The sequence below is a fragment of the Mesorhizobium sp. WSM4307 genome (assembly GCF_007003945.1).
Lineage (GTDB): Bacteria > Pseudomonadota > Alphaproteobacteria > Rhizobiales > Rhizobiaceae > Mesorhizobium.
The window spans coordinates 335039-448183 of sequence record NZ_VFTB01000006.1 but is presented as its reverse complement, the minus strand read 5'-3'; the positions used below and the strand labels follow the sequence as shown (position 1 = coordinate 448183).

Sequence of the window (113145 nt, the reverse complement as noted above, 5' to 3'; positions counted from 1 at the left end):
TGGTCGGGTGCACCGGCCAGATCTCGCCGGCAAAACCCATCTTGATCGATTGTGCGACGACGGCGGCGGCCTGCACGCCACCGAAGACGGCGATCGATTTCGGGCGCAGGAGACGTTCGAGTTTATGCATGGTCTTCTTTTCGTTTGAGCATCTCAGGACAAACGATCTCGTTTGCCCGACAAAACCGAATCTCGGCTTTGGGCGATCATGCTCTAAGCACCGAACGGACGCAGCAGCGCCCGCGAAATAATATGTCGCTGAATCTCCGACGTGCCCTCCCAGATGCGTTCGACGCGGGCGTCGCGCCAGATGCGTTCCAGCGGCAGGTCGTCCATCAGCCCCATGCCGCCATGGATCTGGATGGCCTCGTCGGCAACGTATGCCAGCATTTCGGTGGCCTTCAGCTTGGCCATGGCCATGTCCTGGTCGGTGACGGTGCCCTGATCGTACTTCCAGCCGGCTTCGAAGACCATGAGGTCGGCGGCCTTCAACTCGGTCGCCATGTCGGCGAGCTTGAACGACACGCCCTGGAACTTGCCGATCTGCTGGCCGAATTGCTGGCGCTGGGCGGCATATTCCACCGCATGGCCGAGCGCCCGCTCGGCGCGTCCGAGGCAGGTGGCGCCGACCTGCAGGCGGGTGGCGCCAAGCCAGGAATTGGCGACGTCGAAGCCCTTGTGCACTTCGCCGAGAACCTGGCTGGCCGGCAGCCGGCAATCGTCGAATTCGAGGATGGCGTTGGTGTAGCCGCGATGCGAGACGTTGCGGTAGCCATCGCGCACCGTGAAACCCTTGGTGCCCTTGTCGACGAAGAAGGCGGTGATCTTCTTGCGCTTGCCACGCGGTGAATCCTCTTCGCCGGACGCCATGAAGACGATGGCGAAATCAGCGAGATCGGCGTGGCTGATGAAATGCTTGGTGCCGTTGAGCACCCAGTCGTCGCCGTCCTGCACGGCTGACGCCTTCATGCCGCGCAGGTCGGAGCCGGCACCCGGCTCGGTCATCGCCAGGCAGTCCCATTTCTCGCCGCGGATGCAAGGAAACAGATATTTTTCGCGCTGCTCGGGCGTGCCGGCCAGGAGGATGTTGGAAGGCCGCGCCACGCAGGTCCAGTGCAGCGCGTAATTGGCGCGGCCGAGTTCCTTTTCGTAGAGCAGCCAGGTCACCGTATCGAGCCCCGCGCCGCCGACATCGGCCGGCATGTTGGCGGCATAGAGCCCGGCCGCGATCGCCTTGGCCTTGAGTTCCTCGATCAGCTCGCGGCGCAGCACACCGGTGCGCTCGACCTCTCGCTCATGCGGGTAAAGCTCATTCTCGACAAAGGCGCGCGTCGTCTCGACGATCAGCTTTTGCTCTTCCGAAAGACCGAAATCCATCGTCTCAGCCCTTCTTCTTTTTCTTCGGCTTTTCCGCCTTCTTCACCGGCTTGGAGGCCTTGGCCTTTTCGGCGGCCTTGGAAGCAGCCGGCTTCTTTGCCGCCAGCTTGGCCAACTGCTTGGTGTAATCCTTGTGCAAGGCGCCGGCGCCCCAGCCCTTGCCCTTGTTCTGCTTCGACAACGCATCCATGATCGCGACCAGATTGTCGTCGCGGATCTTTTCCAGTTCGCGGATCGACAGGCCATGCGCCTGGTCGTCCGACTGGGTGGCGATCAGGTCGACCAGTTCGTCGTTGAATTCCGGCACGTCCATCAGCTTGGTCCACGGCCATTTCAGGCATGGCCCGAACTGCGCCATGAAGTGGCGCATGCCGGCCTCGCCGCCGGCGACGCGATAGACCTGGAACATGCCCATCTGCGCCCAGCGCAGGCCGAAGCCGTAGCGCATGATGTCGTCGAGTTCCTCGACCGTGCAGATGCCGTCCTTGATCAGCCACAGCGCCTCGCGCCAGGCGGCTTCGAGCAAGCGGTCGCCGACGAAGGCCTCGATCTCCTTGCGGATGACGACGGGCTTCATGCCGATCGAGGCATAGATCTCCTTGGCGACCTCGATCGCCTCGGGGAAGGTCTGCTCGCCGCCGACGATTTCGACCAGCGGCAGGAGATAGACAGGGTTGAACGGATGGCCGACGACCAGCCGCTCCGGGTGCTTCTTCATCGCCACCTGCATGTCGGTCGGCTTGATGCCGGAGGTCGAGGAGCCGACAATGGCGTTGGCCGGCGCATGGGCGTCGATCTCGGCCAGCACCTTGTGTTTGAGGTCGAGCCGCTCCGGCACGCTTTCCTGGATGAAATCGGCGTCCGCGACCGCCTCGGCGATGGTCTTGGCGAAGGTGAGCTTGCCCTCTTTCGGCAAGCCGCCGGGCACCATCTGCTTGTAGGCGCGGCGCGCGCCCTTCATCACTTCCGAGACCTTGCGCGAGGCTTCCGGATCTGGATCGAAGATCGACACGTCGATGCCGTTGAGCAGCAGCCGCGCCACCCAGCCGGCGCCGATGACACCGCCGCCAACGGCGGCCGCCTTGTTGATGATGCTCATGCGCAAGCTCCGGTTCTTGTCCTGGCTGTTTCGGGATCAATGAGAGGCACGCGCTCGCCGGCGCGGATCACGGATGCGTCGTAGGCCTTGCGGGCGAAAACCTCGAGCACGAAGGGCCGGAAGAAGTCGATCGGCAGCGTCTCATAATCGGGATCGAAGCTCGACTGGTCCCAGCGCTCGCAGAACTGGTCGCAATCGTCGAAATAGGCGTGGCCGGCAAAGCGGTCGCGCGCATGGCGGTTGCCGCCGAGATGATGGGCGTAATAGAGCCGCTGGAAGTCGCCGTGTTTCTCGACGACCCAGGTGCATTGCTCGCGCACGAAGGGCTTCAGGATCGAAGCGGCGTATTCGTCGTGATTGTATGGCGCGTAGATGTCGCCAATGTCATGCAGCAGCGCACAGGCGATCCAGTCGATGTCGGCGCCGTCGCGCCAGGCGCGCGTCGCCGCCTGCAACGAATGGCCGAGCCGGGTGATCTTGTAGCCGGACAGACCCTCGTCGAGCTGGACCAGCGCGTCGAGCAGCCGCTCGCCGGTCCTGGCGGCATAGTCGGTCTCATGGGCGGTCAGGAACTCGTAGTCTTGCCTGTCGCCATCCTTCATCGCGGTGAATTTGACGGTAGTAGCCATCGCCAGCCCCCACCTATGCCGCGGCTGCGATCGGCGCCCGCTTGGTCAGGTTGAGCTTCTTGCGCACTTCCTCCGGCCCCAGGATCCGGGCGCCGAGATTGGTGACGATGCTGGCGGCACGCTCGACGAGCTGCGCATTGGTGGCGAGCACGCCCTTGTCGAGCCAGAGATTGTCCTCAAGACCGACGCGGACATTGCCGCCGGCGATCACGGCCGCCGCGGCATAGGCCATCTGGTTGCGGCCGATGGAAAACGCTGACCAGTTCCAGGTCGACGGCACGTTGTTGACCATTGCCATGAAGGTGTTGAGATCGTCCGGCGCGCCCCACGGCACGCCCATGCAGAGCTGCACCAGCGCGTCGGGGTTGAGCACCTTTTCCTCGACCAGCTGCTTGGCGAACCAGAGGTGGCCGGTGTCGAAAGCCTCGATCTCGGGCTTGACGCCGAGGGCCGTCATCATGCCGCCCATGGCGCGCAGCATGCCGGGCGTGTTGGTCATGACATAGTCGGCTTCGGCGAAGTTCATGGTGCCGCAGTCAAGCGTGCAGATTTCCGGCAGGCACTGGCGCACATGCTCCATCCGGTTGGTGGCGCCGCCCATGTCGGTGCCTTTTTCGTTGAGCGGCAGCGGCGCTTCCGGCGAGCCGAACACCATGTCGCCGCCCATGCCGGCGGTGAGGTTCAGAACGACGTCGACATTGGCGTCGCGGATACGCTCGGTCACCTCGCGGTAGAGATGCACATCGCGGCGCGGCTTGCCGGTCTCGGGGTCGCGGACATGGCAGTGGACGATGGCCGCGCCGGCCTTGGCTGCGTCGATGGCCGAATCGGCGATCTGCTTGGGCGAACGCGGCACATGCGGAGAGCGATCCTGCGAGCCGCCGGATCCGGTCACGGCACAGGTAATGAAGACCTCACGGTTCATCGCAAGCGGCATGGAATTCTCCTCCCAATTCGAACAGCCATGCATGTCGCCCAAGAGTGGGAACCGGTTTTGGGACAACGACATGCACAGGGACACGCATAACATTGCGCGACTTGCAGGCGGCTGCTTTGCGCTTTACGAAGGCTGCATGACAAAAAACGAAAAGGCGACAATCTTTCGCGCCGAGCAGTCGCCGCTCAAGGTGACGTTGCTGGTGTTTTCCGGGGCATCCATCATGTGCGTGGCGTGCGCCGTCGATCCGCTGCGGGCCGCCAACCGCATCGCCGGCGAAACCCTGTTCGACTTCAAGCTGGTTTCGGTAACCGGGGAGGCGCCGGTCACGACATGCGGCCTGCCCGTGGCGGTCAGCGGCCGATTCGATGCCACGGAACCGACCGATGTCCTGGTCGTGGTCGCGGGCTTCGGTACGCAGAACTATGCGACGTCGGCCTTGCTCGCCGGGTTGCGCCGCGCGGCGCGGTCGGCCCGCGCCTGCGGCGGCGTCGAGGCGGGCACATGGCTGGTGGCGCGCGCCGGCCTGCTGGAAGGGCGCAGCGCCACCACCCATTGGGAGGACATGGAGGATTTTTCGTCCGCATTTCCGGGCGTCGACGTGCGCCCCGACCGATACATCATCGATGGGCCGGTGTTCACCACGGGCGGCGCGTCGCCGACCCTGGACCTGATGCTGCACCTGATTCGCACCCGGCTCGGCATGGCCGTGGCGCTCGATGTGGCAAGCGCGTTCATCTACGACCAGGCGCGCGTGGCGACCGATGCGCAGCCGCTGGTCTCGCTCGGCCGGCTCGATGGCTACGATCCGCGCCTGGCGCAGGCCATCCGGCTGATGGAAGCGCATGTCGACCAGCCGCTGACCATAGAAGCCATCGCCAAGCGCGCCGGCGTGACGGCACGGACCCTGGAAAGCATCTTTCGCAAGTCGATCGGCGAGACGCCGGGCGCCTATTATCTGAGGCTGCGGCTGGGGGCCGCGCGCCGGCTGGTGGTCGACACGCGCGTGGCCATGGCGGATATTGCCGGGCGGACCGGATTCTCGTCCGCCGCGGCATTTTCCAGAGCGTTTTCAAGAGCGTTTGGCGAAGCCCCGGTGAGGTTGCGCCGGGGCTAAGTCAGTTCAGGGGAATCAGGCGGCGTTCTGGCGATCGCTGCCGGCGTCGATCTGCGAGCGCATCTGTCGCACCAGCCGGATTTCAAAGCGGTTGCTGACGGCGCGATCCCATTGGTTTTTCACGTCGTCGGTCGGCCGCGGCAGCGCCATCAGCCCGTCGATGATCGATCCGGTCTCACCGGATGAGAGCAGGGCGTCGATTTCGCGTTCGTGCTGCATATCGGTTCGCCTCCTTCCTTTTCACCCGCCACAGGTCCCTTTTATACGAGATACGTGACGGCAGTTTGAAGGCAAGAGCGAGGTCATTGAGGGGCGGCGCGGGCAAACCTTTTGGTATTGCGCTACATTGACTTCGGACATTCCGGCGCAGGCCCGCGGGCGGACAATGCCTCGAGAAGACGCGATGACACGCATTCCGGCACTGGCGGAATTCCCCGACGCGGCGCAGTGCTACAAGGCCGGCGCAACCCTCAGCGCCGTGTTCCGGCGACAGGCTCGTCCCCACGCGTCCACGCCCGGCGCCGATCGCCGGCGAGGTGGTCAACGCCTCGCCGAGCTCTATCATGCTCGTGTGGCTCCACCCCGCGCGGAATGCAATTTTCAGCTCTGCGGCGCCCGAATCGGGCACCGCAAGACACCTCACACGTAGCGGTTGACGATGTTTTCCAGCAATTCCTGACGGCCGGAGCGCGGCTGCGGTTCGATCTTCTTCTTGACCACGCGCTCGGCGATGTCCTCCAGCGTGCGCTTGCCCGACAGCATTGCCTTGCCCTCTGCCGTGTTCCAGCCGGCATAGCGCTCGGCCAGCGGCGCCGACAGCGCCTTGTCCTCGACCATGCGGGCCGCGGCCTTGAGGCCGCGCGCACAAGAATCCATGCCGCCGATATGGCCGATCAGCAGGTCCTGCGGGTCGAGCGACTGACGGCGCAGCTTGGCGTCGAAATTGGTGCCGCCGGTCTTGAAGCCACCAGCCTGCAGGACCTGGTAGTAGGCCAGCGCCATTTCCGGCACGTTGTTGGGGAACTGGTCGGTGTCCCAGCCCGACTGGTAGTCGTTGCGGTTCATGTCGATCGAACCGAAGACGCCGAGGGCATTGGCGAGCGCCAGTTCGTGCTCGAAGGAGTGGCCGGCGAGGATGGCGTGGCCCTGTTCGATGTTGAGCTTGACCTCCTTCTCCAGGCCGAAGCGCTTGAGGAAGCCGTAAACGGTTGCGACGTCATAGTCGTACTGATGCTTTGTCGGCTCCTGCGGCTTCGGCTCGATCAGGATGGTGCCCTTGAAGCCGATCTTGTGCTTGTAGTCGACGACGAGGCTGAGGAAGCGTCCGGCCTGTTCCTGCTCGCGGGCAAGGTCGGTGTTGAGCAGCGTCTCATAGCCCTCGCGCCCGCCCCACAGCACATAGTTCTCACCCTTCAGCCGCTTGGTGACGTCGATGCAGCTTTTCACCGTCGCCGCCGCATAGGCAAAGACATCCGGATCAGGATTGGTGGCGGCGCCCGACATGAAGCGGCGATGCGAAAAAAGGTTCGCCGTGCCCCAGAGCAGCTTGACCCCGGTCTGCTTCATCTTGCCGGCGAAATAGTCAGCGATCTCGTCGAGGCGGGCGGCACTTTCTGAAAAGTCCTTGCCCTCGGGCCGGACATCGGCGTCGTGGAAGCAGAAATAGGGCGCGCCGAGCAGCGAGAACATCTCGAAGGCGACATCGGCCTTGAGCTTCGCCAGTTCCATCGTGTCGATGCCGCCCGCCTTGGGGAACCAGGGGCGGTCGAAGGTCTGGCCGCCGAACGGGTCGCCACCCGGCCAGGCAAAGGAGTGCCAGTAGGCGACGGCGAAGCGCAGATGGTCTTCCAGCCGCTTGCCGGCCACCACCTCGTCAGGATTGTAGAAGCGGTAGGCCAGCGGATTGGTCGAATCCGGCCCCTCATATTTGATCTTCTGGATGTCGCCGAAAAATCCGCTGCTCATGATTTCCGTCCTCTCTCGAATAGTTCGCCCTGATTACCTCAGGCGTAATTGGTTTCGGTCCCAGGCTGGTCGAAAAGGCTGATGTCAAAGCCATCAAACAAAGGAGACAGACCATGACCGACCTCAACAAGATCGCCGAGGGCTACATCACCGCCTGGAACGAAAGCGATGCCGGCCGCCGCGCCGAATTGCTGAACGCCACCTTCACCGAAGACGTCAGCTATCGCGATCCGGTCATGCAGGGCGACGGCCATGACGGTGTCGCGGCGCTCATCGACGGCGTGCAGCAACGCTTTGCCGGCTTCCGCTTCTCGCTGAAGGGCACGCCGGACGGCTTCGCCGACAAGATCCGCTTCTCCTGGAACCTCGGGCCTGAAGGCGTTCCTTCGGTGATCGAAGGCACCGACATCGGAATCATCGAAAACGGCCGCCTGAAGAGCATCACCGGTTTTCTGGACAAAGTGCCGGCGCAGTGAGGCCGGAAGTCGCGGCGTGGGCGAGAAATCGTTCACGCCGTGGCACTCCTGATTGCCGGATAGAGCGCCCGGTAGCGATGATAGGCGTCCGCATAGGCGCCGCCGAGCTTGGCATCCGGTTCGATCGTGGCATCCGTCCTTGGGGCGGAGCAGACGGCCAGCGGAGCGGCACCCGTCGCCGCGATCAGACCGAGCCTGGCGGCACCGAAGGCGGCGCCGAAATCGCCGTCGGCGGGAATGTCCACCGGCACCTGCAGCGCGGTGGCGATCGATTTCAGCCAGTAGCGCGAGCGTGAGCCGCCGCCGATCGCCGTCACCCGCGTCAATGTGGTGCCGGCTGTCTTCAGGGCTTCGAGACTGTCACGGAAGGCGAAGGCGACGCCCTCGAGCACTGCCTGCGTCAGCACCGCGCGGCTCGATTCATGCGCCAGCCCGGTGAAGGAACCGCGGATGGCGGAATCATTATGCGGCGTGCGCTCGCCAGAGAGGTAGGGCAGGAAGGATACACCGGTCGGCGCCTTCAGCGCTTCGCCGAGTTCGGCGGTCAGTTCACCCGCGCTCTTTCCAGTGATCTCCGACAGCCAGTTGAGCGAATCGGTCGCCGACAGGATCACGCCCATCTGGTGCCAGGTGTCGGGCAGCGCATGGCAGAAGGTGTGGACGGCACTTGCCGGGTTGGGCAGATAGGACGCGTTGGCGGCAAACAGCACGCCCGACGTACCGAGAGAGACAAAGGCATGGCCAGCGCCGACCGTGCCCATGCCGCAGGCCGAGGCTGCATTGTCGCCGGCGCCGCCGGCAATCGGGATGCCGGCCACGACGCCCCATTTCGATGCCAATTCAGCGCGCAAACCACCGGCCTTCTCGGTGCCCTCGACCAGCGACGGCATCTGCTTGTCGTCGAGCGACGTTGCCGCCAGCAATTCGGGCGACCAGCGGCGCTTGCCGACATCAAGCCAGGACGTGCCGGCGGAGTCGGACATTTCGGAAATGTGCTCGCCGGTCAGCCAAAGCCGCAGGAAATCCTTCGGCAGCAGCACCTTCGCCACTTTGGCGAAGACGGCGGGTTCGTTGTTCTTCACCCAGGCGAGCTTGGGCGCGGTGAAGCCGGGGAAAACGATGTTGCCTGTGAGCTTGCGGAAGCGCGGATCGGCGTCGAGCGCCGCCGCCTCGACATGGCTGCGCGTGTCGTTCCACAGGATGCAGGGGCGCAACACTTTGTCAGCTGAATCGAGCAAGGTCGCGCCGTGCATCTGGCCGGACTGGCCAATGCCTTTCACCGCCGCGAATTGCCTGGGATGGGAAGCCTTGAGTTCGGCGATCGCATCTTCGCAGGCGCGTATCCAGTGGGACGGATCCTGTTCGGACCAGCCGGGACGCGGCCGCGAGACGTCAAGCGAGCCATGGCCGGAACCGACGACGGTCTGTCCGGCATCGATCAGCAGCGCCTTGACGCCCGACGTGCCCAGGTCGAGGCCGAGATACATGTCATCCTCCCATGCCAATTATTTTTTTCGGATCTCGAAAAAATCTGGCTGAGCCAGTTTTTAAGGCAAGATCGGCTTGCGGTCAATTCTCTGACAAATCGGCCGCGCGTCGCGCAAGCAGCACGGAGAGTGGGCTATCCGGCCGCGCCATCGAACGCTCGGCCGTGAGCGCCCCGGCGAGCGCGCGGTCACCGGCCCGCAAGGCCGCTTCGATCAGCGTCAGGTCGATGACGTCGCGCTGTGCGTGGCTGCCACCGAAGCGGTTGGCGATCGCCCGGATCGGCCGGATCAGGTGCACGGCCTCTGTGTAGTTGCCCTCGCCGAACGCCTTGATTGCCAGCGTCAGCGGATGACCGACATCGCGCGTGAAAGCGGCGTTGTCGCCATTGCCGCGCATGGCCTCGCGCTGGGCATCGAGCAAGGTCCGCGCCGGGGTGTCGAGCCCGGCGCCTACGAAGGCCATCATCGCATGCGCATCGTTGAAGGCATAATCGCCGGCGCCGGCCTTGGGCCAATTGGCGGCGAGCGCCGTCCAGCGGTCACCGACATCGATGCCGCCGAGATGCAGCCGCCACAGGATTGCCGACGCATCGACCATATTCAGCGCCATCGCCGATGGCGCGCCATAGATCGGTCCGTCATAGAGCGCCAGCACCTGGTCGATCTCGCCGAGATCGTAATGGAACAGCGCTAGGTGCCACCAATTGTGCACCTGCAGGAAGCTCTCCTTTGTCCAGGCTTCGGGATTGGCGCGCATCCAGGCGATCCCGTCCCTTTGCCGGCTTTGCATTTCCATGACATGCGCGACCGCATGCTGCGCCCAGCCGTCGCGCGGCTCGATCTCGACCGCCGCGCGACCGAGCTGTTCGGCCCTGGCATAGTCGCCCATTTCCTCCAGCCCGAAGGCCTGCATTCCGAGAATAGCGTGGTAGCCCGGCATGCCGCCCTGCCATGACGGCAAGGCACGGGCGATGCGGTCACGCAGCATGCGGGCATTGCCGGTGAAGAAGTCGATCTGGTGCCCGACCTGCAGCGCCAGCGCGTCGAGGGGGGTCTCGATGGCGATATCCTCGAGGATCCTGGCGGCGTCATGCCAGCGCCCGTTGGCGAGGTGGCCAAGGGCCAAGACATGCGCCTCTTCGCGCGTCGTCGCGGCAAGCGGCAGCGCCGCCTCGTGGCAAGCCCTGGCCACCGCCGTCGCGTCGCGCTCGGTGGCGAGGCCGAAGAGATAGCCCTTGAAAACATGCGCCATGACGAAACCGGGATCCTCCGATATGGCACGGTCGACGGAGGCGACGGGATCGCCGATGAAGCACAGCAATTCACGCACGGCCTGGCCGTAGGGCGTGAATCCCGCTTCGGTGGCGCCCGAAAATGTCAGGCCGAATGCGTCCCTGATTGCCATGCAACATCCTCTGATCGACCTGGGACAAGCCCCAGACCCTTCAGGCCAAGGCGATCTTAAATCATGGGCCACGGACGTGCCAATCCATGCACTGCACAAGGTTCATGCCAGCTGCCTTTGCAGTTCATCAACCATCGAATGCAGATTAGGCTTTGTAAAAGCGAACGAATTGTGGCTTCATTGCGGCGCGGCGAAGGGCTTGTAATCGCGATCTGAGAGGGGGACGCGATGCAGCATTTTGAAATACAGCGTCCGAACGGCCGTTCGGAAAACGTCGATCAGTCGAATTCTTTGTCGTGGCGAAAGCCGCAGCAAATCCATCCATGGTTTATTAGCTTATTTGCAACTACAGCACTTGTGTTGCTGCCGAATTCCGCGGCCCTGGCGGCCTGCATTCTGGTTCCGTCGGCCGGAAACACCACCTTCACCTGCGACAGCGGCGATTCCGGCGGCAGCCTTACCGATACCAGCGGCAACAACACGCTGACCTTTCCCGCAGGCGGCACCGGGCAGGTGAGCGGCAACGTCATCTTCGGCGCCGGTATGGATCGCATCGACATGCAGTCCGGCACCATCACCGGCACGGTCGACCAGGGCGACGGCACCGATTTCTTCACCATCGGCGGCGGCACCGTCGCCGGCAATGTCCAGCAGGGCGCCGGCATCGACGATTTCAACATGAGCGGCGGCCAGATCGGATCGCTCAACCAGGGCGACGGGCTGGACACATTCACCATGACAGGCGGGCGCATCGTCGATTTCTTCGACGATGGCGACAACGCCGTGATGACCGGCGGCCGCATCGGCCGGGTCAACATGAAGCTCGACAAGAACTATTTCAACATGTCCGGCGGCACCATCGACCGCAACCTCGTCACCGGCTTTGACCAGGACACCGTCATCCTGTCGGGCGGCACGATCGGCGGCAACATCAGCGTCAGCGGCGGCAATGACAGCGTGACGATATCAGGCGGTACGGTCGGCGGCGATGTACTGATGAGCTTTGGCTCCGACAGTTTCGTCTGGAATGGCGGCGGCATCATCTATGGCGCCGTCGATCTCGGCGCCGACAACGATACCGCCAAGCTCAGCAACCTCACCAACGCCAATCTCGGCGGCACGGATGCCTTGAATGGCGGCCTCGGTACCGATGCGCTGACCTTCGACAACGTCAAGCTGGAGGGGATCAGCCGGGTCCAGAACTGGGAAAGCATCAGCGCCACCAACGACACACAGCTGATGCTCGACGGCAATCTCAAGCTCGGCGACAGTGGCACCGGCACGGGCTCGCTCAGCGTCGATGCTTCGAGCACGCTCTATGGCGGCGGCTTCAACTCGACGATCCAGGCCTTCACGGCAGGCCAGTTGGCGGAAGTGACCAATGCCGGGCGCATCGACCTGACCAACGGCGCCACGGGCGCAACCGACCGGCTGACGATTTCGGGCAATTATGTCGGCGCCGGCGGCGTGCTGCTTGTCCAGACCGAACTCGGCGACGATTCTTCCGCGTCCGACAGGCTGGTGCTTTCGGGCGGCACGGCTTCCGGCTCGACCGGCATTTCCGTGGTCAACGCCGGCGGTGCGGGTGCCGCGACCACACAGGACGGCATCATGCTCGTCCAGGCGGTCAACGGCGCCACTTCGGGCGCCTCGACCTTCGCGCTTGACGGGCCGGTCGCCGCCGGCGCCTTCGAATACTATCTTTTCAAGGGCGGCGTCAGCGCCGGCAGCGAGGAGAACTGGTATCTGCGCTCGACGCTGATAACACCGACGACGCCGGCCGCGGCGCCACCGACGGTCGAGCCCCCTCCGCCGGTGGAACCGGTGCCGCCGGCGGCCGAGCCGCCACCGCCGCCGCCCTCCGAACTGCCGCCGACCCCGCCGCCGAGCGAGGGCGACATCAACAATCCGCCGGTCGACCCGACACCGCCCGTGCAGGCCAGCGACCCGCAACCCGAACCACCGCCGCCACCACCACCGGCGCCTCCGGCGGATCCGCCACCACCACCGCCGGTGGTGCCGACCGAAGCGCCGGCGCTTCCAGTGCCGACACTGCCTGGCCCGCCGCCTGTCCAGCCGGCGCCGCCGACACCCGGAGCGACGGCGGTGCAGGCAGCCGTGATCCCGCTCTACCGCATCGAGGTGCCGGTCTATTCGGCCTTGCCGCCGGTGACCGAACACCTGGCGATGACGACGCTCGGCACCTTCCACGAACGGCGGGGTGAGCAAAGCCTGCTGTCGAACCCCGAGCTATCGCCGGTCTGGGGCCGCATCTATGGCCAGGACGCCAAGATGGGCTGGTCGGGAACGGTGTCGCCCTCCTTCGACGGCACGCTGTACGGCCTCCAGGCGGGCTTCGACGTGTTCGGCCGCGACACCGCCTCGGGCGGAATCGATCGCGCCGGCCTGTTCGTCGCCTATGCCAGCATGAAGGGCGATTTGCGCGGCCAGGCGCTGGGATGGAACGATCTGTTCGTCGGCAGCCTCGACGTCACCGGCACCAGCATCGGCGGTTACTGGACCCGGATCGGCCAAAGCGGCTGGTACCTTGACGGCGTCCTCATGGCCACCTTCTTCGGCGGCGACGCGACATCGTCGCGCGACATCGGCATCGATGTCGGCGGAACAGGCGTCACCGCTTCCCTGGAAGGCGGCTACCCAATCGCGCTGGCGCAGGGCTGGACGCTTGAGCCGCAGGCGCAACTGGTCTGGCAGCATCTGTCGCTCGACGACACCAACGACCGCTTCTCGTCGGTTTCCTTCGATACCGACGACAGCGTCAGCGGCCGGCTGGGTGCGCGGCTGCAGGGCGAGACCACCATCAACGGCGTGGCGCTGCAGCCCTACCTCAAAGCCAACATCTGGCACGATTTCGGCGGCACCAGCCATGTCAATTTCGACACCACCGACATCTCGACCGAGGGCCGGTCGACCTCCTTCGAGTTCGGCGGCGGCGTGGTCGCTGAGGTGACCGACAAGGTCAGCCTCTTTGCCACCGGCGACTACACGACCAATCTGGGCGGCGACAAGCGCCGCATCCTCGAGGGCAATGTGGGTATCAGCGTCAAATGGTGAGGCCCTCGGGGCCTCACCTGCGTCCCCGTCGGGACATCAATTACCCGAACGCATCGCCACCGTGGCGATGCCGGAGCCGACCAGCAGCGTGCCGCCGGTGCGGTTGAAGATGCGGATCGCCTTGGGATTGCGCACGACGTTTCGGGCGCGGGCCGCAATCAGCGCATAGCCGAAGGCATTGGCGAAGGCGAGCGCCAGGAAAGTCGTCTCGAAGATCAGCATCTGCGCCCAGAAATCGGCGTGCCGGTCGAGGAACTGCGGCAGGAAGGCGACGAAGAAAGTGATGCTTTTCGGGTTGAGCGCGGTGACCAGCCAGGCATGCGCCATCATCTTGGCCGAAGACACCGCGTCGGTGCGCGGCTCGGCTTTCAGCGCGCCGCCGGCGCGGAACAGTTTCACGCCGAGATAGATCAGATAGCCGGCCCCGATCAGCTTCAGCATGGTGAAGACGGTTGCCGAAGCGGCGAGCAGCGCGCCGATGCCGAGCATCGACAAGGTCATGGCGGTGAAATCGCCGAGCGCCACGCCAACCGCCATCGGCAAAGCGGTGCGCCAGCCCTGGCCCAGCGCATAGGACACGACCAGCAGGATGGTCGGACCCGGAATGATGAGCAGGATGGTCGACGCGGCGGCGAAAGCGGCCCAGTTCTCGAAGGACATGTCTGTCTCCCTTGGGTTAAGGAGAAGGATAAATCCTCAGCCTAGGGGCAATGTAAAGAGGCCTGATTTTTGTTTTTACGAACATTCGGGCGGAAGACCGCCACGCACTTTCCCTGGAATTGCCGTGCTATCAATTGCGCCAAAGGCAGGTCGGCGTCAGTTCGCGCCGCCCAGCGTGCTCACGATATCGGCCAGGCTGACATCGGCACCGAGAACCAAGGCGGCCGCGACAATGGCAGCGGCAACAAGCGTGATGTCGGTTTTTAGCGTCTTGCACATGCAGGCCCCTCGCTGACCGCCTGATGCGTAGGAAAGGCCGGCGCCGGGATTATGACCCGACCTGGGTCTTTTTATGTAGCAACGTCCGGTTGCCAGTTCATTCGGGACGGCCCGATGCCGCCATGCCAGGCGCAAATGCAGGCAGAGCAAGGCATTCACGCTTTATCAACCATGAATGAGGAAAATGCCCGCTATCCGGCCGGACCGTGCTTCCCGCCGACAGCGTAGGGTTTGGGTATATGCGTGAGTTGCCGCAAGGTCCGACGCCGCCACGAAACGGCGACGCAATCGAAACCGATCGTCATCTTTCCCGCCGCGCCGTCCTGTCCGGGGCAGGCGCGCTGGCGCTGGTCGGTGCGGCCGGCTGCTCGACTTCCGGCGGTGGCATGCCGGCGCTCGAACTCGACAATACGGTCACCGGTTCCGTACCGCCGATGCGGCCGGCAATCAGCGTCGACAGGAACATCACCAGCCCCGACCTGATGTACGCCTCTTTGACGGACAATGGTTTCAACGTGCCTGAAGTGCCTTATCTCAAGGTCAAGCCGGAATTCCGCCGCCAGATTGTCGTCGACACGACCGGCGAGGCGCCCGGAACCATCGTCGTCCATCTCAAGGAGCGCATGCTCTATCTCGTCCAGCCGGGCGGCGACGCCATCCGCTACGGCGTCGGCATCGGCAAGGACGGCTTCCGCTGGTCCGGCCGCGCCAACATCCAGTATGGCCGGGAATGGCCGACGTGGACGCCGCCGCCGGAGATGATCCAGCGCAAGCCCGAACTGGTGAAGTGGCAGGGCGGCCAGCCCGGCGGCCTCACCAATCCGCTCGGCGCGCGCGCGCTCTACATCTACCAGGACGGCAGGGACACCGGCTACCGCATCCACGGCTCGCCCGAATGGTGGAGCATCGGCCAGGCAATGTCGTCGGGCTGCGTGCGCCTGATCAACCAGGACATCATCGACCTCTACAGCCGCGTTTCGAAGAAAAACCCGGTCGTCGTCATCTGATTGTTTGGGCGGCCTACGCTGCCGCTTCCATCTTCCTGTTCGAGCATGAACTTTTGCCGAAAACCCGTTTCCACTTTTCGGGATCATGCTCGCGACTCTCCCGTTGCGTGATGCGGCAAGACAGGCCAAGGTGCCTTGAAAACCATCGCTCGGGAGACGTCAGGAATGGCCGGAACTTTTGTCATCGCGCAAGGCGGCGGCCCGACCGCCGTCATCAACCAGACGGTGGTCGGCGCCACGCTGGAGATCCGCAAGCGGCATCCGGGCGCCAAGGTCCTGGGCTCCATCCATGGCGTGCGCGGCATTCGCAACGGCAATTATGTCGACCTTTCGGCCATCCCCGAGGATCGGCTGCGGCTGATCGCCGGAACGCCAAGCGCGGCACTCGGCTCGACGCGCGACAAACCGGATGCGGCCTATTGCGACGTCATCCTCAACGGCCTGAAGAAGGCCGGCGCCGACGCCTTCATCTATATCGGCGGCAACGACACGTCGGGCACACAGCAGATCCTGACCGACGCCGCCGGCGGCTCGATCGCTTTCGTCCATGCGCCGAAGACCATCGACAATGATCTGGAGGAGAACGACCATACGCCGGGATTCATCTCGGCGGCCGAGTTCGTTGCCGGCGCCTTCCTCTCGGTCGATCTCGATTTCCGCGCGTTGCCCGGCATCTATGTCGGCATCGTGATGGGCCGGCATGCCGGTTTTCTCACCGCAGCGGCGGCCGCCTGGCAGCTCGATCCCGACAGCGGCCCGCATCTGGTGTACGTGCCGGAGCGGCCATTCTCGGCCGCGGGCTTCATCGATGATGTGCGTGCCACGCTCGACCGCCACAAGCGCTGCATCGTCGCCGTGTCGGAAGGGGTGAGCACCGCCGACGGCAAGGCGCTGGTCGAAAGCCTGGTACCGCCGGACAAGCTGGAGCGCGACGCGCATGGCAACGTCAAATTGTCGGGCAGCGACCTGCCGGCAGCCCTCGAGCGCGCATTGGCCGAAGGCCTGCCGGGCAAGCGGGCCCGCGTCGACGCGCTCGGCTATATGCCGCGCGGCTACGTCGGCGCCATCAGCGCCGTCGACGCACAAGAGGCGTTCGATGCCGGCGCCTTCGCCGTGTCCGTCGCCGAACAGGGCGGCGGCTCCGTGGCGCTGCAATATGACGGCGCAAAGACCGTTCTGAAGAAGGTGCCGCTGAAGAACGTCGCCGGCAAGACCCGTCACATGCCTGACGATTTCATGAAGCCCGACGTCAACCAGTTGTCCGAGGCCGGCATGGCCTATCTCAAGCGGCTGGTGCCGGAAAAGTACAAGGTCGGGAAGCCTTTCGTTTAATGGAGTGGTTCAGCAAGAGCATTGTCGACGACAGGACGACGATGCTGACCGAGCCGTTCGTGCATGACTATGTGCGCGCCAACATCTGGCATCTGCGAGGCCGCGACGCCGACCTCCTGGTCGACACCGGCATGGGTATCTGCCCGCTGGCGCCGCAGATCGAGACGCCGCAGGGCAAGCCGCTGCTGGTCGTCGCCACCCACATCCATCTCGACCATGTCGGCTCGCTGCATGAATTTCCGTGGCGGGCCGGGCCGAGGATGAGCGCCGCGCAGTTCGAGAGCATGGATGAGGCGGCGACCTATGCCTACATGTTCCATGATCTCGAAGGCGCCGTGTCGAAATTGCCGGCGCCAGGCTGGAAGGCCGCCGACTACAAGATCCCCTCGGCACCGCTGACGCGGACGCTTGACGAGGGCGACGTGGTCGATCTCGGCGACCGGCAATTCCGCGTGCTGCACCTGCCCGGGCATTCGCCGGATTCGATCGCGCTTTTCGACGAGGCCGACGGACTGTTCTTCAGCGGCGATGCCATCTACGACGACACGCTGATCGACTCGCTGCCGGATTCCGATCGGGCCGCCTATGCCAGCACCATGCAGCGCCTGCTCGACCTGCCGATCCGCATCGGCCATGGCGGCCACGGACCGAGCTTCGACGGCAAGCGGATGCGCGAGATTGCGACCGACTATCTGCATCGGCATGACAATCCGTAAGCGCTCCCTGAATTAAATCTTCGTAAGGTCGGCCAAAAATCCTAATTCGGGCCGATCGGCACCCTAAATACCTCGGTGTCGCTCCGGCCGGCCGCCATGTACGGCGAGACAGGCAGTTCGGCCGTCGACACGCCGGTGGACGCTTCTCCCAAGGTGCCCGCGGCGCTGGATCAACTCTCGCCCGGACAGAACGACCATGTCACCTCTTGGTATTCTTCGCAGACATCGCGTCGCCGCCCTGCTGGGCGCTGCGCTGATTATCTCCCCTGTCGTCGTCTCGTTTGCCCAAAGCGGCGGCAACGCCGGCCTGAGCAACGCCGTTGCGACGACCCAGACCCCAATCGTGGGGATCAAGGCGCCGAACGGCTCGTTCGCGCCGGTCGTGGCCACCACCAAGCCGGCCGTAGTGACGGTCACAACGGTCATGAAGGCACAGGCTGAAACCATGGGCGAAACCTCGCCTTTCGACGGCGGTTCGCCTTTCGACGACTATTTCCGCCAGTTCTTCGGCAATCAGGGCGCCCCAATGCCCAAGACGCCGCCGCAGCAGGCACCGCGCCAGGAAGCCCTCGGTTCCGGCTTCATCGTCGGCACAGACGGCACCATCGTCACCAACAATCACGTCGTCGACGGCGCCTCTTCGATCAAGGTGACGCTCGACGACGGCACCGAACTTCCCGCCAAGCTTGTCGGCCGCGACGCCAAGAACGACCTTGCGGTGCTCAAGATCAAGGCCGACAAGCCGCTGCCGACCGTCAAATGGGGCGATTCCGACAAGCTGATGACCGGCGACCAGGTGCTGGCGATCGGCAACCCGTTCGGCATCGGCACCACGGTGACCGCCGGCATCGTTTCGGCACGCGGCCGTGACCTGCACAGCGGGCCGTTCGACGATTTCATCCAGATCGACGCGCCGATCAACCATGGCAATTCCGGTGGCCCGCTTGTGGATGTGAACGGCAACGTCGTCGGCATCAACACGGCGATCTATTCGCCCAATGGCGGCAGCGTCGGCGTCGGCTTCGCCATTCCGTCCGACCAGGCCCAGAAGGTGGTCGCCAAGCTGATGAAGGGCGGCAACATCGAATACGGCTATCTCGGCGTCGAGATCCAGCCGGTGACCCCGGACGTGGCTGCCGCCGTAGGGCTCGATCATGCAGGCGGCGCACTGGTCTCGCAGGTCAATGACGGCTCGCCGGCGGCCAAGGCCGGCATCGAAACCGGCGACGTCATCACCGGCTTCGCCGGCCAGGACGTGAAAGACCCCAAGGACCTGTCGCGGGCCGTCGCGGACGTCTCGCCGGGCGCCAAGGAAACGCTTGATGTCTGGCGCAAGGGCAAGGCCATGCAGATTTCCGTCAACGTCGGGCAAAACAGCGACGATGTGAAGACGGCATCGGCCGGTGACTCCGGCGCGCCGAACGCCGAGCAGGGCGCGCGCGCACCCGCGATCGGCCTCGGCCTGCTGGACATCACGCCCGACATTCGCCAGCAGCTGAACCTCGCCGACGACGAGCGCGGCGCGGTGGTCGCCAGCGTCAATCCCGACAAGGCGGCGGCCGCCGCCGGCGTCCAACCCGGCGATATCATCGTCGCCGTCAACCAGGCTCCGGTGAAGAGTGCCAGGCAGGTCACGCAGGCGATCGCGCAGGCGAGCAAATCGGGCCGCAAGTCGGTGCTGCTTTTGGTCGAACGCGACGGCAGCCAGATCTATGTCGCGGTGCCGTTCGCCAATGGCTGAGCCGCGATGCGGATGAAATGAATGCCGTGTGGCGGGGTTGTCGGTGACAGGCCCGCCACATTTCCTGGAACTGCTTTAAAGTTTGCGCAGCGCCACTTCCTCGACCAGATGGTCGGCGCCCTTGCGCAGGATGAGGTCGGCGCGGGCGCGGGTCGGCAGGATGTTCTCGCGCAAATTCTTCAGATTGATGTTGGACCACAGGCCTTCGGCGATGGCGCGTGCCGCTTCCTCCGAAAGCTGCGAGTAGCGGTGGAAGAAGGAGTCCGGATTGCGGAAGGCGGTCTCGCGCAGCCGCATGAAGCGCGAGATGTACCATTCGTGGATCAGCTTCTCGTCGGCATCGATATAGATGGCGAAGTCGAAAAAGTCGGACAGGAAGGGCACGATCTTGCCGTCCTGCGGCAACTTGCCCGGCTGCAGGACATTGATGCCTTCGAAGATCAGAATGTCGGGCCGGTCGATGGTGACGAACTCGCCGGGAATGACGTCATAGGTGAGGTGGGAATAGACCGGCGCGCGGACATCCGGCAGCGCCGACTTGATGCCCGAGAGGAAACGCAGCAGCGCGCCGACGTCGTAACTGTCGGGAAAGCCCTTGCGTTCCATCAGGTTCTCGCGGCGCAGCACCTCATTGGGCAGCAGGAAACCGTCGGTGGTGATAAGATCGACCTTGGGGCTCGACGGCCAGCGCGCCAGAAGCTCCTTCAGCACGCGTGCGGTGGTCGATTTGCCGACGGCGACGGAGCCCGCGATGCCGATGATGAACGGCGTCTTGACGATGTCGACGGCGTTGAAGAAGGCCTGGCGCTGCCGGAACAAGAGCTGGCTCGCCTCGACATGGGCGGACAGAAGCCGCGACAACGACAGATAGATGCGCTTGACCTCCTCAAGGTCGACCGGATCGTTGAGCGAACGCAGGCGGCGGAACTCGTCCTCGCTCAGCGTCAGTGGCGTGTCGGCGCGGAATTGCGACCATTGCTCGGCCGAGAAGAAGCGAAAGGGGGAATATTTCTCGGTTGGCGCGAGCTGATCCATCGAGATTCCTGCCCTCCCTCGCGGTCAGCCCTTGGGCCGTGACGCCTTCTCGGCGATGCCCGAACGCCCGGTGCGGCTTTCAAGCTCCTTGAGCACGTCGCTCAGCGGAACACCCGAGAGGCCGAGGACGACGAGCCAATGATATATAAGATCGGCACTTTCGGAAACGAGCCCCTGTCTGTCGCCCTTGACGGCGGCAATCACCGTCTCGACCGCCTCCTCGCCGAGTTTCTGGGCGGCCTTGTCGATACCGCGCGCGAACAGTTTCGCTGTCCAGGAATCCGGGTCGCCGGAATGGGCGCGGTCCCTGATGGTTGTCTCCAGATCGGAGAACGAAAATTCAGCCATGGCGCCTGGGGCCCTTTTCTTAGCCGGAACAGCCTCTAGGGCCGATCGCCCGAGGAGTCCAGCCGCATCGGCAGCCCCGCGGCGGCCATATGCGCCTTGGCCTGGGCGATCGTGTAGGTGCCGAAATGGAAGATCGAGGCCGCCAGCACCGCGCCGGCATGGCCGTCGCGAATGCCTTCGACCAGGTGATCCAGCGTGCCAACGCCGCCCGAAGCGATGACCGGCGCGCGCACCGCATCAGCGATCGCACGTGTCAGCGCGATGTCGTAGCCGGCCTGGGTGCCGTCGCGGTCCATCGAGGTCAACAGGATCTCGCCGGCGCCTCGATCGACCATTTGACGCGCGAATTCGACCGCGTCGATGCCGGTCTTCTCGCGCCCGCCATGGGTGAAGATCTCCCAGCGGTCGGCCTCGCCGATACCGGACACTTTCTTGGCGTCGATGGCGACAACGATGCACTGGTTGCCGAACTTGTCGGCGGCTTCGGCGACGAAATCCGGGTTCTTCACCGCCGCCGTATTGATCGACACCTTGTCGGCGCCGGCCAGAAGCAGCTTCCTGATGTCGGCGACCTGGCGCACGCCGCCGCCGACGGTCAGCGGCATGAAGCACTGCTCGGCGGTGCAGGCGATGACATCGAAGATGGTTTCACGGTTGTCGGACGAGGCGGTGATGTCGAGAAAGCAGAGCTCGTCGGCACCGGCGGCGTCATAGGCCTTGGCCGCCTCGACCGGATCGCCGGCATCGATGAGGTCGACGAAGTTGACGCCCTTGACGACGCGGCCGTCCTTGACGTCGAGACATGGGATGACACGGGCTTTCAGCATCAGCGGCCCTCTATAGTGGCGATGAGATCGTTGAGCAGCTCGCCGACCAGCGGCGGGACGTCGCCCTGCGCGTCGAAGGCCGGATCGTAGGCGGAAATAGTGATGCCGACGACCGGAATGGCAAGGGCCATGGCGCAGGCCGCGTCGCGCAATTGTTCCGGGCTTGGCCCGCCTGACGTTGCGTAGCGGTTGGCCTGCAACTCCTTGGGGTCGTGCACGTCGAGGTCGAGATGCATGTGCACGCTTTTGGCGCCTGCAGCCCTCAGTTTCGCGGTTGCCGGCCCCACGCCTGGACATTCGGTGCGGATCACCGGCAAGGTCTTGAGGAGCCCTTCCTCGGCCGGATCGAGATCGCGGGCATTGAGGAGCACGCAGCGCGAGGGATCGATCGGCTTGAAGCCTGGAATGGCCGCTGCCATCGGGCGCCAGCACAGGCCAAGCACGGTCGCCAGCGCCATGCCGTCGAGAAAGCCGTAGACGGAGGTCTCGGGCGTGTTGAGGTCGCCATGCTGGTCGGCCCAGATGATCGCATCGGCGCCCGCGCCGGCGACCGCACCGGCCGATGTCAGGCAGTTTCCAGCGAGCACGATGGGGAACCGTCCCCTGTCGATGGCAATGCGGACCTCGCCAGAGACGGCGTTGCAGACGGCGAAACCGGTGGCGATCTCGCGTTCCTGGTCGTCACCGACCCTGCCGATATCCGCGACCGCGACCTCGTGGCCGGCAATGGTCAGGGCGTCGACCAGGCCGCCTGCGATCAGCGCGTCCGGGCCCTGGCCCATGCCGCCGTGATAGTGGCCGCTGTCATAGGAGGCCAGGATGAGGGTGATTTTCACGATTTCGCCTCCGCCGCGGGCCGGCCCTGCAGGATCGCCAGCGCCTCGGCCGGATCGATGCGGCCGTCATAGAGCGCGCGGCCGGAAATTGCGCCTTCGAGCTTCCGTGCATCGGGCATCGTCATGCGCACGATGTCGGCGATCGAGGCGAGGCCGCCCGAAGCGATGACCGGGATCGACACGGCCTCGGCGAGGTCGATGGTAGCGTCCCAGTTGATGCCGGTCAGCACGCCGTCGCGATCGATGTCGGTGTAGATGATGGCGGCCACACCGGCGCCCTCGAATTTCCTCGCCAGTTCGACGACGCCGAGGCTCGACGCCTCGGCCCAGCCCTCGACGGCCACCTTGCCGCCCTTCGCGTCGATGCCGACGGCGACCTTGCCCGGGAAAGCCTTGCAGGCCTGCCTGACCAGATCGGGATCGCGCACCGCCACCGTGCCGAGGATGACGCGGGCTAGCCCCCGGTCGAGCCAGTCCTCGATCTGCGCCAGCGTGCGGATGCCGCCGCCGAGCTGCACCGGGTTCTTCGTCGCCTTGAGGATGGCGCCGACCGCCGCGCTGTTGACGCTCTGGCCCTGGAAGGCGCCGTTGAGGTCGACGACGTGCAGCCATTCGAAACCCTGGTCCTCGAAGGCTTTTGCCTGCGCGGCGGGATCATCGTTGTAGATGGTCGCGGTCGCCATATCGCCCTGCTTCAGGCGCACGCATTGGCCGTCCTTGAGGTCGATGGCAGGAAACAGGATCACGATTGAGGCGCCTTCTCGCTCATGCTCTAGGGCCTCCAGCGCAGGAAATTGGTGATCAGCGCCAGGCCGAGCGCCTGGCTCTTTTCGGGATGGAACTGCGTGCCAACGAGATTGTCGCGGGCGACGGTCGCCGTCACCGGACCACCATAGTCGGCGACGGCCACAACCTCGTCCGGCTTTTTCGCGTCGAGATGGTAGGAATGGACGAAATAGGCGTGCAGCCCGTCTGGTCCGGTCGGGATGCCGGTAAACAGCGGGTGCTGACGCCTGAGCTCGATCGTGTTCCAGCCGATCTGCGGGATTTTCAGCGCGGGATCAGTGGGTGTGATCTCCTTGACGTCGCCTGATATCCAGCCGAAGCCATGGGTGACGGTCTTTTCCAGGCCGCGCTCAGACATCAGCTGCATGCCGACGCAGATGCCGAGGAAGGGCCGGCCCTTGGCGATCGCGACGTCCTCGACCGCCTCCCACATGCCGTCGACGGCACGCAGGCCGGCCGCGCAGTCGGCATAGGCGCCGACGCCGGGCAGGACGATGCGGTCGGCGCTGCGCACCCGGTCGGCATCGGCCGTCAGGTCGATCTCGGCCGATATGCCGGCTTCGCGCGCGGCACGCTCGAAGGCCTTGGTGGCCGAGCGCAGATTGCCCGAGCCGTAGTCGATGATTGCTACCCGCATGTCACTGCCGTCCCGGTATGTGGGTCAGGCCCAGCGCCATGCCCGGCTGCGCCGGGCGCGCCAGGGCGGCATCGGGGACGATGCGCGGCGGCGGCGTGATTTCCTCAGCGTGCCCCTCGACCTCCAGCGCATAGCGGATGTCGGCATCGTCGAGCCGGCCGGCCTGAACCACGCCCCATTCATGCCAGCCGCGCCGGCGAAGGGCCGCGATGCGCAACCCCTGCCCTTCCAGGCCGACATAGAACGAAACCAGGAGCGACAGCAGCGAACTTGCCAATCCAAGGCCAAGGTTTTCCCCTGCCATCGAAAGCAGGCCCATGACGACGAAGGCAAGTCCGGCCTCGATCCACAGCCGGTGCCAGGCGAGCCATAGCGGCGGTACCAGCAGGCCGAGCCAGGTGAAGCCGTCGCGGATCAAGGCCGTTGCATCGACCTTCTCGCTGCGGCCGGGCGGTTGCATCACAACATAGGTGGCCATGGCCTATCCCTTCAACGATCCCTTGGTGGAGGGAACCGCGTCCGGCTGGCGCGGGTCGGGCTCGAGTGCGGCACGCAGCGCACGCGCCACCGCCTTGAAGCAGGTCTCGGCGATGTGGTGGTTGTTGGCGCCGTAATGGTTGGTGACATGCAGCGTGATGCCGGCATTCTGGGCCAGCGCCTGGAAGAATTCCCGCACCAGCTCGGTGTCGAAGGTGCCGATCTTGGGCGACGAGAAAGATACGTTCCAGACCAGGAACGGCCGGCCGGACACGTCGATCGCCGCGCGCGTCAGCGTCTCGTCCATGGCAAGGTCGATCGAGGCATAGCGCATGATGCCGCGCCGCTCGCCCAGTGCCTTGGTCAAGGCCTGGCCGAGCGCGATGCCGGTGTCCTCGACCGTGTGGTGGTCGTCTATGTGCAGGTCGCCCTTGGCCGTCACCCTCATGTCGATCAGCGAATGGCGCGAAAGCTGGTCGAGCATATGGTCGAAGAAGCCGACGCCCGTGGCGATATCGGATTTGCCCGAACCGTCGACATGGACCGACACCGAGATGTCGGTTTCCTTGGTCTTGCGGCTGGCTTCGGCGGAACGGGGCGCCATGACCTTGTCCTTGTCTCAGGGTTTCAAAGCTCCGCGGACGAGCTTCGAACATTCACCGGCTTGAAAACGAAAGCCTTCTATCAGCATGATCCGGCGATTGCCAGTTGCCTCGGACAGAGGTATCGGCCTTGCCGGAGGAGCGATTTGCAATCATTGGTCCCATGCATACATATGGCCGATAAAATCACTCGTACCGCGCCAATCGCCTTTTGGGATCGCGCGAATCGGAGCCAATAAATGTCTGATAATCTGACCATGCACGCCACGACCATCGTGACGGTGCGCAAGGGCAACAAGGTGGTGATCGCCGGCGACGGCCAGGTCAGCCTTGGCCAGACCATCATGAAGGGCAATGCCCGCAAGGTCCGCCGCATCGGCAAGGGGGGCAATGTGATCGCCGGTTTCGCCGGCGCTACCGCCGATGCCTTCACGCTGCTGGAACGGCTGGAAGCCAAGCTCGAACAATATCCCGACCAGCTGACGCGCGCCTGCGTCGAACTCGCCAAGGACTGGCGCACCGACCGCTATCTGCGCCGGCTGGAAGCGATGATGCTGGTGGCCGACAAGTCGGTCTCGCTGGCGCTGACCGGCACCGGCGACGTGCTCGAACCCGAACATGGCGTCATGGCCATCGGTTCGGGCGGCAATTACGCGCTGGCCGCGGCGCGGGCGCTGATGGACTCCGACAAGGATGCCGAGGAGATCGCCCGCAAGGCGATGCAGATCGCCTCCGACATCTGCGTCTACACCAACAACAACTTCGTCGTCGAAACGCTCGATGCCGCTTGAGCAGGCCGTGCTCTACGATTTTCGGCCGGTGACGGAAAAAGACCTGCCGATGATCGCCGGCTGGCTTGCCGAACCGCATGTCGCGGAATGGTGGAACGACCCCGAGACGGAAATCGCCGAGATTCGCGATCATATCGACTCGATTTCGGTCGAGCCGCTGATCGTCGAACTCGACGGCAAACCGATCGCCTATCTGCAGAGCTACGACCCGCATCTGGAAGACGACCACCCCTATGCCGACCAGCCGTTCGGCACGCTCGGCATCGACCTGTCGATCGGCCCGCCGGAACTGGTCGGCCTCGGTCACGGCTCGGCGATCGTGCGGCAATTCGTCGAGCAGCTGTTCGAGGAAGGCGTGCCGCGCGTCATCATCGACCCCGACCCGGGCAATGCTCGGGCCATCCGGGCCTATGAAAAGGCTGGCTTTGTTGCCTTTGACACCAGAACATCGGAGTTCGGCCCGGCGTTGATGATGGCGCGCGACGCGCCGCAGGAGCCCGATTGATCAGCGCCGAAACACTCGACAAAGCAGTCGCGAAAGGTTTGATCTCGCAAACCCTGCGCGATCAGTTGGAGGCCATGGAACGCGCGGGCGCTCTCGCCCCGGCCGGGCGCGCCGATGACGAGGGTGACGAGGAAAACCTGCGCTTGGTCGGCGGCGGGAACGATCTGTTCGTCACCGTGGGAACCGTTCTGCTTAGCGCCGGCTTCTTCTTTGTCCTCACCACCTTGCTTCCAGGCCAGACATTCGGGATCGCTGGCATCCTCGCGGTTTTCGCCTGGGGGCTCGCCGAAATTGTCACGCGTCAGCACCGGATGAAACTATCGTCGTCCGTGCTTGCCCTGATTTTCATGGCCGCCATGCTGGTCGCTCTGGCGCTACGAGTGGAGGCCAGCTTCGGCATACGCAAGCCGGAGACGATCTGGCAGCTATTGGCGTTGCGCCAGACGGCGTCCCGGGCCGGATATCTGTTCCTGGGCGGAGGAATAATTGCGGCGGCGATCTATTTCTGGCGCTTTCGCGTCCCCATCATTGCCGGGGCTATCGCCATCGCCTTCACACTGCTTGCCTTCCTGCAAACGGCGATAATCCTGTATGATAGCGTGACAACGGGCGCGATTGCGCCGCCACGCCTTGAGGATGTTCCCGAACTACTCCGCGCGGCCCTCTACATGCCGCTGGTCTGCGGCCTGATCGTGTTCGCGACGGGTGTGGCTTTTGACATTTACGACAGGGATCGACGCAAGATCTGGTCCGATTGCGCCTTCTGGCTGCATGTCGTCTCGGCGCCTATGCTGGTGCATCCGCTCTTTATCATGGCAACCGGGCAGAACGTCGTATTCGGACATATCGCGCCGGACGCCAATGCAACCATCATGCTGGCGGTCCTGATCCTCGGCTTCCTCTATGTCGCGCTCGCCATAGACCGCCGTTCGCTTCTGGTTCCCACATTGGCTTACTTCGGCTCGCTGGTTATCTATTATCTGGTGAATTCAGCCTCCGATTCGACGGGTATCCCGCCTTTTGCCTTGATCCTGGTCGTTGTCGGCGCGCTCATTATTCTGTTCGGAGCTGGCTGGCAGCGTATCCGGCGGATTGTCGTCAAACCCACTTTGCCGGCGGCCGTGATCCGTCGGCTACCGCCGCTGAAGGCGTGACGGGCTTGGTGGTGGTCGAGACAGCGACGCGGAAGAGGGACAATAGGGCATGATCGCATCCGTCGAGGACAAAGAGCTCTCGGCCTACGAAAACAGCTGGCGGATGGGGCTGCTGATCGTGCTTGGCCTGGTCATCGTCCAGGCCGTCACGCTCTACCTGATGGGCCGGACACCGATCTGCACCTGCGGCTATGTCAAACTGTGGCACGGCGTGGTGAACAGCTCCGAGAATTCCCAGCACATTTCCGACTGGTACACTTTCTCGCACATCATCCACGGCTTCCTGTTCTATGCCCTGGCGAGGTTCCTCTTTCCGCGTTCGCCGATCGGCTTGCGGCTGGCCTTCGCCGTCCTCATCGAGGGCGGCTGGGAATTGCTGGAGAACAGCCCGTTCATCATCGACCGCTACCGCGCCGGCACCATCTCGCTCGACTATTATGGCGACAGCATCATCAATTCGGTGTCCGACACACTGGCCATGGTGCTGGGATTTGTGATGGCGCGAAGGCTACCTATATGGGTGATCGTCAGCCTCGCCATCCTCTTCGAACTGGGTACCGGCTATCTTATCCGGGACAATCTGACACTCAACGTGATCATGCTGCTGCATCCGTTCGAGGCCATCAAGCAGTGGCAAAGTGGAATTTAGTGATATGAGCACATTCTCCCCCCGCGAAATCGTTTCGGAACTCGACCGCTTCATCATCGGCCAGAAGGACGCCAAACGCGCCGTGGCCATCGCCTTGCGCAACCGCTGGCGCCGCCAGCAGCTGGAAGGCCAGATGCGCGAAGAGGTGATGCCGAAGAACATCCTGATGATCGGCCCGACCGGCGTCGGCAAGACCGAGATCTCGCGCCGCCTGGCGCGGCTGGCCGGCGCGCCCTTCGTCAAGGTCGAGGCGACCAAGTTCACCGAGGTCGGCTATGTCGGCCGTGACGTCGAGCAGATCATCCGTGACCTCGTCGAGATCGCCATCGGGCTCGTCCGCGAAAAGATGCGCGAGGACGTCAAGGCGCGCGCCCACATCAATGCCGAGGAACGCGTTCTGGAAGCGCTGGTCGGCAAGACCGCCAGCCCAGCGACGCGCGACTCTTTCCGCAAGAAGCTGCGCGACGGCGAACTGGACGACAAGGAAATCGAGATCGAAGTGGCCGACACCGGCAATGGCGGCATGCCCGGCTTCGAGATTCCCGGCATGCCGGGCGCCAATATCGGCGTGCTGAACATCAACGACATGCTGTCGAAGGCGATGGGCGGCAAGAAGACCAAGCTGCGCAAGACGACGGTAAAGGAATCCTACGATCTCCTGGTCAGCGACGAGTCCGACAAGCTGCTCGACCAGGACGAGGTGGTGCGCCGGGCGCTCGATGCCGCGGAAAACGACGGGATCGTCTTCCTCGACGAAATCGACAAGATCGCCGCCAGGTCCGACATTTCCGGCGGCCCTTCGCGCGAAGGCGTGCAGCGCGACCTGCTGCCGCTGGTCGAGGGCACCACGGTGGCGACCAAATACGGGCCGTTGAAGACGGATCACATCCTGTTCATCGCCTCGGGCGCGTTCCACGTCTCGAAGCCATCCGACCTGTTGCCGGAATTGCAGGGCCGCCTGCCGATTCGCGTAGAACTGCGCGCCTTGGAGAAGCAAGATTTCGTCCGCATCCTGACCGAGACGGAAGCGAGCCTGATCAAGCAATATATCGCGCTGATGAAGACCGAGGGTGTCGACCTGACCTTCACCGACGACGCCATCGATTCGCTGGCCGGCATTGCCGTCGACCTCAATGACAGCGTCGAGAACATCGGCGCCCGGCGGCTGCAGACGGTGATGGAGCGGGTGCTGGACGAAATTTCGTATGACGCGCCAGACCGCAACGGCACGTCGGTCACGATCGACGCCGCCTATGTGGAAAAGCATGTCGGCGACCTGTCGCGAAACACAGATTTGTCGCGATTCATCCTTTAAAGCACGGCACCGGTTGATCCGGCGCCGGTTCAGGCAGCCGGCAGAACAATCATGTGTGGCCAGATGGTACCATCTGGCCACCTTTCGACTTGCCGGGTGAAGGGGCTCTCGACTCGACCCAGAGCACTACCCTAGTTTGCGCGGCAATACCTCTAGGCGGCGGCGCATGAAAAAATTCATCCCAATCATTCTCGGCTTGATGCTGGCGGCGACGCTGTTGGCGGCTGAAGCAGCGACACTCGTGCCGCCGGGAAACCGCAATGCCGAGCAGCCCGACATTCCCGGCGCCTCGAGCCGACGCACGCAGGCGACCAACACCACCTTCCAGGCCAAATACCGCAAGGTCTATGCCTTGCTGCAGAACGACCCCGATCTGCGCGGCAAGATCAAGAAGGCTGCCGCCGCCTATGGCATCGATCCGATGCATATCGTCGGCGCCATCGTCGGCGAACACACCTACAATGTCGACGCCTACGACCGGCTGCAGACCTATTACGTCAAGGCGATCTCCTATCTCTCCAGCAAGCTGTCCTTCGCCTATGACGGCGAGGACATCACCGATTTCGTGCAGCGGCCGGAATTCAAGAAATGCGCAGGGATGTCAGACAGCTACGACCTCTGGGAATGCCGCGAGCAGGTGTGGAACCATGCGTTTCGCGGCAAGAACGTCGGCGGCGAGGACTTTCCCGACGACCGATTCGGCGCCACCTTCTTCCAGCCCTATTATGCCGGCCAGACTTTTGGGCTCGGCCAGCTCAACCCGCTGACCGCACTGCAGATGAGCGATCTCGTGCACAAGGTGTCAGGCCTGCCGAAGCTCGATGTCGGCGATCCCAATTCGGTCTACAAGACCATCATGGATCCGGACCTGACGCTGCCTTATGTCGCCGCGACGATCAGGAAATCGATCGATGCCTATAAGAGCATTGCCGGCTTCGACATTTCGGGCAATCCGGGTCTGACCGCGACACTCTACAATGTCGGCAATCCAGAGCAGCGCGCCGAAGCGCTGAAAGCGGAAAACGGCAGGCGTCGCGCCGCAGGCGAGCCGGAAAAACTGCCTGAGGAGAATTATTACGGCTGGCTGGTCAACGACAAGCTGCCGGAACTGAAGGCGCTGTTCTAGATCGTTTCACGCCGCCAGCAGCGACTTCAGCTTGACGGCCTGTGATCCCAGTGCTTCCGGTGCCGGGCTGGCGCGCTTGCCGATCAGCATTTCGGCCAGCCGGATGTCGCGGGCGACCGCATTGCCTGGGCCGATGCCGCTGGCCGCCACGAGCCGGCCGTCCTCATCCAGATGGAACAGGATGAAGGCGCCTTCACCGAGATCGCGTCGCACCGTGCCGCTGCCTTCGTCCGAAAGCCCTGCGATCTGCAAGGTGAGCCCATACTGATCCGACCAGAACCACGGCACAGCCGCATGCGCCTCGCCGGCGCCGAGCATATTCCTTGCCGCCAGCGCACCTTGCTCCTGCGCATTGCGCCAGGCTTCGAGCCGCACACGGCGGCCGCCGTAGACTGCAAGCGGGAACGAACAGCAGTCGCCGGCAGCGAAGATGTCGGGATCACTGCTGCGCAGCTCGGCATCGACCGCAATGCCGTTGTCGATGGTCAGGCCGGCTTCGGCTGCGAGCCCGGTCACCGGCACCGCGCCGATGCCGATAATGACGAGGTCGGCTGATATTTCGCGCCCGCCGGCGAGCGTCACGCGCACCTCCTTGCCGTCGTCGGCGATGGAGGCGATGCCATCGCCGCACAGTATGTCGACGCCTTCGGCGATGTGCGCCTGATGGATGATTTCGGCGATCTCGGCCGGCACGCCGCGCATCAGGATGCGCGGCTGCGCCTCGATGACGGTGACCGCAGCGCCGAGCTTGCGGGCCGCCGCGGCGAGTTCGAGGCCAATGAAGCCGCCGCCGACAATGGTGATACGGTTGCCGGCGCTGAGATGGGCGCGAATGGCCAGCGCATCGGCGAAGGTTCTGAGATACACGCAGCGCGCGCCAAGGCCCGGCATCGGCAGTTTGCGCGGGGCCGAGCCGGTGGCCAGCAGGAGCTTGTCGTATGGCAGTACCGAACCGTTGGACAGGCGCACCCTATGCGCCGCACGATCGATCGCCACGGCCTGGACGGAATGGGTATGCCGGATCGACTTCTCGGCCAGCACCGCGTCGCTGGCGATCGCCTTGATTTCGGGCGCATCGCTGGCCATCGCCTCCTTGGACAGAGGCGGGCGCTCGTAGGGCAGATGCGGTTCGTCGCCGACCAGCGTCACCGGCCCCTCATAACCGAGATCGCGCAGCGTGAGCGCTGCCCGCCCGCCGCATTCGCCGGCGCCGATGATGACCATTCCCCGCGCCATCCCCATCATCCGACCTGAACGAGGACTTTGCCGGCGTCGACCTTGACCGGATAGGTTTTCAGGTTGACGCAGACCGGGGCGCCCCTGGCCGCGCCGGTCTTGTAGTTGAAGCGGCCATTGTGCTTGGGGCATTCGATGATGTCGTCCATCACCAGACCGTCGGCGAGGTGTACCTTCTCATGCGTGCAAAGCCCGTCCGTGGCGAAATATTCGTCGTCTGGGCTGCGATAGATGGCGAAGGTGCGCCCGCCATGATCGAAGCGCATCACATCCTCTTCATCGATGTCGTCGGCAGCACAGGCCTCGACCCAGTCGCTCATTCGGTCCTCCCCGTAAAAATGGATTCGCCGCGATCATTCCGCAGCGGCGGCGACGGCGTCGCCGTGGAATTCCTCGCGGTACGGCCGGGCGGTCGGCGGCAGTTCGCGCTTGAGGAAATAGTCCTCGTTGCGCAACTGGCGCAGGAAGGCCGGGATCATCTCGCGGTAGCCGGCCAGGATCGACGGTGTCGGCGCCGGCAGATCGTGCTTGATCAGTTCGTGCAGCTTCGGCAGCGCATGGTAGGGCACCATCGGGAACATGTGATGCTCGACATGATAGTTCATGTTCCAGTAGATGAAGCGGCTGATCGGGTTCATGTAGACGGTACGGCTGTTCAGCCGGTGATCGATGACATTGTCGGCCAGGCCGCCATGCTGCAGCAGACCGACCATGACGTGATGCCAGGCGCCATAGAGCCTGGGCAGGCCGACCAGCATCAAAGGCAGGAACGAGCCGGAATAGACCGCCAAGCCGATGGTTGCGGCATAGATCGCCGTCCAGATGCGGGCGATGCGGATCGCCTTGCCCTGTTCCTGCTCGGGAATGAAGGTCTTTTCGGCGGCGCTGATGTTGCCGGCGGCGTTGCGCAGCATGTCCGACATCGCATGCCAGGCGTCGAGGACACCGACAAAGCCGAGGAGCGCGCGCACCAGGTCCGGCGGCCGCATGACCGAGATTTCGGGGTCGCGGCCGACGATGATGGTGTCGGTGTGGTGGCGCGTGTGGCTCCAGCGCCAGGTCACCGGATTGCGCATGATCATGAAGCAGGCGATCTGATAGATCGCATCATTCATCCACTGCGTCCGGAACGCCGTGCCGTGCCCGCATTCGTGCCAGCGGGAATCCGTCGATGAACCGTAGAGGACGCCATAGACGAAGAAGAACGGCACGCACCACCAACTGCCCCAGAACCAGGCGCCGCCGGCGCCGCTGGCGATGAGCGCGGCGAGCCAGATCGCAGTGTCGCGGATCGCCGGCCCGTCGGAGCGCTGCATCAGTTCCTTCATCTGCTTGCGGGGCACGTCGGTGTGATACCACTCGGCCGCCGACAGTCCGTTTTCCACGGCGAGTTTGGCGTCGCGGCCGATCAGGCTGTAGTCCCGCCGGGACGGCGCAGTGGTCATGATTGCCTCCTCGGCAAGGCACTCGTCCAAGCGAATGCCGGTTGCCCATATACCTTCCAGCCTGAAAATACCGTTTGCTCGTGATAGACTCAATCTCACAAAGATAGTTTCTATCATTTCCTATCAGAATGATGTATCAATGCTCGGCAGTCAAACGAGGACGATCATGGCGAAACGGCCGACTATATCCGATCTGGCGCGCATCTCCGGCGTCAGCGTCGCCACGGTGGACCGCGTACTCAACAATCGCCTGCCGGTGCGCGAGGAGACCGCGCGGCGCGTCTATGAGACCGCGACCGAGATCGGCTACCATGCGGCCGGCCTGATCAAGCAGCGGATGCGCCATGAACTGCCGGAGTACCGGCTCGGCTTCCTGCTTTTGCGAGGCAACGATGTCTTCTACGGCGATTTCGCAGCGGAGCTCGAACTGGCGGTGTCGCAGTCGCAGAGGTTCCGCGGCGCCGCAACCATCGACTTCGCCAGTTCCCTGGTCCCCGACGAGATCGCCGCCCAGATGCGCAAGCTGGCGGCGAAATCGAGGGCCATCGCCGTTGTCGGCCCGGACCACCCGACCCTGACGGCGGCCGTCGAGGCGTTGAAGGCGCGGGGACAACCGGTCTTCTCGCTGCTGTCCGACTTTGCCGCCGGTATCCGCGAGGGCTATGTCGGCCTCGACAACCGCAAGGTCGGTCGTACCGCGGCCTGGATGATCGCCAAAGCAGCGCGGCAGCCCGGCAAAGTCGCCCTCTTCGTCGGCAGCCATCGCTTCCATGGCCACGAATTGCGCGAGATCGGCTTCCGCTCTTTCTTTCGCGAGCATGCACCCGACTTCAGCGTGCTGGAAACGCTGGTCAACCTGGAAGCGAACCAGGTAACCCATGATGCGATGATCGATCTTCTGGCGCGCTATCCGGATCTTGCCGGCTGCTACGTCGCGGGCGGCGGCATGGAAGGCGCGGTCTCGGCGCTGCGGGCAGCAAGGCCCGTAAATATGCCGGTGGTGGTCTGCAACGAGATCAACGCCGAGTCGCGCGCGGCACTCGCCGACAACATCCTCACCATGGTGATCTCGACGCCGCTGGCCGCTCTGTGCCGCGAGTTGGTCGATCGGATGGTGCATGCCATCGAAACCGGCGCGGCCAACGCGCCTGGCCAGACCTTCCTGCCCTTCGACATCTATCTGCCGGAAAATATCTGAGCTTTCCCGGGCGGGAGCAACCGCCAGAATGATAGAATCCATCAGAGCGATCCGAAAATCCGGCGGCAGGCCGCGGAATCGCCCTTGACGTTCCGCTGGAATGGAATAAATATTTCACCCACTGTACATTTTGGTTCTTTCGTTCCGGAACGTCTGTTTCAGACAGAGGGTTGGGTTCCAGCCCAAGCAGAGAATGCCCACGGAGCGAAGCGATATCAGGGAGAGATTCCCCGGGGAGATCGGGGATTCCGGATAAATCGGTGCAACCGGACACCAAAAGTGGAGGAGAGATACAATGAAGAAACTGCTTTTGGGCGTCGCTTTCGCGGCGCTGATGAGTTCATCGGCTTTTGCCGCCAAGATCGGCGTATCGATGGCCAAGTTCGACGACAACTTCCTCACCGTGCTGCGCAATGGGATGATCGCCCAGGCCAAGGGCATGAGCGGCGTCGAGTTGCAGGTCGAAGACGCACAGAACGACGTTGCCAAGCAGCTCGACCAGATCAAGAACTTCGCCGCTTCGGGCGTCGACGCGATCATCGTCAACCCGGTCGACACCTCGGCCACACAGGCGATGTCGGATGCTGCCGCCGCCGCCAAGATTCCGCTGGTCTATGTCAACCGCGAGCCGGTCAATGTGAACTCGCTGCCCGACAACCAGGCCTTCGTCGCCTCGAACGAAGCCGATTCCGGCACGCTCGAGACCAAGGAAGTCTGCCGTCTGTTCAAGGAAGCCGGCAAGAAGGAAGCCAATGTCTATGTGATCATGGGCGAGCTTTCCAACCAGGCTGCCGTGCAGCGCACCAAGGACATTGAAGAGGTGATCGCGACGCCGGACTGCAGTTTCATCAAGATCATCGACAAGCAGACCTCGAACTGGGATCGCGACCAAGCGCAGAACCTGATGACCAACTGGCTGTCGACCGGCAAGAAGTTCGACGGCGTCATCGCCAACAATGACGAAAGCGCCATCGGCGCCATCCAGGCGATGAAGGCCGCCAACATCGACATGAAGGCGGTTGTCGTCGGCGGCGTCGACGCCACGCAGGATGCGCTTGCCGCCATGCAGGCCGGCGACCTCGACGCAACCGTGTTCCAGGACGCGGCCGGCCAGGGCGCGGGCGCGCTGGACGCGGCGCTGAAACTGTCCAAGGGCGAGAAGGTCGAGCACAAGGTCTATGTGCCGTTCCAGCTTGTGACCCCGGCGAACATCGACAAGTTCCTGAAGAAGAACTGAGCCGCGGATATCGAGAGCGGCGCTGCACAGGCAGCGCCGCTCCCCCTTCCCTCGGCGCCTGAAGGCGCTCGAGGCGCGACCGTGGCTGACGGAGGATAGAAGATTGGCACAGACATCTCATGGCGTCGGAGGGCTCACCTACGATGCGAAGAAGCGCACATGGCCGCCCGAATTCAATGTCTTCCTGGCGCTCGTCATTCTCGTCGTCATCTTCGAACTGATCGGCCGCATCTTTCTCGGCGACAGTTTCCTGTTCAACACCCGCAGCGACGTCTCGGGGATCTTCAACGAGGCACGCCTGCAGATCATCATCCTGCAGGTGTCGATCGTCGGCATCATCGCCATCGGCGTGACGCAGGTGATCATTTGCGGCGGCATCGACCTGTCTTCCGGTTCGATCGTCGGCGCGACCGCGATGATCGCCATGAGTTTCGCCCAGGTGGCGACCGTCAACGGCAATCCCAACCCCAAGGCGATGTTTCTGGCGCAAGGCTGGACCGACCTGCCCGTCATCGTGCCGCTGCTGGTGGCGATCGGCTGCGGCCTGCTCGCCGGTCTGGTCAACGGTGCCTTGATCGCCTACACGCGCATCCCACCGTTCATCGCCACGCTCGGCATGATGGTGACCGCGCGCGGCATCGCCAAATGGTGGTCGAAGGGCCAGCCGATCTCGTTTCCCACCGACAGTTTCGCGGCGATCGGCAAGGGCCTGATGCCCGTCATCATCTTCCTGTCGCTGGCCGTGCTGTTCCAGCTCATCATGACCTACACGCGCTACGGCAAGCATTGTTACGCGATTGGGTCCAATGAGGATGCCGCACGCATGTCCGGCATCAAGATCGCCAACCACAAGATCCTGGTCTACGTCATCGCCGGCATTCTCGCCTCGCTCGCCGCCGTGGTGCTCTGCTCCAAGAACCTCACCGCCCAGGCCGGCATGGGCGTGATGTACGAACTCGACGCCATCGCCATGGCGGTCATAGGCGGCGTCTCGCTGTCGGGCGGCCGCGGCTCGATCATCGGCACGGTGATCGGCTCGCTGATCTTCGGCGTCATCATCTCCGGCTTCACCTTCCTGCGCCTCGACGCCTACTACCAAGAGATGGTCAAGGGCGTGATCATCGTCGGTGCGGTCGTTCTCGACCAGTGGCGCCAACGCCTGCGGGCATTGAGGGCTTGACCATGTCAGACATCGTTCTGAAGACCGAAAACCTGACCAAGCGCTATGGCGGCGTGCATGCGCTGGAAGGCGCCAACTTCGAGCTGCGCAAGGGCGAGCATGTCGCCATCATGGGTGACAACGGCGCCGGCAAATCGACCTTCGTGCGCCAGATCACCGCTGTCGAGCAACGTACCAGCGGCCAGATCTGGTTCGACGGCAAGGAGGTGAATTTCACCGGCCCGATCGCGGCGCGCGAGGCCGGCATCGAGACGGTGTTCCAGAACCTGGCGCTGGCCGACGATCTCGACGTGCCGTCGAACCTTTTCCTCGGTCGCGAAAAGGTGCTGTTCAATCTCGGACCTTTCTCGATCCTCGACCGCAAATACATGCGCAAGGCGACCGAAGCGGCGCTGGTGCGCACCGCGGTGAAGATCCCCAACCTTTCCAACACCATCCGCCACATGTCCGGCGGCCAGCGCCAGTGCGTGGCGATCGCCCGGACCGCGACCTTCGCCTCCAAGCTGATCATCATGGACGAGCCGACCGCCGCACTCGGCGTGCAGGAGACGGCGCAGGTCGAAAACATCATCCGCACGCTGAAGGACAATGGCGAGCCGCTGATCCTGATCAGCCACAATATGCGCCAGGTGTTCGACCTGTGCGACCGCATCGTGGTGTTCCGGCGCGGCCGCATCGTCGCCAATCTGCGCAAGGAAAACACGGACGGCCAGGACATCGTGTCCTACATCACCGGCGCCAAGACCGGGGAGGCGGAACTCGCGGCCTAGGCGAGAGGGGTCACCCGCTTCCGGGACGATCTGCCGCGCCAGGAAAATACCCCAGCCACCTTTCCCTGACGGGAAGGTGCGGACACAACTCTCTCGAACCCATCCCTCAGAGGAAATATCCATGACTGTTCGTTTCGCCCTCCTCGGTGCCGGCCGCATCGGCAAGGTCCACGCCCGCGCTGTCGGCTCCAACCCCGATGCAAAACTGGTGGCGGTGGCCGATGCCTTCGAGAAGGCGGCAAAAGAGCTGGCGAGTGCCTATGGCGCCGAGGTGCGCACCATCGACGCCATCGAGAAATCCAAGGATATCGACGCCGTCGTCATCTGCACGCCCACCGACACCCATGCCGATCTGATCGAGCGTTTCGCCAAGGCCGGCAAGGCGATCTTCTGCGAGAAGCCGATCGACCTGAACGTCAAGCGCGTCGAGAAATGCCTGGCCGTGGTCGAGAGGGCCAACGCGACGCTGATGGTCGGCTTCAACCGCCGCTTCGATCCCCACTTCGCCGCCGTGCGCAAGGCAATCGACGACGGCGCCATCGGCACGGTTGAGATGGTCACCATCACCTCGCGCGATCCGGGTGCGCCGCCGATCGACTACATCAAGCGCTCCGGCGGCATCTTCCGCGACATGACCATCCATGATTTCGACATGGCGCGCTTCCTGCTCGGCGAGGAGCCGGTGGCGGTCTCCGCGCACGCTTCGGTGCTTGTCGACAAGACGATTGGCGAGGCCGGGGATTTCGATAGCGTCAGCGTCATCCTGGAGACGGCTTCCGGCAAGCAGGCCGTCATCTCCAATTCGCGCCGCGCCACCTATGGCTACGACCAGCGCATCGAGGTGCATGGTTCAAAAGGCATGATCGCGGCGGAAAACCAGCGGCCGGTGTCGATCGAACTGGCCAATGAGAAGGGCTATACGCGCCCGCCGCTGCACGACTTCTTCATGACCCGCTATCTCGACGCCTATGCCATCGAGATCGCCTCGTTCATTGCCGCCGCGACGTCCGGCAAGAAGGCGGCGCCGAGCGGCGCCGACGGCCTCGTGGCGCTGAAGCTGGCGGATGCGGCGCTGAAGTCGGCAACGACAGGCAAGACCGTTCGTCTCGACAAGTAAGAACCGGAAATCGGACCCAAGCCAAAGGAGCAAAGCGATGAGCGCATCCGCCGATCGCAATTCACAGACACGCGCCATCGTTACCGGCGGGGCGCAAGGCATCGGCTTCGCCGTCGCCGAAGCGCTGGCCGACGAAGGCTGCCGGGCATTGGCGCTCGTCGGCCGGTCGCAGGAGAAGGGGGACAAGGCCGTCGCCCACTTCAAAAAGGCCGGCGTCGACGCGATCTTCATCAGCGCCGACGTTTCGAAGGTGGCGGACTGCAAGCGCGCGGTGGCGACCGCGCTCGCGCATTTCGGCACGCTGAACGCGCTGGTCAACGCCGCCGCCACCTCGGCGCGCGGCTCACTGGTCGAAACCACGGAAGAGCTTTTCGACCAGATCTTCGAAACCAATGTGCGCGGACCCTTCTTCCTGATGCAGGGGCTGGTCGCGCATCTCTTGGAGCGCAAGGCCCCGGGCTCGATCGTCAACGTGCTGTCGATGTCGGCGCATGCCGGCCAGTCCTTCCTGACGCCCTATTCGACCAGCAAGGGCGCGCTGATGACGCTGACCAAGAACGTCGCCAATGCCTATCGCTTCAACCGCATCCGCTGCAACGCCGTGCTGCCCGGCTGGATGGATACCGAGGGCGAAGACATCGTGCAGAAGAAATGGCACGACGCCCCGGACGACTGGCTGGCGAAAGCCGAGGCCGCGCAGCCGATGGGCCAGTTGGTCAAGCCGGACCAGCTTGCGCGGCTGATCAGCTACATGGTCAGCCCGCAATCGGGCGTCATGACCGGGTCGTTGGTCGACTACGACCAGAGTGTTGCGGGGTCGTCGCCGGAGTAGCAGCGAGCTGAGCAAACGGTCCTCACTTCGTCATCCACGGGCGGAGCAAGGAGCGAAGCGACGCGGCGCATACCCCTGGAGCTGCTCCGCAGCCCAAGGGATCCATGCCGGGACTCTTGAGCACCGCTGCGGTGCAGAATTCTGCCCAGCTGCGCTCCACGGCCAAGGTCACGGAATGGATCCCAGGGTCTTCGCGACGCCGCTTCGCGGCTGCTCCAGGGATGACGAAATCGGGGACTTCGACCTTCGGGAGTCGTCAAGGGGGACGTGACAAACGCCCCGGCTTCGACTATATGAGCCGCATGATCCACCTGTCCGCCACCTATTGGTACTTTAGCAGCTCGCTGGCGGCGGGAGGATTGCGCTCGATCTGAAGATTGCAGCAACAAGATCCGAACAGCCGCCAGACCTGGCGGCTTTTTTGTTTCAGCCGGCAGGTCTCCTAACAGGAGCAGAAAGCCGTGTTGACCACCACAGACGACCTCCGGGTCAAGGAAATCCGAGAACTGAGCACGCCGGACCAGGTGATGCGGGAGATCCCGCGCACGCTGACGGCGACGCGCACCGTGAGCGCCTCGCGCAACGCCATCCATGCTATTCTGAACGGCACCGACGACCGGTTGCTTGTCGTCGTCGGACCTTGTTCGATCCACGATCCGGTCGCGGCCGTTGACTATGCCAGCCGTCTGGCGGCGCTGCGCGAGACCCTGTCCGACCGGCTCGAGATCGTCATGCGGGTGTATTTCGAGAAGCCGCGCACAACGGTCGGCTGGAAGGGACTGATCAACGATCCCGACCTCGACGGCAGCTTCAACATCGACAAGGGGCTGCGGATGGCGCGCAATGTGCTGTCGGCCGTCAACAATCTCGGCCTGCCGGCGGCGACCGAATTCCTCGACATGACCACGCCGCAATACATTGCCGACCTCGTCGCCTGGGGCGCCATCGGCGCGCGCACGACCGAGAGCCAGATCCACCGCGAGCTGGCCTCGGGCCTGTCCTGCCCGGTCGGCTTCAAGAACGGCACCGACGGCAATCTCAGGATCGCCGGGGAGGCGGTGAAATCGGCCGCCCAGCCACATCATTTCATGGCGGTGACCAAGGGCGGACGCAGCGGCATCGCCACGACCACAGGCAATAAGGACTGCCACGTCATCCTGCGCGGCGGCGTCCAGCCCAACTATGACGCGGCGAGCGTCGAGGCGGCCTCGGTCGAACTCGCCCGCATCGGTGTCGCGCCGCGGCTGATGATCGACGTCAGCCACGCCAACTCGGCCAAGAAGCCGGAGAACCAGCCGAAGGTGGCGGCCGATGTGGCCGGCCAGGTGGCGGCGGGCGACGAGCGCATTATCGGCCTGATGATCGAGAGCAATCTCGTCGCCGGCCGGCAGGACGTGGTGCCCGGCAAGCCGCTGGTCTATGGCCAGAGCATCACCGATGGCTGCATCGACTGGGCGACCACCGAGACCGTGCTGCACGGCCTTGCCGGTGCCGTCGAGTGGCGCCGGTCGGCACGCCGCGCCATGCTGGAAAGCCGGCAGGGCGCCGCCTGATCCGATGACGATGTGGGAGGGGCGGCGCTGGAGCATGATCCCGAAAAGTGGAAACCGGTTTTCTCGGACAAACGGTTTCCGTTTGTCCAGAGATCATGCTCCAACAAAGGGCAGATTACGCCGCCCTCAGCCCTTCCCAGGCGGTGAACACCGAGACCGCAAAGAGCAACAGCCCGGCCGCGCGGCCGGCAAGAATGGTCGCCCGCGGATTGGCGATCAGAAGCTTGCGGCTGCGCCCGGCGGTGATGGCAAGCCCACCATAGATCGCGGCCTGCGTCAGCACCGTCATCAACCCCATCACGGTCGCCTGCACCCAGATCGGGCCGTAGTCCGGCTTGAGGAACTGCGGATAGACGGCAAGCACGAACAGATAGGCCTTCGGGTTGATCAGGCAAGTCACCAGCCCCTGGCGAAACGCCTTCCACGCCGAGCGGCTGCCGACAGGCCCGTCATGACCGACGGTTATGGAGCTGCGCATCAGCGTGATGCCGATGAAGGCCATGTAGGCGGCGCCGGCGATCAGCAGCGGCTTGAACAGGATCGGCACGAAATGCATGAGAAGGCCAACGCCGATCGCCCCGTTCAGCGTGTGCACCATACCGCCGACCATGATGCCGCCGGTCGCGGCCAGGCCCCTGTCGCGGCCGCCGGTCAGCGCATTGGCCAACACGAACAGCATGTCCATGCCCGGAACGGCGATGATGCCGAACAGCAGGATAAAGAAAAGCCAGAGATTTTCCGCGTAACCCATGTCAGTTGCCTGTCGCCTTGTCCCACCAAGCCGCAGCGGAACCTGTTGATTTTCAATTCGATAGGCAGTCCTATAGGTCGACCCAACTGACAATGGTGTGTCAGTTGGGGTCGGAACGGGGTGAGGAAAATGCGCAAGGCGTCACGCCTGTTCGAGATCATCCAGATCCTGCGGCTGGCGCGGCAGCCGGTGACGGCCGCCATGATCGCCGAGCGTTTGGAAGTGACGATCCGATCGATCTATCGCGACATCGCCGCACTTCAGGCGATGCGCGTGCCGATCGAAGGCGGGCGCGGCATCGGCTACATACTGCGCCCCGGTTTCGACCTGCCGCCGCTGATGTTCTCGATCGAGGAGATGGAGGCGATCGTGCTGTCGCTGGCGCTGCTGGAGCGCACGGGCGACGACGAGCTCAAGCAGGCGGCCAAGCGCGTCAGCAGCAAGATCGCCGGCGCGGTGCCGCCGCCGCTGCGCCAGACCTTCGACGCCAATGCGCTGCATGCCTGGGGTTTTGCCGCGCCCTCGGCCGGCACGATCGACCTGGCGCTGGTGCGCCGCGCCATCCGCGACGAGGAGAAGCTCGATCTCTCCTACCGCGACGAACTTGGCCGCGCCTCCGAGCGCCTGATCCGCCCGATCGCGCTAATCTACTACGCCGAAACCGCCAACATCGTCGCCTGGTGCGAGTTGCGTCAGGCGATCCGCAATTTTCGCAGCGACCGCATCGAGGATTGCCAGCCGACCGGGTTGCGGTTCAAGGGCGAAGGCGATCGGTTGCGACAGATCTGGGTGGACGGCTGGGAGACCCCGGCTGTCGGCGGGTAAGGCGAGAGGGAGCTACCGCACATCCACCCAGCGCTTGTCCTCGAAGGAGCGTGCCATGGCATGCACGGTGCGCTCGATCTCCAGTCCCTCGGCGAATTCGATGAGGCGCGCCGGCCTGCCGGCAAGCCGCGTCAGCAATTCGTGGCACTCAATGATCTTGAGGTCGTTGAAGCCCAGGCCATGGCCGGGCGCCGGCAAGAAGGCGTCGTAGGGCTTGTGGTGCGGTGCCACCAGGATGGTGCGGTAGCCCTGTTCGGTCGGGCGGTCCGCGGTGAGATAGAGCTGCAATTCGTTCATCCGCTCCTGGTCGAACAGGATCGAGCCCTTGGAGCCGAATATCTGGATGGCGATGCGGCCCTTGCGGCCCCAGGCCGAGCGGTTGACCTGGAGCGTGCCGGCAATGCCGTTTTCCAGATGCATCAGGACGCTCGCTATATCATAGGTCTCGACCGCGCGGCGTCCGCCTGTCGCGAGCTTGCGGTCGGCATAGGGCTTGGCCATGTCGCAGATGACGCTGGCGACGCGGCCGAACAGCACCGAGACCAGCGACAGCGGATGCACGGCGAAATCGTCGAGCGCGCCATAGCCGGACGCGGCCTCGTGCTTCCAGAAGAACAGTGCCTCGGGATCGGCCATGAAATCCTCGTCCATCTCGATGCGCAGATGGTTGACCTCGCCGATGATGTTCTCGTCGAGCAGCGCGCCGATGTGACGGATGGCCGGGCTCTGGATGTAGTTGTAGCCCAGTGCAGCGACCTTGCCAGATTTCCTGGCCGCTGCCGCCATCGCCTCGGCTTCGGCAAAGCTCGGCGCCATCGGCTTTTCGCACCACAGATGCTTGCCGGCCTGGAGAATGGCGATGGCCATTTCCGGATGGAACTGGTTGGGCGTGGTCAGCGAGACGATATCGACCTCGGGATCGTTGACGACGGCGCGCCAGTCGCCGGAGGCCCTGGCAAAGCCGAACTCGCCGGCCTTGCGCCGGGCAAGCTCCTCATTGACCTCACCGAGATGGACGAGCCGGGGCTTGGCGACATCCGGAAAGACCACGCCGACGGCACTCCACGCAATGGCGTGACATTTGCCCATGAAACCCGTGCCGATAAGACCGACGCCGACCATTTTCCGTTTCCTCCGCTGCCTGAAGCACTGCGTGGATGAATTAGTCCATTTTCTCCAAGAATGGAATGTCTGCCTCATTTTTTATGGCGTTCTTGCGCGGGCTCGCTATGATGGGGCAGAGAGGACGCTTCACGGATGAGCTTGGACGGGCCGACGATGGACGAACGGATACCTCGCGACTTCGAGACGCTGCGCGCCACCATCCTCGACCGGCGTGAAAGCCTGCCGAAGCGCATCGCCCAGATCGCCGCCTACGCGCTCGACAATCCCGACGACATCGCCTTTGGCACCGCCGCCAGCATCGCCGCCTCGGCCGGCGTGCAGCCCTCAACCCTGATCCGCTTTGCCCAGCAGCTCGGTTTCGACGGCTTCACCAGCCTGCAGCAAGTGTTCCGCGAGCGGCTGCGCGAGCGCAACTCATCCTATGACGAGCGGCTACAGGCGCTGCGCGCCAAGGCCGAGGGTGGCGCCGGCCACCGGGCGATCTTCGACGGATTCGTCGCCGCCGCCAGCACCTCGCTCAACGACATTTCGCGCACGCTGGATGACGCGCATCTGGAAGACGCGATTTCGCTGCTGGCGAAGGCGCAGACCATCTATGTCTTGGCCAAGCGGCGCTCCTATCCGGCGGCGACCTATATCGCCTATGCGCTGGGCAAGCTGAAGATCCGCAACCAGTTGATCGAATCGGCCGCCGGCCTGAACGCCGAGATGATCGCCTTCGCCACGCCGGCGGACGCCGTCATCGCCATCTCCTTCTCGCCCTATGCGCCGGCCACCATCGAGGAAGCACGCACCATTTCCGAACAGGGCGTGCCGATCGTCGCCATCACCGACAGCTCGTTTTCGCCACTCGCCCAGTTCGCCAGGGTCTGGTTCGAGGTTGCCGAGGCGGATTTCGCAGGCTTCCGTTCGCTGTCGGCGACGATGGCGCTGGCCATGGCGCTGACCGTCGGCGTCGGCGAGAAGCGGCGCGATATGGGCCGCAAGCGCAAAGGCTGATCGGGCACCCTTTCTTGTTTGACCATGATCTTTTCCGAAAACCAGCAGCCACTTTTCGCTTACGCGGTCCCTTGGTTCGGGATCACGGGCAGGCAATTTTAGACGAAGGAATGCTCATTCCATATTGACTATGGATTGGAATTATTATTTCATATTCCCGGCACCACGCTGCCGCTCGCGCGTGTTACCCAAACAATGTTGTTCCTGACAACAAGACTGACGGGAGGATCCAATGAGCGAAGCAGTGGACGCCAAACAGGTGCCGCTCGACGTCATCACCATCGGTCGCGCTTCCGTCGACCTCTATGGCCAGCAGATCGGCTCGCGGCTGGAGGACATCACCTCCTTCGCCAAGTCGGTCGGTGGCTGCCCGGCCAACATTTCGGTCGGCACGGCGCGGCTCGGCTTGCGTTCGGCGCTGCTGACGCGTGTCGGCGACGAGCAGATGGGCCGCTTCATCCGCGAACAGCTGAAGCGTGAAGGCGTCAACACCGACGGGCTGAAGACCGACAAGGAGCGGCTGACCGCCCTAGTGCTGCTTTCGGTCGAGAGCGAAGGCGTTTCGCCGATGATCTTCTACCGTTCGGACTGCGCCGACATGGCGCTGGCGCCGGAAGACATTGACGAGGCGTTTATCTCTTCGGCGCGTTCGATCGTCGTCACCGGCACGCATTTTTCGCGCCCCAACAGCGACGCCGCCCAGCGCAAGGCGATCCGCATCATGAAAGCCAAGGGCGGCAAGGTTGTCTTCGACATCGACTATCGGCCCAATCTGTGGGGCCTCGCCGGCCATGCCGAAGGCTTCGAGCGCTACGTCAAATCGGACCGGGTCTCGGCCCAGCTGAAGACGGTTCTGCCCGATTGCGATCTCATCGTCGGCACCGAGGAAGAGATCATGATCGCCTCGGGCGCCGACGACTGCCTGAGCGCGCTGAAGACGATCCGCGCGCTGTCGTCGGCCACCATCGTGCTGAAACGCGGCGCCATGGGCTGCATCGTCTATGACGGACCGATCAGCGACGATCTGGAAGACGGTGTCGTCGGCAAGGGTTTTCCGATCGAGATCTACAATGTGCTGGGCGCCGGCGACGCCTTCATGTCCGGCTTCCTGCGCGGCTGGCTGGGTGGCGAAGACCATGCGACGGCAGCGACCTGGGCCAATGCCTGCGGCGCATTCGCCGTGTCGCGGCTGCTGTGCGCGCCGGAATATCCGACCTTCGATGAGCTGCAGTTCTTCCTCAAGAACGGCAGCAAATACAGGGCGCTGCGCAAGGACGAGGCGATCAACCATATCCATTGGGCAACCACCCGGCGGCGCGACATCCCGTCGCTGATGGCGCTCGCCTGCGACCACCGCGTGCAGCTCGAGGACGTGGCGGCGAAGGCCGGTGCCGATCCGGCGCGCATCCGCGATTTCAAGGTGCTGGCGGTCAAGGCAGCGGCGAAGGTCGCTGCCGGCCGTGACGGCTACGGCATGCTGATCGACGAGAAACATGGCCGCGAGGCGATGTTCGAATTCGCCGGGCATCCCTTCGCCTGGCTCGGCCGCCCTGTCGAATTGCCGGGCTCGCGGCCGCTGCGCTTCGAATTCTCGCAGGATATCGGCTCGCAGTTGGTGGAATGGCCGGTCGATCACTGCATCAAGTGCCTGTGCTTCTACCATCCCGACGATCCGGCGGCCTTGAAGGAAGAACAGCAGCAGAAATTGCGCGCGCTGTTCGAGGCGGCGCGGAAAGTCGGCCGGGAACTTCTCATCGAGATCATCGCCGGCAAGCACGGCAAGCTCGACGACACGACCATTCCGCGCGCGCTGGAAGAGCTCTATGCGCTCGGCATCAAGCCGGACTGGTGGAAGCTCGAGCCGCAGGCGTCGAGCGGCGCCTGGGCGAGGATCGAAGCGGTGATCCTGAAGCATGATCCGTGGTGCCGTGGCATCGTGCTGCTTGGCCTGGAAGCGCCGCAGGACGAGTTGGAGGCAGCTTTCGCCGCTACCGCCAAGGCACCGATCGTCAAGGGTTTCGCCGTCGGCCGCACCATCTTCGTCCATGCGGCTGAGGAGTGGCTGGCCGGCAGGATGTCGGATAACGAGGCTGTCGCCGACATGGCCTCGCGCTTCGAACAGTTGACCGAGGCGTGGCTTGCCGCGCGCGGCCGCAAGGCGGCATAAGAAGGCATTGGGACTGCGGAGGAAAACACCATGAGCAAGACAATCCGCCTGACGATGGCGCAGGCGCTGACCCGCTTCCTGTCCCGCCAGATGACCGAGATCGACGGCAAGAAAACGCCGATCTTCGGTGGCGTCTGGGCGATCTTCGGCCACGGCAATGTCGCTGGCATAGGCGAAGCGCTCTACCAGGTGCGCGACGAATTGCCGACCTTCCGCGCTCACAACGAACAGGCGATGGCGCATGCGGCGATCGCCTATGCCAAGGCCAATTTCCGCAGCCGCTTCATGGCGGCGACCTCTTCGATCGGTCCCGGCGCGCTCAACATGGTGACGGCTGCCGCACTTGCGCATGTAAACAGGTTGCCTGTCCTGTTTTTGCCCGGCGACGTCTTCGCCAACCGCATTCCCGATCCGGTTCTGCAGCAGGCCGAGGATTTTTCCGACGGCACGGCGACGGTCAATGACTGCTTCCGTCCGGTCTCGCGCTATTTCGATCGCATCACCCGGCCCGAGCAGATCATCCCGGCGCTGAACCGCGCCATGCAGGTGCTCACCGATCCGGCCGATTGCGGTCCGGTGACGCTGTCGCTCTGCCAGGATGTGCAGGCCGAAGCCTATGACTATCCCGAGAGCTTCTTCGCCGAACGGGTCTGGCACCAGCGCCGGCCACGCCCGGACCGCCACGAGCTTGCCGCCGCTGTGGCGGCACTCAAGGGCGCCAAGAAGCCGCTGGTGATCGCCGGCGGCGGCGTTCTCTATTCGCAGGCCTCCGATGCGCTGGCCAAATTCGCCGAGGGCGCCGGTATTCCGGTCTGCGAGACACAAGGCGGCAAATCCTCGCTGCCGGACGATCATCCGCTCAACATGGCGGCGGTTGGCGTCACCGGCACCTCGGCGGCCAACCGGCTGGCTGAAGAAGCCGATGTCGTGCTCGCCATCGGCACGCGCCTGCAGGACTTCACCACCGGCTCATGGGCGCTGTTCAAGAATTCCGGCAAGACCATCATCGGGCTCAACGTCCAGCCTTTCGACGCCGGCAAGCACCGCGCCCTGCCACTGGTCGCCGATGCGGCCGAGGGGCTCGCAGAACTTGGCGCGGCGCTGACAGGCTGGAAGGCGCCTGCCGCCTGGACCGACAATGCGGCCAAGGGCAAGAAGGCCTGGCAGGCCGACGCGGCCAAGGTGACGGCGTCGACCAACGCCGCCTTCCCGTCCGACGCGCAAGTGATCGGCGCCGTGCAGCGCGCCATGGGCTCCGGCGTGACGCTGCTGCATGCCGCCGGCGGTCTGCCCGGCGAATTGCACAAGCTTTGGCAGGCCGGCGCGCCCGGCTCCTACCACGCCGAATACGGCTTCTCGACGATGGGCTACGAGATTGCCGGCGGGCTCGGCACCAAGATGGCGAAACCCGGCGAAGAGGTGGTCGTCATGATTGGCGACGGCTCCTATCTGATGCTGAATTCCGAGATCGCCACTTCGGTGATGCTCGGCCTCAAGCTGACTATCGTGCTGCTCGACAACCGAGGCTATGGCTGCATCAACCGGCTGCAGATGGCGACCGGCGGCGCCAACTTCAACAATCTCCTGAAGGATTCGCGCCACGAAATCCTGCCCGACATCGACTTCGCCGCGCATGCGGCGAGCATGGGCGCGATATCAGAGAAAGTGCCGTCGATCGCCGGCCTGGAAAACGCCCTGCAGAAGGCGAAGACGAACGACCGCACCACCGTGCTGGTCATCGACACCGACCCGCTGGTCTCCACCGACGCCGGCGGCCATTGGTGGGATGTGGCGGTGCCGGAAGTCTCCGCGCGGCCGCAGGTCAACGCGGCGCGCAAGGCCTATGACGAAAAGCGCCAGATGCAGAGCGTCGGCGACTGATGCAGCTACCCCCCTTCTTCCCGTCCCCATACGGGGAGAAGGTGCCGGCAGGCGGATGAGGGGCAGCGCCGGCGGCCCAAGAATGAACTGTTCTAAACCGGAGTGACGACTTGAAAGCCAAACTGGGCATGTCCCCCATCGCGTGGTGGAACGACGATCTTGCGGAACTGAGCGATGACGTGTCGCTGGAGGAGTGCCTGCGCCAGTCGCGCTCGGCCGGTTTCACCGGCATGGAGATGGGGCGGCGTTTTCCCAACGACCCTGCCGTCATGCTGCCGATCCTCAAGGCCGCCGACGTGACGCTGTGCGGCGGCTGGTTTTCCGGCACGCTGGTCGATGAGGAGATGAGCAGGAACAAGGATCGCATCCAGCCGATGATCGAGCTGTTCAAGGCGGTCAACGCGCCTTGCATCGTCTATGGCGAGGTCGGCCGCTCGATCCAGGGCGACCGCTCGAAGCCGCTGGCCACCAAGCCGAAACTTTCAGGCGACGAGATGAAGGCCTATGCAAGGCGCCTGACCGAATTCGGCGAATGGTGCGCCGAACAAGGCATGCCGCTGTCCTACCACCATCACATGGCGGCTGTGGTCGAGACCGAGCCGGAACTCGACGCCTTCATGCGCCATTCCGGCGAAGGCATTCCGCTGCTGCTCGATGCCGGCCACCTGGCCTTCGCCGGCGGCGATGTGCTGCGCGCCATCGACAACCACCACAAGCGCATCAGCCATGTGCATGTGAAGGATGTGCGCATGGCCGTGATCGACAAGCTCGACCGCACGAAACAGTCCTTCCTCGACGCCGTGGCGCTCGGCGCCTTCACCGTGCCGGGCGACGGCTCGCTCGACTTTGGCGCCATCGTGCAGCGCTTCGCCGACTATGGCTATGAAGGCTGGTTCGTGGTCGAGGCAGAGCAGGACCCGAAGAAGAACCCGCCGCTCAAGATGGCGCAGGTCGGCCACAAGGAGCTGATGCGGGTGATGACGGCGGCCGGCTACACGGTCGAAACCCAGGGTTTTCCGAATGCCTGACGCGACGGGTTCACGGCGAGGCAGGTTGCTGTAGATTGGCCCGATGAAAGATTCCGAGCACCCCTTCTTCCGCCCGTTGTGGCGGCGTGTCGCCGTCGTCGCGGTCTGCGTCATCTGGTCGATCATCGAGTTCGCCACCGGCACGCCATTCTGGGGCACCATCGCGCTCGGCTTCGCCGGCTATGCCGTCTGGCAGTTTTTTTATCTGTACAAGCCGGCCGACGAGAACAAGGCGACGGCCGAGTCCGAACCGAAGGAGTAACCCGATGTCCAAGCTGCTCGTCAAAGCCGACAAGGGCCATGGCCGCGTCGCCCATGTGACGCCGAAAAGCGCCGGCTGGACTTATGTCGGTTTCGACCTGCATCGGCTGCAACCCGGCGAAAGCGCCTCGGGAAAGACGGAAGACCGCGAAGTCTGCCTGGTCTACGTCACCGGCAAGGGCACAGCGAAAGCCGACGGCAAGGATCTCGGCCTGCTCGGCGAGCGCATGTCGCCCTTCGAGGGCAAGCCTTGGTCGGTCTATGTGCCGGAGGGATCGGACTGGTCGGTGACGGCTGACACGGATCTCGAACTCGCCGTCTGCTCGGCGCCCGGCCTTGGCGGCGGCCTGCCGGTTCGGGTGATCGGGCCGGACGATCTCGGCCAGGAGGTGCGCGGCAAGGGCACCAACACGCGCTACGTCACCAACATCCTGCCGGAAGGCAAGCCGGCCGATTCGCTGCTGGTGGTCGAGGTCATCACGCCCGGCGGCCACACGTCGAGCTATCCGCCGCACAAGCATGACCAGGACAATCTGCCCGCCGAATCCTATCTCGAGGAGACCTACTACCACCGCCTCAACCCGCCGCAGGGCTTTGCCTTCCAGCGCGTCTACACCGATGCCGACAAGGATGGCCATCGCGCGCTCGACGAAGCCATGGCGATCGAGGATGGCGATGTCGTGCTGGTGCCCAAGGGGTATCACCCCTGCGCCGCCTGCCATGGCTACGACCTCTATTACCTCAACGTCATGGCCGGACCGAGGCGGACGTGGAAATTCCACAATGCGCCCGAGCACGAATGGTTGATGAAGGCCTGACCGGTCCGAGATTCCTCCTGAACCTGTTGATCCAGCTCGGAAAAATCGTCGGCTAAGGACCTATTGGGGTGATTTGCCTTCGAAAACCCTGCAAAGCTTCGTCAATCTGTCATGGAAATCACTTATGGCAGCGGTCTGACGAGGATTTTTGATGCGTTATGCCATCTATTTCACCCCCCGGCAGGACGAACCGCTGGCGCGGATCGCCGCCAACTGGCTGGGCTGTGACCCGTTCGGCGCGGCGACAAGGCCGGTTGAGGCCGTGGCCGATTTGTCGGCGGCGGAAGTTGCCTTCCACACCGCCTCGGCCCGCCGCTATGGCTTCCACGCGACGCTGAAGGCACCCTTCCGCCTGGCCGCCAACGAGACCGAGGCTTCGCTGCGCGCGGGGCTCGACCAATTTGCCGAAGCGACGCCCGTCGTGACGATCCCACGTCTCGTCGTCAGCCAGATCGACAGCTTCTTCGCGCTGGTGCCGGAGGGGCCGCTGCCGCCGCTCAACCGTTTCGCCGATGAGGTGGTGCGCGATTTCGACCGGTTCCGCGCGCCGCTGACCGAGGCCGAGATCGAGCGGCGCAGCCCGGATTCGCTGAAGCCGGCCGAGTTCCGCAATCTCTGCCAATGGGGCTACCCCTATGTCTTCGAGACCTTCCGCTTCCACATGACGCTGTCGGGCCGCGCCGGGCCACAGGAAAGCCCTCGTTTGCGCGCAGCAATCGACAGCCTGTTCGCGGATGTGCTGCGGCAGCCGGTGCTGGTCGACGCGCTGACGCTGTTTGTCGAACCCGAACCGGGCGCGCCGTTCATGGTGCTTTCGCAGCACGCGCTGGGACGCCGCCCGGCAAGGAAAATCGCCTGAACACCCCTGCTCGAAGAACCAAAGGACTGCCCGAAATGACCGCCGAGACCGTTCTTTCCAACGCCCGCATCGTGCTTGCCGACGAGATCGTCGAGGGGTCGCTGGTGCTGCGTGACGGCTTTATCGCCGACATCGATGCCGGCAGCAGCCACACCAGCGGGAACATGGCCGGCGAGGACATGGGCGGCGACTATGTCATTCCCGGGCTGGTCGAGCTGCACACCGACCACCTGGAAGGCCATTACGCACCCCGGCCGAAGGTGCGCTGGAACCCGATCGCCGCGGTGCTTGCCCATGACGCGCAGGTGGCGACGGCCGGCATCACCACCGTGCTCGACGCCTTGCGCGTCGGCATGGACGAGGACGCCGACCTCACCTTGGCCGATATCCGCAAGCTGGCCGATGCCATCGAGGACAGCGTCGCGCAGGATCGTCTGCGGGCCGATCACTTCCTGCATCTGCGCTGCGAGGTTTCGGCGCCGGATTGCCTGCAGGCCTTCGCCAATTTCGACCGGGACGACCGGGTCAAGCTGGCTTCGCTGATGGATCATGCGCCCGGCCAGCGTCAGTTCGTCAATCTCGAAACCTATGCCTACTACTACCAGCGCAAGCTGAAGCTGACCGATCGCGACTTCCAATTGTTCTGCGAGAAGCGGATGGCGGAATCGGCGCGCTATTCGGCGCCGAACCGCGCGGTGATCGCGGCTGCCTGCCATGAGCGCGGCATCGTGCTCGCCAGCCATGACGACGCCACTTCGGGCCATGTCGACGAGGCGATCGAGCAGGGCGTGCGCGTTGCCGAGTTTCCGACCACCGAGGAAGCGGCGCGCGCTTCGAAGGCCGCGGGCCTGGGCGTTCTGATGGGTGCGCCGAACGTCATGCGCGGCGCCTCGCATTCGGGCAATGTCTCGGCGCGCACGCTGGCCGGCGACGGGCTGCTCGACATCTTGTCATCAGACTATATTCCCTTCAGCCTGATCCAGTCGGCCTTCTTCCTCGGCGACATGGTCGAAGGCATTTCGCTGCCGCAGGCGGTCGCCATGGTGTCGAAGAACCCGGCCGAGGCCGTTGGCCTGACCGACCGCGGCATCATCGAGCAAGGCCGCCGCGCCGACCTGGTGCGCGTGCGTGTGGATGACCATGTTCCAGTGGTGCGCACCGTCTGGCGGCAAGGGCGCCGGGTCGCATGATGGTGTCGGCCTTGATCGAGCGTGAATTGTCAGCTGAAACGTTCCCCGTTCGTCATGGCGTGTTTGTCGCGGTCGTGGGGCCAAGCGGCGCCGGCAAGGACACGGTGATCGGCTACGCCCGTGCCCTCTTCGCCGACGAGACCCGGCTGGAGTTCGTGCGCCGCGTCATCACCCGGCCGAGCGATGCGGCGAGCGAGGATCACGACACGCTGGCCGACGCCGCCTTCGTCGAGGCCGAGGCCGACGGCGCCTTCGCCATTTCCTGGGAAGCGCATGGCTTGCGCTACGGCCTGCCTGCCGATGTCGACTGGTCGGTCGCCAATGGCCATGTGGCGGTGGCGAACGTGTCGCGCGCGATCATTCCCACCTTGCGCGAGCGCTATGCCAATCTGGCCATTGTCGAGATCACTGCTTCGCCTGACGTGCTGGCCTCGCGGCTGGCCATGCGCGGCCGCGAGTCGCGCGGCGAAGTGCTGGCGCGCCTGGCGCGCAGCGCCAATGTGACCCTGACCGGCCCCGGCGTGACCACGATCGACAATAGCGGCCCGCGCGAAGTGGCCGGCGAGCGCTTCGCCGAGCTGCTGCTCAAGGCAATGGCCTTCTCCGACATGTCGGGCATGATCTGATTTAGGCGTGCGTCCCGCAGCCGCAGTATGCGCGGCTCGATTGGCCCCAAGCGCCGCCCATGGGCGTTCACTTGCTTTCCCGCGGCTTCCGGAGCGCTATGTGGTGCTGACCATAGAAGTGATTCCGGGCCACGCGTCCTGGAACACCCGCTCAGAGAACCCGTGGCGAACGAGACAGGACAGGAAGCTTTGATGCAGACGCTGACGCCCATCCTCCCGACGGTCACGGCGGCATTTCTCGCCTCCTTCGTCGAGGTCGTCGAAGCCTTCACCATCGTGCTTGCGGTCGGCGTGACGCGCAGCTGGCGCCCGGCGCTGACGGGCGCCGCCTTGGCGCTGGCGTTGCTGGCGGCGCTGGTGCTGGCATTCGGACCGCTGCTGGCGCTGGTGCCGATCACCACGCTGCAGTTCGTCGTCGGGGTGCTGCTGATCCTGTTCGGCATGCGTTGGCTGCGAAAGGCGATCCTGCGCAGCGTCGGCGTCATCGCGCTGCATGACGAGGACGCGGCCTTTTCCAAGGAGACCGCCGCCCTCACCCAGCAGGCCAATGACCGCCGCGCCGACCACCTCGCCGGCCTGGCCTCGTTCAAGGCGGTGCTGCTCGAGGGTGTCGAGGTGGTGTTCATCGTCATTGCCGTCGGCGCCGCCCATGGGCAGACGCTCTACGCCAGCCTGGGCGCGCTGGCAGCCTTCGTCCTGGTGATGCTTATCGGCCTGGCGGTGCACCGGCCGCTGGCGCGCGTGCCGGAGAATGCGCTGAAATTCGTGGTCGGGCTGATGCTGACCAGCTTCGGCATCTTCTGGACCGGCGAAGGCATCGGCGCCGACTGGCCGGGCGCCGATCTCGCTCTGCTCGCCATCTTCGCCATCGTCGCGCTGGCGTCCTTTGCCATGGTGCGCTGGCTGCGCGGCACCTATACTGTATCAGCCGGAGGGTTCGCCCGATGAGCGTCATCCGCCTTGTTGCCAGGGAATTCCTCGGCATGTTCGTCGATGACGGCAATCTGGCGCTGCTGGCACTGATGCTGGTGGCCGCCGTCGCGGCGGCGGTGAAGCTGCTGGCCCTGCCGCCGCTGCTCGGCGGCGCGCTGCTGCTGGTCGGCTGCCTCGCCATCCTGCTGCAAAGCGTTCGCCGCGCGGCACGTGCGGTCAAACGATAAAGACGGCACGCATGGCCACTACTTCAGACATCGTTTCGATAGCGAAACGATGTTCGAGGTACACTGGCTATCCCTTGAACGCCGGCAGGGTCAGGCCCTTGACGCCGACATCGAGCGCGAACAATCCGCCCGGATTCTTCTGGCGGACGAAGTGGCTTGCCGGGCGCCTGAGCACGGCCGAGGTGACATAGAGGATGTCGAGATCCTTGCCGCCGAATTCGCAGCACGTCGGCAGGTCGGTCGGCAGAACCACGGTCTGCATCAATTCGCCATCAGGATCGTATCGGCAGACCTTGCTGGTCACCGGGATGGTCACCCAGTAGCAGCCCTCGGCATCGACGGTGGCGCCGTCGGCGACGCCGCCGGTCATCGTCATGTCGATGAACGTTCGGCGATTCTCGATATCGCCGGTGGCGGCATCGAAATCATAGGCCCACACCGCGCCGGCATGGCTGTCGGAGAAATACATGGTCTTGGAATCCGGGCTCCAGGCGAGCCCGTTGGAGCAGCCGATGCCGTCGATCATCTTGTGCACCGACAGATCAGGATCGAGCCGGTAGAGCGCGCCGATGAATTCGATCGGCTGACCCGGCACCTCGAACATCGAACCCGACCAGAAGCGGCCCTGGCGATCCGGCTTGCCATCGTTGAAACGGGTATTCGGCATATGCGATTCCGGGTCGACGATCGCCGCGAACGTGCCGGTCGCCGGGTCGAAGAAGTGAAAGCCATTGGCCATGGTCAGCACAAGGCCGCCTTTCTCGCGCAGGCCGAGGCAGCCGAGATATTCCGGTGTCTCGAAGGTCTCGTCCTTGCCGGTCGCTGGGTCGTAGCGATGGATCAGCTTCTTCCAGATGTCGATCCACCACAGCACGCCGGCCTTGGGATCCCAGAGCGTGCCTTCGCCGAGTTCGGCCCTGGCATCGACGACGCAAGTGATTTCGACCATGGTCAGCCCTCTTTTCTCCGCAGCCTGCCGCCGAGGCCGGCGAAGGTCTCGCTGCCGATCGAGACCGTGAGCAGGATCACCGCGCCGTAGACGATGAGCAGCGCGCCGCTCGACAGGTTCAGCGCCGGCAAAAGACCAGTGAGGATGGTGAGCACCATGGCGCCGGCGACGGTGCCCAGATAATGGCCGCTGCCGCCGAGGATGGAGGCGCCGCCGATGGCCACCGCCGCGATCGAGGTGAACAGATAGGCGTCGCCCATGCCGAGATAGGCCTGGCCGGAATAGCCGGTCAAGAGCATGCCGGCGAAAGCGGCTGTGAGGCCCGAGATGACATAGGTGAGGATGGTGGTGCGCGCGGTCGGCACGCCGGAGAATTCGGCGACCGTGGCGCTGGTGCCGAGCGCGTAGAGATGGCGGCCGAACGCCGCCTTGGAGAGCAGCAGCGTCGCCACCAGCGTCAGCGCCAGCCAGATCAGCGCGATGACCGGAAAACCACTGAGCCGCCCCACCGACAGGAACTGGATCAGGGCCGGCGCCGATGGCGTGGGCGAACCGCCGGTCAGCACCAGGATCAGGCCTTGCAGGATCACGTTCGTGGCCAGCGTCATGATGATCGGCGGCACGCCGAACTGGGCAACGCCGATGCCGTTGATGAGGCCGATGAAGGCGCCGCCGGCAAGCAGCAGCGGCATGACCCAGACCAGCGGCAGATCCTGCCCGCCGCACAGCAGCGCCATGATGATTGCGGCCGAATTCAGCACCCAGGGCACCGACAGGTCGATGCCGCCGCCGATGATGACGAAGGTCTGGCCGAGCGCGACGATGCCGACGAAGGCGGCCAGCACGACGGTGGAGCGCATGTTGGAGACCGACAGGAATCCCGGCGAGAACAGCGCCGTGACCAGGAGCAGCGCCAGCATGCCGGCATAGGCGAGCACGATGAGGCGGTTGCGGGCGAGGAAAGCGCTCATTGGGCACGGTTCCTTGCAGCTTTCTCGGCGACGGAACTGGCCAGCACCGAGAGCAGCAGGATGACGCCGGAGGCGACCGGCTGCCAATAGCTCGACACATGCAGGACGAAGACCAGATTGCCGATCAGGGTGAGCACGAAGGCGCCGATCAGCGTGCCGGCGAGATGGCCGCGTCCGCCGAACAGGCTGACGCCGCCGATGACCGCCGCCGCCACAGAGGGAAGGATATAATCCTTGCCGATGGTGGGCGAACCGGCGCCGGTCTGCGTCACCAGGAACAGCGCCGCACCGGCCGCGAACAGGCCGGACAGGCCGTAGGTGACGAGGTTGACCCTTGCGATCGAGACGCCGGACAGGAAGGCCGACTTTTCGTTGGAGCCGGTCGCCTGGATGGCGATGCCGACCCGCGTCGCCCGGAACCACCACCAGAATAACAGCAGCGCCAGCAGCATCCAGACAGGGTTGGTCAGGCCGAGGAGCTGTGCGGAAGCGAAGCCGACCCACCATGAGGGAATGCTGCCGCCATCGGTCGGCAGGATAATCATGGCGATGCCGTTGAGGATCGACCAGGTGGCGAGCGTGACCAGGAAAGGCTGCAGCTTGAGCAGCGAGATCAGCAGGCCGTTGAGTGCGCCGATCAGGAAACCGAGCGCCAGGATGATCAGCGCCCAAAGTGCCGTGGTCGACGCATCGTCGGTAAAGCGCGTCGCGGCGATCACCGTGCCGAGGCTGATCATGCCGCCGATCGACAGGTCGATGCCGCCGCGCAGCAGCACGATGGTCTGCCCGGTCGCCGCCAGCATCAGCGTCATCGCCGCCGCCGTGTCGAGGTTGAGCTCGTCCAGCGAGAAAACGCCGGATTGCAGGCTGCCATAGATGCCGACAATCAAGGCCAGCATCAGGCAGGCGACCAGGAACGGCGCCCGGTCGAGCAAGCGGCCGCGCCAGTCGATGGCCGGCTTGGTGGGATTCGTCCCGGCCGGCTTCTGCGCCATCTCCACAGTCTGCTGCACGGACATCACCATGATTCAGGCCGCCCTGGTTTCAAGCATGGCGGCGCGCAGGATTTCCTCCTCCGAAATGTGAACCCCCTCCAGCGTCGCGGCAATGCGGCCGTTGCGCATCACCAGCACGCGGTCGGCGACATGGACGAGTTCCGGCATGTCGCTGGAATGGAACAGGATCGCATAGCCCTTGGCGGCGAGGTCGCGCATCAGCTGGAAGATCTCGCCCTTGGTGCCGACATCGACGCCGCGCGTCGGATCGTAGAGCAACAGCACGCGCGCCTGCGTCAAAAGCATCTTGCCGAAGATGACTTTCTGCTGGTTGCCTCCAGACAGGGTGCCGGCAAGTTGTTCCGGCGTGCCGGCCTTGATACGCAGGAAATCGACCATTTCCTTGACGAGCGCTGCTTCCTTTTGCCGGCTGAGCAAGCCGTTTTCGGTGAAGCGCTTGATGACCGACAGCGTCAAATTCTCGCGCACGCTCTTGGTCAAAAGCAGGCCCTGGCCGCGCCGGTCCTCCGGCACCAGCGCGATGCCGTCCTTGCCGGTCAGCGCCTGGCGCGGATTGCCGATCGAGGCCGGCTTGCCCCACAGTTCGATCGAGCCGCTCGCCTTGGTGGCGCCGAACAGCGCCTGAAACAGTTCGCGCTGGCCATGACCTTGCAAACCGCCAACGCCGAGCACCTCGCCCTCGCGCAGCGCGAAGTCGACGCCGGAAAGCCGGCTGCCGCTCGAAAACCCCTTTACCCCGAGAGCGATGCGATCGGTCGCGGTGGACACACGCTCGGGATAGAGCCGGTCGAGATGGCGGCCGATCATCTGGGTGACGATCTCATTGTCGGACACGGCATCGGCCTCATGCGCGGCGACGGTGCTGCCATTGCGGAAGATGGTCAGCCGGTCGGCGATGGCGCGCACTTCGGCCATGCGGTGCGAGATGAAGATCACCAACCTGCCCTCGGCGGCGAGCTGCCGGGTAAGGTTCAGCAGCCATTCGGCTTCCCGTGCCGGCAGCGCCGAGGTCGCCTCGTCGAGGATCAGGATACGCGGGTCCTTGGCCAGGCCCTTGGCGATTTCGACGATCTGCCGCTCGGCCAGGGTCAGCCGCCGCAACTCCTGATCCGGGCGAAGCGCCGGAAAGTTGTATTTTTCCAGCAGCGCCAGCGTCTTGCGGCGCATCTCCGTGCGATTGACGGTGCCAAGCCACGTGCGCGGCTCATGGCGAAACCAGATGTTCTGTTCGACGCTGAGATCAGGGATCAGCGACAATTCCTGGAAGACGGCGGCGATGCCGCGTGCCTGCGCCGCATCCGGATTTGCCGGGCGATAATCCTGGCCATCAACCAGGATCGAGCCGCCATCATGCTGCACGGCGCCCGACAGGATCTGGATGAAGGTGCTCTTGCCCGCACCGTTCTCGCCAAGCAGGGCATGCACCTCGCCGGCGCGGGCGCTGAACGTCGCCTCGCTCAGCGCGACAATGCCGCCATAGCGTTTGGACAGGCCGTTGACAGTGACAAGGTCCATGCATGCGCCTTCGAAAAGTTCTCCCGACATCTTGCGATGCCGGGAGACAGGGTCGTGGTCACGGATGTTACTTGCTGCCGGCGGCTTCCGCAGCGGTGATCTCGACCCAATCGGGCGTGATCGGCAGCGTCAGGCCGGGCGCCTGGTCCGGGAAGGCATTTTCGCCAATGGCGATCTTGATCATCTTGGTGCCCGGATAGAGCTTGGACTCGAAGGGATCGGTAGTGACGAAATCGCCCTTGACCGAGACGGAACGCTCGGCCGGCTTCTTGCCGGTGTCGAGAATGTCGACCGCCAGCTTGATCGCTTCCGAAGAGAGATAGGCCGGGTTGGATCCCAGGATGCACTTGGCGCCTTGCGTCTGCGCGCAGGTGACGGCGGCGACATTGTAGGAGAAGCCGACGACCGGGACGATCGGCCGGCCGGCATCCTTCAGCGCCTGGATGGCGCCCGAGCCATAGCCTTGCGTCATGATGCCGTCGATCTTCGGATTGGCGGCAAGCAGTGCCGCGACACCCGACTGTTCCGGTCCGAGGGCATAGTTGCCGTTGTAGTAGCCGACGACCTTGATGTCGGGATATTTGGCCAACACCTTCTCATAGCCCCCCTGCAGCTGCGCCGAGATCGGCGCGCCGGCGAGGCCGCGGTCGAGGATGATGTTGCCCTTGCCGCCGAGCTGCGTGGCCATCCACTCGGCCATGACGGAGGGGATGCGGTCCCAGTCTGAAGCAACGGCATAAGCGCAGGGTTCGGTCACCACCTGGTCGAAGGAGATGACGACGATGCCAGCGTCGCAGGCTTTCTTGATGGTCGGGTTCAAGGCCGAGTCCGAACCGGCATCGACGAGGATGGCGTCCGGCTTCTGGCGGATGATGTTGTTCAGCGAGTTGATCTGCGCCTGGACGGTGTTCTCGACATTCTCGATCTTGAGGTCGACACGGCCCTTCAGCGGTCCCTTGTTGACCGAGACGGTGGCGACGCGCTCCATCTGCTGGCGCCAGTCATTGCCGACGAAATTGTTCGAGAGATAGATGGTGTAGGGCTTCTGGTCCTCGGCGTGGCCAGTCTGCATGCCGGCAGCCATCATGGTGGCGGCAAAAGCTGCTAGGCCGATGTTACGGCTCAATGATTTCATGATTTTCTCCTCCCGTTTTTCGTTTCGCGCCTGATGTGGCGCATCGCAATCACCAAATCAGGTTCCCGAGGCCTCCTTGGGGGTGATCTCCACCCAGCTCGGCGACACCGGCAGGGAAAGCCCTGGCGCGAGATCCGGAAATACGGTCTTGCCGAGCTCGATCTTCACCGCCGAGGAATTCGGCGCGTATTTCGCGTCGACCATATCCGTGGTCAGGCCGGGTGAATTGAACAGCACGGTGGTGTCGGCGGGCTTCTTGCCGGTGTCCAATATGTCGACCGCGAGCTTGATCGCTTCGGCCGACAGCGACGGCGGATTGGCGCCTAGCCAGCATTTGGCGCCCTTGGTCTCGGCGCAGGTGACACCGGTGCCGTTGAAGGCGGCGGCGACGATCGGCACCATCGGCCGGTCGGCATTCTGCAGCGCCTTGATGGCGCCGGTGCCGTAGCCCTGCGAGAAGATGCCGTCGACTTCCGGATGCGCGGCAAGCAGGCTGGCCACGCCTTCCTGCTCGGGCCCGGCGGCATAATTGCCGTTGAAATAGCCGACGATCTCGATGCCGGGATATTTCTTCAGCACGGCACCAAAGTTCTTCTCGAACTGTTCCGAGATCGGCGCGCCGGCGAGGCCGCGATCCATGAAAACCTTGCCCTTGCCGCCAAGGATGGAGGCCATCCATTCGGCCTGGTTGTTGGCCATGATGTCGAAGTCGGAATGCAGCTTGTAGGCGCATTCGGCCGACACGGTCTGGTCGAAGCTGACGACGATGATGCCGGCGTCGCAGGCCTTCTTGATGGTGGGATTGAGCGCCTCGGCCGACGACGCATCGATGAGGATGGCAGCCGGCTTCTGACGGATGATGTTGTTCAGCGAATTGATCTGAGCCTGAACGGTGTTCTCGGCATTTTCGATCTTGAGGTCGACGCGGCCCTTCAGCGGCCCCTTGTTGACGGCGACATTGGCGACGCGTTCCATCTGCTGGCGCCAGTCATTGCCGACGAAATTGTTCGAGAGATAGATGGAGTACGGTTTCGGGGTCGATGTATGGCCCGGCATCGCAGCCATCGACGCCGCGAACCCGGCAAGCGCCACGAAGCAGGCGCTCAAGCTCCTTAGTCTCATGGTCTTCCTCCCTGTATTTCCTGCCCAGCCGGTGATGGACTGCGCCATCTTAGTCGGATGAAGACGGTAAATTGATACCGGTACCAATCACCTTTGTCAATTTGCCCAGACTTGCCAGAGGCTGCGTCCACGAGCCGAATTCGCCGGAGTTCCCCTCTTGCGACGTCTCCCGTGGCCGACCCTCCAGCCTAGCTATCATGCTATTATAATTTTATGAGCCTGTCTATGCGATGTCAGCAGAAAATCCCGCCTCCGGCGCGCTTCAGGACAGGTCGTTCGGCGCGTCGTAAGTGATGCTGAAGATATCGGCGGGGTGGCGGGCGACCGAGAATTCGATGCTGCGCTGGTCCGCCGACTGGTAGAGCATCTCTACCGTCAGCACCGGACTGCCGAGCGTTATGCCGAGGTCGGCGGCAACCGCCTCGTCGGCGATCTCGGCGCGCACCGTGACATGCGCCACGTCGAGTCGCAGGCCGAGATGTTTCTGCACCGAACGGAAGATCAGCACGTCGGAAAAATCCTCCCGCTTCAGGCGCGCGCCGATGTCGGGCGGGAAATAGGTGGTGATCTGCGCCTTGCGCTGTTCGCCGATCGACAGCACGCTGCGCAGGCAATAGCCGGCCTCGTCCTTGCCCATGCCGAAATGGCGCTGGAGCACGGGCGAAACCTCCTTGCGGTAGGATTTCACCGTCAGCTCGGCATCCTTGGTGAAGGCCGCCATGTCGGCGAAATTCTTGAACTTCCAGCTCAGATTGACCGAGGGGCTGCGCGCCGCGACCACGGCAGGCTTGGCCGAACGCTTGCGGATCAGCCCGTCGGCCTCGAGATCGCGCAGCGCCTGGCGAACCGTGATCAGGCTGACGCCGAAATGCTCGGCGATGGTCGCTTCCTTCGGCAGTTCGCCGCCGACGGGGAAGGTGCCGTTGCCGATCGGCTCGCGCAAAATGTCGGCGAGCTGGCGGTAAAGCGGCCCGTTGGCGCGGCCGAGCGTGCGCCTGGGAAGACTGTCTATGGTCGGGTGGTCCATGTGCCTCGTCGCGCCTGTGTCGAAGCTTTTATAATAGCTTCCCACGCCCGAAGCTAGGCAAGGCTGTTGACGATCAACCGTCTCAGACAAAGAGCCGAAGCGGCTGTTCGATCGCCGATTTCAGGGTCGCGAGCCATGCGGCAGCGGTAGCCTCGTCAACGCTCGCCGCGTCTGTCGTCAGCAGGCATTCGGCATGATCGCCCGGCGTGTCGGACGAAACGGTCAGGCGCATGGTGCGGCCCGGCAGAAGCGGCGTCATCATCGGCCTGATGTCGCTGGCCGGCAGCAGCCGCAGGGATAGGGTCGCTGGAGTTTCCGTCTCATCCCGGCTGTCGGCCAATGCCGCAAGCCGCAAGGCGCGCAGCGATGTCAGGGCCATTTCGGGGATCATGGCGAATACGGTTTGCCGGCCTGCCAGTTCCAGCGCCACGGAAGCGCCACCGAACCTGGCTGCCTGCGGCATCTCGACAAATGCTTGACCGGCGGCACGCAGCAGCACGTCGTCGATGGCGAACACATGGCCCGAGCTCTCAAGCGCCGCCAGCAGGTCTTGCAGCGCGCCGAGGGCAACGGCGGTGGCAAAGGCGGCGATCCGGTGCGCGGTCGGGGATAGGGCCGCTGCCGGGGCGACGGCATTGGGCGAGGCGAGCGGTGCGGCAACCGGAACGAAGCCTTGCACATCGGCGGCCAGGATGCGCCCGCCAGGACCGCTGCCGCGAAGTGTTTCGAGCGGCAGGGAACGCTCGCGCGCCAGGCGGCGGGCATAGGGCGAAACCGCCACCCGGACCTGCGCCGTCGCGATGTTCATTTCAGATACTCCGAATTCACGCAGTTGGTCAGCCGTCCCTCGGTGAGATAGGCGTGGACCACCTCGATCGATTTCAGCCGGAGGTCGCGCATCGACGCCGGGCTGTAGAAGGCGGCATGCGGTGTGACGATCAGCCGATTGGCGATCCAAGGCTCGCGGGCGCGCCAGGCGGCGAGCAGCGGATGATCGAGATCGCCGGGCTCGCTCGGCAAGACGTCGAGGCCGGCGCCGGCGACGATGCCCTCGCGAATCGCCGGTTCCAGCGCGTCGAGATCGACGATCGGACCACGCGCGGTGTTGATGAGGACAAGGCCTGGCCTGGCGGCGGCGAAGGCGGACGCGCCAAGCAGCTTGCGGGTCTCCTCGCTGAGCGGCGTGTGGACGCTCACCACATCCGCCCGCTCCATCAATTCACGGAGCGAATGGACGCGTTCGTAGCCGGTCGACAGGTCGACACCGGACAGAAGGTGCGGGTCGTAAAACACCACCTTCATATCGAAGGCGGCGGCGCGACGGGCGGTCGCAAGTCCGATGCGGCCGAGACCGACAATGCCGAAGGTGGCGCCCTTGTGCCGGCGGACCAGCGGCGCCTTGGAGAAATGCCAGCCTTCGGCGCCATAGCTGGAAAGCTCGGCGCCATAGGCCGATGTGCCGCGCGTCAGCGCCAGCATGAGGCCGATGGCGTGATCGGCGACCTCGGTGGTGCCATAGTCCGGCACGTTGCAAGCCGGAATCTTCCGCGCACCCCAGCCCGCCGTATCGATGTTGTCGAAGCCGACGCCGGAACGCACCGCTATGCGCGCCTTGGGAAAGGCCGATGGCGCGGCGGCGACATTGTGGGTGGGCGAATAGTTGATGACGGCGTCGACCACCTCGCAGACGGCAGGATCGAGTGCGGCTGCCTTGTCGTTGGTCGAGCGTGCGAGGATGAACTCCATATCGGGATAATGCTGCCGCTCGAGTTCGGCCTCATCGGCGGCTTGCCAGTTGGCGCACAGGATCTTCATGCCAGCCCCTTCGGATTTCAAGTTCGGTGATGGGTTATTTCTTGATGCCGCCGATGCGGCCGCCCATCGGCACCACGGCGCCGACCGGCTGATCGATGGCGTTGAGTGTCCCGCTGGCCGGTGCCTCGATCTCGACCACGGCCTTGTCGGTCTCGATCTCGGCGATCAGTTCGCCTTCCTTGACCTGATCACCGACCGCCTTCAGCCATTTGACGACGGTGCCTTCGCTGACGGTGAGATCGCCGAACGGCATTGTGATCGGCTCGTCGTCGCTGGGAGCGGCAGCCGCTGAAGCGGCGGGCAAGGATCTGGCTGGAGCAGGCGTTGGGTTAGCCGGCGCAGCACTTTTCAGGCCGACCGTATACCAATGGTCCGGCACCGGCGGTTGGCCCGATATGACGTCGCGCACGCCCTGGGCGATGCGCGCCGTGTCGACCAGCATGGCGCGCTCCAGCACCGGCGCGAAGGGATGCGAGGTCGGCGCGGTGTGCAGCCTTCCCGGTGGGGCGTCGAGTTCGTCGAAGGCGAACTCGTTGATGGCCTGGGCGATCTCGCCGCCAAGGCCGCACATCGCCCAGGCTTCGTCGACGATGAGCAGGCGATGGGTCTTTCGGACGCTGGCGACGATGGTGTCAATGTCGAGCGGCATGATGGTGCGGGGATCGATCACCTCCGCCTCGATTCCTTCGGCGGCGAGCGCCTCGGCTGCCTCCAGCGTGCGCTGCACCATCTGGCCGGCGGCAACGATGGTGATGTCGGTGCCTGCCCGCGCAATGCGCGCGACGCCGAAAGGCACAAAATGCTCGCCGACCGGCACCTCGCCCTTGGAGGCGAACAGCGCCTTGGGCTCAAGCATGATGACCGGATCGCCGGCCCTGAGCGCGGTCTTCATCAGGCCCTTGGCATCGGCAGGGGTCGACGGCACGCAGACGATAAGGCCCGGCATATGGGCGAAGACCGGATGATAGATGCCGCTGTGATGCGGCCCGGAGCTGCGCAGCGCGCCGGCGCCGACGCGCACCACCATTGGCGCGCTCATCAGGCCGCTGGTCATGTAGCGCAGCTTGGCCGCCTGCAGGAAGATCTGGCCGGCGGTTTCGAAGGCAAAGTCGGCGAACATCAGGTCCGAGACGGTGCGCGCTCCGGTGGCCGAGGCGCCGACGGCGGCGGCGGTGAAGCCCTGCTCGGAGATCGGCGTGTCGACCATGCGCTCGGCGCCGAATTCCTGCCAGAGGTTTTTGGTGTGAGCGAAACTGCCGCCGCGCTCGCCGGTGCCCTCGCCGAAATAGAGGATCGCCGGATTGGCGCGCATTTCCTCGGCGATGCCGTCACGTACGGCCTCGAGCCATCCCTGCGTGCGGGTCTCGCCGACGGCTCGCCAAGCCAAGGCGGCGGGCGGATTGATCGGATCGGCAAAGACATGCAGAAGCACCGTCGCCGGATCGGGCTCGGGCGAGTTGCGGGCAAAGGTCAGAGCCTCCTCGACCACCTTCTCGATCCTCGCTTCTATTGCCGCGAGCGCCTCGGCATCGGCGATGCCATAGTCCTCGATCAGCCGCTTGCGGAACATGTCGATGGGGTCGCGCTTGATCCAGGCGTCGAGTTCCTCCTGCGTGCGATAAGTGCCGATGACCGGATCGCCCTCATGGTGACCGACGGTGCGGTAGGTCTTGGCCTCGATCAGCGTCGGGCCCTTGCCGGAACGGGCGCGCTCGGCGGCCTCCTTCATCGCCAGCCAGACGGCGAAGACGTCGTTGCCGTCGACCGCAACCCCGGGCATGCCGTAGGAGGCGGCCTTGGTGGCGATCTCTGGGTTCAGCGTGATCGACTTCAGCGGCGTCGCCGTGGCGTAGAGGTTGTTCTCGCAGATGAAGACCGCCGGCGCCCGCTGCACGGCGGCGAAGTTGAGCGCCTCGTGGAAGCCGCCATGGTTGGCGGCGCCGTCGCCGAAGAAAGCGACGCCGATGTCGTCGCGGCCCTGCTGGCGGGCGCCCATGCCGATGCCGACGGCATGGCCGATGCCGGCGGCGACGATGCCGTTGGTGCCGAACAGGCCGACCGAGCGGTCGTAGAGATGCATGGTGCCGCCGCGGCCGCCGCAAATGCCGTCAACCTTGCCGAACAGCTCGGCCATCACCCGGCCGGGATTGGCGCCCTTGGCCAGCGCGTGGCCGTGGCCGCGATGGGTCGATGTCACCCAGTCGGTTGGCCGCAGATGCGCGCAGACGCCGACGCCCGTCGCCTCCTCGCCGATATAGAGATGCAGGAAACCGGGTGTTTCGCCCTTGCGGCAGGCGATCTGGGCGATGCTTTCGAAACGGCGCAAAAGCACCATGCGTTCGAACAGATCGAGCAGGATTTTTGGATCGGGCAGGTTTGGAGCGCCCTTGAAATCGTCGCGTGCGCGCGCCGCAGACATTGCCACCAGAGCCTCCCTGAAATGCGTCCGACGCCGGGCGGCAGAGCGCCGGCGGCGAGCTTGTTGGCCGCTCGCTTTGGCGCATCATAGATTATAATAGCATAATGTCTACTGGCTTCGGACCGGGCCGTGCGATGGCTAGAGTCTGGTGATCCGAACGGTCGCGTCGGGCCGCTGAAACAGCTCCGGCCGCAGGCTGAGACCCAGCCCCGGCCCTTCGAGCGGCGCAACGTGGCCGTCCTTGACCGGCGGAATGTCGGCGACGATCTCGGTGTACCAGCCGGTGAAATACGCGCGCACCGCCTCCTGGTAGTTGACGTTCGGCAAGGTCGCCGACAGCGCGCAACTGGCGGCATAGACGATCGGCCCGGTGCAATCGTGCAAGGTGACAGGCAGTTCGCTGGCCTCGGCCATGTTGGCGATCTTGCGCGCTTCGGAGAGGCCGCCGCACCAGGCGAGATCAATCATGATCACGCTGGCCGCGCGCTTGTCGATCAGTTGCTTGAACATCTGCCGCGAGGCGAGCCGCTCGCTGGCGGCGATCGGTATTGATGTATGGCGGGCAAGCTCGGCCATGGCGTCAAGCTCGTTGTAGCGGATCGGCTCCTCCAGCCAGGCGACGTCATGGGCTTTCAGCGCCTCGGCGATGCGCAGCACCGGCGGCAAGGTCCACAGCCCGTGCAGTTCGACCATGATTTCCATGTCGCGGCCTACAGCGTCGCGGATTTTCTGGAAAGGCTCCAATGCCTTGTCCAGATCGGTCAGCGAAATGCGCGTGCCATTCGATGCCTCGGCGGCGATGTCGAACGGCCAGATCTTCATCGCGCCGATGCCTTCCGACTTCAGACTTCTGGCGAGATCGCCGGCATTGTAGCGCCAGGCGAGCAGGTCCTCGTACGGGCCTTCGTTGGAATCGCCAGGCTTGAGCGACCAGTCCTCGCCGCGCTCGAACAGGGCGTTCCTCTTGGTGGCCCGGACGTGCTTGTAGCCGGCGCAGGTGTTGTAGACCGGCACGCTCTTGTGGGTGCGCCCGCCAAGCAGCCGCCAGATCGGCTCGCCGAGCGCCTGGCCATAGATATCCCATAGCGCGATGTTGACGGCGGAATTGCCGCGCAGCTCGGCGCCGGAATCGCGGGCGCCGACATAGACGCTGCCCAGCATGCGGTCGTGCAGTTCGATGTCGCGCGGATCCTTGCCGAGGAGATAGGACGCGACATTGTCGTGGATGTAGGCGGCGACCGGCCCCGGCGCCCAGAACGTCTCGCCGGTGCCGATCAGGCCGGCATCGGTGTAGACGCGCAGCCAGAACAGGAAGGGGAATTCCGCCAGCTGCAGCGTCTCGAGCGCGACGACTTTCATTGTTTTCTCCCCATTGCAGCGAACCATGCGGTCGGCGGGACAATAGCACATCGCCGTTGACAGCCATTTATGGTACCGGTATCAATCGCGTCAAGATGGCCACCGGGAGGGTTTTCTTGCCAGCCGAGAATCACAACACGCCGCCACGAAGGGCACTTGTCACCGGTGCCGCCGGCGGCCTCGGTCGCGAGGTGGCGATCCAGCTGGCGCGGCGCGGCTGTGTCGTCGCGGTCACCGACATCAATGGCGAGGGACTGGCCGAGACCGCCACGCTGGTCGGCGAAACCGGCGCGGAAAGCGAAAGCATCGTCAGCGACTTCACCGGGGAAGGCGCGCCGGAGGCGGCGGTGGAGAAAGTGGTGGCGCGCTGGGGCGGCATCGACATCCTTGTCAACAATGCCGGCTATGGCGTGATCGAGCCCTTCCTCGACGCAACCTTCAAGGCCTGGACGCGCACGCTGGCGCTCAATGTCACCGCGCTTGCCATGGCCTGCAAAGCGGCGGGCCGAGTGATGCGCGAGCAGCGTTCGGGGCGCATCATCAACATCACCTCGCCGGGTTCGCGCATGGCGCTGCCCGACTACACCGCCTACACGGCGAGCAAGGCTGGGGTCGATTCCATTACCCGCGCCGCAGCGGTAGCGCTGGCGCCCTATGGTGTGCTGGTCAACAGCCTGGCACCGGGCATGATGGACACCGAAATGCAGCGCTCGACCGAGGTCGACCTGGCCCGCGCCAATGGCCGAAGCGACCTGCAGGCCTTCCTCGACGAGCGCACCCGCCGCATCCCGCTCGGCCGCCGGGCCGAGATTGCGGAAGTCGCGGAAGCCGTCGTCTGGCTCTGTCTCGATGCGCCCAAATACATGACCGCCGAGCGGCTCAACATGTCGGGCGGGCTCGACAAGGACTGATCAGATGCAGCGAAACTCCCCACCCGGCAGCGCCGATATCGGCGCGCTCGAACGCAAGGCGATACAATTGCGCCGTCACATGCTGACCATGGCGCGCGGCCAGGGCCAGGGTTATATCGGCCAGGGCCTCGGCATCGCCGATGTGCTGGCCGCGCTCTACTTCCACGAACTGCGTTACGATCCACACAATCTGGCGTGGGCCGACCGCGACCGCTTCCTGCTCTCGACCGGGCATTATTCGATCGCACTGTGGGCAGCGCTGGCCGAGGCCGGCATCATCCCGGTCGAGGAACTTGCCACCTATGGCGCCGACAACAGCCGGCTGGAGATGTCGACGCTCGACACGACGCCAGGTGTCGAGGTCATCGGCGGCTCGCTCGGCCATGGCCTGGGGCAAGGCGTCGGCCAGGCGCTGGGCCTGCGCATCGACAAATCCGAGGCGCGCGTCTTCGTCGAACTGTCCGATGGCGAAATGCAGGAAGGCTCGACCTGGGAAGCGGCGATGTCGGCCAGCCATTTCAAGCTCGATGGGCTGGTGGCACTGGTCGACTGCAACGGCATCCAGGCCGACGGGCCTGTCGTGCTCGACATGGAGCCGGTGGCCGACAAATGGCGCGCCTTCGGCTGGCAGACATCGGAGATCGACGGCAACGACATGAAGGCGGTGGTCGGCGCGCTGGCCGATGCGCGCGAGCGCAACGGCAAGCCGAAGGCGATCGTGCTGCGCACGCTGACTGGCAAGGGCGTGCCGCGTATCGAAACCGCCGAGAAATCGCATTTCTTCCGCATCGACGTGGCGCAATGGGACGGCATCATCGCCGAGTTCGAAAAGACCGTGGGAGCAAGCCAATGAGCGGCACGGCGACGGAGGCCGGCCGCACGCTGGCCATGGGTCAGGACGAAGCGGTCCGCGGCGGCCGGCAAAGCGTGGAAGCGCCGTTTGGCAAGGCGCTGACGCGGCTCGGCCACAGCCGTCCCGACATTGTTGGGCTGACCGCCGACCTCGGCAAATACACCGACATCCTGCCGTTCCGTGACGCTTTCCCCGACCGCTTCTTCAATGTCGGCATGGCCGAGCAGAACCTGGTCGCTGTCGCCGCCGGGCTGGCGCGTACCGGCAAGGTGCCGTTCGCCACCACCTATGGCGTGTTCGCGACAAGGCGGGCCTATGATTTCGTCGCCATCGCGCTCGCCCACTCCAACCTTAACGTCAAGATCGTCGCCGGCCTGCCGGGATTGACGACCGGCTATGGCGGCACGCACCAGGCGATCGAGGATCTGGCGCTGATGCGCATGATCCCCGGGCTGACCATCATCGACCCCTGCGACGCGACCGAGATCGAAGCGGCGACCAAGGCGATCGCAGAGCGTCACGGGCCGGTCTACATGCGGCTGCTGCGCGGTTCAGTGCCCGTGGTATTTGAAGCCGGCTATCGTTTCGAAATCGGCAAGGCGCGCAAGCTTCGTGGCGGTTCCGATGTCGGCATCATCTCGACCGGCTTCATGACCGAGCGGGCACTGGATGCGGCGGACGCGTTGCGAAAAAAAGGCATCTCCGCCGGCGTGCTGCACGTGCCGACCATCAAACCGTTCGACACCGAGGCGGTGGCCGCGTTCGCGGCTGGCGTCAGCCACATCGTCACCACGGAAAACCATGTTGTCGTCGGCGGCCTGGCCAGCCTCGTTGTCGAGACCTTGTTCGACGCCGGCATTGCGAAGAAAGTCAGCCGCATCGGCTTGCCCGACCGCTACATCGAATGCGGCGCGGTGCCGACCCTGCAAGCGAAATACGGCCTGACATCAGAAGCCGTCATCGCCGCGATCATAGCCCTGGCTTAGGACGACCGCATGAAAATCACCGAAATCGAGACCTTCGCCGTCGGTGCCGGCTGGAAGAACTGGCTGTTCGTCAAAGTCCATACCGACAACGGCATCCATGGGATTGGCGAAGGCACGCTGAACGGCTTCATCAAGACCACCGAAGCCGGCGTGCACGAGCTCAAGCATCTCGCCATCGGCCAAGACCCGCGCCGCATCAATGCGCTGGCCAAGCGCATGCTGGACAGCGTCTCGCTCGACGGCGGCCACATCCACCGCACGGTGATCGCGGCGGTCGAGATTGCCTGCTGGGACATTCTGGGCAAGAGCCTCGGCGTGCCGATCCACCAGTTGCTCGGCGGCCAGGTGCGCGACAGCGTCCTCGGCTACGCCAATGGCTGGTACCGCACCGAGCGCACGCCGGAGGCCTTCCTCGAGGCCGCCAAGGCGGTTCTGACCAAGGGTTTCAAGGCGTTCAAGCTCGACCCGTTCGGCACCGCGCAAGGTTTTATCTCGCGCGAGGAATTGCAGCTTTCCTACGCGATCTGCCGAAAATTACGTGATGAACTGCCTCGCGATACGCTGATCCTGATCGACGTGCATGCGCGCTTCACCGAGATCGCCGCCCTGCAGGCCGCGCAGAAATTCGCCGATCTCGACATCTTCTGGTGGGAGGAGCCGACCTCGCGCGACCGGCAAGAGACGGTGCACGAAGTGGCGCATCGCTCACCGATGCCGGTGGCGACCGGCGAAATGTACGACACGGTCGGGCAATTCTACACGCTGGCCGCAGGTGGGGGCGTCAACATCTTCCAGCCCGAACCGATGTCGCTCGGTGGCATTGCGCCGTCCATGCAGGTGGCCAACCTCGCGCTTGCGCATGGCAGCCACATCGCCCCGCACCAGAGCGGCGGACCGGTGGCGACGGCGGTGTGCCTGCAGCTGGCGGCCGCGGTGCCGAACTTCCTCATCCAGGAGCACTTCGACGCTTTCAACGACCCGTGGACGCGCGACCTCGTGACCTGGCACCCGACCGTCAACCCGGCCAATGGCCATCTGTCGCTGCCCGACGCGCCAGGGCTCGGCATCGATCTCAACATTGAGGCGATCAAGAACCACCCTTACGATCCCGACGCCTATCTCAACGTCCACGCGGAGGGCTGGCAAAAGCGCCTCGGGCGTCGGGAAGAGACGGGGTGGCGTGGCCTCTAGTCCGTCACGCGCTTTCGCGATCGACGATCTCGAAGCCGAGGCTGGTGATGGTCGGCACCTTGGTGTCGCCGCCGAGCCTTGCCAGCAATTGCCGCACCGCACGGCGGCCCATCTCGTAGCGGTTGACCTTCACCGTGGTCAGCGGCGGATAGAGCTGCGCGGCGAGATCCATGTCGCCATAGCCGGCGATGGCGATCCTGCCCGGCACGGCCCAGCGCCGGCGGTGGCATTCCTGCACGGCGCCGACCGCGAGCGTGTCGCTGGAAAAGAAGATGGCATCGATATCCCGGTGGCGGGTGGTCAGCGTCACCAGCGCCTCGGCACCGCCCTGCGCGGTGATTGGCACTTCGACCTCCATATCGGCATGGTTCTTGATGCCGAGCTCCGTCAGGGCGGCATGGTAACCGGTGCGGCGCTGCCGCAGGCGGTCATTGCCGTGGATCGGCGTCGAGACGAAGCCGATGCGCTTGTAGCCCTTGGCCGCCAGATGCATGGTCATGGCATAGGCGGTCTCGAAGTTGGAGACGCCGACCACCATGTCGATCGGCTTGCGGCCCTTGATTTCGGAAATTTCGACCACCGGGGCGCCGCTGCTCTTCAGCAAGGCACGCGCCGCTTCGCTTTGCACGAAGCTCTGCAGGATCATGCCGACCGGGCGCCAGCCGAGCAGGTTGCGGATCGACTTCTCCTCGGCCTCCTGCGTGAACTCGCCCTGCACCAGGAGCATCGAATAGCCGCTCTCATGGCATTCGTCGGACATGCCTTGCACCTGTTCGGCAATGCCCGAATTGATCAGCGGCGGCACCACCGTGCCGATCATGCGGCCGTTGCCGCGCATGCTGGACGCAAGCCGGTTGGGTACGAAGCCGGCCTGTTCGATCGCCTCCAGCACCTTGGCGCGCGTCTCCGGCGAGACCATGTCGGGATTGGACAGCGCGCGCGACACCGTCATCGGCGCCACGCCGACCCGCTTGGCGATCTCGCGGACGCCGAGGCGTTGCGGCTTCTTCTCGTCCGCCGGCGGCTTATCGACCATCACCATGCTCCAAGAAAGCGCTATCCGCCAAGGCAATGTCCTGCGGATCACGCCGAAACGTCCATTCATAGCGGTTGCCGCGAGTGCTTGCCAGCGATGGACCCAGCTATGCACCGCCAGAAAATTTCATCGTTGACAAGTTATAATATTATAATCTTAATGGTTGAGAGGAGCGCGCCAGGATCGGCGCGGGCGCATGGGGCCGGCCGCAAGAGCCGGCGACGGTCGCTGCCAGGGAGGTCGGGATGAACAGCGCGGCTGAGGTGAGCGCGTCGCCCAGGGACGCGCGTTCGTTCCGGCGGCGACTGATCGGCTTGATTGCCGTCGGCGAGGTCGGCGTGCTGGCGGCCATGGCTTTGCTGATCGCCTTCTTCTGGCTGCTCGAGCCGGCCTTCCTGTCGGAGCGCAACATCCGCGCCATTCTCAACGTCGTCTCCTTTGTCGGCATCATCGCCATCGGCCAGACCATTCTGCTGGTCGCCGGCGAGTTCGACCTGTCGGTCGGCTCGGTGGCTGGTCTCTCCGCCGTGGTCGCCGCCAAGCTGATGACCGCGGCCGCCCTGCCGGTGAGCGTCGGCATTCTCGGCGGCATAGGCGTCGGCGCGCTGATCGGCCTCCTCAACGGCCTGATCGTCGTCAGGCTGGGTATCCCTGCCTTCATCCAGACGCTCGGCATGCTGTTCATCGGCCAGGGCCTGATCCAGGTGGTGACGGGCGGCTATCCGGTCTATCCGCTGCCCGAGGCGATCAACACCATTGGCGGCACCGATCTCGCCTTCGGCCTCGGCTGGAGCTTTGCCTTCTTCATCGTCGTCGCCCTCCTTGCCGACTTCGTGCTGCGGCGCACCGTGCTCGGGCGCAACATGTATGCCACCGGCGGCAACAAGGAAGTGGCGCATCTCGTCGGTATCAACACCAGCGCCTACAAGATCGGCGCCTTCATCACCGTCGGCGCGCTGTCGGCGATCGCCGGCATGTTCGTAATGGCCGATCTCGGCAGCGGCGGCACTTCGATCGGCAGCGGCTGGGAACTGACCGTCATCGCCGGCGTCGTGGTCGGTGGCGTCAGCCTGTTCGGCGGCGCCGGCACGGTGGCCGGCGGCGTCGTCGGCATCCTGATGCTGAAGGTGGTGCAGAGCGGCCTCGTCGTCATTGGCGTCAACTCCAACTGGCAGCAGATCGCGGTCGGCGTGATCATGGTCATGGCTGTCGGCCTCGACATAGTGCGCCGCCGCTACTTCATCGCCGGCGCCTGAGAGGCCGCTTATATTGCGCCGGCAAAAATGCCGGCGAACCAAGGGAGGTAAGGCATGAAGACCCATTTGAAAAAGCGGCTGATCCGAACCGCATTGGTGGCGGCGGCACTCGCCACCTCGCTCGGCTCGGCGAGCCTGGCCCGGGCGGCGGACATTCACCTGCTCTGGGTGCAGGCGATGAAGGATCACCCGGTGCATCGGCTGATGCAGGCGGGCTTCCTCAACAAATGCAAGGAACTTGGCTACACCTGCGAGGTGGTCGGCGACCCGAGCGCCACCAACTGGGATATTCCGGCGACCTTGCCGCTTGCCGAGGCCGCCCTTGCCCGCACCAAATACGACGCGATCGGGGTATACGGTCCCGATCCGGCCATCTATTCCTACATCTCCAAGCTGGCCAAGGAAGGCTTCCCGATCGTCACCTGGCACGTCCTGCCGCCCGAAGGGACCGTCAACGGCCTGAAAGCGGCAACGGGAGAGAACATCGCCGAAGCGGGAACCAATGCCGCGATCGCGATCGGCGACAAGCTCGGCGGCAAGGGCACCGTGGCGTTGACGCAGGGCGCTTCCAACGACACCGAAAACGCCATGTCGGATGCCTTCCGCAAGACCATCGCGGCGAAATATCCCGGCATCAAGGTGCTCGACACTCAGATGGAAGGCTTTGAACCGTCGGCGGCCGAGGCAAAAGCGGTGGCGATCCTGCAGGGCAATCCCGATGTGACCGCCGCCTTCGGCACCACCGGCAACAGCATCCAGACCTGGTCGGGCGCCGCCCGCAAGGCCGGACGCGACGTCGTCATCGTCGGCATGGACTATATCAGGCAGAATCTCGATCTGGTGAGATCCGGCGCCGCCTACGGCATCGTCGCGCAGCCGCTCTATGAAGAGAGCGCCAAGGTCGCCGAACTTCTCGGTGATCTCGCCCAGGGCAAGACCGTGCCCTACAGCAATCCGCTGCCGGCAAAGGTGATCACCGCAGCTGATCTCGATCCCTATTACAAGATGCTGGACAGCGCCGGCCAGTAACACCTGCCGCCGGGCCCGCGCCTTGCAGGCCCGGCGCTTTCCGAAGGGATGCGTCTTGTCCATCACCACCCCAGCGCCGCTGTTTTCGGCCACCGCCATCGCCAAGAATTTCGGCGGCGTGCAGGCGCTGCGCGGCGTCGATTTCGATGTCGTGGCCGGCGAGATCCACGCCTTGCTCGGCCAGAACGGCGCCGGCAAATCGACGCTGGTCAAGATCCTCAACGGCGTGCATCCGGCCGGTTCCTACACCGGCACGATCCAGCTCGACGGCCGGCCCGTCAGCTTCGCTTCGCCGGCCGATGCACGATCGAACGGTGTCGGTTATGTGCCGCAGGAAATCGAGGTGCTCGAACAGCTGTCGGTCGCCGAGAATGTCTTTGCCGGCCGCACCGGGCTGGGCACAGGCATGCTGGTCCACCAGCGCAAGCTCGAGCAGCGGGCCGGCGAAATCTTTGCCGACCTCGGCATCGACATCAACCCCAGGGCCTATGTCGCGTCGCTGACCTCGGCGCAGCGTCATCTGGTGATGATTGCGCGTGCCATCGTGCTGAAGCCACGCGTGCTGATGCTGGACGAGCCGACGGCCTCGCTCTCCGGCACCGAGGTCGATGCGCTGTTCGCCGTGCTGCGTCGCCTGAAGGCGCAAGGCGTGGCGATGATCTACATCACCCACCGCCTGCCCGAGGTGCTGGCCATCTGCGACCGCGCCACGGTGCTGCGCGACGGGCAGGTGGCGGTACGGATCGCGCGCGAGGATTTTGACGCCGAGACCTTCATCTTCTCGATGTCGGGTCAAAGGCTACAGCGGCTGTTTCCCGAACACGCGGCACCCGTCGGCCGGCCGACGGCGCTGGAGGTTCGCCATCTCACGGTCGCCGGCCACAGCGGCGCGGTCCATGGCGCCAGGGATATCAATCTCCGCGTGGCGGCGGGCGAAATCGTCGGGCTTGCCGGGCTGCTGGGCTCCGGCCGCAGCGAAATCCTGCACGGTATCTATGGCCGCGTTCCGGCCGACGGCGAAATCCGCATCGCCGGCCAGAGCGTGTCTATCAAATCGCCGAGGGATGCCCGCGCGGCCGGCATTGCGCTGCTGACCGAGGATCGCAAACGCGACGGCCTGCTGTTCAACCTACCTGTCGGCGCCAACATCACCATCGGCAATCTCGCGCCTCTGTCGCGGCATGGCATGGTGCGCGGCGGACTGGAGCGAAGCTCCATCCTCACCGCCATGCGCGCGCTTAACGTCAAGGCGTCCTCCCCGCAGGCTTCGGTCACCCATCTGTCGGGCGGCAACCAGCAGAAGCTGCTGTTCGCCCGTGTGCTGATGCGGGCACCGAAAGTGCTGCTGCTCGACGAGCCGACCAAGGGCGTCGACGCGGCGACCCGTCATGAAATCTACCGGCTTGTGGTTGAACTCGCCGAGAAAGGCGTAGGCTTGCTGATCGTGGCTTCCGAATTGGAAGAGCTGATCGGCCTTTGCGATCGCTGCGTCGTGGTCGCCGACGGGCGCATCGTCGACGAATTTGGCCGCGGCGACGGTGGCGAGGATCGGGTGCTGCGCTCGGTGACGGCGGCGCAAGCGGAACGCCACGCCATCGCTTCACAGGCCTCAGCATGATGTTCGCCGGCAAACGCGTTTTCGTCACGGGGGCTGCCACCGGCATTGGCCGGGCGACCGCGGCGTACCTCGCCGACGCGGGCGCCAGGGTGCTCGGCGCCGGACTGGACGGCGAAGAGGGCAAGGCCCTTGCCGGCCGTTATGACGAAAGCCAGTTGATCTTCCGCGAGAGCGATCTTACCCGCGAAGCGGAGGTGCAGTCGGCGGTGACGGCAGCCACCGAATGGCTTGGCGGGCTCGACGCCGTCGTCAACTGCGCCGGCATCTACCCCACCGGCAAGCGGCTTGAAGACGTTTCCGACGCGGAATGGGAAAAAACCATCGCCGTCAACCTCACAGCGATTTTCCGCGTCTGCCGCGCGACCTTGCCGCTGTTGCGCGCGGCCGGCGGTGGCTCGATCGTCAACATCGCGTCCGTGCACGCCGATGCCACGGTTCCCGGCGTGCCCGCCTATGCCGCGACGAAGGCGGCGGTCGTCGGCCTGTCGCGGCAGATCGCGCTCGACTATGCCGTCGACCGCATCCGCGTCAACGCCGTGCTGGTCGGCTCGGTCGCCACCCGCATGACGCTGGACGGGCTGGAAGCGGCCGGCGGCGCCGAAGCGCTGGGCCTGTCCTTCGAGCCCAACAGAATCGCCCGCATCGCCAACCCTTCGGAGATCGCCAGCGCAATCGGCTTCCTGATTTCCGACGCCGCATCCTTCGTCACCGGCAGCGCCATGCAAGTGGATGGCGGCCTGCTGGCGCGGCTTCTCTAGGGTTCAGGCGCAATCGGCTGGTTGACTGAAGATCCGATTATACTGCCTCTTCAGTTTGCCGCGCACAGGCGCTACCCTACCGGGCACAGAATTCCGCAGCCATGGCTAGCGGGGGGGCAGGCCACCATGAACATGGACTCGACCATTGCTGGTCCGACATCACATTTGACCGCCCCCGCCATCGGTAGCGAGCTTGTTTGCATCGTCGATCGCAGTTCGTGTTTCCACGGCGCGATTCACGTTTCAGGATTCACTTTTTCCGCAAAATCCCCTGTCGTTGGGCTCGCCTTGCTTCTGCCGGATGGCCGCACAGTCGTCCTGTCGCAAACTGGCCTTCCCAGTGCGGATTTGAGTCGACTCTATGGGCGGCTTGCGGCGTCGTGCCGATTTGATGAGCGGGTCTTTACCGGGCTGGACAACGCTCAGATGCTGGATGTGAAGCTCGAAATAAGATTGGCGGACGGGTCGAAGGAAGTGCGCCCGCTTGCGGCGGCAGATCCAAACGATTCGGTACTGCCCCTGGTAAACAGATTCTTTGCCGAGTTGCGGTCACGTTCCGGCGGACATTTGCTGGAAATAGGTTCGCGCAACCGGACTGGTGCAATGTGGCGCAACAGCCTGCCGCCGGGCTGGGTCTACACCGGCTTCGATATTCTTGACGGCGAGAACGTCGACATCGTTGGAGACGCTCATGAGGCGAGCCGCTTTCTGCCTCGCAAGACCTATGACGCCGTCATGTCATTTGCGGTGTTCGAGCACCTCCTGATGCCCTGGAAGGCCGCGATCGAAATGAACCGGGTTCTCAAGACAGGCGCTCTGGGGATTATCCTGGCGCCACAGACATGGGCTCTGCACGAAGAGCCGTGCGACTATTTTCGGTTTTCGAGTCACTCCTGGAAGGCCTTGCTCAACAGATCGACCGGGTTTGAAATCATCGAAGCCATCGATGGTGTGCGGGCATACATCGTGGCGCGAGTGCACAACATATCGACGCATTTTGGCGAGATGCACACCGGAGCGTTGATGTCGGCCGTCCTGTTTCGCAAGACAGGTGAAACAGAATTGGATTGGCCGGTTTCGCTTTCCGACGTTGCCGAAGATCTATACCCTTTTTAGACCCTTTTTTGCGGTTGGCAGGGGCCGTGGTTTTTTATGCGTAGCCTTGGGGCTGCGCCTCGCCAGGATCGACAGAGACGGACCATGCTCGTTGTCCGGCGTCTCGTGTGCGATCGCCAGATCGTCGAACCCCAGTTTGGCCAGCCCCCACAGCAGATCGTCGCGATGTATCCAGCACGGTACGCGGTCCATGCCTCCGCAAAATGTCGATGCGCCAAGCGGTCCGTAGGGGCGCGGATAAAGCGTCACCGTTCGGCCGTGCCAGTCGCGTTGCTCTGGCGCTCCAAGCGCCGCGCGCCGCCGGTCGTCGGTCGGCATCGCATTGTCGTCGACGACGTGAGTCCATAAAAACAGGCGATCGGTTCGGTCCGCCAACAAGTCCAGCACGTGCAGCGGGTCCGTCATATGATAGAGAACACCGCTGGCAACGATCAGCGGCCAATGCTTTGTTTCGCTCTCCAGGAACGGAACAAAATTACCGAGCCGAAAGGTCGCGTCGCGCAAGCCAAGAATTTCCTTCGCGACCAGACAACGAAGAAAGGCATCGCGATTGGCCTCGATGGCCACGACCGACCCTGCACCTTGCGACAACAGAGTTGCGGTATGCGCCGCCTCCAGGGGACCTAGTTCGAGGACTTGCTTCCCGTTGAGCCAGCCATCCAGTTTCTCCGCGAGCCAAAGTATGCGTGGGTCCTCGTGCAAATGGGATGTGCCCGCCTGCAAGCCTTGCGCTGCCGGGAACGCAGTGACCCATTGGCCCTTGAATGCATCGATCGCATTTTGAGCTGACGGCGCTGATCCGATGTACACGGGAGGATCGACGACGGCCGCGGCGATGTGTTCAGGCCCAGCTTCGTTGATCGCGTCGAGCGCCAGGGCCAGTCTGTCGGGACCATGCGTCGCCGGCTTGGCGGACATTACCGCAAAGAACTCGCACCCTACAGTCGGGTAAAATTGCTCTTCACGAAGTCCCAGGACTCCTGCTGCGTGCAAATCCGCCATGGCCAGGCGGAAACTGGATGGCGTGAAGACCCAGGCGTGACAGTCGACATAGTCGTCTCCTTGCCTGGTTGCCATCGCGTAACCTGCTTGAGGTGTTCCGGCGAAAGCATACTCTCCCTTGAACCCTTCCAGCCAGACCTGCACGCCTCCGCGCGTTCCATGCGATGCGTGGTGATCGAACATGGCCGCCGTGCCATGCCTTTTTTGCCCTGCCATATAGGCGGCCAACAGATGGCCCGCGGTACAACTGGGGCGCAGATAATCGAAGGTGTATCGACGATCCGGAATCAAGAGATACACCCGCCCACCCGGTTTGAGTGCCCGTTCGCAGCGTTGGAGGAAATGAACAGGGTCCGTGAGATGCTCGAAGACGTGACTGGCCACTATGAAGTCGAAGCCCTCGCCAGTCAGGTCGAGTTGTCTGAATTCGCCGCCATCGTCGATGGCGTCCACCGTTTCAAGCCGTGAAACGTCGACGCCGATCGCAGCGTATTTCGAACGCAATCCGTCGGCATCGGCATGATCGACAACGAGCGTTTTGTAACCTTCGGCCTTGGGCAATATCGGCGAGTATGAAGCGCCAATCTCGATGCCGCGTCCATTCTTGCCGATTGCAGTCCGGATAGTCTTTCGGAAGTCCAAGTTCGCACCCCCAGCACCGAGCGTTGCACGTCATGAGTAAACCATTTCACAGCTTCGACTGAAGTGTTATCTGTCGGGGCCGGGAGGGGGCGCGGCCATGAAAAAGATCGGGCAAATTGCGAACTGGGCGGCCGCAGGAGCGTATGTTCTGGCCGCCAAGACAATTCAGTTCCCAGGCATTCTGGCCGAACGCGAGCCGCGATTTGCTTCCGATGAGACCGTGACGCCGGCAATTGGCAATTGTTATGCGATCGTCGTCAAATATCACCTCATCGGGATTACAAGCGACTTTCTCGACCTCCTGGCGACGCTTCGTCGCCAGCACGTCAACGCCATTGTTGTCTGCAATGGCGATCTTCGTCCGGATGAACTCGCGACCTTAAGGACATTTGCGCACCGCATCCTTGTGCGCAACAACATTGGCCGTGACTTCGGAGCCTACCGTGCCGCGACCTTGCATCTGGCGCTGGAGGAACTCCGACCCGAACGTATGATCTATCTGAACGACAGTGTCATTTACATTGCCGGACCTGGCTTGGACTCCATGATCAAAGCCCTGGTTCAGAGCGACTATGACGCCGTTGGCACCTACGAGAACCATGAGTTTGCCCATCATATGGGCAGCTACGCATTTAGTGTAGCCGGCAACGTATTCGCCGATGTGCAGATTCGGCGGTTTTGGCAAAGGTACAGGCCCTACGACATTCGCCCCCACGCGATACGGAAGGGAGAACTCGGCTTTTCGCAATGCCTAGAGCGTTGTGGCTACCAGGTTGATATTGTCTATTCCGCCGACAAGCTCGCGCTTAGGCTCGACAAGATGTCGATCTCGGAGCTGGTAGCAACACTTCGTTACGTCCCTTATGGCGCGCTTCGCGGTTACGATCTTGGCCCGCTTCTGAAAGGCGCTCAAAGAACCGGACAAATGCTGGCGGGCAATCCCAAATCAAAAAGGCGTAGACAAAAACGCGGAAAAGACCCTGCCATTCTCGACCAGGAATCGCGAACGCCCACAATATCCGAATTTGGCAGGTTTTCGGCCGAAACAAAGGCCCGGCTTGAGGAAGCCGAGAAAAATGCGTCCGTGGCCATTCAGATTAGACAAGAGACGCTGGTCAATCATATGATTGGGACCATCATCAATGGCAGCCAGATACACTTCGGCTTCGGGCTCTTTCATCGGGTGATGGATAGTCCTTTGGTGAAGCGCGACCTACTTATTCGAGGGATTTTGCTTGAACATGACTGTGCTCGTATCCTCGAACATCTGACGCCGCCACGGCGGGAGCCGATCATGCGCGAGTTGTTGAACCGTGGGCGGGCCGTCAACGTGCGTGGCATGCGCCGCTTCAAACTCAGGAATGGGCTTATTTAGACGATTCGTCTTCGTCAGGCGCAGCGCCTTATGCCCCGCGCTCAAGCGCAAAGGGCGTGAAACAGACGGTGCCGGCGGCACTTTCACCCTGGGCGAGGACGATGACGCCCTCATCCGGATCATCCCATCGGCCGCGGCTGAAAGCGCCGGAGGCGTTGGTCTGCGGCTCGACACAGAAATATGGCTTGGTCGGATCGGCGTAAAGCATCAGGTGCTTGAAGATCGGGTCAGCCCTCATGCGCAGTCCCGCGCCCCGTGCCGGGAAGCGCAGCGTCGCTTCGCCGCCCCAGCCACCATAGTCGTTGTTGCGCCAGCCGCCCGGCAGGGGTCTGCCTTCGGCAAAGTCGAGTTCGGGCGGCAAGGTGACGGGATCGCCCGAAATGCCATCGGGCTGTTCGAGATAGAAGCGCTCGGCCTTGAACTGCACTGTTACGTCCGGATCGCGATCGAACCAGGGATGCAAACCAAAACCGAACGGCAGGGCGACCGGACCGATATTGGTCAGCGTCATGGTCACGCTCAGTCCCTCGTCCGAAACCGCGAAAGCCTGTGTCGCGCGGTAGGAATAGGGCTCGGCTCCGGCGGCGATGACCAGCGACAGGGTTGCGTTGGCGGGACCTGACCCGGTGACCGTCCAGGCGTGTTGCCAACCGCTGCCATGGACGTTGAATTTTTCGGGCGGATTGTTGGGCAGGACCTGCCAGCGTCTTGCCCCGAAGTCGAAGGCGTTGCCGGCGATGCGGTTGGCATAGGGCGTCATCGGAAACATGGCGACGCCAAGCACATTGCCGGATTTGCGATCATCATCCGAGAGCCGGCGCATGAGATCGATGCCGCGCCAGCGCAACGCGCTCACGCTGCCGCCGATGTGCGGCACCAGGGCAACCTCGAGCGCTCCCGATTCGATGCTCAGCAATTCAGAAATTGCGGCCATAGCCTGCCGTCCATCCACCGTCGACGCCCAGCATCTGGCCCGTGGTGTAGGTGTTGAGCGGATCGCAGAAGAACAACACGGCCGCGACCGCTTCCTCGATGCAGCCGGCGCGGCCGACCGGCGTGTGGCTGAGCATCGCCCTGTCGCCCGAGACCATGGTTTCGTCCTCGACCGCGCCGAAGCCGACGGCATTGACCAACACCCTCGGCCCGAACTCCATGGCCAACGCACGCATGCCGGCCAGAATCGCCGCGTTCTCCATGGAAAAGCGCGGATGGCGGCGCATCGGCATGCCGGCCGTGGCCGAGACCAGGAAGACGATGCGCCCGCCGCCGCGCTCGGCCATGGCCACGGCTGCCCTGCGCGCATCGGCATGCTGGCAGCGTGGATCCTGCATCGTCGTTCCCGGGCGCAGCGGATTGGACATCAGCAGGATGTCGGCGGCATCCCCTGCTTCGACGACCGTGCCGCCATTGGCACGCAGCGCGGCAAGCACGGCGTCGACGATCGGGTTGGTCTCGCCATCGAGGGCCACCGCGGCGCCGTTGAGATCGATTTCCATCGCGCCACTCACATCATGTATCCCGCCGTCCAGCCGCCATCGACGGCCAGCACCTGGCCGTTGACGTAGCTGGCGGCCGGCGAGGCCAGGAACAGCACCGCCTCGGCGATCTCCCGCGGCTCGGCCGGACGGCCGAGCGGCACATGGGCCAGGAATTCCTGCGTGCGGCCGGCGAACTTGCCGTCATCGCCGTAAAACAGCTTGGCGGTCAGCGCCGTCATCACCGAACCTGGAGCGACCGCGTTGGTCAGGATGCCCTTGGCGCCGAGTTCGATCGCCATCGACCGCGTCAGATGGATGATGCCGGCCTTGGCGGCGACGAACGGGCTCTGCAGGCGCATGGCGGCAAGGCCGACGACCGAGGCGATGTTGACGATGCGCCCGCCCCTGCCGGCGGCGAGCATGGGACCGAGTGCCGCGCGGCTCATAATGTAGAGGCCGTCGAGATCGATGCCGGTGATGCGGTCCCATTCCTCGGCCGGGAATTCGTCGATTGTGACACGATGCGCCAGCGTGTTGACGCCGGCATTGTTGATGAGGATGTCGAGGCGGCCGTAACGCCGCATGATCGCGGCGATCGCGCTGTCGACCGATGCGCCATCACGGATGTCGGTGACGCAGGCCATGGCATCGGTCAAGCCGGCCGCGACCTGTCTTGCGCCCTCGCCGTCGATGTCGGCGACGACGACCGCGGCGCCATTGTCGGACAGGCGCCTGGCAATGGAACTGCCTATGGCGCCCCCCGCTCCCGTGACCAGCGCCACCTTGCCTCGCAAATCGCAGCGCATGTCCCGCACACCCCCCGAGCAATACCGGGTTATGCTATTATAATATCTACTGGAGTCGGGCAAGCGGCAGCGTTGCCGGCGCGATTATTCCGCCGGCGCGCCGGCAACGTTCTTGCGGGCGGCATCGACCATCAGCCGCCGTGCGCGGAACACGCCCCATTGCTGGTCGACGAGGACGCCGATGAGAATGACGCCGCCCATGACCGCGAAGTTGAGGGAGGACGGGATGCCGAGCAGATTGACGAGGTTCTGCAGTTCCTGCAGCAGCACGGTCCCGAGGATGACGCCGATCAGCGAGCCTTCGCCGCCGCGCAGCGAGAAGCCGCCGAGCACGGCGGCGGCAATGGCGTAGAGTTCATAGAACTGGCCGTGGCTGGCCGGCGAGATCGAGCGTGTGTACATGGCGAAATAGATCGCCGACAGCGCCGTCAGCACGCCGCAGATGACATAGGCGGCCATGACGATGCGGCCGGTACGGATGCCGGAATATTTCGCCGCCTCCTCATTCTTGCCGATGGCGTAGAGATAGCGGCCGAACACCGAACGGTGCAGCACCACCCACATGACGATGGCGATGACGATCAGCGCGATGAAGCTGTTCGGCACGCCCCAGGAGCGGCCCGCGGTGAGGAATTCGAGCTCGGGGAAATTCTGGCCGAAGGCGAAGCCGGCGGTGCCGTCGGCGGTGTAGAAGCGGGCGACGCCGCGATAGATCAAGAGGCCGCACAAGGTGACGACGAAGGGCTGCAGCTTCAGCCTGGTGATCAGCCAGCCATGCACCAGGCCGATGATGGCGCCAAGCGCGATGATCAGCACGAAGGCCAGAGGCCAGTCCAGTTCGCGCACGGCGATGAAGTCGATGAACAGCGTTCCCAGCAGCGCCACCACCGAGCCGACCGACAGTTCGATGCCGCCGGTGATAATGACGAAGGCCTGGCCGATCGACAGGATGCCGAACAGGCCGATCAGGTTCGAGGTATTGGCAAGGTTGATCGGCAAAAGGAAGCGCGGATTGATGATGGCCACGATTGCGCCGACCACCAGGATCAGGATCAGCAGGCCGAGATCTTTCTTGCTCATCGTCTTCTCCCCAATGCCTGCCTGAGCAGGTTGCGCGGTCTCGCGACCCAGGCGCAAAAACTATTTCGGCTGCTTGCCCACCGCCAGCAGCAGCACGTTTTCCTGGCTGAACTGGTCCTTGTCGAGAATGCCCGAGATCTGGCCCTCATGCATGACGGCGATGCGGTCGGACACGCCGATCACCTCCTCCATGTCGCTGGAGATCATCAGCACGGCGACGCCGGCATCGGCCAGCGCGCGCATCAGCCCGTAGATTTCCGCCTTGGCGCCGATGTCGATGCCGCGCGTCGGCTCATCGAGGATCATCACCTTCGGGTTCATGGCCAGCCATTTGCCGAGCACGACCTTCTGCTGGTTGCCGCCCGACAGCGTGCCGGTGCGCGTCTGCACCGACGGCGCCTTGATACCGAGATTTTTCTTCTGTTTCTCGGCGGTTGCCGTCTCGGCGCTTGCCGAGACCAGTGAGCGCCTGGCATGCGCCGGCAGATTGGGCAGCGAAATATTCTGCGCGATCGACAGGTCGAGCAGGATGCCGGTCAGCTTGCGATCTTCCGGCACCAGGAAAATGCCGTGCGCGACGGCATCGGCCGCCGACCCCAGCACAAGCGTCTTGCCGTCGAGCTCGAGCGTGCCGCCAAGGCTGCCGTCGATGCCGAAGAACACGCGGGCCAGCTCGGTGCGGCCGGAGCCGACAAGGCCGGCAAGGCCGAGGATCTCGCCACGCCGGACATCGAGGTCGACCGGCCGGCTGGGATAGGTGGGGGTGCGGATGGCCTTGGCCGCAAGTGCCGTGGCGCCGGGCGCCCGCGCGGCCTCGGAGGCCTTTTCGCGTTCCTTCAGCATGCGGCCGATCATCAGCTTGACCATCTGGTCGTGATTGATGTCGCGCTTGCCCAGCGTGCCGGCCAGCATGCCATCGCGCAGCACGACGACGCGATCTGCGACGCGCTCGACCTCGTGCAGGCGGTGCGAAATGAAGATGACGCTGATGCCGTCGGCCTTCAGCGCCTTGATGACGTCGAGCAGTTTGTCGGTCTCGGCGAGCGGCAGGCTCGATGTCGGCTCGTCGAGGATGACCAGCCTTGCCTTGATCGACAGCGCCTTGGCGATCTCGACCATCTGCTGCTGCGCCAGCGACAGGTCGGCGACCTGCGCATCGGCGGAGAAATTGGCGCCGACGCGCTTCAAGAGCGGCGCCACCATCTCGCGCAGCTTCGAGCGGTCGACGAGTTTCAGCGGCCCGGCGCGCAGCGGCTCGCGGCCGAAGAAGATGTTGGCGGCGACGTCGAGATTTTCGAACAGGTTGAGTTCCTGGTGGACGAAGGCGATGCCCGAGCCCAGGCTGCCTTCGACGGTCAAGCTGTTGTGAGCGGTGCCGTCGACCGTGATCGTGCCGGTGTCCGGCGTGGTGACGCCTCCGAGGATCTTCATCAGGGTCGACTTGCCGGCGCCGTTCTCGCCGACGAGGCCGATGACCTCGCCCGGCCTGACCTCCATCGAAAACCCGTCGAGCGCGACGACGCCCGGATAGGTCTTGCGCACGTTCTCGAGGCTGAGAAACGGGGTGATTGCCGCGATGGATGTATCGGAATAATTCATCATGCCTGACAGGGATTGGCGGGCCGACTTTTAAGGCAGACTGACGCTCCTCGCGGTGTTCGTCAATGCGAACAGCCGGCTCAAGCAAGTTGAGCCGGCTGAACTGCCTGTGGTCTTAGTTTCCTGCCATCGCCTTCAGGTTGGCGGCGTAGGCGTCGACATCATCCTTACCGATGATCTTGGTCGGGATGATGATGAGGTTGCCGGCCGGGATGCCCGACTTGTCGCCCTTGAGATAGGCAGCCATCAGCTTCATGCCCTGATAGGCCCATTCGAAGGGCTGCTGCACGACGGTGGCGGCAACGGTGCCTTCCTTGACGCCGCCCAGCGTGATCGGATCGTCATCGAAACCGACGACCGTGATGGAGCCGAGCTTGCCGGCATCGCGCAGCGCTTCATAGATGCGCGGCGTGTTGTAGGAATAGAAGCCGACCATGCAGGTGACGTCGGGGCTGGCGACCAGCGCGTCCTCGACATTCTTCTTGGCACGCGCCTGGTCGATATCGTCGCCGCGCACGTCGACGAGCTCGATCTTGGTGCCGGCCAGGCCATCTTTCATGCCCTGGATGCGCTCCTTGGCGTTGTCGGCGCCGAGCAGGCCGACGAAGCCGAGGCACTTGCCGCCATTGGGCATCGCCTTCTTGGCGATTTCGGCCGCCTGCTTGCCGGCGTCGACATTGGACGAGCCGATATAGGCGACGCGCTTGGTCTGCGGTGCGTCGCTGTCGGTGGTGAACAGCGCGGTTTCAGACGCGATCTTGTTCAGGCCATCGGTCGAGGTCTTCGGGTCGACGGCCGAGACCATGATGCCCTTGACGCCGGCCGTCACCAGATCGTCCATCAGCCGCTGCTGGATGGCGACCGAGGATTGCTCGGGATATTTGAGTTCGAGATTGTAGTCGGGCAGTTCGCCCTGCGCCTTCTTGACGCCAGCTTCGGCCGCTTTCCAGAAATCGGAAGCGCCGTTGACGACGAAAGCCAGTGTCGGCTTGTCGTCGGCGCGCGCGATGGCCGTCGCCGTCAGGCCGACAACCAGGGCCGCGGCGGCCACGGATGCATTGCGTATCAAGGACTTCATGTTCAACCTCCCGTTTGGGTCCAGCCGTCGGGCTGGACCGTCTTGCTCACTAGAATTGCGTGCTCACCTGAATTTGCCGTTTGCGGCTTGGATACCCCTCCTCCTCAGGGTTTCCCGGCACTCACAAGAATGGCCTCGTTCCAGCCACGGCCACGGACTTTAGAGACTCATTCTGCGTTCGTAAATAGTCCGATTTGTCTGACATATCACTTATCCGAGACAGAGCTTGCGGAGGCAATCCGCTCGCCATCGGGTCATCGCGTTCGCTTTCCCGCCGCCCCGAACCCTACAAGGCCGGACGCGACGGATTGACGTTACAGCGCATTTTTGTATTAGTAAACACTATTAGTTTTCAGCCAATATCCGGGCACATCGTGGCACCACGGTGAACGAAGCGCTGGCGAGCCCATGCCTTGGCGCACGGCATACAAAGCCGCGCAGTCATTGCTTTCCTCCCACATAAGGAGCCTGATGATCGATGGACCGCATGGCCACTAATAGATATAAACGAAGCGGCGGTTTCTATAAGCTGGCGCCGCCGCGCCATCTTGTCGGGCCGGCAGGCTGCCGCTAGACAGGCCGGGATTGGGGACAGGACTGCCATGAGTGAAACGACGGATCCGGCCATCGAGACGGTCAAGCGCCGCAAGGCGCCAGCCAAGCCCAAGGGGCGGGTCACCATGACAGACATCGCCAGAGCGGCCGGCTGCTCGCAGGCGACGGTTTCCTTCGTGCTCAACAATTCGCCAGGGATCAAGCTGTCGCAGCAGACCCGCGAGCGGGTGATCGAAGCCGCGCGGGCGCTGGGTTACAGCGCGCCCGCCTTCTCGGCGCTGCGCAAGCCGGTTGCCGCCTTCGACGGGCTGGACGGAGTGATCGGCTTTGCCGTCGACCAGCTGGCGACCAGCCCTGAGGCGGTGGTGGCGATCGAAGGCGCGCGCCAGGCCTCGTGGAATGCCGGCAACGTGCTTCTGGTGGCGCAGACCATGGGCGACGCCGTGATGGAGCCGCGCGCCATCCAGGCACTGACCCGGCGGGGTATTTCGGCGCTGATCTACATGACCATCTTCACCCGCGAGATCACCGCGCCCGACTTCCTCTACAGCCTCGACATTCCGGTGATCCTGCTCAATTGCTACACGGCCGACTACGCCTTTCCCGCCGTGGTGCCCTCCGAGATCGCCGGCGGCCAGAGCTCGACCCGGCATTTGATCAGCCACGGCCACCGCCGCATCGCCACCATCACTGGCGAGCCGTGGATGCAGGCCGCGCAGGACCGGCTCAAAGGCTACCGGCGCGCGCTCGCCACCGCCGACATCCCTTTTGACCCGGAGCTGGTGGTCGAGGGCGACTGGTCGGCAAGTGCGGGCTATGCCGCGACGGTGAAGCTGCTGGCGCTCAAAGACCGCCCGACCGCCATCTTCTGCCAGAACGACCGCACCGCGATCGGCTGCTACGAGGCGCTGAAGGAAGCCGGCCTGCACATTCCCCAGGACATCTCCGTCGTCGGCTATGACGACGAGGAAATCGCCCGGCATCTGTTCCCGCCGCTGACCACTTCGATCCTGCCGCATATGGCGATGGGCCAATGGGCGATCGAACAGCTCGAGGCACCAACGGCGCCCGGACACGGGCGCTATCCCATCACCAAGCTGGAGTGCCCGCTGGTGGAGCGGGAGAGCGTGCGGGCGGTGGCGGGTTAAGGCAAATTGAGGCAGTTGGCGCACCCGACAGGATTCGAACCTGTGACCTCTGCCTACGGAGTAGAAATCCGGAGCTTACCAAAAGATTGCTCTTTAGGCTGCAGCTCCGGCTTTCGGCCTTTCTCGCGGCTGTGCTGGGCAATGCAAATCAGCCACTTGCTCTGGTCGAGAGGATGTCGAAGTAAATCTCGCCAAAGTTCAGTCAAGCCGAACGCCTAACGTATCGAATACGAGATGGCGGCCGGTAATGAGCGGAACCTTTAGGATGGGCCTTCCTCACTCCGGACCTGCACCCTGCAACGCACGAATGCGTCTTCAATACGGTCTGCCAAATAGTGAAGAAATCCGATCACCTACGCCTTTTCAGGAACTCTGTCCGCAGAACCAGGTTCTTGACCTTCTCGGCTCGACCCTCGACCTCATCTTCATTGCCCGTGAGGTGGATGTTTTTGATCAGCGTTCCGTGTTTCAGGGTGACGGACGTGCCCTTGACTTTGAGATCCTTGATGAGCGTGACGGAATCTCCTTCGCTCAGCGGAGTGCCGTTGCTGTCCGTGACCTTCATGATTTCGCTTCCGGCCTTTGTGCATTCAATCCGTTGAGGAGATCGGCAAGTTCCTCGGCATCGTGCCGGTTCATTCCAACGATGGTTCGGCTGCCCATCTCGGCGGGCCGTCCGGTCCAAGCATCGTTGACGGTCCAGGTGCCGGTCGGCTCCTGAAAAGGTTCGTAGCGTTGAGTCATGCGGAGACGATAATTGCCGAGCCCCGTCGTGCCAAGGGCCGATCAATATTTTCTCGCTTTGTATTGATGTTTCATACGTCAATGATACCATGGTGGATATCATTTCTCATATTCAGACGCTGATACCCAATGATCACTGCTTCCCAGCTTCGTGCTGCCCGCGCCCTTCTCAACATCGACCAGAAAACCCTGGCGGAAATGGCGAGCGTCTCGCTGCCGACGATCCAACGAATGGAGGCCAGCCAGGGCAATGTGCGAGGCGTTGTCGATAGCTTGATGAAAGTGATCAACGCCCTGAACCGCGCCGGCGTCGAGCTTCTCAGCGAACATGTGCGTAGCGACGATGGCGGCCGTGGTGTCAGGTTCCGCCATCCAGACACGCTGCCGGGCAAGCCAAACTAGGCCTACAAAGCACAGCATCGACGCCACGCATTCACCGCCCCCATCTCCAGAAACACTCAATGAGCCTTTCCCGGCACATCAGCTTGCGGTCCTGCTTTTCCGCATGGAAAGACACGGTTCGCTCATGATCGTGTATCTGCGTCGGTTGACCGGAAAGGAACGAAGCGAAAGAACCGATCGGCACCTCGCCCGTTTCCTGACGTTCATCGCAGGAGCCGCCAACGCTGGCGGCTTCCTGGCGGTTCAGCAGTACACGTCCCACATGTCCGGCATCGTTTCGTCGATGGCGGACCATCTGGCACTCGGCGATGTCGGGCTGGCGCTTTCCGGGTTGGGGGCGTTGTTGTCGTTTGTCACAGGCGCGGCCTGTTCGGCAGTCTTGGTCAACTGGGGACGGCGGCAAGGCCTACAGGGCGAGTACGCATTCCCGCTTGTCCTGGAAGCGATCCTGCTGATCTGTTTCGGTCTGCTCGGCGGCCATCTTGCGCGTCATGAAGCGCTGTTTGTGCCAATGACGGTGATGCTGCTTTGTTTCATCATGGGGTTGCAGAACGCCATCATCACCAAGCTATCGGAAGCCAGAATCCGGACGACGCATGTCACGGGCCTGGTGACGGATATGGGCATCGAACTCGGCAAGCTGCTTTACTGGAACATCTCAGGCAATGACTCGGACAGACTGTTCGTGAAAGCAGATCGGAGAAAGCTGAGACTGCTTGCGTCGCTCGTAGCATTGTTCTTTATCGGCGGCGTCATCGGCGCTGTGGGTTTCAAACACATCGGCTTTGCAGCGACATTGTTTCTTGCCGCCATTCTCCTTGTGCTGGCCTCCATGCCAGTCCTGGAGGATGTGTCCATCCGCATGAAGCGGCTCTGGCAGTAGCGCGACAGGGCTTTGCCACATGCCGGATTTGGCGGCACATTCGCGATGGCTGGCGACAAGATTGGTGGCCAACACGGTTCGCCTGTTATGCCGTTGCCACCTCCGAAGCGTTGCAGCGGCCCGCAGTGTGCCACCTTCGCAACTGGCTGGCGAGAGAAGCAATCGAGAACCCAGCATGACTTGGCGTTCGGCTCATGCTTTGTCAGTGGCGCCGCACCTTAGGCAGCTCGTCGTGGTACATGCCAAGGCCTGAACGCCAGGAGGCCAAGCTCCTGTTCGATCTCCTCGGCTCCGACGGACGGCGGCATTAGCAGCACTGGCTGGACGAGATCTCGTACCTTGCCTGCCATGACGAGTGCGTTGCGATCCAGAGCGCCGCGGATATCGAGCAGTCTCACATCCGCCCAGATATTGGCGAGCTTTACAGCAACGCGATCCGGCATGATGTCGAGGTCGTGACGAGCATGAACGTTACCGATCAGAATACCGGAAGAATTCTTGAGACGCGTCTGCGCCAAGCCGAAGAATGTCTCGGCGCACAAATGATCTGGGATGCGCCGCCCGGAATATGCGTCCAGAACGATAGCGTCGTAGCGATGACGGCCGGCGCGCAAAAAATCCCGCCCGTCGGAGATGAAGGAGTGAACTCCACGAGGTAACCCAAAGTATTTTCGGGCGATCTGGAAAGCCTTTGGATTGATGTCGACGATCGTAACACGCACACCAATCCTATCCAGCATCGTGCCCAGGCTGCCACCGCCACAACCGATCATCAGGACATCGGACACTCGCGCTTGTGCGAGGAGACCAAAGATGGCGTGTATATACGGCACGACGCTGACGCCATTCGGATCGCACTCGCTTTGATAGCAGCCACCTTGGCGATAAATGAACGAACCGGAGTCCTTGGCCCGCAGAACCTCGATGTTGCCGAAATCGGTATGATATTTCGCAACCCGGATCATGACCTTGTCATCACAGCCAATTCCTAAATCCGCCGCTCGGCTGGTTTTCCGTTCGTTGGCCCCTTCATGCGGAGCCGAGGGGGTTCGCCCGTCATTTTGCAGCGGGCTGCTCTTCGCAATTGCAGGGCACCAATCGGCGAGGCTCGGCGCCTCCCAACTCGTATCTCCCAGTTTTCTACAGCTTCGAGACAGATGCGTCACGCATCATTATTTGAATGCGCCGCATTTTAATATATGCTGCAGCGCTTAGAGATAATACGTCAAAGCTGATCAAAAAGGGGATGCGACCGTGATAACTGCTCCACAGTTGCGTGCCGCGAGGGCGCTCCTTGGCATCGACCAGCGCAGGCTTGCCGAATTGTCCAGCCTTTCGGTGCCGACAATTCAACGTATGGAAGCCAGTGAGTCGATTATCCGGGGCAATGTAGATTCCCTAATGAAGCTGATCGGGGCGCTTGACCTCGCCGGCGTCGAATTGATTTCTGAAGGCGCCTCCAGCCAAATCGGCGGGCGCGGCGTGCGGCTGAAAGCAGATTTTGATCCCGCCAAAATTATGGGCGGGGTTGATACGGACGCCAAAGTCCCTGTGAGGAGTGTGGCGTGATTTCGGGGGCTGCAGTCCTCCTGTGGGGCGTTGCTGCGCTCCTGGGAACTGCGGTGCTTGCGATTGCGTCAAGCCACGGATCGGGTTCGGGAACACGCCTGATCTACGGCCTGACGCTAAGCATATCGGCGGCCGTGCTCCTGGTTCTCGCGAGCCGTGTCGCCGATGATCCCGTAACCCCGTCGACTGCCGAGCTGCCGCTTGGGCTGCCATGGATTGGCGCCCATTTCCGTCTGGATGCGCTCTCGACCTTTTTCCTCGTCGTCGTCAATTTTGGCGGCGGCATGGCCAGTCTTTACGGCCTCGGCTACGGCAGGCATGAGTCTGCGCCGCATCGGGTGCTGCCGTTCTTCCCTGCCTTCCTCGCCGGGATGAATCTGGTCGTGCTGGCGGACGACGCCTTCACTTTCCTGCTTTCCTGGGAATTCATGTCGCTCGCTTCCTGGGCGCTCGTCATGGCGCACCATCGCGAGCAGGACAATGCGAGAGCGGGCTACATCTATCTCGTGATGGCGAGCTTCGGCACGCTCGCGCTGCTGCTTGCGTTCGGCCTGCTGGCCGGCCCGAGCGGAAACTACACGTTCGAAGCGATGCGTGCGGCCGCTTCCGCCCCGCTCGTCGCTGCTTTCGTTCTGGCTCTGATGCTGCTGGGCGCCGGCTCCAAGGCTGGCCTGGTACCGCTGCACATATGGCTGCCACTCGCTCACCCGGCCGCGCCAAGCCACGTCTCGGCTCTGATGAGCGGCGTCATGACCAAGGTCGCCATCTACGGCTTCATACGCGTCATTTTCGACCTGCTCGGTGAGCCGGCATGGTGGTCGGGCGTTGTGGTGCTTTTCCTGGGCGGCCTGACGGCGGTTCTCGGCATTCTTTACGCCTTGATGGAAAAGGACCTGAAGCGGCTTCTTGCCTATAGCACCATCGAAAACGTCGGCGTCATTTTCGTCAGCCTTGGCCTTGCTCTGGCCTTCAAGGCGAACGCCATGCCATCGGCCGCGGCGCTGGCGCTCACCGCCGCGCTGTTTCACGTCCTCAACCATTCCTTTTTCAAGAGCCTGCTGTTTTTCGGCGCGGGCGCCGTACTGACGGCAACCGGAGAGCGGGAAATGGAGAAACTGGGCGGTCTCATCCACCGTATGCCGTTGACCAGTTTTGCCTTTCTCGTCGGCTGCGTGGCGATCTCGGCGCTTCCGCCCTTCAACGGCTTCGTCTCCGAATGGCTGGCCTTCCAGGCCGTCCTGCAGAGCCCAGATCTGCCGCAATGGGGCCTGAAGGTCATGGTGCCCGCCGTTGGCGGTTTACTGGCGCTCTCGGCGGCCTTGGCGGCTGCCTGCTTCGTGAAAGCGTTCGGGATTACATTCCTCGGCCGGCCACGCTCGGCCGCGTTGGAACTGGCGCACGAGGTCGACCGCTATTCGCTAGCGGCAATGTTCACCCTGGCGGCTCTTTGTCTCCTGGCTGGCATTGTGCCGGGTCTCGTCATCGACGGTCTCTCAGCGGTGACACTTCCGCTGCTTGGCAGCCGGATGCCTGTGCAGATGGCTGAGCCATGGCTGTCGATCGTGCCAATCGCAGCGAGCCGCAGTTCTTACAATGGCCTGCTGGTGTTCCTGTTCATTGCTGTCTCCGGATCGTTCGCGGCATTCGTCATTCACCGCTTCGCCTCACATGCGCTCCGCCGCGGCCCGGCCTGGGGTTGCGGCTTCCCGGACGTAACACCCGCCGCGCAGTATACATCGATAAGCTTTGCACAGCCCATTCGACGCGTCTTCGGCGCGTTCGCATTCCGCGCGCGGGAAAAAGTCGAAGTGCCGGCGCCTGGCGAAACTGGCCCGGCTCGTTTGACTGTCGAAATCCACGATGTGATCTGGGAAACGTTTTACCTGCCTATCGGCAGGGCTATCGACTTTGCGACCGACCACCTGAACCATCTGCAGTTCCTGACGATCAGGCGCTACCTGACTCTTGTATTTCTCTTTCTCATTGTCCTGCTTTTGGTACTCGCACTATGGCCCTGATCCTTGAGTTGGCCGTTCAGGGCGCACAGATGATGCTGGTGCTTTTGCTGGCGCCACTCCTGACCGGGTTCGTGCGCAAGGTGAAGGCACGACTCTTGCGCCGCCAAGGTCCATCCCTGATCCAACCCTATCGCGATCTCCTGCGGCTAATGCGAAAGGAAGTCGTTCTGGCGGACAACGCATCCTGGCTGTTTCGCGTGACACCTTATCTGATCTTTGCCGCCACCTGGGTCGCGGCCGCGCTTATCCCGACATTCGCAACCGGGCTCACTTTCAGTTGGACCGCGGATCTCATAGCTATTGTCGCGCTGCTGGGAAGCGCCCGATTCTTCCTGGCGCTCGCAGGGATGGATGTCGGCACGAGCTTCGGCGGCATAGGCTCAAGCCGCGAGGTGATGATCGCTTCGCTGGCCGAGCCCGCCATGCTGCTCATTGTGTTCAGCCTGGCGCTGGTCGCCGGAGCGACACAGTTGTCCACGGTCGCCGCCTTCATGGGCTCGCCGCAGGTCGGCCTGCGGGTATCGCTCGGAATGTCGCTCATCGCTCTCGTGATGGTGGCGGTCGCCGAAAACGCCCGCATACCAGTGGACAATCCATCGACCCATCTGGAGCTCACCATGGTCCACGAGGCGATGATCTTGGAATATTCCGGTCGTCATCTGGCGATGATCGAGTTCGCAGCCTTCCTCAAACTCCTGCTTTATGTGTCGCTGATTTCCTGTGTCTTCCTCCCCTGGGGGCTGGCTGGTGTCGAGGCTGGGCCGAAATCATTTGCTCTGGGTGCCGTGGCCTATCTTGGCAAACTTGCCTTGTGCGGCATTCTCCTCGCCGTGTTTGAGACTGCGATCGCCAAGATGCGCGTTTTCCGCGTTCCGGATTTTTTGGGCGCAGCACTCATGCTGGCGTTGCTCGGCACGCTCTTGCTGTTCGTCTCACGGAGCCTCTGATGAACGGCCTCACCTTCGACATCGCTCATCTGCTCGCCGGCGGCCTGGTGCTGGTCAGCTTCATGATGCTGTACCAGGATCGCCTCTTCGCCCTGATCAACGTTTTTGCACTTCATGCAATCGTGCTCGCCCTGTCCGTGGCCTGGCAGGCCTACATCCAGGACGCCCATCACCTCTATGTCACGGCGGCGATCGCCCTCATCTTCAAGGCGATCATCATTCCTGTTGGCCTGCACCGCATCATCCAGCGGCTCGGCATCCATCGCGACATCGAGACCGCCGTCGGGATCGGTCCAACCATGCTTGCCGGAATAGGTCTGGTGACCCTGTCCATGGTGCTGATGCTGCGGGTCACTCCCGACGCCGATCCCCTCGCCCGCGAGGATCTTGCCTTTGCGCTGTCCATCATACTGCTTGGACTCCTGGTGATGGTCACCCGCCGGAACGCCGTCAGCCAGGTTGTCGGATTCATGTCGCTCGAGAATGGCCTGGTGCTGGCCGCCACGGGCGCCAAGGGCATGCCGCTGGTTGTCGAGATCAGTGTCGCCTTCTCGATTCTGATCGCCTTCATTGTCATCGGCGTCTTCCTGTTTCGCATACGCGAGAGATTCGACTCGGTCGATGTCGGCGCGCTCGACGACTACAGGGGGGAACATCGTTGACCGCGTTTTCCCTCGATGCGGTGGCCGCCATCTTGCTGATACCGGTCGGCGCGGCCGCACTCCTGGCGACCCTGCCGAACTATCGGATAACGGCTGGCCTCAATGTCGCCGCGAGCTTGCTGACCTTGCTCGCTGCGGTGTCGCTTCTCGTCACGGATCGGCCGCAGCCCGGTCAGTATTTGCTCGTCGACGATCTCAATATCGTTTTCATCGTGCTCAACACGTTCGTCGGCTTCACGACCAGTGTGTTCAGCGCCTCCTACATTGCGCACGAACTGGATACCGGACGGCTGACGGCGACGAATTTGCGATTTTATCACGCAATGTACCAGATCATGATGTTCGGCATGAATCTGGCGTTCGTGTCGAACAATATCGGCTTAATGTGGGTGGCGGTGGAACTTGCTACGCTGACTACCGTGCTGATGGTCGGCATCTATCGCACGCACGAGGCGCTGGAGGCGGCTTGGAAGTATTTCATACTCGGCAGTGTCGGCATTGCGCTTGCCCTCTTCGGCACCATCCTCGTCTACATGGCCGCGCAGCCGATTGTTGGCGAAGGCACGAATGCCATGGTCTGGACAGTGCTTATCGAGCACGCAGCGCGCTTCGACCCGGCGCTGCTGAACGTCGCCTTCGTCTTCCTGCTGCTCGGCTATGGGACGAAGGTTGGTCTTGCGCCTTTGCATGCCTGGCTGCCCGACGCCCACGCGGAAGGCCCGACGCCGATTTCGGCGGTGTTGTCAGGACTGCTCCTCAACGTCGCGCTCTATGCGGTACTGCGCTTCAAGCTGCTGCTCGCGGCTAGCCCGGACGCGATCGCGCCTGGACCACTGATGATCACGATGGGGCTCACCTCCCTCATCTTCGCGGCCTTCATGCTCTACCGCCGCCGCGACATCAAACGTCTGTTCGCGTACTCCTCCATCGAGCACATGGGCATCATCGTGTTCGCTTTCGGCATGGGTGGCCCGCTCGCCAATTTTGCCGGACTGCTGCACATGGTCATGCACAGCCTGACCAAGTCGGCGATCTTTTTCACGGTCGGCCACATCGCCCAGATCAAGGGGACACAGAACATCGCCGAGATCCGGGGGCTTACGGAAACGCATCCGGGGCTTGGCTGGGCGCTCGTCATCGGCGTCGTTGCCATTGCCGGCCTCCCTCCGCTCGGCATCTTCATGAGCGAGTTCCTGGTCGTGAGTTCGACATTTGCAAGGCACCCCCTTTTGGCGATGCCGTTGGTATTCGGGATTCTGCTCGCTTTCGGCGCCCTGCTGCTTCGGCTGACCGGCGTCGCTTTCGGCGAACCGCGAGGCAGCACCGCGCCCGCCGAGGCGTCCTACGTTCCGACGTATTCCCACCTGACGCTTGTGTTTGCCGCCGGCATCTATCTGCCACCACCGCTGGTCATATGGTTCCAGCATGTCGCCAACCTTCTAGGATGAAGCGGATGGGAGAAATGACATGCCCGCACTGACCGACCTCATCCTTGCTGGCAAGGGTGTCGACAACCATTTCCCGTGGTCGCGCGCAGTGGTGACTTCGAAAAGATGGAGCTTTGCCGTCGAGCAACTGGCTGAGGGTCACTTGAGCTTGCTCGGTCTTTGGGGCGAACCAGGCACCGTTCACATGGCGCTACTCGACGAGGCTGTCGGGAACATCGGCGTTGTCAGCCTGCTATGTCCGGATGGACGCTACCCATCGGTCGGCCTGCTGCATCCGCCCGCATTGCGCCTTGAACGTGCGGCCGCGGACCTGTTCGGGCTCTTGCCACAAGGCGCGCCCGATACGCGACGGTGGCTTGATCATGGCTACTGGGGCATCAGCTTTCCGTTGAGTGCCCACGTCCGGACCTCTGTTGCGACGGCGCCCCCCTACCAATTCCTGCCTGCCGAGGGGGAAAGCCTGCATCAGATCCCAGTCGGGCCCGTGCATGCCGGCATCATCGAGCCAGGGCATTTTCGATTTACAGCCAGCGGCGAAACGGTCGTCCGGCTGGAGGAACGCCTAGGGTATACGCACAAGGGCATAGAAGGCTTGATGGCGGGGTCCGATATCGACCATGCTGCCAAGCTGGCGGGCCGAACCTCTGGCGACAGTACCGTGGCATACTCCCTTGCTTTTTCCCGCGCGGTCGAAGCGGCCCTTGGTATCGAGGTTCCTGCGCGCGCGGTCTGGCTGCGAGCGCTCATGGCCGAGTTGGAGCGTCTGGCCAACCATCTGGGCGACATCGGCGCCATCTGCAACGACGCCGCCTTCGCACTCATGCATGCCCACTGCGGCGTCCTGCGCGAGCGCGTATTGCGGGCAAGCGATGCTGCCTTCGGCCATCGTTTGATGCGCGACCGCGTCGTGCCTGGAGGAGTGGCGACCTACCTGAACGACGAGGGGACGACAGCGATCTGCTCTCTGATCGCAGAGATCAGGCAGCGGTTTCCGGCGCTTGTAGAACTCTACGACAACACCGCGTCGCTACAGGATCGGACAGTCGCAACTGGGCGGCTGAAGGTGGAACTCGCTCGACAATATCGTGCCGGAGGGTATGTCGGCCGGGCCTCCGGTCGGGACTTTGATGCGCGACGCAGTCTGGCCTATCCTCCCTATGACGCGCTCAACTTCAATGTGCCTCTCCTCCAGGAAGGCGACGTGAACGCCCGTGTCTGGATTCGCATTCACGAGGTCGAGCAGAGCTTGTCCCTGGTCGAGCAAATCCTGCGACAGCTGCCGGGTGGACCGATCCGCGTCGACTTGGCACAGACAGGCGGCCCGCATGAAGGCATGGCGCTCGTCGAGGGTTTCCGGGGCGACATTCTGGCCTGGCTGCGCATTGGTAAAAGCGGCCTGGTCGAGCGCTGTCACCTGCGTGATCCGTCATGGTTTCAATGGCCGCTGCTGGAAGCGGCCATCGAAGGCAACATCGTCGCCGACTTCCCACTATGCAACAAATCGTTCAACTGCTCGTATTCAGGACACGACCTCTAAGGGTCCAAGGCAAGCCATCATGCGCAAGCTCCTCTTCGAAAGCCTGATACGCCCGCCGCTGACCGAGCGTCCGCCGCGAGTGAGCGACGCGGCGGTTGACGAGCTCGCACGCGCCCTCAATGGGGTTGCTCATAGAAGATTGGGGCGAAGTCTGTCGATCCGGGCAGTCGATGCCGGTTCCTGCAACGGTTGCGAACTCGAGATGCACGCGCTCAACAACGCTTTCTACGATATCGAGCGTTTTGGGATCCGGTTCGTCGCATCGCCGCGCCATGCCGATGTCCTGCTTGTCACCGGGCCGGTGACCAGAAACATGCGTGAGGCATTGAAGCGGACCTACGACGCAACTCCCAACCCCAAATGGGTGGTCGCGCTCGGCGATTGCGCCCAGAATGGCGGCTGTTTCGCCGGCAGTTACGCCGTGGTGCGCGGCGTGTCGGAGGCGTTGCCTGTCGATCTGCACATTCCAGGCTGCCCGCCACCGCCCATCGAAATTCTGAAAGGCCTGCTCGCCTTGCTTGAGGGAGTGAATTCAAAGGCCGGTGTTGCCCGAAATTGACTATCGATGTGGAGGGGTTTTCCGCCACTAGGTAGCAAAAGCCCCCAGACCTAAAAGGCATCCCGACTGCCCAGGTTTCGATGTGAAAACGGAGCCTTGAACGATCGTAGCGTGAAGCAGAAGCAGGGCGACTTGGTCGAAGGGCTGCCGCAAATTGCAAGGGAGCAGGCCGAGATCCGGAAGTGTTGAGCGCGCTGGACCGGGTCAGCCAAGCGGCCAGGAACCATCACCCGCCGGCAGATAGCTTCCGCTGTTCCTCACGGAACCCATGCCCTCCGCCGTGAATCGTCGACGAGATAGCGGCGGCAGGCTTCAGTGCGAACGCTCAGGCGTCCAAGTGGGCCTTATGAGTTGGCCGATCATCTGAAATGACAGTCCGCAACAGGCGTGCATGGTCAGACCGTGTCCATCTGATGGCGCAGCAGCCGCAAGCTGACGCTGGACCCATGCAGCATCATGTCAGACAGTGGATATATAGGTGTTGAAACATTGAGTGTCATGTATTATACATTATCATTAATGGACAAAGGAAGCGGTAGATTTGCACGACCGACCCTGCCAGCCGCCCTTTCACGAGGCTTGGTGGGCCGATGCCCTAATTGTGGTCAGGGGAAATTGTATCGCACCTACCTGAAGCAGGTGGAGCGTTGCGCAGTTTGTGGAGAACGCTTTGGTGACATAGAATCTGATGACGCGGCGCCTTGGTTCACTATCCTCATTGCGGGCGTCTTTGCAGCCCCCCTGTATTTCTTGTTCCAAGGGCTTCTTCTGTCATACTTCGCCGTCACAATGGTATTGATCTCTCTTATTATTGTGGCGCTGATACTGCTTTTGTTACCTTGCGTAAAAGGCGCTTTGATCAGCGCGTTCTGGTTTTCGCGGCTTAAAAACGACGAGCCGGGATGAACACTCTACTGATCACAAACGCCGTTTTTCCATACGCCGTCGCGTTGGTCGATGACTGTTTCAATACGAAGCAGCCGTAGTCTGGAGACCAAAATGTGATTAGCGCTTCGCAGATTCGCGCAGCCCGGGCATTGCTTGGAATTGACCAGAAAAGCCTGGCTGAGCGTGCCGGCATCTCGCTGTCAGCCATCCAACGAATGGAGGCCGGCGAGAGCGATCTACCAGGCGCGTTCGACATGCAGAAGAACGTCGTAATCGCCCTCAGAGCAGCAGGGATCGAGCTGATTGGCGATCATGAGCGCAGTGGCGGCGGAGGCCGAGGCGTGCGCCTGGCGCATCCTGTCGGCCTGGCAGGCCGGACACATTGATTGCCTCGACGGCGTCGGAAAGCCGGTACCGATCAATCGGCGGGTTTCAACCGTGAAGCAGGAAAGATGAACACGTATCATCCATTGGACCGATGAAGCGACGATATACAGAACATCAGGAGCCAACTGGTAGCTGGTCGGTTTTAGATACTCAATTCTCAGGCTGAAGCACCACGACCTGTCGATTGTGGTACGGCGCGACGTCCGGCCCGGGATCGGTCGTCAGCATGGTAAAGGTGGCCGGCTTGTTGCCGACAGCTTCGCGCCAAAGCCCAGCGACGGCCATGAATGGACAGCCGTTGAGCGTGAAGCGATGTTTCGCCTTCGGATACTTCGTCCCTGTGAATTCGAAGAACGCGGACGCAGGAACGAGGCAGCGTTTGCTGTTCCCGAATTGCCGCCCTTCGGAGCGGAAGTTGAACACAGGCCCGCCTTTTGGTCCGGCCGGCGCGAATCCGAACGTCATCGATGCAAGCTCGATCGTGTCATCAGCGGCGCGCATTATTGGTGCCGGGTCATTAATGCGGACGTCGTCCACCTGAGGCAAATCGAGTTCGGTTTGGTGGGTGGGGGACTTTGAGCGCCAGCGACGCCATCATCCGGCAATACTCAGCCCAAATAAAATAATATGCTGCTCGTAATCGTTGCACATGGACGGCTCCAGACTTGGGCGACCTCTGTTGATATTAGGGCAAGCGAAGGCGCCATGGAAAGCGGCGGGTGATCAACCCCACGGGTCTCGCTCAACCAGAATATCCGCCTCCTTTGCAGCCGCAACAAAGGCCTTCCGAGCGGCGCGGGTCTGTTTGATCCGCTGCCTGAGCTACCCGGTCCACGGTTTAGACGGTGTTCCACGACCGACCGAGCGCCACTCGCACCGGCTTCTCAAAACCGCTGGTGCTGCAAAAAACCTCCCGTGTCATCGAGCGCCCCCCCGCTGAGGCGACGATCGAATAGCGTGTTTGGGGCCGTTTCCAGACCGTCCGCTTCTGTTCGGATTTGACGATTAGCTGCCGTTTGGCTTGCCTGTAGAACGCTGCGTGCCCGTTAGAGGTGCTCCGCCGTTTGGCATTGCCGTCAGTCTGCGTAGAGGGTGTTCCGGGCTGGAACCCGACCGCTAAACGACATCGGCACCCCTTCGTAAGGAACTCGGCACGAATGGACCTGGCGCACTCCGACTATGCGCGGCGCCGTAGGATCGAATAATAAACCCGCTCTTGGCCGCACGTGCTGAAAGCGTGCTATCTAACGATCACAGCCTATCAAGCGGAGCGAAACATGCTGAAGACGGACACCCGCCAGGCCAACTGGCGACGGGCCAATCCCGGCAAATACGAAGCCCATCTCGCGGTTCAGCGAGCCCTAAAGGCAGGCGAGATTGATAGGCAAACTTGTGAAGTTTGCGGTGTCGAAGCCGTCGACGCCCATCACGATCAATACGAGGAGCCGTTGACGGTCCGATGGTTGTGCCGCCGCCATCACACCCGGCTCCATCACTACGGTGAAGACATGTTTCCAGTCAGGGAGTGCCGTTGAACGAATACCCGAGACATCTGTCTTTCGCTCGAAATGGCGTGGGTCAGCGGGAGGCGAGATGGATCTGCTCGCGGATCCATTGCTGTCCCTGATGCGCGTGAGTGCGCTCGTGCCAAATGAGCTCCACTTGAAACCGCTCCGAAAGCCAAGGGACGTCTATCCACGCGACTTCAGCTAAACGGTCGCGCATCAGGCGGCGCGGCACCAGTGCAACGAGCTCGCTGCTGGCGACAATGCTCGGAACAACAAGGAATGAGGCAGCGGACGCGACAATGGCGCGGGAGTGACCGAGGGCCTCCAGGGTGGCGTCGACGGGGGTCGTAAATCCGCCTCCAGAAGGCGAGACTATCACCTGTTCAAGCGCGGCAAACCCCGCTGCGGTCGCCCCTTCATTGATACGTGGGTGGCCGGGACGGCCGATAAGGATATAGCTCTCCTCAAACAGGTGCCAGGTCCTCAGGTAAGCTTTCCCGGTGTCTGGCGTGGCGATGGCCAGGTCGACATCGCCATCCGCCAGTTGCTGCGTTAACTTTGCCGGGGCCAAGCGGTGCACCGCAACCCGTATTTTGGGCGCCTTGTCGCGCAGCGCCACGATCAGAGGCGCCACCACCACAGCCTCGACGTAGTCGGTGCAGGCGATCGAGATGGTTAGCTCGGCTGTCGCGGGGGAAAAGCTGTCATGGCCCTGGAGGGTTCCGCGGAGCTGATCCAGGGAAGCTCTGAGCGGTCTGATCAGCTCCAGGGCCTTGGCGGTCGGCACCATGCCACGATGCGCCGGCACGAGCAGGGGATCCTTGAACAGGTCGCGAAGGCGGTTCAGTTGGGCGCTGAGCGCCGGCTGGCTCATATGTAGCCGGGCTGCGGCCCTTGTGACGTTGCGCTCGACAAGCAGAGCTTCGAGACTGACGAGTAGGTTGAGGTCGATACGCTTCATATCCATGGCATGGATACTAGCGCATAAATCAATCGATTTCACATATGGTCTACAGGGTGCGATTTAATCTCCAGGGAGTGCCGTGCTGCGCTGCTCCAGAAAAGTGATGGAGATACACATGTCGATCGATCAAAAGCCTACCATTGTCGTCGCAGGCAGCCTGAGCAAGCAGGGCCGGAGCGTGACGGAGTCGTTGTTGGGGAGTGGACGGTATCACGTTCGTGCGCTGACAAGTCGTCCAGACTCGCCTGCGGCCCTCAAGCTGGCCGAGCAGGGCGCTGAGCTCATCGCCGTGCCGCTTGCGATCAACCACAGGAGCGATTTTGTGAAAGCGTTTCGGGGAGCGCAGGGCGCCTTCCTGATGACTCCAGTCGTCGCCCCGCCGAAAACCTACGAGTTCGATATCGGTAGGGATCTCGCAGATGTCGCGGTCGAGGCAGGTGTCGAGCACATCGTCTTCAGCACCCTGGAAAACGTCGATGAGATCACCGGAGGTTCGAAGTTCGCGCCGCATTTCACGGACAAGGCGCGCGTCGGGACTTATATCCAGGGTCTTCCTGTTCGCAGCTCATTCGTCGAGCTCGCGTTCTTCTACACGAACCTTCTCGAATATTATACGCCGCGTAAGGAGGGCGACACGCTCGTCTTTCCGATCTATCTGCCGGAGCATTTCCGAGCACCCTTCGTCGATCCGCTGACGGCGACAGGGCCAGCCGTTCTGGAAATCTTCGACCATCCCGACATCTATGCCGGGCAAACGCTACCGATCATCGGGGACGTTCTATCACCGGCCGAGATGATCGAGACCTTCAAGCGCGTCACGGGCCGGAAGGCTGTGTATGCATCAGCCTACACCCCTGATGAGCTGGTTCGTCATTTTCCGGAGTTCGGGGAAAATCCCGAGCTCGTTCGAGAAAACATCGGCATGGCGGAATACGCGGTCGAATACGGATATTTCCGGAAAGACCGGGATCTCTCGTGGAGCAGGCGGATCAATCCCTCCAGTCTCACCTGGGAGCAGTTCCTGATCAAGACCGGTTGGGACGGCGAAAAAAGGGCGTTCGGTCTCAGCTAGTGAACCTCGGTCGCTCGCCGCTCGTTTACTCGCACGTCGAGCGCCGGAACCATTATCGGCAAGAGGGATTTCGAACACAGATCCATCTGAAAATCCCGAAAAACGTACTCGATGTTCACAGGCTTCGAGCTCACAACCATCCAAACATCACGCGGTCAGATCCGGCTGAGGAAGGGAAGGGAGGGAGGGGCCGCCCGTCCTTCTCCTCCACGGTTATCCGCGGACACACATGCCATGGCGGCAGGTGGCAGATCGGCTGGCTCCGTCGCTCACCGTAATCTGCCCGGACCTACCGGGCTTCGGGCAGTCATATACCTTCGGCCTTCGTCGAAGCCACTGTGAACGCCGTCATCAGCAAGCGTTTCTTGCGGCCCTTCGGCAATGGAGCGCCGGCTCGGCCGGGAATTGCGGGGGCCGCAGCGGGCCTAGCGTAAGCCGGGATAGCGGCGACGTTCTATGCCGCAAATTGCAACGACGACAGCCCGCTCTTCGTCCTCCTCTGGTATCCGATCGCCATATCCGTTGCTACAGGAATTGGCGCTCTGGCCGGCCATAAACTACCGCGGTGGTAGATCTTTGAATTGGTGGCATCACAGTGTTCTGCCCCCTATCCGGCGCGGCCTCGTTTCACTGATTGCCATTCGAGACACGTTCTCCCATAGCTTGGAACATCCAGCCAACTCCGAAGTAAACAACCATAGAGGTCTAAATGACGCCCGAGGAATTCCGACAACGAGGTCACGAAATCATCGACTGGCTCGCGGACTATCATGCGAAGATATCCGACTACCCGGTCCAACCTGCGACACGGCCGGGCGACGTGAAAGCGATGCTTCCGGCCGTCCCGCCGGTGGAAGCTGAGGGTTTCGATCAGATCATCGCCGATCTCGATTCGGTCGTTCTTCCGAATATCTCGCATTGGCAGCACCCGCGCTTTTTCGGCTACTTTCCCTCAAACTCGCTTGGCTCAGGTATCCTGGGCGACCTGGTGAGCGGCGGACTGGGGGTGCTGGGTCTGTCCTGGCAGTCATCGCCCGCTGTAACGGAGATTGAGGAGGTCACGTTAGACTGGTTCCGGCAAATGGTTGGCCTGTCTTCCGCCTGGTTCGGCGTTATCAACGACACGGCATCGACAAGCACCTTGGTCGCCCTGCTGTGTGCCCGGGAGAAAACAACGGGGTTTTCGCTTGCTCGCCAAGGCCTGCAAGCGGAACTTAAGCCATTGACGATCTACACATCGACAAGCGCTCACTCGTCGGTGGAAAAAGCGGCGCTGCTGGCAGGCTTCGGTCGTGAGAATGTCCGCATGGTCGATGTCGACGTCAATTTTGCAATGCATCCAGCGGCGCTCCAGGATGCCATCGATGCGGATATCCGCTCCGGATTCACCCCTTGTGCGATCGTCGCGGCCGTGGGCGGGACCGCTACCGTGTCCATTGATCCGGTATCCAAGATCGCCGACATAGCGCGCAGACACGGTCTGTGGCTCCACATCGACGCTGCCATGGCCGGAAATGCGATGATCCTGCCGGAGCTGCGATGGATGTGGGAAGGCATCGAAGAGGCAGACAGCGTAGTCATCAACGCGCACAAATGGCTCGGCGTGCCTTTTGACTGCTCGCTCTATTTCGTGCGTGATGAGCCTCACCTGCTTCGGGTTATGTCTGCTGATCCAAGCTTCCTCCAATCCCAGGCCGACGAGAAGGTGCGCAATCTGCGCAACACCGGTATTCCCCTCGGGCGAAGATTCAGGGCGTTGAAACTGTGGTTCGCCATACGGGAGCAGGGGGTCTCCGGGCTACAAGCCAGGTTGCGGCGAGACATCGGCCTGGCCCAAGATCTCCGCTCGAAAGTCGAAGCAACACCGGATTGGGAGGTCGTCGCACCCGTCGTTCTGCAAACCGTATGTCTTGTGTATCGTCCGAAGTCTGTGCCGTCCCATCGTCTCGATGATTTCACGCGCGCATGGGCGAATGCGGTGAATGCGTCGGGCCAAGCCTATGTCACCCCCGCCATCGCGGCCGGGCATTGGATGGTTCGTGTATCGGTCGGCACGATATCGACGGATGCACACGATACCGAGGCGGTCTGGGGCGCGATGCAAAAAGCGGCAGCCGCGCTCGTTCCGGAATTTTCGTGAAGGGCCGACGAGGCTCGCCATGGCCGTTGTCTACCGGACGAGCGACGTTCGATGGGCTGATTGAAATTACCATATGATCGCGAAGCTGCGGAGGTGCGTCCGTCTCCTCCGTCTGTCTCCCTGAAGTGGAGAGCATGAGGAATTGTGTGGCAATCAGGCCGCTGCGGAATTGTTGCTGGGTTCGTGATTGTCGTTTGCCATGCCTGGATACCAATTCTCGAAGCAGATCGGTGGACGCCCTTTCCATCGAACCGCATCCCAGCTTAAGCGGAGAACATCATGATTTCACCCTACACGATCAACATCCCTGACGAACGGCTCGCCACGATCAGAGCCAAGGTCGAGGCTTATGACTGGAGCCAGCTGCCGGATGCGGGAGGCTGGTCGGCGGGGGTCAGGGTTGATGACCTCAAGCGGCTCGCCGCTTATTGGCGGGACAGCTACGACTGGCGTGCGGTCGAACGGCGGCTCAACGCACTCCCCAACTTCACGGCCGACGTGGAAGGCGAGCACCTCCACTTCGTTCATGTGAAGGGCGACGGCTCCAAGCCGCCCATCCTGCTTCTCCACGGCTGGCCGGGCTCGTATCTCGAATTCGAGCGGCTCTTGGAGCCGCTCGCCGCGGACGGGCACGATGTTGTCGTCCCCTCGCTTCCTGGCTTCGCGTTCTCCTACCCGATCACGGGCCCGATCGGCCCGCGGCGGGCTGCTGCGCTCGTGCATGGGCTGATGATCCAACTGTTCGGCGACGCGCGGTATTTCATTCAAGGGGGCGATTGGGGCCACGCCCTCGCGGTCTGGGCAGCGCATGATCGACCGGACGCTCTGCTCGGCATCCATATCAACATGATGACCGTGCATGCGGAGGATGCCGCTCCGACGACCGACGAGGAGAAGTCCTTCGCCGCCAAGCGGGCCGCGATTGCCGATCGGGAGAGCGCCTACTTTCACGAGCAAGCAACCCGTCCGCAAACGCTCGGCGTCGCGATGGCCGACAGCCCGGTCGGAGCGGCGGGCTGGATACTCGAAAAGTTCGGCAAGTGGGCCGATCTTCCGACAACCGCCGATGGCGACCCCGACATCTGGAGCAAGTTTTCCGAGGAGGAACTCCTCACTAACATCATGCTCTACATCGCGCCCGCATCGTTCGTGACTGCAACCTGGATCTACTACGGCAGCCGGCTTGAGGAGTCGCGGATGCTTCCGGCCGGCACCCGCATCCAGGTGCCGACCGGCGTTGCGGCCTTTCCCGATCCGGTGTTCTTGCCGCCGCCGCGCTCGTTCGCGGAGAAGACCTACAATATCGTGCATTGGACCGACATGCCGCGGGGCGGGCATTTCGCCGCGCTGGAAGAGCCGGAACTGATGCTGGCCGACCTGCGCGCCTTTATCGCGACGGTGTCGGCAGCGCGCTCCTAAAGGTGGAGATCTCCGTTTCCGAAGCGGGGGGCGGGCGCTGTCGGCGCAGGGCTTCAATGCCCTGCGTCGTCAAGACCGCATCGGCGCAGGCCAGCTGTGAAGGGCGATCGACCGTCTTGGCCTGCTACCAATCTACAGCGCCAAGACCTGCGTTAACTAACCCGTAACGCCATCTATACGCCGCGACGGCAGGCGTGGCGCATGCGACAGGTTATGGTGGAACTGTGGCGCTGCAAAGGGCTCTTGGTCGAGTTCTTACTCGCATTCGTCCTGTAGAAAGCAAACTCTCTTGAATACCGCTTTTTGGCGCAATCGCGACCTATAACGCAATCGCCGCCATGTCCGCTTTCGGGAAATCGCAACGCCGGCCTTCGCGACCGAGATGAGGCGCGAAGCCGTCGTTCGCGTCTGGAAAACGTACGTCGGCTTCGGGTCAGACTTTCCGTTCCCACCGGTCTTTGCAGCACTGACCCAGATTCGTCACGGAAAATATCGCGGGGTCTCCGAATGTGGGGAAAGGCGGCAGCACTCTCGCGCTGCCATAATCAAGCAAGCCAATCTCATGAGCCGATAGATCCTATCCCCCCGAAATGGGCAGCCTTCGGTCACCGCGTCATCGTCGAGCAGAGTTCCATGGCATTTTTTCCACAGGAGGGTGCGTCGAAATTGGTCCGATCTCTTGTGCTTCCGTAGTGCTTCCGCGCAAAAAACGCGAGGGCACTTGCGAAAATCATGATCGGGTAACTATTTGATATTTATGTTGAAACTGGCGCACCCGACAGGATTCGAACCTGTGACCTCTGCCTTCGGAGGGCAGCGCTCTATCCAGCTGAGCTACGGGTGCTTCCCGGCGGGCCGGAAAACGAACCAGCCGGTGAACCGGCAAGTCACGGCTTCTTAGCGGAAGCCGGCGCGGGCTTCAACGGGCAATTGGCGATTGTGCGCGCGCGGCCGGCCCTTCGCAGGCTCCGTGCCCTTATGGGGCGTTCAGCCCCTTCAAAAGGTTCACTGGACCTTTTGATCCGCCCAACGGCGGACCGGGTCTTCACCGTTCGGGATTCGAAAAGCCAAGCAATTGGCTTTTCGTCCGCTTCGCGGATCACGCCTCACTCCCCCGCCTTCACCACCCGCCTGCCGCGCACCGCCCGCTTCACCTTCTTCGTACCGGCAAGCTCGTTCATCGCGTCGAGCTGCATCTGCTGCATCTCGGCCAGGCGCGTCCATTGGCGGGAGATGAGGTAGTCGAGTTTTTCGTGCAGATGGCGCACTTCGAGCTCGGCCTTGAGGTTGACGCGGTATTCATTGAAGGAGCGCAGGCGGTCTTTCACCTCCTGGCGCTTCTGGCTCATCATGATGACCGGCGCCTGGATGGCGGCGATGCAGGAGAGCAAGAGGTTGAGCAGGATGAAGGGATAGGGGTCGAAGGCGCCGCCGATGCCCTCGAACAGATTGACGCCGATCCAGACCAAGAGCACGGCGGCAAACGAGATCAGGAACCACCAGCTGCCGCCGAAGGCGGCCATGTTGTCGGAAACGCGGTCGGGGAAGGTGCGGTGCTCCTCGAACTCTTCTTCCGAGTTTTCGGAAATCGTGTCCTGCCGGGCGATCGATTCCACCACCTGGCGGTCGAGTTCGGAAAATTCGCCGTGCTCCTGCTGCAGCAGCTCCTCCATGTAGCGCATGCGGTAGCGGCCAAGCTCCTCGCGGCTGATGCGGGCGCCCCTGGGCAGGTCCGGATGGTCGGAGCGGATGCGGTCGGCCAGGCTCGGGCGCAGCGTGTCGATGCGCACCAGGTCGCGCTTGTGGAATTTGCGGCCCGAGATCGCCGACGGCTTCTTTTTCGCCTTTATGCGCGACGCACCCAGGCCGGTCGGTTCGGAATCCGGCACTTCGGGCGTGTCGAAATGCTCTTCCGAGCCCTCGTGCAGGTCTTCCGGCGTGATCGGCGCCTCGAAATATTCGCCGCCGCTGTCGTTCTCGGTGTCCGCCGCCTGCTGCTCGGGTGCCTTGGGAACGGTGCTCATGGTGCGGGCTCCTGCTGTGGCGCTGCTGTATCTGAGGATACGCCGAGGCGACGGGGCATATCCACTGTCGGATTGCGCTGCCTATGCCATGGCTTCCAGACGATTGCGTGACAATCGGATAACAATAGCCGGCTGCGGGTTTTTTGACTGTTGGGGGTTGGGCGAGGTGTCCTCCAACGTCGTCATCCGCGGGCGGAGCGAGGGGCGGCAGCGGCGTCGCGAAGACCCGAGGATGACGAAGTGAGGGGGAGGCTGCGCTCTTGTTATTGCTGTTCGGCGAACATCAGCCTGGTCTTGCTGTCGGCCGTGGTCGGCGACAGGCTGCGCTGGATCAGCGCCTCGACATGGTCGTTGCGCTGGCGGGCTGAGTCGGCGCCCATCACCACCACGATCAGCTGGCGGCCATCGGCATTGTAGGAGGTGACGATGTTGAAGCCGGAGGCCCTGATGTAACCGGTCTTGATGCCGTCGACGCCGCGCACGCGGCCGAGCATGTCGTTGTGGCCGCGCACCAGCCTGCCGCGGAACATGAAATCGCTTTCGGAGAAATAGTGGAAATGCTGGGGGAAGCGCTGGCGCAGCGCCATGCCGAGCACCGCCATGTCGCGGGCTGTCGTCATCTGGCCGTCGTCGGGCAGGCCGGACGCGTTGCGGAAGGTGGTGCTGGTCATGCCGAGCGCGCGCGCCTTTGATGTCATCATGGCGGCGAACTGGTCCTCCGTCCCGCCGAGATATTCGCCGACCGCCACCGCTACGTCATTGGCGGATTTGACGACGATGGCGCGGATGGCGGAATCGACGTCGATCGTTTCGCCGCGCCGGAAGCGCATCTTGGTCGGCGGCTGCGAGGCGGCGTGGTCGGAGACGGGGATCTGCGTTTGCTTGGTCACGCGGCCGGACTCCATCGCCTCGAACAGGAGGTAGAGCGTCATCATCTTGGTCAGCGAGGCCGGATAGCGCTGCGCCGTCGAGTTGACCTCGAACATCTGCTTGCCGGTCCTGACGTCGACGACGATGGCGGCATATTTCTGCGGCGGTGCAGGCACGGCCAGCACCTGGTCCGGCGGGGTCGTGGTCGAGCAGCCGGCGACCATCAGCAACAGGCCAAGGGCGATGAAAACTCTCTGGAGGAGCGGGAAGGGACGCAATTTGGACAAGGGCGGGTTGGACAAGGGCGGGACTGTTCTGGCGATGCTGTTGCTGAGATAAGGCGAAGCTAACGTAACGCGCTGGATGCGTCCATTTGGTTAATGGCTGTTAGTCCCAGGATTGTCGAGCCCGACCCTCTTCCTCGCCCTCGCCTCTGGCGGGGGAGAGGTGGCCCCGAACCCGCCCGGGCGGGGGTTGTGGGGGCGGCCATGGGGCCGGAGAGGGGGAATTCGTAGGGCATGGCCTTGCAACAGATCGCTAACCGGCGAGGTCGGCGCAGCCCCCTCTCCGTCTCGGTTTCGCCGAGCCACCTCTTCCCCACTCCCGTGGGGCGAGGAACTTGAGCCCTTTATCCGCCGCGAAAACGCCTGTTTCTGTGTCTTTCCTTGCCAGAGCCGCGTTTCCTGTGGGAAGGGGCGTGGCATTGGCTGGCTTTGGGGGGGTGGCATGACGAACATCGGGGCCGGGGGCGCAGCGCCCTCGCTTATCAAGGCATCGCTCAGCCGCACCGGCAAATGGGCCGGCAGCGTCGCTTTCATCAGCGGCGCCGTTGGCGACGTGCTCAATCCGCTGGCGCCGTTCGCCGCCTATATCGCGCTGGTCGCGGCCATCGCGGCGGCCATCATCGCCATTGCCATCGTGCTCAAGCTGGTGCTGGCGGCCAAGGCGCTGCCGGCGCTGTTGTTCGCCACCAGCGCGGCAGCGGTTGCCGGCGGCGTCTATGCGGTGCAGCAGGAGACCAATTCGCAGAACGGGGTCATCGCCGGCCTGGTGCCGGCGATCGCGCAATTGCAGCAGTCGATGGGCATCGTCTCCGAAAAGGTGGCCAGGATCGAGCAGACGGTGACGCAGACGCAAAAGTCCGTCGAAGAGGTCAAGAAATCGACCGACACGGTTGCCCGGAAGACCGACCAGATCGCGTCCACCCAGCAGCAGCAGACGCAGCAGGGCGCGCAGACGCAGAAGACCGTCGAGGCGGTCAAGCAGACCACCGACACGCTCGTCGCCGGCCAGCAACAGCAGCAGGTCCAGGCCGAAAAGCTGCAGGCGACCACCGAGCAGATCGCCGCCTCGATCGACACCATAGCCAAGGGGTTTGCCCAGTTGGCGGCGCAGGGCGGGGCGATCGCCGAGCCGAAGCGGCCGGACGAGTTCTACCACAATGCCCGCGTCTATGAATTGTCGGGGGACATGCTCAACGCCCGGCGCTCCTACCTCGCCTTTGCCGGCTTCGATGTCGACGCCATCGACCCCTATACGCGCTTTGCGACGCTGCTTCGGGTGCAGGACGGCAAGGCGGGCGCCCGCGAAGTGTTCGGGCAGCTGGCCGAC

106 protein-coding genes, 2 tRNA genes and 4 pseudogenes (2 of these 112 only partly in view) are annotated in these 113145 nt (G+C 63.4%); 61 read left to right on the top strand and 51 right to left on the bottom strand.

What is annotated here, in order from left to right; translation table 11 throughout:
* The 5 genes from FJV83_RS17465 to FJV83_RS17445 form a co-directional block, all read right to left on the bottom strand.
* Positions 1-130 carry the start of an acetate--CoA ligase family protein gene (locus FJV83_RS17465; RefSeq protein ID WP_142886754.1) on the bottom strand. It extends 1949 nt beyond the left edge of the window, so only the first 130 of its 2079 coding nucleotides appear in the window; its start codon is at positions 128-130; its stop codon lies beyond the left edge, outside the window.
* Between the two features lie 83 nt (positions 131-213).
* Positions 214-1377, bottom strand: coding sequence for an acyl-CoA dehydrogenase (locus FJV83_RS17460; RefSeq protein WP_095771511.1), 1164 nt, complete (start codon positions 1375-1377; stop codon positions 214-216).
* Between the two features lie 4 nt (positions 1378-1381).
* Positions 1382-2476 (bottom strand): carnitine 3-dehydrogenase, encoded by a 1095-nt coding sequence (locus FJV83_RS17455; protein WP_142886755.1) that lies wholly within the window; start codon positions 2474-2476, stop codon positions 1382-1384.
* Positions 2473-3105: an HD domain-containing protein gene (locus FJV83_RS17450; protein WP_095771509.1), complete on the bottom strand. Its 633-nt coding sequence runs from the start codon at positions 3103-3105 to the stop codon at positions 2473-2475. Before FJV83_RS17450 ends, FJV83_RS17455 begins: the two co-directional genes overlap by 4 nt.
* 13 nt (positions 3106-3118) lie before the next feature.
* The gene (locus FJV83_RS17445; protein WP_095771917.1) at positions 3119-4042 is read right to left on the bottom strand and encodes a 3-keto-5-aminohexanoate cleavage protein; all 924 of its coding nucleotides are present in this window, start codon (positions 4040-4042) and stop codon (positions 3119-3121) included.
* A gap of 136 nt (positions 4043-4178) precedes the next feature.
* On the opposite strand from FJV83_RS17445, the gene FJV83_RS17440 reads away from it, so the two are divergent.
* Positions 4179-5159 carry a GlxA family transcriptional regulator gene (locus FJV83_RS17440; RefSeq protein ID WP_095771508.1) on the top strand — a complete coding sequence of 327 codons (981 nt, stop codon included), beginning with the start codon at positions 4179-4181 and terminating at the stop codon, positions 5157-5159.
* Between the two features lie 15 nt (positions 5160-5174).
* Here FJV83_RS17440 and FJV83_RS17435 read toward each other — a convergent pair whose 3' ends face one another.
* Together FJV83_RS17435 and xylA are read right to left on the bottom strand one after the other, a co-directional pair.
* Positions 5175-5378 (bottom strand): hypothetical protein, encoded by a 204-nt coding sequence (locus FJV83_RS17435; protein ID WP_095771507.1) that lies wholly within the window; start codon positions 5376-5378, stop codon positions 5175-5177.
* Between the two features lie 420 nt (positions 5379-5798).
* Positions 5799-7124, bottom strand: a complete 1326-nt coding sequence (gene xylA / locus FJV83_RS17430) for a xylose isomerase (RefSeq protein ID WP_038651459.1) — start codon at positions 7122-7124, stop codon at positions 5799-5801.
* 113 nt (positions 7125-7237) lie between these two features.
* Here xylA and FJV83_RS17425 point away from each other — a divergent pair, with 113 nt between their 5' ends.
* Positions 7238-7600 (top strand): nuclear transport factor 2 family protein, encoded by a 363-nt coding sequence (locus FJV83_RS17425; protein WP_095792104.1) that lies wholly within the window; start codon positions 7238-7240, stop codon positions 7598-7600.
* Between the two features lie 32 nt (positions 7601-7632).
* On the opposite strand, the gene xylB is transcribed toward FJV83_RS17425, so the two are convergent.
* On the bottom strand, positions 7633-9087 hold the full coding sequence (xylB, locus tag FJV83_RS17420) for a xylulokinase (RefSeq protein ID WP_142886756.1): 1455 nt from the start codon (positions 9085-9087) through the stop codon (positions 7633-7635).
* A gap of 82 nt (positions 9088-9169) precedes the next feature.
* Complete coding sequence (locus FJV83_RS17415; protein ID WP_142886757.1) at positions 9170-10492, bottom strand: tetratricopeptide repeat protein; 1323 nt, start codon at positions 10490-10492, stop codon at positions 9170-9172.
* Positions 10493-10720: 228 nt separating this feature from the next.
* On the opposite strand from FJV83_RS17415, the gene FJV83_RS17410 reads away from it, so the two are divergent.
* Positions 10721-13567 (top strand): autotransporter outer membrane beta-barrel domain-containing protein, encoded by a 2847-nt coding sequence (locus FJV83_RS17410; protein WP_142887459.1) that lies wholly within the window; start codon positions 10721-10723, stop codon positions 13565-13567.
* Positions 13568-13603: 36 nt separating this feature from the next.
* On the opposite strand, the gene FJV83_RS17405 is transcribed toward FJV83_RS17410, so the two are convergent.
* Positions 13604-14227 (bottom strand): LysE family translocator, encoded by a 624-nt coding sequence (locus tag FJV83_RS17405; protein ID WP_142886758.1) that lies wholly within the window; start codon positions 14225-14227, stop codon positions 13604-13606.
* Between the two features lie 156 nt (positions 14228-14383).
* Positions 14384-14506: a hypothetical protein gene (locus FJV83_RS37550; RefSeq protein WP_095771501.1), complete on the bottom strand. Its 123-nt coding sequence runs from the start codon at positions 14504-14506 to the stop codon at positions 14384-14386.
* A 239-nt stretch (positions 14507-14745) separates the two neighbouring features.
* Between FJV83_RS37550 and FJV83_RS17395 the strand changes: the two genes are divergently transcribed.
* The 4 genes from FJV83_RS17395 (at position 14746) to FJV83_RS17380 (ending at position 19302) form a co-directional block, all read left to right on the top strand.
* Complete coding sequence (locus FJV83_RS17395; protein ID WP_142886759.1) at positions 14746-15513, top strand: L,D-transpeptidase; 768 nt, start codon at positions 14746-14748, stop codon at positions 15511-15513.
* Between the two features lie 165 nt (positions 15514-15678).
* A complete protein-coding gene (locus FJV83_RS17390; RefSeq protein WP_142886760.1) occupies positions 15679-16845 on the top strand; it encodes a diphosphate--fructose-6-phosphate 1-phosphotransferase in 1167 nt (388 codons plus the stop codon).
* On the top strand, positions 16845-17561 hold the full coding sequence (locus FJV83_RS17385; protein WP_095789388.1) for an MBL fold metallo-hydrolase: 717 nt from the start codon (positions 16845-16847) through the stop codon (positions 17559-17561). The genes FJV83_RS17390 and FJV83_RS17385 overlap by 1 nt, the downstream gene beginning before the upstream one ends.
* Positions 17562-17757: 196 nt before the next feature.
* Complete coding sequence (locus FJV83_RS17380) at positions 17758-19302, top strand: DegQ family serine endoprotease (RefSeq protein WP_095789387.1); 1545 nt, start codon at positions 17758-17760, stop codon at positions 19300-19302.
* A 75-nt stretch (positions 19303-19377) separates the two neighbouring features.
* Here FJV83_RS17380 and coaA read toward each other — a convergent pair whose 3' ends face one another.
* The 8 genes from coaA to hisB are packed head-to-tail and all read right to left on the bottom strand — an operon-like array spanning position 19378 to position 24852.
* Positions 19378-20337 carry a type I pantothenate kinase gene (gene coaA / locus FJV83_RS17375; RefSeq protein ID WP_095771496.1) on the bottom strand — a complete coding sequence of 320 codons (960 nt, stop codon included), beginning with the start codon at positions 20335-20337 and terminating at the stop codon, positions 19378-19380.
* Positions 20338-20361: 24 nt separating this feature from the next.
* A complete protein-coding gene (locus FJV83_RS17370) occupies positions 20362-20685 on the bottom strand; it encodes a phosphoribosyl-ATP diphosphatase (RefSeq protein ID WP_095771495.1) in 324 nt (107 codons plus the stop codon).
* A gap of 35 nt (positions 20686-20720) precedes the next feature.
* On the bottom strand, positions 20721-21515 hold the full coding sequence (gene hisF, locus FJV83_RS17365) for an imidazole glycerol phosphate synthase subunit HisF (protein WP_185973448.1): 795 nt from the start codon (positions 21513-21515) through the stop codon (positions 20721-20723).
* The gene (locus FJV83_RS17360; RefSeq protein ID WP_142886762.1) at positions 21512-22348 is read right to left on the bottom strand and encodes an arginase family protein; all 837 of its coding nucleotides are present in this window, start codon (positions 22346-22348) and stop codon (positions 21512-21514) included. Before FJV83_RS17360 ends, hisF begins: the two co-directional genes overlap by 4 nt.
* Positions 22345-23094, bottom strand: coding sequence for a 1-(5-phosphoribosyl)-5-[(5-phosphoribosylamino)methylideneamino]imidazole-4-carboxamide isomerase (gene hisA / locus FJV83_RS17355; RefSeq protein ID WP_142886763.1), 750 nt, complete (start codon positions 23092-23094; stop codon positions 22345-22347). Before hisA ends, FJV83_RS17360 begins: the two co-directional genes overlap by 4 nt.
* A gap of 26 nt (positions 23095-23120) precedes the next feature.
* Positions 23121-23771, bottom strand: a complete 651-nt coding sequence (hisH, locus tag FJV83_RS17350; RefSeq protein ID WP_142886764.1) for an imidazole glycerol phosphate synthase subunit HisH — start codon at positions 23769-23771, stop codon at positions 23121-23123.
* Position 23772: 1 nt separating this feature from the next.
* Positions 23773-24249: a DUF2628 domain-containing protein gene (locus FJV83_RS17345; protein ID WP_142886765.1), complete on the bottom strand. Its 477-nt coding sequence runs from the start codon at positions 24247-24249 to the stop codon at positions 23773-23775.
* A gap of 3 nt (positions 24250-24252) precedes the next feature.
* Positions 24253-24852 carry an imidazoleglycerol-phosphate dehydratase HisB gene (hisB, locus tag FJV83_RS17340; protein ID WP_142886766.1) on the bottom strand — a complete coding sequence of 200 codons (600 nt, stop codon included), beginning with the start codon at positions 24850-24852 and terminating at the stop codon, positions 24253-24255.
* A 237-nt stretch (positions 24853-25089) separates the two neighbouring features.
* On the opposite strand from hisB, the gene hslV reads away from it, so the two are divergent.
* The 6 genes from hslV (at position 25090) to FJV83_RS17310 (ending at position 30390) form a co-directional block, all read left to right on the top strand.
* On the top strand, positions 25090-25641 hold the full coding sequence (hslV, locus tag FJV83_RS17335; RefSeq protein ID WP_095771488.1) for an ATP-dependent protease subunit HslV: 552 nt from the start codon (positions 25090-25092) through the stop codon (positions 25639-25641).
* A complete protein-coding gene (locus FJV83_RS17330; RefSeq protein ID WP_095771487.1) occupies positions 25631-26146 on the top strand; it encodes a GNAT family N-acetyltransferase in 516 nt (171 codons plus the stop codon). The genes hslV and FJV83_RS17330 overlap by 11 nt, the downstream gene beginning before the upstream one ends.
* Complete coding sequence (locus tag FJV83_RS17325) at positions 26143-27300, top strand: hypothetical protein (protein WP_185973443.1); 1158 nt, start codon at positions 26143-26145, stop codon at positions 27298-27300. The genes FJV83_RS17330 and FJV83_RS17325 overlap by 4 nt, the downstream gene beginning before the upstream one ends.
* 49 nt (positions 27301-27349) lie before the next feature.
* Positions 27350-27949: a DUF2585 domain-containing protein gene (locus tag FJV83_RS17320; protein WP_142886767.1), complete on the top strand. Its 600-nt coding sequence runs from the start codon at positions 27350-27352 to the stop codon at positions 27947-27949.
* A 4-nt stretch (positions 27950-27953) separates the two neighbouring features.
* Positions 27954-29264, top strand: coding sequence for an ATP-dependent protease ATPase subunit HslU (gene hslU, locus FJV83_RS17315; RefSeq protein WP_095771485.1), 1311 nt, complete (start codon positions 27954-27956; stop codon positions 29262-29264).
* 166 nt (positions 29265-29430) lie between these two features.
* Positions 29431-30390 carry a DUF1402 family protein gene (locus tag FJV83_RS17310; protein ID WP_095771484.1) on the top strand — a complete coding sequence of 320 codons (960 nt, stop codon included), beginning with the start codon at positions 29431-29433 and terminating at the stop codon, positions 30388-30390.
* Between the two features lie 6 nt (positions 30391-30396).
* Here FJV83_RS17310 and FJV83_RS17305 read toward each other — a convergent pair whose 3' ends face one another.
* From FJV83_RS17305 to FJV83_RS17295, 3 genes are read right to left on the bottom strand one after another with little or no spacing between them, the layout of a single operon-like run.
* A complete protein-coding gene (locus FJV83_RS17305; RefSeq protein ID WP_185973444.1) occupies positions 30397-31635 on the bottom strand; it encodes an FAD-dependent oxidoreductase in 1239 nt (412 codons plus the stop codon).
* On the bottom strand, positions 31632-31946 hold the full coding sequence (locus tag FJV83_RS17300) for a MocE family 2Fe-2S type ferredoxin (protein ID WP_095771483.1): 315 nt from the start codon (positions 31944-31946) through the stop codon (positions 31632-31634). The genes FJV83_RS17305 and FJV83_RS17300 overlap by 4 nt, the downstream gene beginning before the upstream one ends.
* 33 nt (positions 31947-31979) lie before the next feature.
* Positions 31980-33071, bottom strand: a complete 1092-nt coding sequence (locus tag FJV83_RS17295; protein ID WP_095792186.1) for a fatty acid desaturase family protein — start codon at positions 33069-33071, stop codon at positions 31980-31982.
* A gap of 166 nt (positions 33072-33237) precedes the next feature.
* On the opposite strand from FJV83_RS17295, the gene FJV83_RS17290 reads away from it, so the two are divergent.
* From FJV83_RS17290 to FJV83_RS17260, 7 genes are all read left to right on the top strand, one after another.
* Positions 33238-34269 (top strand): LacI family DNA-binding transcriptional regulator, encoded by a 1032-nt coding sequence (locus FJV83_RS17290; RefSeq protein WP_095771914.1) that lies wholly within the window; start codon positions 33238-33240, stop codon positions 34267-34269.
* A gap of 295 nt (positions 34270-34564) precedes the next feature.
* Positions 34565-35506, top strand: a complete 942-nt coding sequence (locus FJV83_RS17285; RefSeq protein ID WP_095771482.1) for a sugar ABC transporter substrate-binding protein — start codon at positions 34565-34567, stop codon at positions 35504-35506.
* 103 nt (positions 35507-35609) lie between these two features.
* On the top strand, positions 35610-36686 hold the full coding sequence (locus FJV83_RS17280) for an ABC transporter permease (protein WP_142886768.1): 1077 nt from the start codon (positions 35610-35612) through the stop codon (positions 36684-36686).
* 2 nt (positions 36687-36688) lie between these two features.
* Positions 36689-37456 carry an ATP-binding cassette domain-containing protein gene (locus FJV83_RS17275; RefSeq protein WP_095771480.1) on the top strand — a complete coding sequence of 256 codons (768 nt, stop codon included), beginning with the start codon at positions 36689-36691 and terminating at the stop codon, positions 37454-37456.
* A 121-nt stretch (positions 37457-37577) separates the two neighbouring features.
* Positions 37578-38573 (top strand): inositol 2-dehydrogenase, encoded by a 996-nt coding sequence (gene iolG, locus FJV83_RS17270; protein WP_142886769.1) that lies wholly within the window; start codon positions 37578-37580, stop codon positions 38571-38573.
* 37 nt (positions 38574-38610) lie between these two features.
* A complete protein-coding gene (locus FJV83_RS17265; protein ID WP_142886770.1) occupies positions 38611-39405 on the top strand; it encodes an SDR family oxidoreductase in 795 nt (264 codons plus the stop codon).
* A 461-nt stretch (positions 39406-39866) separates the two neighbouring features.
* The gene (locus FJV83_RS17260) at positions 39867-40958 is read left to right on the top strand and encodes a 3-deoxy-7-phosphoheptulonate synthase (protein ID WP_142886771.1); all 1092 of its coding nucleotides are present in this window, start codon (positions 39867-39869) and stop codon (positions 40956-40958) included.
* A 115-nt stretch (positions 40959-41073) separates the two neighbouring features.
* Here the strand turns inward: FJV83_RS17260 and FJV83_RS17255 are convergent, their stop codons facing one another.
* The gene (locus FJV83_RS17255; RefSeq protein WP_095773124.1) at positions 41074-41709 is read right to left on the bottom strand and encodes a LysE family translocator; all 636 of its coding nucleotides are present in this window, start codon (positions 41707-41709) and stop codon (positions 41074-41076) included.
* 129 nt (positions 41710-41838) lie between these two features.
* Between FJV83_RS17255 and FJV83_RS17250 the strand changes: the two genes are divergently transcribed.
* Positions 41839-42534: a YafY family protein gene (locus tag FJV83_RS17250; RefSeq protein WP_142886772.1), complete on the top strand. Its 696-nt coding sequence runs from the start codon at positions 41839-41841 to the stop codon at positions 42532-42534.
* A gap of 12 nt (positions 42535-42546) precedes the next feature.
* Here FJV83_RS17250 and FJV83_RS17245 read toward each other — a convergent pair whose 3' ends face one another.
* Positions 42547-43656 carry a Gfo/Idh/MocA family oxidoreductase gene (locus tag FJV83_RS17245; RefSeq protein ID WP_142886773.1) on the bottom strand — a complete coding sequence of 370 codons (1110 nt, stop codon included), beginning with the start codon at positions 43654-43656 and terminating at the stop codon, positions 42547-42549.
* Between the two features lie 156 nt (positions 43657-43812).
* Between FJV83_RS17245 and FJV83_RS17240 the strand changes: the two genes are divergently transcribed.
* The 11 genes from FJV83_RS17240 (at position 43813) to FJV83_RS17190 (ending at position 54648) form a co-directional block, all read left to right on the top strand.
* Entirely contained in the window at positions 43813-44658 is an 846-nt protein-coding gene (locus FJV83_RS17240) for a MurR/RpiR family transcriptional regulator (RefSeq protein WP_185973449.1), read from the top strand.
* A gap of 232 nt (positions 44659-44890) precedes the next feature.
* Complete coding sequence (gene iolC / locus FJV83_RS17235) at positions 44891-46825, top strand: 5-dehydro-2-deoxygluconokinase (protein ID WP_142886775.1); 1935 nt, start codon at positions 44891-44893, stop codon at positions 46823-46825.
* A 30-nt stretch (positions 46826-46855) separates the two neighbouring features.
* Positions 46856-48706 carry a 3D-(3,5/4)-trihydroxycyclohexane-1,2-dione acylhydrolase (decyclizing) gene (gene iolD, locus FJV83_RS17230; RefSeq protein WP_142886776.1) on the top strand — a complete coding sequence of 617 codons (1851 nt, stop codon included), beginning with the start codon at positions 46856-46858 and terminating at the stop codon, positions 48704-48706.
* Between the two features lie 110 nt (positions 48707-48816).
* Positions 48817-49734 carry a myo-inosose-2 dehydratase gene (gene iolE / locus FJV83_RS17225; protein ID WP_142886777.1) on the top strand — a complete coding sequence of 306 codons (918 nt, stop codon included), beginning with the start codon at positions 48817-48819 and terminating at the stop codon, positions 49732-49734.
* Between the two features lie 43 nt (positions 49735-49777).
* Positions 49778-49996 carry a hypothetical protein gene (locus tag FJV83_RS17220; RefSeq protein WP_010912852.1) on the top strand — a complete coding sequence of 73 codons (219 nt, stop codon included), beginning with the start codon at positions 49778-49780 and terminating at the stop codon, positions 49994-49996.
* 4 nt (positions 49997-50000) lie between these two features.
* On the top strand, positions 50001-50813 hold the full coding sequence (gene iolB, locus FJV83_RS17215) for a 5-deoxy-glucuronate isomerase (RefSeq protein WP_095773131.1): 813 nt from the start codon (positions 50001-50003) through the stop codon (positions 50811-50813).
* 151 nt (positions 50814-50964) lie between these two features.
* A complete protein-coding gene (locus FJV83_RS17210) occupies positions 50965-51672 on the top strand; it encodes a DUF1045 domain-containing protein (protein ID WP_142886778.1) in 708 nt (235 codons plus the stop codon).
* Positions 51673-51707: 35 nt separating this feature from the next.
* The gene (locus FJV83_RS17205) at positions 51708-52862 is read left to right on the top strand and encodes an alpha-D-ribose 1-methylphosphonate 5-triphosphate diphosphatase (protein ID WP_095773133.1); all 1155 of its coding nucleotides are present in this window, start codon (positions 51708-51710) and stop codon (positions 52860-52862) included.
* The gene (gene phnN, locus FJV83_RS17200) at positions 52859-53488 is read left to right on the top strand and encodes a phosphonate metabolism protein/1,5-bisphosphokinase (PRPP-forming) PhnN (RefSeq protein WP_185973445.1); all 630 of its coding nucleotides are present in this window, start codon (positions 52859-52861) and stop codon (positions 53486-53488) included. The genes FJV83_RS17205 and phnN overlap by 4 nt, the downstream gene beginning before the upstream one ends.
* A 192-nt stretch (positions 53489-53680) precedes the next feature.
* Entirely contained in the window at positions 53681-54436 is a 756-nt protein-coding gene (locus FJV83_RS17195; protein ID WP_095773134.1) for a COG4280 domain-containing protein, read from the top strand.
* A complete protein-coding gene (locus FJV83_RS17190) occupies positions 54433-54648 on the top strand; it encodes a hypothetical protein (protein ID WP_095773135.1) in 216 nt (71 codons plus the stop codon). The genes FJV83_RS17195 and FJV83_RS17190 overlap by 4 nt, the downstream gene beginning before the upstream one ends.
* Positions 54649-54715: 67 nt before the next feature.
* Here FJV83_RS17190 and FJV83_RS17185 read toward each other — a convergent pair whose 3' ends face one another.
* From FJV83_RS17185 to FJV83_RS17135, 11 genes are all read right to left on the bottom strand, one after another.
* Entirely contained in the window at positions 54716-55597 is an 882-nt protein-coding gene (locus tag FJV83_RS17185; protein WP_095773136.1) for an SMP-30/gluconolactonase/LRE family protein, read from the bottom strand.
* Between the two features lie 2 nt (positions 55598-55599).
* The gene (locus FJV83_RS17180; protein ID WP_095773137.1) at positions 55600-56568 is read right to left on the bottom strand and encodes an ABC transporter permease; all 969 of its coding nucleotides are present in this window, start codon (positions 56566-56568) and stop codon (positions 55600-55602) included.
* Positions 56565-57593 (bottom strand): ABC transporter permease, encoded by a 1029-nt coding sequence (locus FJV83_RS17175; RefSeq protein WP_142886779.1) that lies wholly within the window; start codon positions 57591-57593, stop codon positions 56565-56567. Before FJV83_RS17175 ends, FJV83_RS17180 begins: the two co-directional genes overlap by 4 nt.
* A 3-nt stretch (positions 57594-57596) precedes the next feature.
* Complete coding sequence (locus tag FJV83_RS17170; protein ID WP_246691879.1) at positions 57597-59099, bottom strand: sugar ABC transporter ATP-binding protein; 1503 nt, start codon at positions 59097-59099, stop codon at positions 57597-57599.
* A gap of 67 nt (positions 59100-59166) precedes the next feature.
* On the bottom strand, positions 59167-60234 hold the full coding sequence (locus FJV83_RS17165) for a substrate-binding domain-containing protein (RefSeq protein WP_142886781.1): 1068 nt from the start codon (positions 60232-60234) through the stop codon (positions 59167-59169).
* A 57-nt stretch (positions 60235-60291) separates the two neighbouring features.
* A complete protein-coding gene (locus FJV83_RS17160; RefSeq protein ID WP_246691878.1) occupies positions 60292-61356 on the bottom strand; it encodes a substrate-binding domain-containing protein in 1065 nt (354 codons plus the stop codon).
* A gap of 262 nt (positions 61357-61618) precedes the next feature.
* Positions 61619-62383 carry a GntR family transcriptional regulator gene (locus FJV83_RS17155; RefSeq protein ID WP_095773141.1) on the bottom strand — a complete coding sequence of 255 codons (765 nt, stop codon included), beginning with the start codon at positions 62381-62383 and terminating at the stop codon, positions 61619-61621.
* 82 nt (positions 62384-62465) lie between these two features.
* Positions 62466-63191, bottom strand: a complete 726-nt coding sequence (locus FJV83_RS17150; protein WP_142886782.1) for an E3 binding domain-containing protein — start codon at positions 63189-63191, stop codon at positions 62466-62468.
* Positions 63188-64198, bottom strand: a complete 1011-nt coding sequence (locus tag FJV83_RS17145) for a C-terminal binding protein (RefSeq protein ID WP_142886783.1) — start codon at positions 64196-64198, stop codon at positions 63188-63190. Before FJV83_RS17145 ends, FJV83_RS17150 begins: the two co-directional genes overlap by 4 nt.
* A gap of 34 nt (positions 64199-64232) precedes the next feature.
* The gene (locus FJV83_RS17140; protein WP_246691882.1) at positions 64233-66617 is read right to left on the bottom strand and encodes a thiamine pyrophosphate-dependent enzyme; all 2385 of its coding nucleotides are present in this window, start codon (positions 66615-66617) and stop codon (positions 64233-64235) included.
* 138 nt (positions 66618-66755) lie between these two features.
* A complete protein-coding gene (locus FJV83_RS17135; RefSeq protein ID WP_185973446.1) occupies positions 66756-67976 on the bottom strand; it encodes a mandelate racemase/muconate lactonizing enzyme family protein in 1221 nt (406 codons plus the stop codon).
* Between the two features lie 116 nt (positions 67977-68092).
* Between FJV83_RS17135 and FJV83_RS17130 the strand changes: the two genes are divergently transcribed.
* Genes FJV83_RS17130 through FJV83_RS17115 form a run of 4 tightly spaced genes read left to right on the top strand, consistent with a single transcriptional unit; the run spans position 68093 to position 71917 of the window.
* Positions 68093-68887 (top strand): SDR family oxidoreductase, encoded by a 795-nt coding sequence (locus FJV83_RS17130; protein WP_095773145.1) that lies wholly within the window; start codon positions 68093-68095, stop codon positions 68885-68887.
* A 4-nt stretch (positions 68888-68891) separates the two neighbouring features.
* On the top strand, positions 68892-69740 hold the full coding sequence (locus FJV83_RS17125; RefSeq protein ID WP_142886786.1) for a transketolase: 849 nt from the start codon (positions 68892-68894) through the stop codon (positions 69738-69740).
* The gene (locus FJV83_RS17120; RefSeq protein WP_095773147.1) at positions 69737-70726 is read left to right on the top strand and encodes a transketolase C-terminal domain-containing protein; all 990 of its coding nucleotides are present in this window, start codon (positions 69737-69739) and stop codon (positions 70724-70726) included. Before FJV83_RS17125 ends, FJV83_RS17120 begins: the two co-directional genes overlap by 4 nt.
* A 9-nt stretch (positions 70727-70735) precedes the next feature.
* Positions 70736-71917, top strand: a complete 1182-nt coding sequence (locus FJV83_RS17115) for a mandelate racemase/muconate lactonizing enzyme family protein (RefSeq protein ID WP_142886787.1) — start codon at positions 70736-70738, stop codon at positions 71915-71917.
* A gap of 4 nt (positions 71918-71921) precedes the next feature.
* Here the strand turns inward: FJV83_RS17115 and FJV83_RS17110 are convergent, their stop codons facing one another.
* Positions 71922-72953, bottom strand: coding sequence for a LacI family DNA-binding transcriptional regulator (locus FJV83_RS17110; RefSeq protein ID WP_179296094.1), 1032 nt, complete (start codon positions 72951-72953; stop codon positions 71922-71924).
* A 245-nt stretch (positions 72954-73198) separates the two neighbouring features.
* Between FJV83_RS17110 and FJV83_RS17105 the strand changes: the two genes are divergently transcribed.
* From FJV83_RS17105 to FJV83_RS17085, 5 genes are all read left to right on the top strand, one after another.
* Positions 73199-74209 carry an ABC transporter permease gene (locus tag FJV83_RS17105; RefSeq protein WP_095773150.1) on the top strand — a complete coding sequence of 337 codons (1011 nt, stop codon included), beginning with the start codon at positions 73199-73201 and terminating at the stop codon, positions 74207-74209.
* Positions 74210-74263: 54 nt separating this feature from the next.
* Positions 74264-75238 carry a substrate-binding domain-containing protein gene (locus FJV83_RS17100; RefSeq protein WP_095792132.1) on the top strand — a complete coding sequence of 325 codons (975 nt, stop codon included), beginning with the start codon at positions 74264-74266 and terminating at the stop codon, positions 75236-75238.
* Between the two features lie 55 nt (positions 75239-75293).
* Entirely contained in the window at positions 75294-76856 is a 1563-nt protein-coding gene (locus FJV83_RS17095) for a sugar ABC transporter ATP-binding protein (RefSeq protein WP_142886788.1), read from the top strand.
* Complete coding sequence (locus FJV83_RS17090) at positions 76853-77614, top strand: SDR family NAD(P)-dependent oxidoreductase (protein ID WP_142886789.1); 762 nt, start codon at positions 76853-76855, stop codon at positions 77612-77614. The genes FJV83_RS17095 and FJV83_RS17090 overlap by 4 nt, the downstream gene beginning before the upstream one ends.
* A gap of 126 nt (positions 77615-77740) precedes the next feature.
* On the top strand, positions 77741-78730 hold the full coding sequence (locus FJV83_RS17085; protein ID WP_246691877.1) for a methyltransferase domain-containing protein: 990 nt from the start codon (positions 77741-77743) through the stop codon (positions 78728-78730).
* On the opposite strand, the gene FJV83_RS17080 is transcribed toward FJV83_RS17085, so the two are convergent.
* Positions 78716-80374, bottom strand: coding sequence for a methyltransferase domain-containing protein (locus tag FJV83_RS17080; RefSeq protein ID WP_246691876.1), 1659 nt, complete (start codon positions 80372-80374; stop codon positions 78716-78718). The two genes, FJV83_RS17085 and FJV83_RS17080, sit on opposite strands and share 15 nt — an antisense overlap.
* A 97-nt stretch (positions 80375-80471) precedes the next feature.
* On the opposite strand from FJV83_RS17080, the gene FJV83_RS17075 reads away from it, so the two are divergent.
* Complete coding sequence (locus tag FJV83_RS17075) at positions 80472-81749, top strand: rhamnan synthesis F family protein (protein ID WP_095773154.1); 1278 nt, start codon at positions 80472-80474, stop codon at positions 81747-81749.
* 28 nt (positions 81750-81777) lie between these two features.
* Here FJV83_RS17075 and FJV83_RS17070 read toward each other — a convergent pair whose 3' ends face one another.
* The 6 genes from FJV83_RS17070 to FJV83_RS17045 form a co-directional block, all read right to left on the bottom strand.
* Complete coding sequence (locus FJV83_RS17070) at positions 81778-82683, bottom strand: aldose 1-epimerase (protein ID WP_142886790.1); 906 nt, start codon at positions 82681-82683, stop codon at positions 81778-81780.
* Positions 82667-83245 carry an SDR family oxidoreductase gene (locus FJV83_RS17065; RefSeq protein WP_142877096.1) on the bottom strand — a complete coding sequence of 193 codons (579 nt, stop codon included), beginning with the start codon at positions 83243-83245 and terminating at the stop codon, positions 82667-82669. The genes FJV83_RS17070 and FJV83_RS17065 overlap by 17 nt, the downstream gene beginning before the upstream one ends.
* 8 nt (positions 83246-83253) lie before the next feature.
* Positions 83254-84033, bottom strand: a complete 780-nt coding sequence (locus tag FJV83_RS17060) for an SDR family NAD(P)-dependent oxidoreductase (RefSeq protein ID WP_095773157.1) — start codon at positions 84031-84033, stop codon at positions 83254-83256.
* Between the two features lie 84 nt (positions 84034-84117).
* Positions 84118-85113: an ABC transporter permease gene (locus FJV83_RS17055; RefSeq protein WP_095773158.1), complete on the bottom strand. Its 996-nt coding sequence runs from the start codon at positions 85111-85113 to the stop codon at positions 84118-84120.
* 60 nt (positions 85114-85173) lie between these two features.
* Positions 85174-86712 carry a sugar ABC transporter ATP-binding protein gene (locus FJV83_RS17050; protein WP_095792189.1) on the bottom strand — a complete coding sequence of 513 codons (1539 nt, stop codon included), beginning with the start codon at positions 86710-86712 and terminating at the stop codon, positions 85174-85176.
* A gap of 115 nt (positions 86713-86827) precedes the next feature.
* Complete coding sequence (locus FJV83_RS17045) at positions 86828-87790, bottom strand: sugar-binding protein (protein WP_095773159.1); 963 nt, start codon at positions 87788-87790, stop codon at positions 86828-86830.
* Positions 87791-88392: 602 nt separating this feature from the next.
* Between FJV83_RS17045 and FJV83_RS17040 the strand changes: the two genes are divergently transcribed.
* A complete protein-coding gene (locus FJV83_RS17040; RefSeq protein ID WP_185973447.1) occupies positions 88393-89493 on the top strand; it encodes a LacI family DNA-binding transcriptional regulator in 1101 nt (366 codons plus the stop codon).
* Between the two features lie 16 nt (positions 89494-89509).
* Here the strand turns inward: FJV83_RS17040 and FJV83_RS36455 are convergent.
* Both FJV83_RS36455 and FJV83_RS17035 read right to left on the bottom strand, forming a co-directional pair.
* A tRNA-Arg gene (locus FJV83_RS36455) sits at positions 89510-89586 on the bottom strand.
* A 256-nt stretch (positions 89587-89842) separates the two neighbouring features.
* Positions 89843-90058 (bottom strand): alkylphosphonate utilization protein, encoded by a 216-nt coding sequence (locus tag FJV83_RS17035; RefSeq protein WP_095773160.1) that lies wholly within the window; start codon positions 90056-90058, stop codon positions 89843-89845.
* 308 nt (positions 90059-90366) lie between these two features.
* On the opposite strand from FJV83_RS17035, the gene FJV83_RS17030 reads away from it, so the two are divergent.
* On the top strand, positions 90367-90639 hold the full coding sequence (locus FJV83_RS17030; RefSeq protein WP_095773162.1) for a helix-turn-helix transcriptional regulator: 273 nt from the start codon (positions 90367-90369) through the stop codon (positions 90637-90639).
* A 103-nt stretch (positions 90640-90742) separates the two neighbouring features.
* Positions 90743-91504: pseudogene (locus FJV83_RS17025) on the top strand (YoaK family protein); the annotation flags it as partial.
* 236 nt (positions 91505-91740) lie between these two features.
* Here FJV83_RS17025 and FJV83_RS17020 read toward each other — a convergent pair.
* Positions 91741-92487 carry a fused MFS/spermidine synthase gene (locus tag FJV83_RS17020; protein WP_142886791.1) on the bottom strand — a complete coding sequence of 249 codons (747 nt, stop codon included), beginning with the start codon at positions 92485-92487 and terminating at the stop codon, positions 91741-91743.
* A 289-nt stretch (positions 92488-92776) separates the two neighbouring features.
* On the opposite strand from FJV83_RS17020, the gene FJV83_RS17015 reads away from it, so the two are divergent.
* From FJV83_RS17015 to FJV83_RS16975, 9 genes are all read left to right on the top strand, one after another.
* Positions 92777-93091 carry a helix-turn-helix transcriptional regulator gene (locus tag FJV83_RS17015; protein WP_095773164.1) on the top strand — a complete coding sequence of 105 codons (315 nt, stop codon included), beginning with the start codon at positions 92777-92779 and terminating at the stop codon, positions 93089-93091.
* Positions 93091-95109 carry a hydrogenase 4 subunit B gene (gene hyfB / locus FJV83_RS17010; protein WP_142886799.1) on the top strand — a complete coding sequence of 673 codons (2019 nt, stop codon included), beginning with the start codon at positions 93091-93093 and terminating at the stop codon, positions 95107-95109. Before FJV83_RS17015 ends, hyfB begins: the two co-directional genes overlap by 1 nt.
* Positions 95100-96056, top strand: coding sequence for an NADH-quinone oxidoreductase subunit H (locus FJV83_RS17005; protein WP_095790218.1), 957 nt, complete (start codon positions 95100-95102; stop codon positions 96054-96056). Before hyfB ends, FJV83_RS17005 begins: the two co-directional genes overlap by 10 nt.
* Positions 96056-96718, top strand: a complete 663-nt coding sequence (locus FJV83_RS17000; RefSeq protein ID WP_095773166.1) for a hydrogenase-4 component E — start codon at positions 96056-96058, stop codon at positions 96716-96718. Before FJV83_RS17005 ends, FJV83_RS17000 begins: the two co-directional genes overlap by 1 nt.
* Positions 96715-98166 carry a hydrogenase 4 subunit F gene (locus tag FJV83_RS16995; RefSeq protein ID WP_142886792.1) on the top strand — a complete coding sequence of 484 codons (1452 nt, stop codon included), beginning with the start codon at positions 96715-96717 and terminating at the stop codon, positions 98164-98166. The genes FJV83_RS17000 and FJV83_RS16995 overlap by 4 nt, the downstream gene beginning before the upstream one ends.
* 19 nt (positions 98167-98185) lie before the next feature.
* Positions 98186-99703, top strand: a complete 1518-nt coding sequence (locus FJV83_RS16990; RefSeq protein ID WP_142886793.1) for a nickel-dependent hydrogenase large subunit — start codon at positions 98186-98188, stop codon at positions 99701-99703.
* A 19-nt stretch (positions 99704-99722) separates the two neighbouring features.
* Positions 99723-100262, top strand: a complete 540-nt coding sequence (locus FJV83_RS16985; RefSeq protein WP_095773169.1) for an NADH-quinone oxidoreductase subunit B family protein — start codon at positions 99723-99725, stop codon at positions 100260-100262.
* A 615-nt stretch (positions 100263-100877) separates the two neighbouring features.
* The gene (locus FJV83_RS36450; RefSeq protein WP_179296092.1) at positions 100878-101168 is read left to right on the top strand and encodes a DUF983 domain-containing protein; all 291 of its coding nucleotides are present in this window, start codon (positions 100878-100880) and stop codon (positions 101166-101168) included.
* 95 nt (positions 101169-101263) lie between these two features.
* The gene (locus FJV83_RS16975) at positions 101264-101536 is read left to right on the top strand and encodes a helix-turn-helix transcriptional regulator (protein ID WP_095773171.1); all 273 of its coding nucleotides are present in this window, start codon (positions 101264-101266) and stop codon (positions 101534-101536) included.
* 154 nt (positions 101537-101690) lie between these two features.
* On the opposite strand, the pseudogene FJV83_RS16970 reads toward FJV83_RS16975, so the two are convergent.
* Positions 101691-102188, bottom strand: a pseudogene (locus FJV83_RS16970) (SOS response-associated peptidase family protein); the annotation flags it as partial.
* Positions 102189-102814: 626 nt separating this feature from the next.
* On the opposite strand from FJV83_RS16970, the gene FJV83_RS16960 reads away from it, so the two are divergent.
* Positions 102815-103072 carry a hypothetical protein gene (locus FJV83_RS16960; RefSeq protein ID WP_095773424.1) on the top strand — a complete coding sequence of 86 codons (258 nt, stop codon included), beginning with the start codon at positions 102815-102817 and terminating at the stop codon, positions 103070-103072.
* 43 nt (positions 103073-103115) lie between these two features.
* Here the strand turns inward: FJV83_RS16960 and FJV83_RS16955 are convergent, their stop codons facing one another.
* On the bottom strand, positions 103116-104006 hold the full coding sequence (locus FJV83_RS16955; RefSeq protein ID WP_095773425.1) for a LysR family transcriptional regulator: 891 nt from the start codon (positions 104004-104006) through the stop codon (positions 103116-103118).
* A gap of 118 nt (positions 104007-104124) precedes the next feature.
* Here FJV83_RS16955 and FJV83_RS16950 point away from each other — a divergent pair, with 118 nt between their 5' ends.
* From FJV83_RS16950 to FJV83_RS16930, 5 genes and pseudogenes are all read left to right on the top strand, one after another.
* Positions 104125-105081, top strand: coding sequence for an NmrA/HSCARG family protein (locus FJV83_RS16950; RefSeq protein WP_142886794.1), 957 nt, complete (start codon positions 104125-104127; stop codon positions 105079-105081).
* 111 nt (positions 105082-105192) lie between these two features.
* Positions 105193-105457 (top strand): annotated as a pseudogene (locus FJV83_RS36995) (alpha/beta fold hydrolase); the annotation flags it as partial.
* Between the two features lie 7 nt (positions 105458-105464).
* Positions 105465-105653 (top strand): annotated as a pseudogene (locus tag FJV83_RS36990) (NrsF family protein); the annotation flags it as partial.
* Positions 105654-105790: 137 nt separating this feature from the next.
* Positions 105791-107221 (top strand): pyridoxal-dependent decarboxylase, encoded by a 1431-nt coding sequence (locus tag FJV83_RS16935; protein ID WP_095773173.1) that lies wholly within the window; start codon positions 105791-105793, stop codon positions 107219-107221.
* 279 nt (positions 107222-107500) lie between these two features.
* The gene (locus FJV83_RS16930; RefSeq protein ID WP_142886795.1) at positions 107501-108640 is read left to right on the top strand and encodes an epoxide hydrolase family protein; all 1140 of its coding nucleotides are present in this window, start codon (positions 107501-107503) and stop codon (positions 108638-108640) included.
* Between the two features lie 767 nt (positions 108641-109407).
* Here FJV83_RS16930 and FJV83_RS16925 read toward each other — a convergent pair.
* The 3 genes from FJV83_RS16925 to FJV83_RS16915 form a co-directional block, all read right to left on the bottom strand.
* Positions 109408-109484 (bottom strand) — tRNA-Arg (locus FJV83_RS16925).
* 262 nt (positions 109485-109746) lie between these two features.
* Entirely contained in the window at positions 109747-110664 is a 918-nt protein-coding gene (locus FJV83_RS16920; protein WP_095790212.1) for a DUF1003 domain-containing protein, read from the bottom strand.
* A 263-nt stretch (positions 110665-110927) separates the two neighbouring features.
* On the bottom strand, positions 110928-111821 hold the full coding sequence (locus FJV83_RS16915; RefSeq protein ID WP_095773180.1) for a D-alanyl-D-alanine carboxypeptidase family protein: 894 nt from the start codon (positions 111819-111821) through the stop codon (positions 110928-110930).
* Between the two features lie 439 nt (positions 111822-112260).
* Here FJV83_RS16915 and FJV83_RS16910 point away from each other — a divergent pair, with 439 nt between their 5' ends.
* On the top strand, positions 112261-113145 hold the beginning of the coding sequence (locus FJV83_RS16910) for a methyl-accepting chemotaxis protein (protein ID WP_142885759.1). Its footprint extends 930 nt past the window's final position; only the first 885 of its 1815 coding nucleotides appear in the window; it begins with the start codon at positions 112261-112263; its stop codon lies beyond the right edge, outside the window.

Bases quoted from the DNA above. Each gene is read 5' to 3' on its own strand.
- coaA (WP_095771496.1), bottom strand. From the start codon at position 20,337: ATGGATCAGCTCGCGCCAACCGAGAAATATTCCCCCTTTCGCTTCTTC.
- FJV83_RS17020 (WP_142886791.1), bottom strand. From the start codon at position 92,487: ATGATCCGGGTTGCGAAATATCATACCGATTTCGGCAACATCGAGGTT.
- FJV83_RS17045 (WP_095773159.1), bottom strand. From the start codon at position 87,790: ATGAAGTCCTTGATACGCAATGCATCCGTGGCCGCCGCGGCCCTGGTT.
- FJV83_RS17070 (WP_142886790.1), bottom strand. From the start codon at position 82,683: ATGGCCGCAATTTCTGAATTGCTGAGCATCGAATCGGGAGCGCTCGAG.
- FJV83_RS17090 (WP_142886789.1), top strand. From the start codon at position 76,853: ATGATGTTCGCCGGCAAACGCGTTTTCGTCACGGGGGCTGCCACCGGC.
- xylA (WP_038651459.1), bottom strand. From the start codon at position 7,124: ATGAGCAGCGGATTTTTCGGCGACATCCAGAAGATCAAATATGAGGGG.
- FJV83_RS16955 (WP_095773425.1), bottom strand. From the start codon at position 104,006: ATGAAGCGTATCGACCTCAACCTACTCGTCAGTCTCGAAGCTCTGCTT.
- FJV83_RS17135 (WP_185973446.1), bottom strand. From the start codon at position 67,976: ATGAAAGTCGTCGCGCTCGAGACGCTGCAGCTGGCGGAATTCCCCTTC.
- FJV83_RS16960 (WP_095773424.1), top strand. From the start codon at position 102,815: ATGCTGAAGACGGACACCCGCCAGGCCAACTGGCGACGGGCCAATCCC.
- FJV83_RS17285 (WP_095771482.1), top strand. From the start codon at position 34,565: ATGAAGAAACTGCTTTTGGGCGTCGCTTTCGCGGCGCTGATGAGTTCA.
- FJV83_RS17385 (WP_095789388.1), top strand. From the start codon at position 16,845: ATGGAGTGGTTCAGCAAGAGCATTGTCGACGACAGGACGACGATGCTG.
- FJV83_RS17220 (WP_010912852.1), top strand. From the start codon at position 49,778: ATGAAAGATTCCGAGCACCCCTTCTTCCGCCCGTTGTGGCGGCGTGTC.
- FJV83_RS17275 (WP_095771480.1), top strand. From the start codon at position 36,689: ATGTCAGACATCGTTCTGAAGACCGAAAACCTGACCAAGCGCTATGGC.
- FJV83_RS17250 (WP_142886772.1), top strand. From the start codon at position 41,839: ATGCGCAAGGCGTCACGCCTGTTCGAGATCATCCAGATCCTGCGGCTG.
- FJV83_RS17450 (WP_095771509.1), bottom strand. From the start codon at position 3,105: ATGGCTACTACCGTCAAATTCACCGCGATGAAGGATGGCGACAGGCAA.
- FJV83_RS17405 (WP_142886758.1), bottom strand. From the start codon at position 14,227: ATGTCCTTCGAGAACTGGGCCGCTTTCGCCGCCGCGTCGACCATCCTG.
- FJV83_RS17000 (WP_095773166.1), top strand. From the start codon at position 96,056: ATGAACGGCCTCACCTTCGACATCGCTCATCTGCTCGCCGGCGGCCTG.
- xylB (WP_142886756.1), bottom strand. From the start codon at position 9,087: ATGTATCTCGGCCTCGACCTGGGCACGTCGGGCGTCAAGGCGCTGCTG.
- FJV83_RS17055 (WP_095773158.1), bottom strand. From the start codon at position 85,113: ATGAGCAAGAAAGATCTCGGCCTGCTGATCCTGATCCTGGTGGTCGGC.
- FJV83_RS17190 (WP_095773135.1), top strand. From the start codon at position 54,433: ATGAGCGTCATCCGCCTTGTTGCCAGGGAATTCCTCGGCATGTTCGTC.
- FJV83_RS17460 (WP_095771511.1), bottom strand. From the start codon at position 1,377: ATGGATTTCGGTCTTTCGGAAGAGCAAAAGCTGATCGTCGAGACGACG.
- FJV83_RS17140 (WP_246691882.1), bottom strand. From the start codon at position 66,617: ATGTCTGCGGCGCGCGCACGCGACGATTTCAAGGGCGCTCCAAACCTG.
- iolB (WP_095773131.1), top strand. From the start codon at position 50,001: ATGTCCAAGCTGCTCGTCAAAGCCGACAAGGGCCATGGCCGCGTCGCC.
- FJV83_RS17455 (WP_142886755.1), bottom strand. From the start codon at position 2,476: ATGAGCATCATCAACAAGGCGGCCGCCGTTGGCGGCGGTGTCATCGGC.
- FJV83_RS16950 (WP_142886794.1), top strand. From the start codon at position 104,125: ATGTCGATCGATCAAAAGCCTACCATTGTCGTCGCAGGCAGCCTGAGC.
- phnN (WP_185973445.1), top strand. From the start codon at position 52,859: ATGATGGTGTCGGCCTTGATCGAGCGTGAATTGTCAGCTGAAACGTTC.
- FJV83_RS17265 (WP_142886770.1), top strand. From the start codon at position 38,611: ATGAGCGCATCCGCCGATCGCAATTCACAGACACGCGCCATCGTTACC.
- FJV83_RS17125 (WP_142886786.1), top strand. From the start codon at position 68,892: ATGCAGCGAAACTCCCCACCCGGCAGCGCCGATATCGGCGCGCTCGAA.
- FJV83_RS17145 (WP_142886783.1), bottom strand. From the start codon at position 64,198: ATGAAGATCCTGTGCGCCAACTGGCAAGCCGCCGATGAGGCCGAACTC.
- FJV83_RS17150 (WP_142886782.1), bottom strand. From the start codon at position 63,191: ATGAACATCGCGACGGCGCAGGTCCGGGTGGCGGTTTCGCCCTATGCC.
- FJV83_RS17395 (WP_142886759.1), top strand. From the start codon at position 14,746: ATGCGTGAGTTGCCGCAAGGTCCGACGCCGCCACGAAACGGCGACGCA.
- FJV83_RS17425 (WP_095792104.1), top strand. From the start codon at position 7,238: ATGACCGACCTCAACAAGATCGCCGAGGGCTACATCACCGCCTGGAAC.
- FJV83_RS17155 (WP_095773141.1), bottom strand. From the start codon at position 62,383: ATGGACCACCCGACCATAGACAGTCTTCCCAGGCGCACGCTCGGCCGC.
- FJV83_RS17115 (WP_142886787.1), top strand. From the start codon at position 70,736: ATGAAAATCACCGAAATCGAGACCTTCGCCGTCGGTGCCGGCTGGAAG.
- FJV83_RS17255 (WP_095773124.1), bottom strand. From the start codon at position 41,709: ATGGGTTACGCGGAAAATCTCTGGCTTTTCTTTATCCTGCTGTTCGGC.
- FJV83_RS16935 (WP_095773173.1), top strand. From the start codon at position 105,791: ATGACGCCCGAGGAATTCCGACAACGAGGTCACGAAATCATCGACTGG.
- FJV83_RS17110 (WP_179296094.1), bottom strand. From the start codon at position 72,953: ATGGTCGATAAGCCGCCGGCGGACGAGAAGAAGCCGCAACGCCTCGGC.
- FJV83_RS17085 (WP_246691877.1), top strand. From the start codon at position 77,741: ATGAACATGGACTCGACCATTGCTGGTCCGACATCACATTTGACCGCC.
- FJV83_RS17310 (WP_095771484.1), top strand. From the start codon at position 29,431: ATGAAAAAATTCATCCCAATCATTCTCGGCTTGATGCTGGCGGCGACG.
- FJV83_RS17165 (WP_142886781.1), bottom strand. From the start codon at position 60,234: ATGAAATCATTGAGCCGTAACATCGGCCTAGCAGCTTTTGCCGCCACC.
- iolD (WP_142886776.1), top strand. From the start codon at position 46,856: ATGAGCAAGACAATCCGCCTGACGATGGCGCAGGCGCTGACCCGCTTC.
- FJV83_RS17185 (WP_095773136.1), bottom strand. From the start codon at position 55,597: ATGGTCGAAATCACTTGCGTCGTCGATGCCAGGGCCGAACTCGGCGAA.
- FJV83_RS17445 (WP_095771917.1), bottom strand. From the start codon at position 4,042: ATGCCGCTTGCGATGAACCGTGAGGTCTTCATTACCTGTGCCGTGACC.
- hisB (WP_142886766.1), bottom strand. From the start codon at position 24,852: ATGGCGCCCCGTTCCGCCGAAGCCAGCCGCAAGACCAAGGAAACCGAC.
- FJV83_RS17120 (WP_095773147.1), top strand. From the start codon at position 69,737: ATGAGCGGCACGGCGACGGAGGCCGGCCGCACGCTGGCCATGGGTCAG.
- FJV83_RS17035 (WP_095773160.1), bottom strand. From the start codon at position 90,058: ATGAAGGTCACGGACAGCAACGGCACTCCGCTGAGCGAAGGAGATTCC.
- FJV83_RS17160 (WP_246691878.1), bottom strand. From the start codon at position 61,356: ATGAGACTAAGGAGCTTGAGCGCCTGCTTCGTGGCGCTTGCCGGGTTC.
- FJV83_RS17370 (WP_095771495.1), bottom strand. From the start codon at position 20,685: ATGGCTGAATTTTCGTTCTCCGATCTGGAGACAACCATCAGGGACCGC.
- FJV83_RS17065 (WP_142877096.1), bottom strand. From the start codon at position 83,245: ATGGAAATCGATCTCAACGGCGCCGCGGTGGCCCTCGATGGCGAGACC.
- FJV83_RS17440 (WP_095771508.1), top strand. From the start codon at position 4,179: ATGACAAAAAACGAAAAGGCGACAATCTTTCGCGCCGAGCAGTCGCCG.
- iolC (WP_142886775.1), top strand. From the start codon at position 44,891: ATGAGCGAAGCAGTGGACGCCAAACAGGTGCCGCTCGACGTCATCACC.
- FJV83_RS17345 (WP_142886765.1), bottom strand. From the start codon at position 24,249: ATGGCCACCTATGTTGTGATGCAACCGCCCGGCCGCAGCGAGAAGGTC.
- FJV83_RS17415 (WP_142886757.1), bottom strand. From the start codon at position 10,492: ATGGCAATCAGGGACGCATTCGGCCTGACATTTTCGGGCGCCACCGAA.
- FJV83_RS17330 (WP_095771487.1), top strand. From the start codon at position 25,631: ATGCCGCTTGAGCAGGCCGTGCTCTACGATTTTCGGCCGGTGACGGAA.
- hslU (WP_095771485.1), top strand. From the start codon at position 27,954: ATGAGCACATTCTCCCCCCGCGAAATCGTTTCGGAACTCGACCGCTTC.
- FJV83_RS17075 (WP_095773154.1), top strand. From the start codon at position 80,472: ATGAAAAAGATCGGGCAAATTGCGAACTGGGCGGCCGCAGGAGCGTAT.
- FJV83_RS16990 (WP_142886793.1), top strand. From the start codon at position 98,186: ATGCCCGCACTGACCGACCTCATCCTTGCTGGCAAGGGTGTCGACAAC.
- FJV83_RS17040 (WP_185973447.1), top strand. From the start codon at position 88,393: ATGAGTGAAACGACGGATCCGGCCATCGAGACGGTCAAGCGCCGCAAG.
- FJV83_RS16920 (WP_095790212.1), bottom strand. From the start codon at position 110,664: ATGAGCACCGTTCCCAAGGCACCCGAGCAGCAGGCGGCGGACACCGAG.
- FJV83_RS17210 (WP_142886778.1), top strand. From the start codon at position 50,965: ATGCGTTATGCCATCTATTTCACCCCCCGGCAGGACGAACCGCTGGCG.
- FJV83_RS17170 (WP_246691879.1), bottom strand. From the start codon at position 59,099: ATGGACCTTGTCACTGTCAACGGCCTGTCCAAACGCTATGGCGGCATT.
- FJV83_RS17050 (WP_095792189.1), bottom strand. From the start codon at position 86,712: ATGAATTATTCCGATACATCCATCGCGGCAATCACCCCGTTTCTCAGC.
- FJV83_RS17435 (WP_095771507.1), bottom strand. From the start codon at position 5,378: ATGCAGCACGAACGCGAAATCGACGCCCTGCTCTCATCCGGTGAGACC.
- FJV83_RS37550 (WP_095771501.1), bottom strand. From the start codon at position 14,506: ATGTGCAAGACGCTAAAAACCGACATCACGCTTGTTGCCGCTGCCATT.
- FJV83_RS17175 (WP_142886779.1), bottom strand. From the start codon at position 57,593: ATGGTGATGTCCGTGCAGCAGACTGTGGAGATGGCGCAGAAGCCGGCC.
- hslV (WP_095771488.1), top strand. From the start codon at position 25,090: ATGTCTGATAATCTGACCATGCACGCCACGACCATCGTGACGGTGCGC.
- FJV83_RS17195 (WP_095773134.1), top strand. From the start codon at position 53,681: ATGCAGACGCTGACGCCCATCCTCCCGACGGTCACGGCGGCATTTCTC.
- FJV83_RS17240 (WP_185973449.1), top strand. From the start codon at position 43,813: ATGGACGAACGGATACCTCGCGACTTCGAGACGCTGCGCGCCACCATC.
- hisH (WP_142886764.1), bottom strand. From the start codon at position 23,771: ATGCGGGTAGCAATCATCGACTACGGCTCGGGCAATCTGCGCTCGGCC.
- iolG (WP_142886769.1), top strand. From the start codon at position 37,578: ATGACTGTTCGTTTCGCCCTCCTCGGTGCCGGCCGCATCGGCAAGGTC.
- FJV83_RS17300 (WP_095771483.1), bottom strand. From the start codon at position 31,946: ATGAGCGACTGGGTCGAGGCCTGTGCTGCCGACGACATCGATGAAGAG.
- FJV83_RS17380 (WP_095789387.1), top strand. From the start codon at position 17,758: ATGTCACCTCTTGGTATTCTTCGCAGACATCGCGTCGCCGCCCTGCTG.
- FJV83_RS17005 (WP_095790218.1), top strand. From the start codon at position 95,100: ATGGCCCTGATCCTTGAGTTGGCCGTTCAGGGCGCACAGATGATGCTG.
- FJV83_RS17305 (WP_185973444.1), bottom strand. From the start codon at position 31,635: ATGATGGGGATGGCGCGGGGAATGGTCATCATCGGCGCCGGCGAATGC.
- FJV83_RS17295 (WP_095792186.1), bottom strand. From the start codon at position 33,071: ATGACCACTGCGCCGTCCCGGCGGGACTACAGCCTGATCGGCCGCGAC.
- FJV83_RS17205 (WP_095773133.1), top strand. From the start codon at position 51,708: ATGACCGCCGAGACCGTTCTTTCCAACGCCCGCATCGTGCTTGCCGAC.
- FJV83_RS17410 (WP_142887459.1), top strand. From the start codon at position 10,721: ATGCAGCATTTTGAAATACAGCGTCCGAACGGCCGTTCGGAAAACGTC.
- FJV83_RS17290 (WP_095771914.1), top strand. From the start codon at position 33,238: ATGGCGAAACGGCCGACTATATCCGATCTGGCGCGCATCTCCGGCGTC.
- FJV83_RS17030 (WP_095773162.1), top strand. From the start codon at position 90,367: ATGATCACTGCTTCCCAGCTTCGTGCTGCCCGCGCCCTTCTCAACATC.
- FJV83_RS16985 (WP_095773169.1), top strand. From the start codon at position 99,723: ATGCGCAAGCTCCTCTTCGAAAGCCTGATACGCCCGCCGCTGACCGAG.
- FJV83_RS17320 (WP_142886767.1), top strand. From the start codon at position 27,350: ATGATCGCATCCGTCGAGGACAAAGAGCTCTCGGCCTACGAAAACAGC.
- FJV83_RS17180 (WP_095773137.1), bottom strand. From the start codon at position 56,568: ATGAGCGCTTTCCTCGCCCGCAACCGCCTCATCGTGCTCGCCTATGCC.
- FJV83_RS17105 (WP_095773150.1), top strand. From the start codon at position 73,199: ATGAACAGCGCGGCTGAGGTGAGCGCGTCGCCCAGGGACGCGCGTTCG.
- FJV83_RS17060 (WP_095773157.1), bottom strand. From the start codon at position 84,033: ATGCGCTGCGATTTGCGAGGCAAGGTGGCGCTGGTCACGGGAGCGGGG.
- FJV83_RS17245 (WP_142886773.1), bottom strand. From the start codon at position 43,656: ATGGTCGGCGTCGGTCTTATCGGCACGGGTTTCATGGGCAAATGTCAC.
- FJV83_RS17390 (WP_142886760.1), top strand. From the start codon at position 15,679: ATGGCCGGAACTTTTGTCATCGCGCAAGGCGGCGGCCCGACCGCCGTC.
- FJV83_RS16930 (WP_142886795.1), top strand. From the start codon at position 107,501: ATGATTTCACCCTACACGATCAACATCCCTGACGAACGGCTCGCCACG.
- FJV83_RS17100 (WP_095792132.1), top strand. From the start codon at position 74,264: ATGAAGACCCATTTGAAAAAGCGGCTGATCCGAACCGCATTGGTGGCG.